Consider the following 115,343-nt stretch of genomic DNA (forward strand, 5'->3'; position numbering starts at 1 on the left):
CCAGCGAAGAGAAATCGAAGTACCAACCTCACGCGATCTACTCTGATGAAGGTGTTATTCATACAATGCCATATTTTACTTCTGATAAAACTCAAGTAGTTGAAGGAATGGGCTGGGAATACATTGAATGTATTTACACACATTACGAGAGTGAAGGGCTAACAAGAGATGATAGTATATGCCCTACAGCCATAATTAAAGACTTAATGCAGCGCGGCATAGTCACTGTTCAAAGCAGCAGTTTAAATAGACTAAATGAGAGAGTTAAACGCGCTCAAGCAATTAATGCTATTAAAGCCAGAGGGGGAGACATAGAAAGCTATTTGTTGCTTAATTCTTCGGATACCCCAATTAAACATGAAATAGAGGAATCATTTCAGGTTGAACTTTTCTAGTTTAAATACTCAATAATGGATATGTCCGTCTTCTTTAAGGTGGGCTAGCCTAGTCTTACAATAACGATTAAAAACTGTGCTAAAAAGGCCGTTAGTCACGGCCTTTTTGGATACCAAAAAACTCTCCCAATGTTTTCTCTTGCAGCTCTGGTAAGCGTTCCACTAACCAGCCTATATAATCTAGCCCTGGGTTCGCTCGATTAGCATTAAGTCTATTAATGAAGGCCTGAACTTCACTATCAGTGCCATCCATACCATACACCTTACGATAAAGCTCCTTCGCTTTGCCTATCTCTTTGATTTGTTGGCAAGCACGCTCAATAAAGTGCTTACCAAAATCCTCTTTTTTTCTCGGCATAGTTCTTTTATTCACTTTTCTAATCCACGCACTATAGGTGTTTTTACAAAATATATCAAAATTGATATTGCCATATATCAACTTTGATATATTATAGGTATATCAAAGTTGATATGTAAACAAGGTTGTAAAAATGCTTTCATCAAACATTGCTGAAATAGACAAACACGATGATCAGATTACTATTCCAACGTTGCGTCAAGGTCTACTGGCTACATCTGATAAAATCATTGCACTGGAGCCAGCTATGCCAGGTGTTTACTTCAATGCTCCAGATATCGAGTTGAATTATGATGTAGCTGTTGTGTGCATGTCGGGTGGTAAAGATAGTTTCGCGGCACTTAAGCGCCTTCTCGATATTGGATTCCCGAAATCGAAGATTGAAATGTGGCACCATCTTGTTGATGGTAATGAAGGTTCAACTCTAATGGATTGGGCCTTTATAGATGATTATTGCGTCAAATTTTCAGAAGCTGTTGGCATCCCTCTTTACTTTTCTTGGCTAAAGCATGGGTTTGAAGGAGAGATGCTTAAAAATGATAGTAAAAGTCACTCTCATATTATTCAAACGCCTGAAGGTCTTATTGAACTTACACGAAACAACGCAAAAACAGACACACGCCTAAAATTCCCTCAGCAAGCGGCATCACTTCAAACAAGGTGGTGTAGCTCGGCACTAAAAATAGATGTTGGCCGTAGGGGGATAACAAGCCAAGATCGTTTCATTGGTAAACGTGTGCTATTTGTCACTGGTGAGCGCCGAGAAGAATCAGGTAATAGAGCTAGATACAATCAACTTGAACCTCATGCTGGTGACACTTTAAGAAAATCAAAATCACCACGCAAACCTCGTCATATAGATGCATGGCGGCCCGTCCTGCACTATAGCGAAGAACAAGTGTGGCAATCACTTGCTGATTGGCGCTTAGTAGCTCCAGTGCCTTACCGATTGGGTTGGAGCAGAAGCTCCTGCCAAACTTGTATTTTTAATGGTGATCGTATCTGGGCAACCATTGGCCAATACTTCCCTGAGAAGCTTAAAGCTATTGCTGACTATGAACGTCAATTTGCTACAGCTATCAGTCGCAAAGGGCTCACCGTATCCGAGAGAGCGGCTATTGCTAACCCCCTGATAATTGATGATCAGGTTGCTTTAATGCAGGCTTCCCATAGAGAGTACACATTACCTATTTTTCTTCGTGAAGGAGAGGCTTGGAAATTGCCTGCTGGTGCATTTGGTATAGAAAGTTCAGGTGCCAGCTAATATCGCGTACCTGCATAGAAAATTCTGTTTTGATTCAAATTAATTATAACACCAAAGCCATCATTCTCCGTGTTATAGTCTTTTGAATATATAGAGGGCTTTCCTCGGGTACCAGTTAATTGAGAGTTACCCATCATAGAACTTATTGGAGATTTGAATGGACGTTCTAGTTATTATCTTAATTAATCTCATTGGGGCTGGATTAGTTACCAGAATAGAAAAAACTCGCGGTAAAGTTGATGAAGACAAGAAAAGTTTATTCATGGGGCAATGGCCCTATAACCTTATTTTGCTCTTCGGCACATTAGGGGTATTAACTACAAGTGCAGTGAGTATTTTTGTGTGCGTGGTAAGTGCGACTGTAATCTTTTATTTTTTAGCGATAGTAAAAGCATACAGAGTGACAAAGTAGGCCAACCAATACAATTATTGGCTGGTGGATATTTGAGAGGTGACGCTTATGAAAAACCCTTTGAAACTGCGGTTTAACGTGGAAGAAAATACTATACTCCGTTTTTGTACCGCTATTATATTTATTTTGCTACTTCTAGGTGTGTGGCAATTTAATCATCACTGGAATAAAAAGCACACCCTTAAGATAATTGATGTAGGTGCAGCTATCGACGCCGACTATACCATCAGTCGATTTGATGGTGATACAACCAAGGTTTCAGCAACTGGCGGGACATTTCTTGTTGCTGGAGTATTTCAAGTTATCAAGGGAAACAAACTTATTCTTGAACTAAGTAGTAGCGGTCGTCAAAAGCTATGCGATACCGTTCAAAACATTTGTTTTAATGGGTATCCGGAATTTCTGGTTGATAAAATGCCAAAGATGTAAAGAAGAAAATCTTTCTCAGCGGATTATCTGATTGATCCTCTTCAGCCTACTCTACTGCCAATTTTCTGTTTCCACCTTCGCCTGAGTCTTCATAGCGATGCTGACTAGGGAGGACAGCGAGAGCTGGGCAAGCGTCAAAGCGGTTCTGGTTCATGCGCAATCCGGACACCTGCACAACATTCCTCTTGTAAGAAACCGATCAAATTCTCTAGGTGCCCATACTCGGATATACAGACAATCGTGCGGCTATGTTTCTCCTGCCGGATCAGCCCTACCTTGGCCATGCGCGCAAGGTGATGTGATAGCGTCGAAGCAGGAATACCCAGCCCCTTCTGGATATCTCCGACCGAAGCCCCATCATGGCCAGCTTTGACCAGAAAGCGGAACACGGACAGTCGGTGACTATTCCCTAGCTCAGCTAAGCTGGCTGCAACCTTTTCGTGATCCATAGCACGCCCCAATAATTCGATGTTTCTAGAATTATAGTTGACAGGTCGGATAAACGCAAGTAGGCTGCGTACATCATTTCGACAATACTAGAAATATAGGAGTAATATTGAATGTCATCTCAACTCCAAGACGCTCTAGGCATGTTCGCCTTTCTCGCTATCGAGCTATCGGTTTTATTCATTGGCATTAGCTTGCTGGTCGGAGTTCTTCAACGTCACATCCCACCATCCAAGGTGGAAGCGTTACTGACTTCCAGTGGGAAGCGAGGCTATTTTCTTGCTGCTGGTTTAGGAGCTATAACGCCCTTCTGTAGTTGCTCGACTATCCCCATGTTGAAAGGGTTGATTCGGGCACGGGCCGGTTTTGGGCCGATGATGGTGTTTCTTTTCTCATCTCCGTTGCTGAATCCTATCGTCGTCGGCCTGCTGGTTGCCACGTTTGGATGGACACTTACTGCTATCTATGTGCTCGCCGCTTTGGTGGTCGCGGTAGGTGCCGGATGGCTGCTTCACACGCTTGGCTTCGAGCGTTATGTGCGCCGGACGGCGACACAAGAGAGCAGTGGATGTAGTTCATCAGCAAGCCCGTGCAGTGCTACATCGACCGCATCGAGTTGCGGCACCAACAGCTGCGACACCACTCCGAAGACGGCTTCTTGCGGGGCTGATAGGAAGACAACAGTCTCTACGTCTAGCGAATGCTGTGACAGTCAACCCACTGTCACGGTTAAGAAAGAAGGGAAGTACAGTGGTGTGTGGCGGGAAGCTTGGTCGGACTTTATCGATGTGTTGCCTTACCTGCTCATCGGTATTGCGATTGGCAGCGTGATCTATGGTTTCATGCCCACTGACTTATTGGAGCAGTATGCAGGCCCAGATAATCCCTTTGCCATTCCAGTTGCCGCTGTCATCGGCGTGCCGTTGTATATTCGCGCTGAAGCCGTCATACCTCTGGCAGCGGCTCTGATGGCCAAAGGCGTGGGTGCCGGGACGGTGCTAGCGTTGATCATCGGCAGTGCCGGAGCCAGCCTGACTGAGCTCATTCTGTTGCGCTCTTTGTTCACGCTGAAGCTTTTAGCGGCGTTTTTAGCAGTCATTTTTGCTATGGCGATGATTGCCGGTTACGCCACCTACCTGTTTTTCTGATCAAGGCGGGAGATGATTAATTCGTTAAGCCTTCCTGGGTACCAGTTGGTGGATTCTGATGAGCAGAATGAAGACATACATTTTCGGCTTGAAGCACCTACACCAGTAGCCTGCGAGGGGTGCGGCGTGCAGGGTGAGTTCGTGCGGTTCGGCAAGCGTGACGTTCCCTATCGTGATCTGCCCATCCACGGCAAGCGGGTCACTCTCTGGGTGGTCCGCCGCCGATACACCTGCCGGGCCTGCAAGACAACATTCAGGCCCCAGCTACCGGAGATGGTGGACGGATTCCGTATGACACTGCGGCTGCATGAGTACGTGGAGAAGGAATCCTTCAACCACCCCTACACCTTTGTGGCGGCACAGACCGGCCTGGACGAGAAGACGGTGCGCGACATCTTCAACGCCCGCGCCGAGTTCCTGGGGCGCTGGCACCGCTTCGAGACGCCCCGCATCCTGGGCATTGACGAGCTATACCTGAACAAGCGCTACCGCTGCATTCTGACCAACATTGAGGAGCGAACCCTGCTCGACCTGCTGGCCACCCGCCGCCAGGACGTGGTGACCAACTACCTGATGAAGCTGAAAGACCGGCAGAAGGTCGAGATCGTCAGCATGGACATGTGGAACCCCTACCGGGCAGCGGTCAAGGCTGTGCTGCCCCAGGCCCGTATCGTGGTCGATAAGTTCCATGTGGTGCGCATGGCCAACGATGCCCTAGAGAGAGTGCGCAAGGGCCTCAGAAAGGAGCTGAAACCGTCCCAGAGCCGGACTCTCAAGGGAGACCGGAAAATCCTGCTGAAACGCGCTCACGAAGTCTCAGACCGGGAGCGCCTCATCATGGAGACCTGGACAGGCGCGTTCCCGCAACTGCTGGCCGCCTACGAGCACAAGGAGCGCTTCTACGGCATCTGGGACGCCACCACACGGCTCCAGGCAGAAGCCGCCCTGGACGAGTGGATAGCCACCATCCCGAAGGGCCAAAAGGAAGTCTGGAGCGATCTGGTCAGGGCAGTGGGAAACTGGCGCGAAGAGACCATGACCTACTTCGAGACGGACATGCCCGTCACCAACGCTTACACGGAGTCCATCAACCGACTGGCCAAGGACAAGAACCGTGAAGGGCGCGGTTACTCCTTCGAGGTGATGCGGGCACGAATGCTCTACACCACGAAGCACAAGAAGAAGGCACCGACTGCGAAGGTCTCTCCTTTCTACAAGAAAACCATCGGTTACGGACTGCCGGACTTCGCAGAGGAACTCAACTACGGAGTCGATCTATCAACCATCTGATAATGGTATCAGGTTGGTGGGGTAAAGGTGCCCCATCAACCATTAAATCCGTATACCCCTTTGTTAAAGGTCCAAACAATCTCGCCTGTTTTGCCTGGGTCCACATGGGTCATGTAAGGTTCGTCGTGCTCCATACCGGGAAATTTCAGCATCAACTCCGCATGCTTTGCATTCTCAGCTTGTGTACCAATTACAAACTCATGCAACAACTTGCCGGTGTTCTTGACCCGGAAGCGAATGGTCTCGCCCTGCTTGACTTCCAGCTTGCCAGGCTGGAATCGCATGTCGTCACCCATGCTGACGTCGACAGTTCGGATCACATTCGCAGCATCACCCGCAACGCCCCAATCAGTTTGTTCTTTCACCACTGGTGCGTTACTGCCTTTCTTGTCGCCATGGGCAAGAGCAATATTATTCACTCCCCCTATTAACGCAGCACAGGCCAATACAAGTCCTGAAAATTTAAACATTTACATTCCTTTACTTAACAGCCAATCAATGACCTGAATGACCCGTGGGTTTGCGCACCTGCAATTCAATGTGAGGCTGGTTTTTCTGCGCCAACTTCATGCTCGGCTGCCCTGCGTTGCCGCTGCGTTTGGGTTTGGCCAGTTCACCGGTGAACTCATATGCAACCGTACCTTCAGGGTGCTTGTACCAACCCGGGTCTGAATAATCGCCCGGCTTTTGGTCCTTGCGTACTTTCAGCATGCTGAACATGCCACCCATTTCCACAGATCCAAAAGGCCCCTCACCGGTCATCATCGGAATGGTGTTGTCGGGCAGCGGCATTTGCATTTCCGCCATGTCGGCCATGCCACGTTCACCCATCGCCATGTAATCCGGAATCAGGTTGGTGATTTTTTTGGTCATGCCGCGGTGGTCCACGCCGATCATGGTGGGCACATCGTGGCCCATGGCATTCATGGTGTGATGGCTTTTGTGGCAATGAAATGCCCAATCGCCTTCTTCATTGGCAATGAACTCCATTTGCCGCATCTGTCCCACGGCAATGTCCACAGTCACTTCAGGCCAGCGTGAGTTCTTCGGTGTTGGGCCGCCGTCGGTGCCTGTTACCTCAAATTCATGGCCGTGAATGTGAATGGGGTGATTGGTCATGGTCAGGTTACCCACACGAATTCGCACCCGGTCATTTTTGCGGGCCACCAAAGGCGAAATACCCGGGAACAGGCGACTGTTCCACGTCCACAAATTGAAATCCAGCATGGTCATGATTTTCGGTGTGTAAGCACCAGGATCAATGTCATAAGCATTCAGCAGGAAGCAGTAATCGCGGTCCACTTCGCTGATTAGCGGGTTCTTGTTTTTGGGGTGTGTAACCCAAAAGCCCATCATGCCCATGGCCATCTGCACCATTTCATCCGCATGGGGGTGGTACATGAAGGTGCCGGGCCTTCGGGCCTCAAATTCATACACAAAGGTTTTGCCAGCAGGAATACCGGGCTGGTTCAAACCGGTTACGCCATCCATGCCGTTGGGCAAGCGCTGGCCGTGCCAGTGAATACTGGTGTGCTCAGGCAATTTGTTGGTCACAAAAATCCGCACCCGGTCGCCTTCTACCACTTCAATGGTGGGGCCAGGGCTTTGCCCGTTGTAGCCCCACAAATGCGCTGTCATGCCCGGTGCCATTTCCCGCAACACAGGTTCGGCCACCAGGTGAAATTCCTTCACGCCATTGTTCATGCGCCAGGGCAATGTCCAGCCGTTCAAGGTCACCACCGGGTTGTAGGGTCGCCCGGTGTTGGGCACCAGGGGGGGCATTGTGTCGGGCGATGTTTGCAATACAGGTTCGGGCAAGGCGCTCATGGCGACTTTGCTGACGCTGGCCGCTGCCACTGCGCCACCGGTCAAGGCGGCTGCTTTAAAAAACTCTCGTCTGGAAGTCATGTTGAAGATCCTTTCATTTAGTGGCCACCGCCAGCGTCGCCGCCAGCACTGGCTGCTGCGCCACTGACCGACACCATCATGGGCTTGCCCACCACAGTGGCCTGCAAAGCGGCGTCAGCCCGCCAGAAATCGGCTTGGGCGTTGATGGCTTGAACCACCACATTCACTTGGTCGCGGCTGTCGGCCAACAGTTCGAAAACCCCGATGAACATGCCGTTGTAACGCAGCAAATTTTCATCGGCGATGGTTTGCCGCAGCGGAATGATTTCATCGCGATAATGGCGCGCAATGTCATAGGTGGTGCGGTAGGCGGAATAACTTTCCCGCAGGGTGGATTGTGCGCTACGCAACGTTGCTTCAAGCCGGTTGGCAGCAGCCAGTGTGTTGGCATTGAATGTGTCGCGCTTCATGCCACCCCAATCAAAAATCGGCAAGGCCAATTCAAGCTCATACCCTTTTTTGTTGTTGCGCTCGCCAGTGTCGTTCTCAAAAATTGTGTCGTAACGAATGCCCGCTTCAATGTCCAGAAAACTGGCCACATTGCCCAAGCCTTGTGCCTTTGCACTGCTGTCAAAGCCCTGCTTGGCCATTCGGACATCCAATCGATCTTCAGCGCGCTTGGCCACTTCTGAAGGTGCTTTGGGCGCTTCAGGCAAATCGGGCAGGCGCTCAGGCAGCTTCAGTTGTGCAGCTTGCTCGGTGTTCAAGCCCAACATGCGCACCAGTGCTTCGCGGGTGGCCGTGGCCTTGTGCCTTGTGGCAGCTAAATTAAGCGCTGCATCGGCATAAAAGCTTTGCTGGCGTGCACGCTGCAGGCGTGTGAAGTTGCCCACTTCCTGCATGCGGCGGGCCAGTTCAGCACTGGTTTGCGCGCTTTCAAACACTTGCTGGGCATAGGTGTGCGCCTGCTGGGCTGCCACTGCCTCCACCCAGGCTTGGCGTACCTGCGTCACTTGATCAACCACACTACTGGTTAATTGCAACTGCGCGCGGTCAATCTGTGTGCGGGCAATGCCTTGTCGCGCAGGCAGGCTGAGCAAATCGAGTAAACCGAAACTCAGCAAACGCCCCAGCTCCAGTTCATCCTTGATGCGCACGCGTTCAAATGTAAACACCGGGTTGTGAATGCGACCACTTTGTGCGGCTTGCGCAGCTTGAGCCCAGTTCTCGGCCAACACGGCTTGAAACTGTGGGCTGTGGGTCAGCATCAGCTCTACAGCGGCGGGTTGGCTTAGCGGCTCTTTCAGTATTTCGCCGGCCTTGGAGGCCATGGCCTGCCTTTGTTCATCAGTTTGAACAAGACTCAGCTTGCCGTTGGTGAAACCAGTCAATTCCTGATTGGTTTGGTTCACTGATTCATTGATGTTCACCGATGCACAACCCGCGAGCACCAGCACTGCCAGCGCAACGACGGTTTTTTTCAGCAAATGGGGGGTGTTCATTGCTCACCCCCATGATTGTGCGTCCTGGGTTTGACAGTCTCCTTGGCGCTTGTCGGTTGCTCCTTGGCTTTGTTTTCATAGGGCTCTCGCGCATACACGCGCCAGCCGCCAATTTCTTCAACCAGTTCATTGGCTTTGGGCCAGTTTTGTATCTCAGAATCGGAATACGCTTGGTAGCCTTCGAATGCCGACTGATATTCAAGAACTTGCACAGCTGGTTCAGCATGCGCTGGCAAAGCCAACGCCGACAACAGCAGTACGAATGGGTAATGGGAAGTCATACATCCTCGCAATTGTTCAATACACAGGGCATGCACGGGCTTTACCCACGCAGTGCCCACGAATCAAATTGCGAGTGTTTTCGGTGGCCGATCTATTCGACGCGTGTCGGCAGAATGGGGAATCTGGGGGGCAGACAGCGGGTGCAATGTGTCGTGCTGGATCGCGCCGAAACTGGCTTGTGCCACGGGCAGCAGCACTACCGCACAGGTGGGTGCGCAGTTGCAGCAACCGTGCAACGATTTCATCAATTTTTTGGAGTCATCAGAATTTGCATGATCATGCGAGTCCATCTCATGCATGCTGTGATCCATGCTGCGATGATCCATGTTGCTATGGTCCATGATCTGGACTGAACCAGGTCCATCACCATTCAAGTGGCATGCAAACATGCTCGCCTGCGCCATGCCTTGGACAGGCAACGCAAGCAACATTATCCACATGAGAAAGGTTCGTACCACTTTTGTCATAGACCGCAACATAGCATTAGTCCTCAGACTCGGCAAGTTGGGGAAAGTTGCAATGCCTGTCCATGATAATCACACCAACGCACCCTGCAGCCCGAGCTGTTCCACCAACAATGCACGCACTACCTTGGCTTGTAGATCAGCAGGTTCGTTCAGCCCCATCCTGTCCAAAAAGGGTTGGGCCGATGCAGGTGGCTTTGCGGCGAACATTGCTTTCAACAACAGCTTCCATTTGGGTGTTTTGTTGGCTATGGCCTTGACGGCTTTCAAGGCTTTGGCCAATTCCCATTCCACATCCGTGAAATCGCAACCCAGCGGGAAAGCTGGCAATACACCCTCTCTGGTCAAGGAATCGAGTCGCTTGGCGAGATTTTTCGGGGTGTTGTGCATGAAACTCTCTGGTATCTCGTAAGTCTCCTCGATTTTTCCCGCCAGCTTGGCTTGCTTCAACAGGTCCGCCTGAAACCGGGAGTCGGCGATATTGATCAATTCCCTGGCCACGTCAGCATCTGACTTGCCTCTCAGGTCGGCGACTCCATATTCAGTCACAACAATGTCCCGCAGGTGGCGCGGAATCGTGCAGTGCCCATAGCTGAACACAATGTTGCTGGTGGCTTTACCGCCCTGTTCATTTTCCCGGACTGCGCGAATCATCAAAATACTTCGCCCCGTGGGCAGCTTGTGTGCCATCGACACAAAGTTGTATTGACCGCCAACGCCTGAGATGACGCGGCCATCGTCCAGTCCATCAGACACCACCGCGCCACTCAGTGTGGCCATGATGCCGGTGTTCACAAATCTCGCATGCGCTCGCTGTGCGCTGTACAGGGCATGGTTCAGATCCAGTTGATTCACATGCTCCACACCCAGCATGTGAATTGAATTACGCTGCAGTTCAGGCATGTTCTTCAGCGCCTCATACATGGCATTGGGCCCGAGGAAAAACCCGGCATGAAGCACGGTGCCGTTGACCAAGACCTTGCCCAGGCCACTGGCCACCAATGCTACACGGGTGGCCTTGTCCGCAAGATTGGCCAATACGCGCTGCCCGTTTGGCAATACCAGGTGTACACCCTGCAGCAACACACCTTCCTTGAACAGGCCGTGTCGCTTGAACACATCAAAATCGTGCGGTGTAATTTCACGCACACCCAACTCAGCCAGATCATCCAGTACAGATTCATGCACTTGTTCCGGTCTGCATTTGCCTTGGTTAATCAGGCGCTGCAAGGCCCAATGGTCATACACTTGCCGGTTCAACACACCGGCACGCATCAAATGCAGAAAGCCATCCACAAACATTTCAGTGGCACCATATAAACCCGCCTCAAACGGCTGGTCGCCACCAATTTTGGTCATCAGGTTTACAGTAGACTCAGGACGGTGCAGGGCCTGCAGTACCTTGGTGTAGTTTGTATTGTCGGTCTGGCGAAGTATCAATGCATGCACCACAGCATCACCCAAAGCGCCAATTCCCACTTGCAAAGTACCGCCGTCTTTCACCAAGGCGCTTGCATAAAAACCCAAGGCATAGTCCGCAACATCAACCGGTAATTTTGGCGTAGAGAATAGGGTTGTGAAGTACGCAGGATTGTCGACTACAAAATCAAATTCCTCGCGGGCCACTTGGGCGCTGTGCCCCATGAAAGGCAGCCGCTGATTCACCACGCCAACCACCAGATGCGGTCGATCGCTTTCACGCAGCATGCGAACCAGCTCGATTGAGGTGTCAGGATTACAGCTCAGTGAATAGTGGGTGGCCGTGCCCTCATCTGGCCTGCACACGGCTTGCATCGCCAGGTTGCAGCCCATGTCAAAGATATCGCGTGCAGCCGTGGTGTAGTTGGTGCTGACATAGTTCTGCTGCGCAGCCAAGTTACCCATGCGGCTTCCCGGTTTGAAAAAAAACTCTTGCACCTTCACATTCGGAGGCAGTTTGCCTTGTGTGGCGTCAACGGCGTATCGCAGGTCAGGGCAGTCGCCCCATACCCGTTCAACAAAAGGCTTCAGAAACGCAGCTTCCAGCGCAGAACCTGCAACAGGTTTCTCCAGAGACAGCGCAGTCAGTATCGTCAACTGAATTGAAGGGTCTTCCTGCGCGCGCACATACAGGGCATTGATCAGTTCTGGCGGTTTGCCCAACCCCAAGGGCAAACCCACCCTGATCTGATTACCCAGACGCTGAAGAATAAGCTCCACACACTGTTCAACAGTGTTCAGGATTTCAGGTGCGGTCCTTGATTTTGATTGCATCAGAAAGGCGAGCCAGATGGTTGAACTAATGCATTCAGCTTACCACTTAACTCATGGAGGAATTTCGATACACCAGGAGACAATATGTGCACCACCACAGCCACCACAGCCGCACACGGGGACCATTCAAGCCAGCATTCGCCATCGTCCACGGGTGCGTCCATGACACAACCGCCAATCAATGCCAGTCAAGCCGAGTGGCTGGCTTACGCCGCTTCAGTTGGAGAACAATACGGCATTCCGGGCGAGGTCATTACCTCACTGATCAAAAGCAAAGGTACTCCGAATTTTGGCGGGAGTATTTCCAGCAGCGATGGATCGGGTGAGCAGTTGTATGGCCCCATGCTGGTTCACGGCGGACTGCTTGAGGGCGGGGTGTTTGCAGGCCCTGGTGGACATGGCCTTTACAACGACGATGGGCGCCCCTTGAGCGCGGTTGATTTGAAAAACAATCCGGCTGCAGGCATACGCGCTGGAGTTCAACACCTGAAACAACTTGTAGACATGTACGACGGTGATCTACAAATGGCCATCAATCACTATGAAACCGGCAACCCTGACAACAGTGATCACCTACACGGCGAATTGGCTGAACAATGCACTGATGACTCACACAGCCATGGTCATGGTACGACATCATCGCCTCAACCTTCGCCTGCACCTGTCACTGCACCTGCCACCTCAGCACGCCGCACTAGCACGCCAGCCAGCGAAGAAGGCCATGCCAGTCACAGCGCAGGCTCCCCGCTTCCCTACACTGGCAGTTCAACAGGCCCACTGACTGGCGACATCGACCCGGGGGAAGGCAGCAGCCACCCCAACGATCATGTCGGCGACGCGAGTCATGGCCATGGTTTTCTATTGAATGCCGACGCGCACAATGCAGCCATGGCAACCATGTTCGGGCGACCGGCTGGGGAAACGATTGATTACCTTGTCAAAACACTCGATTCAATTGGCGGCTACAACAAAGGCCAGAATGAAGAGCAAAAACTGAAAGGAGCCTACCTGATTGCGAATTTGGTGATGAAACACAATATGGCACCGCCAAGGCTGTTTGCCAACGAGACCGAGGCGGGCGTTTTTTACGGCCAGGCCAAATTAATGGCCATGGACAATGACGCAGACGGCCTACGTGATTTGATCGAATCCAGAGGGGGCAGTACGTTTGGGCTCGGTGATGCAGAACTGATCAATGTCTGGGGCACCAATGAGCACAACAATCTTCACGCCATCATGTTCGGCAACCGGGAACTGGCAAACGCCGTGCACATGACCTCACTGAACGACAATGATGGCCATGAGAAAGACGGAATGAATCCCGGCCTTTCCGGTGGCTACAACAACAAGGGCGAATACCCGCAGTGGGGTTGGTTCGAAGGATTACAACAAATATCGACCTGGTTCCCGCAGCTCAAGCCCGCCCAACAAGCGCAAGCTGCCTGAAATCAGGCAGCCACTTTCATGTTGGCAGCAATCGCCCCTGCGGCCATGGCTGCGGGTGATTGATCGAGATAAGCCTGTGCCAGTTCAGTAGAACCCTCCTTGGCCGGGTCGTACCACGGGCTAAAGTAGGGCAACTGTTGCAAGACCAGCCACAACGGATTGGGCAGCAGTTCCTTGCGCGAAGCCTTGAACCATTCAACCCACATCCAGGGCTTGTACACCGCAGGTTTTTTCTTGGCGAAGCGAGGGTCCTGTCCGGCAATATTGGCGGCACCGTCCACCCACAAACCGATGATCATTGGCACCACAATCGCAGCCAGGTAATAGCGCGACAAATAATCGCCACCCAGGTGCTTGTACAAGTCAAAGGCAACACTGCGGTGCTCTACTTCCTCAGCGCCATGCCAGCGGATCAGATCCAGCATCACCTGGTCTGCGTTGATCTCATCCCACTTTTTATTTTCAAGCGCATACATGCCCAGCACACAGGTCATGTGCTCAATGGTTGCTACCAGTCCAAGGCGTGCCAGTAACCAGCGACGTTCAAGAAGCGCAGGCACTTTCTTGCCAAACGGTTTGTCGTCGAGCACCACATCAAACAGCCATTTCATCAGTTTCTGGTTGCGCTCGGTTTTAATGCCACGCGCTGCCAAATACTCTTCAGTGGCTGAACTGTGACCACGTGCATGCATGGCCTCCTGTTTGATAAAACCCCGCACGTCTTCTTTCAGTTTCTCATCAGTCACGAACGGCAAGGCTTTGTTGTACAAGCGACAGAACCAGAACTCACCCGCTGGCAATATCAGGTTGATTTCGTTGATAAAGTAACTGGAGAAGGGCTCATTGGGCAGCCAGTCAATCGGCGTTTCCGACCAATCAAATTTCACGTTTCGCTGCTTCAGCACAGTGTCGGTGCTGGATGCAGGGCGGGCAGGCTTTTTGCGGGCAGTGGTGGTCGCGGTCATGATCGGTCTCCGGCATTTTGTCGAGAATGACATTCTTCGATGTCATGGTTTGATCATAACCGGGAAGTTGCAGCGCCGATAGTGGAATTGCTCTACCGCAGTGCGGCAAATCATGCGGTTAAATTTCCGCATGATTTGCAGAAAGTAAATGCCAATCAGCCGGTCGAATCCTTGATGGTGGTTGATTTGCCATTGGTTTTTACCGAATCAATGCCGTTGTCGCATGCAGCCTCGCTGGCGTACATCTGACTGGAACCGATCACCTGATGATTGGCGGCTTTCAAGTTGAAGTGGTGCTTGCCATTGGCGGCCACTTTTTTCTCGTAGCGTGCTGCCTCTCCACAATTCTTTTGAACCGATTCAATGCCGTTTTCAGCGGCTGCCTTGGTTTTGTAAAGCTCACTGGTCAAAATGGTTTCGTGATTTCCCGCCTTCAGTACAAACCGAAACTGCCCATCGCTGCTTTTGCTCAATTCGAAATAACCTGCCATCTCCAACTCCTTTGCATGAATTATTGGTGAATGCTGTGGGATAACCCGTTTTGGTTATATCACAGGTCGACTAAAGTTCAATGCATGAAGCAAAAGCGGCAACCAGTTACCCGGTTGCCTCTGCTCAGAAAGTTCAAAGGCAAGAAATTACTCTTTAAATGCCACTTGATCCGCGTTAAAACCACCGCCCAACGCGCGAATCATGGCAAGGCTGGCGCCTTGCTGGCTCTGCCATGCTGCAGCCCAGCTAAGTTGGGCATTCAACAAGTTGCGCTGTGCATCCAGCAGCTCAAGTTGATTGGCCACGCCATTGTCCACCCGCAATTGCGCCAGGCGAACCACCTGGGTCAAGGTCTGAACTTGCTCTTGACGGGCCTGTAAACGCTCACGCGCCTCACGCTGCGCTACGATGGCATCGTAAATTTCCTGGAAGGCCGTACGAATACTGGCTTCGTATTGCAACACGGCCTGATTGCGGCGTGCCACAGCGGCGTCTCGTTCATCAAACAAACGACCTGCCTGAAAAATTGGCTGTGTAATTTGGGTCTGAAAACTCCAGATTCGGGCTGGGCCACTGAACAGGTCGCTTAAATCGGCGCTCTCTCGTCCACCAAAAGCACTCAAACCAATGGTCGGAAAAAACGCCTTGCGTGCGGCTTCCAGATTGGCCTCGCCAGCAAGTAACTGTTGTTCAGCTGCGGCCAGATCCGGGCGGCGCAGTAACAGTTCGGAAGGTGTGTCTTCCGGCAGGATGAACAACTTGGTCAACTGCAGGTTGTCAACTTCAAGAGGTGGTAGTTGCGGTGAATTACCCCCCACAATTACCGCCAGTGCATTCTGCGCACGGGACAGTTGTTCGCGCGTGTCAGGCAACTGTGCACGCACTGCCAACAATTCCGCTTCGGTTTGGCGCAACTGGAGTTCGTTGCTCAAGCCAACATCGGCGCGCTGCTTGGCCAGCTTGTAAGCTGCGTCACGACTTTCCAGGGTTTGTTCCAGCACTTTCACCTGCAAGCCCAACACGCGAACCTGGGTGTACAACGAAGCCGCCGTGGCCGCTACGCTCAGGCGCACTCCACGCACGTTATAGCCCTGCTGCATGAAGCCGGCGCGGGCAGCATCTTCCAGTGCACCAATTCGACCCCACAAGTCAAGCTCCCAAGTCGCGCCAATGCCCAGCTGCTGGTTTTCATACACATTTTGCCCACCAAACACCGGCACGTTGCCAGCCTGTGACGGGCGATTGCGACCGGTGGTGAACTGACCAAAGATTGAAGGCCACTGCTGCGACTTGGCAATGCCAAGCACCGCACCTGCTTCATTCAATCGCTCATTGGCCAAACGAACATCGGTGTTGTTCTGCAACGCCTGCTCAACCACCTGGTTCAGCGCCGGATCGCCGAGCAACAGCCACCACGCCTCATTTTGAACCTGCTTCATGCCCACGCCTTTTGCGTTTTCAGGCACTTCAACTTGCATGGCTTGCTCTGGCTTGCCATTGAACCTGTCCAGCAAAGGGATGCTGGATGCGCAACCGGTCAGGGCCAGAGTCAAACCCAAGGCGATTGCGGTTTTCGGCAGGGCTTTAAACATGCTCGCCCCCTTTGTTTGTTGATTGTTGATTGGATGAATCATTTGCTTCCTCTTCATCACCATGGTGTCGTCCACCTTTTTCACTGCGATCGATCAAGCGGTAAAACAGGGGCACAAAGAAAATGGCCAGCAATGTGGCGGCGGTCATGCCACCCATTACACCGGTACCTACAGCGGCGCGTGCACCTGCACCAGCACCACTGGAGAACGCCAACGGAACAACGCCCAGAATAAACGCAAACGAGGTCATCAAAATGGGACGGAACCGCAAACGGGCCGCTTCCAGAGAAGCGTCAAGGGCGCTCATACCTTCTTCACGCTTCAGCACCGCGAATTCCACGATCAAAATCGCATTCTTCGCAGCCAGACCTAGTAACGTCACCAGACCAATCTGGAAATACACGTCATTGGTCATGTCGCGCATCCACACCGCAAGCAGCGCGCCGAACAAGCCAAACGGCATGGCCAGCAGCACCGAAAACGGAAGGGTCCACTTTTCATACTGGGCAGCCAGAATCAGGAACACCATCAGCGCACCCAAGACCAGCGCAAAGCTGGAAGAACCTTCAGAACGCTTTTCCTGAAACGAGGCACCAGAAAAGTCGTAGCTGAAATCATCCGGCAACACCTCGGCTGCAATGTCCTCAATGGCCTGAATGGCTTCGCCTGAACTGATGCCTGGTGCACCACTGCCCAACAGCTTTACAGCAGGTAGATTGTTAAAACGCTCCAAAGTTTCCGGCCCTTGTGAAAACTCCACTTTGGCAAAGGCCGAAATCGGGATCATTTCGCCAGTGTTCGAGCGCACATACATGTTGCCAATGTCAGTCGGGCTTTTGCGATATTGCGCATCCGCCGACATCAACACCTGCCAGGTACGACCGAATTTGTTGAAGTCGTTCACATAGTAGGTACCCATGCTGGCCGCAAGGGTGTCGAACACTTCATTCACGTTCACGCCCATTGCGCGGGCACGTTCGCGGTCCACATCCACATATAGCTGAGGCGTGCCGGGGCGCCACAATGTTTGTACTCCAGCCAGGCGCGGGTCTGCATTGGCTTTGGCCATGAAGGCGTTCATCACCTTGGCCAGCTCGGCTGGGCCGCCTTCGCCACGGTTTTGAATATAGAACTCAAAGCCACCGGCATTGCCCAAACCGAAGATGGGTGGTGGTGCAAAAGCCAGCACCAACCCTTCCTGAATGCCCGCAGTCCGGCCAAACAACTCGCCCACCAAATCAGTGGTCACAGCCTCGCGGTCGTCCCAATGGCGCTGGGTTACGAACATGGTGGCCGCGTTGTTTTTGAAACTGCCGCCCAGGACGTCAAAGCCTGTAAACGCCAAGGAATACTCGTTGGCGGGGTTGGCGGCCACTGCATCCACCACCTCGGCAACCACTTTGTCGGTGCGCTGAAGTGTTGCGCCATCGGGCAAAAATACGGCCGCAATAAAATAGCCCTGGTCTTCATCAGGAACCAATGAACCCGGTGTGGCCTTGAACAAACCAGCAGTGACCACCAGCATCACCAGAAACAAACCAATACCAATGGCTGGACGCATGCTGATGAATTTCACGCCACCCACGTACTTGGTCGTTACCCGCGCAAACCAGTTATTGAATGCGGTGAAAAACTTGCCTGGTTTTTTGTGCTCGTGCTTGAGCAGCAGCACACAAAGGGCCGGGGTCAATGTCAACGCGACAATGCCGGATACGATCACAGCAATGGCGATGGTGATGGCGAACTGACGATACAGTTCACCGGTCAAGCCGCCCAGGAAACCGATTGGAATGAACACCGCTGAAAGTACCAGCACGATTGCAATCACCGGGCCGGTTACTTCCTGCATGGCTTTGATCGCCGCCTTGCGCGCGCCCAAGCCCTCTTCATGCATGATCCGTTCTACGTTTTCCAACACCACAATGGCGTCGTCCACCACAATACCGATGGCCAGCACCATGCCGAACAATGTCAACGTGTTGATGGAATAACCCAGCAAATAAAGCCCTGCAAATGCGCCCAGCAATGAAACAGGCACGGCCACAATCGGAATCAAGGTGGCGCGCCAGTTCTGCAAGAATACATACACCACGATGAACACAAGTATCATCGCCTCGACCAGCGTTTTCACCACTTCACGAATGGACACCTCCGCGAATCGCGTGGTGTCATAAGGCACTGCGTAATCAAGACCTTCCGGAAAGTCCGCAGCAATTTCATCCACCGTGTTTTTTACATTCTGAGCCACGTCGAGCGCGTTGGCACCCGGCTGCAGGAATACTTCTACCAGCGTGGCTGGCTTGCCATTGATACGACCTGTGAAGTCGTAGTCCTTCGAGCCCAACTCGACACGGGCCACGTCTTTCAGTCGAAGTGAGGAGCCGTCCGGATTCACGCGAATCAGGATATTCTCAAACTCCTCAGGTTCACTCAGACGACCTTGGGCAGTCACGGTGTAAACCAGTTCCTGGCCATTGTTGTTGGGTGCTTGCCCCACCTTGCCCGCCGCGAACTGTGCGTTTTGCTCATTCAACGCGGCAGCAATGTCACCCGCAGTCAGTTTTAACTGGGCCATGCGATCGGGCTTGATCCAGATGCGCATGGCATAATCTTTCGCACCGACAATATGCACGTTGGTGGTGCCGGGAATCCGCTTGATGCGGTCGAGCACGTTCAAGGTCACATAATTCGAGGTGTAGAAGTCGTCAAACCGACCGTCTTCAGAATAGAACGCCAACACCTGAAGGAACGACGAAGAACCCTTGTTCACAGTCACACCCTGCCTGCGTACTTCCTGCGGCAAAATGTTTTCAACCTGTTTCACACGGTTATTCACGTTCAGCGCGGCCTGGTCCGGGTCAGTGCCAATTTCGAACGTCACCATGATTTCAACCACGCCACTGCTGGCCGAAGTTGAACTCATGTACATCATGTCTTCCACCCCGTTGATCGCATTCTCAATGGGTGCAGCCACAGTGCTGGCAATCACCTCAGCGGAAGCACCGGGGTATACGGCACGAACCTGAACCACCGGCGGCGCAATTTCAGGGTACTGCGCAATCGGCAAACCACGCATGGCGGCCAAGCCGGCCAGCATGATGAAAATCGACAACACGGCCGCAAACACAGGCCTGTCGATAAAAAATTTCGAAAACATGTTTTACCCCTTATTGCTTCTGCTCAGTGGCTGGCGCGGCTTTAGCCGGCGCTGCTGCTTCAGGCTGGTTGTTGGCACCAGCGATCACGGGTTGTACTGGGGTTCCCGGGGGCGCTTTCATGAATCCGTCGGTGATCACTTTGTCGCCTGCCACCAAACCGTCAGTCACCACCCATTGGTCGTCTTTCCACTGCGCAACCTGAACAGGTCGGGGTGCCACCGTGTTTTCGGGGCTGACAGTCATCACGACCTTGCCACCTTCCGGATTTTCAAGAACAGCGCGCTGTGGCAACAACACGGCATCCTTTTGTACCGCACCGCTAACGCGGACCCGCACAAACTGCCCAGGGCTAAGCACTTCTTTGTCATTGACCAGCACGGCTCGGGCATCCACTGTTCCCGTGGCCGGGTTCACGCGCACATCCTGAAAGCCCAGCTTGGCTTTAAAACCCATGGGCTTGCCGTCGGCACCCAGTACTTCGACCACCAAATCGCCCCCGGGCATTGAGACGGCACCGCTGGCCACGCCTTTGCGCAACTGCTCATGGTCTTTTTCCGGAATACCGAAGTTCACATACACCTGATCAATCTGGGTGACAGTGGTCAACAACTCGGAAGGGCCAGATACAAAACTGCCCTCTGAATACAGGGAGCGGCTTGCAAATCCGTTCACCGGCGATTCAACTTTGGCGTAATCAAGGTTCAGGCGTGCAGTGCGAACAGCCGCACTAGCCACTTGCAAATCTGCTTTGGCGACTTCAAACGCGGATTGGGCACCATCCAGCTCTGACTGCGAAACCGCCTTGCTCTCAGCAAGTGGCATCACGCGCTTGTAATCACGCTCAGCCTGCGCAGCACGAACCTTGGCGGCATTTTCATCAGCCAAAGCGCGGGCCAACGCGGTTTGGTACGGTGCGTTGTCCAGGCTGTACAAAGATTGGCCTTTCTTCACACGACCGCCTTCTTCGAACAGTCGGCGTTCGATAATACCGGCCACACGGGCGCGAATTTCAACCTCGCGCAGTCCCGCAATTTGGGCTGGGTATTCGTAGGTTAATTCCAGTTGTTCTGTTTTCACTTCAACCACCGGAACTGGTGCGGCTTGACCGGCACCGGGACCTCCGGGGGCTTGGGCGTCTGCGCCCTGACCACAACCCAGCAACAAAACGCTGGACAAAACGGTCACCAGCAGCGAAGGCAGAAGGGTGGCTCCTGCAAATGCGCGACTGTAAGGGGAAGCTTGAGTTTGCTTTGAATTCAATGAGTTGCTGTGCATGATATGTGCCCTGTTATATCCTTGTGGGAATTTTTCGGGTTGATTTACTGACCGAGAAGTCAGATAATACATACATACACGAGTGTATGTAAATATTTTTTTCAAATTTTGGTGACAACAATTGTGGTAAGAAAAACGAAGGAAGAAGCGCAGGAAACACGCAATCTGATTCTGGACACGGCAGAGACCGTTTTCTCAGAAAAAGGAGTGTCACGAACCACGCTGAACGATATAGCCAAGGCAGCCGATCTGACACGGGGCGCCATCTATTGGCATTTCAAGAACAAGGCCGACCTGTTTGACGCCATATTACAGCGCGTCATATTACCAATGGATGAATTCATCGCCACACCCGACCTGCACCCCGAGCAGCAACCCCTGGCCTACCTCAGAATTCGATCCATGCATGTGGTTCGCACCTTGGCGGAAAACCCACAGATTCAACGGGTTTTCGACATCGTGATGCACAAAACAGAGATGGTTGATGACATGTTGCCCATCCGCGACATGCACCTCGAAACGATTCAAGGTTGCCTGCAGACCATTGAAACTGATTTCCAGGCGGCCATTGACAAGGGTGAATTACCCGCCAGCACCAATGCCCGACGGGCGGCGATTGGTCTTCATTCACTGATTGACGGCCTGTTCGCGAACTACGTGCTGAGCCCGGAATTGTTCGACCTGATGGAACAGGCCGAATTCACGATCGACAACTACCTGCACGGACTGGTCAACCGCAAATAGTTCAGACCCTGCCCGTGACCGGAATGCCCGCACCATTGATGTCGCGGGCGGCATCTGACAACAAAAATGCAATGACGCCCGCCAATGATTCAGGGGTGACCCAATCTGCGGGGTCCGACTCAGGCATGGCAGCCCGATTGGCTGGTGTGTCCAGAATACTGGGCAACACTGCGTTGGCGCGAATTCCCAAATGTTTGTTTTCCGCCGCCAATGCCTCGGTCAAACGCAACACACCCGACTTGGCAGCCGCATAAGCACCCATGCCCTCGACCGCTTTGCCGGCCGCAGCCGCGCCAATGTTCACAATCACGCCACCTTGCTGGTCCTGGAACTGGGGCAATATGGCCTGGCACATGTTCACTGTGGTTTGCACATTCATGGCGTACTGGGCGTTCCAGGTGTCCAGGCTGCTCTCTGCCTGCCGTTCCCATGCAAAACCACCGGCGATATTGACCACTGCGTCAATCTGGCCGAAATATTCCCAGGCCTGATTCACCACTTCCTGAGCATGCTCGGGCAGGGTCAGGTCTACATTGCCAATCGACACCGCATCCGTTTCGCCGTCCCAATCTGGTTGATTCAGATCGATCAACAACAGGCGATATCCCAAACCACCCAAATGCACGGCCACCGCCTGCCCCAGATTGCCCGCTGCACCGGTGATGATCGCCACTGGACTGCTGTTCATAAGAAATATCTCCTGCCATGAAGTTGAATTTTTGACTATTCTGACATGAGCCCACCTGTTTCATGCCCCCGCCCGCTTTGAATACCCCCTTTAAGGGCAACGCATTGGTGCAATGTTGAACAGGTACCAAGCTGCCGTTCACAAGACATACCCGCAAATTGTTGGAGCATGTCATGTGGAACGGTCTGTTTTTTGGTTTGGTCAGTCTCTTCACCCCCCAGGCCAGTCTGCCCGACACGGCGGCCATGGAGGCCGAAATCCACCAGTTCGCCCAAGTGTATTCCATCGACACCGGCCGGATCCATGTACGCAAAAGCACCATGAACAATCCGTCACCGTTTCTGACGAACAGCGGAGTCAAAGCCTGTGTGTTGCATGTGAACCAGCATGCCGATGCAAAGCGCGTGTGGTCGCATTTTCTCGACACTGGCCACGAGGGTTCAGAATCCGCATTCCTTGCATTCACTTCTGCCCACGAACTGACCCACTGCCTGATGTCGGAAAAGGGAAAACGCGTTGCCGCCAGGCAGGCGCTGCAGCAGCATTTGGGTGTTCAATTCAAGAACAATATGCATTTCGAAGAGACACTGGCCGATTTGGTCGGCTTGGCCTATGTTCAAAAAGTGGCCCCTGAGTATTACGACGTGGTCTTCAAACGCGTGAAATCCATTCGAACCGACTTCTCCAACCGTGACCCTGAACACGACAGCTCTCAGGCACTACAGGCCCACACCATTGCTTTTGCCGCCCAGCTGTTTGCAAAACCACAGAATGTTCGACTTGCCGACGCCAGCGTGCGCTAAAAATCTCCTGTGAATTGTGTTTTGCAAGGGCACGACCCAAAAAAGCGTGCTTAAATTCAAACGACCGTTTGAATAAACTTTGCACGCACAATTTACAGGTGAATCTCTTGAACAGCTTTCAGTCCGTTTTCCGCCCAAATCTATTTGCAGGCCAAACCGTGCTGGTCACTGGCGGCGGCTCGGGCATTGGTCGCTGCACCGCACATGAACTGGCCAGCCTGGGTGCCGACCTTGCACTGGTCGGTCGCAAAATGGAAAAACTCGAAACCGTCAAAGCGGAGATCGAGCAAACCTGTTCCGTCAAAATTTCACTGCACAGCTGCGACATTCGCGAAGAAGACCGAGTCAGGGAAACCGTGGCCGATGTGCTGGCCGCACACGGCAAAATCAACCACCTCATTAACAATGCGGGTGGCCAGTTTCCTTCCCCTTTGAACATGATCAGCGGCAAAGGCTTCGAGACCGTGGTGCGCAACAACCTCACCGGCGGCTTTCTGATGGCCCGTGAAGTATTCAACCAATACATGATGTTGCATTTGGGCGAGGCAGACATGTCCATTACCAACATCATCGCCGACATGTGGAATGGCATGCCGGGCATGGGCCACTCCGGCGCCGCACGCGCGGGCATGCTGAACTTTTCGGAAACGGCATCCAATGAATGGGCACCCGTGCGAGTGAACGCGGTAGCTCCCGGCTTCATCGCATCAAGCGGCATGGACACTTACCCCGAACCCATGAAGCAAACCATCATGCAACTGGACAAAACCATACCCCTGCAACGACTGGGTTTGGAAGCAGAGGTGTCTGGTGCTCTGGTATTCCTGTGCAGCCCTGCTGCCTCATTCATTTCAGGATCCTGTATTCGAATCGACGGTGCAGCGCCCAATGCGCGCCGCATCTGGCAAGTCGGCACAGGCAAAGCCAATCCGGCGTTTAACAGCTTTCATCTGGGCGGCGTACCGGAAGTCATTCAACGCCGCGATGCTGCACGTGCGGCTGCAAAAAGTAAATAAGAACTCAAGCAGGCACGCGGCTTGACTTGATCAAGCCTCGCGTTCAAAATCAAACAAACGTTTGATTTTTTAACCGACATTTAAAGCCCACACAATGCCTATTCTAGAAAGCGCTGTAGCCGCCACTTCCAGTGAATTTGAACTGAACAAAGCCAATATGGAAGCGGCCCTGAATGAGCTAAGGGCACTGGAAAAGCGCACACGCGACGCATCGGCCAAAGCAGCACCTTCATTTGCCAAGCGCGGCCAACTTTTGCCCCGCGACCGTGTAGCCCTGCTCCTCGATGCAGGCTCCCCCTTCCTTGAACTCAGCACGCTGGCTGGTTACATGCAAGACGGGCAGAAGGCTGACAAAAGCATTCCGGGCGGCGGCATTATTGCCGGTTTGGGTTATGTATCAAACACCTTGTGCATGGTGGTGGCCAGCGACTCCGGCATTGAAGCCGGAGCACTCCAAGCCATGGGCATCGAGAAAATGCAACGCGCGCAAGACATCGCGCTTGAAAACAAACTGCCCTTCATCAATCTGGGCGAATCAGCGGGCGCAAACCTTCTGAAGTACAAAGTCGAACACTTCATACTGGGCGGTGGCAACTTCTACCGCCTTGCCAAGCTTAGCGCTGCTGGTTTGCCCGTGGTCAATGTGCTCCACGGCTCATCCACCGCAGGCGGGGCTTATATTCCAGGTTTGAGCGACGTGGTGATCATGGTTCGCGAACGGGCCCGCGCGTTTCTCGCCGGTCCACCCTTGTTGAAAGCCGCCACGGGTGAAATTGCAACCGATGAAGAACTGGGTGGTGCCGACATGCACTGCTCAATTTCCGGGCTGGGCGATTACATCGCCGATGATGACCGGCATGCCATTGCACTGGCCCGTGAAGTGATGGCTAAAATCGACTGGAACAACAGCAACCGCAGTGTGTTGCCTGCGATGAACGAAAACGCGCCTGCACCTCGCTACCCCTCGGAAGAATTGCTGGGGGTGATGCCTGCCGACATCAAAACCCCGGTGAACATGCGCGAGGTAATCGCCCGCATCGTCGATGACTCGGATTTCCTTGAATTCAAGGCGGGTTACGGCTCAGCCACACTGTGTGGCTATGCAAAACTGATGGGTGTCAGCATTGGCATTATCAGCAATCTGGGGCCGATCGACACAGCGGGTGCAACCAAGGCCACCCACTTCATACAAAGCTGCTGCCAGACCAAAACACCGATCATCTATCTGCAAAACACGACCGGCTACATGGTCGGCAAAGAGGCCGAGCAGGGCGGCATCATCAAGCACGGCTCAAAAATGATACAGGCCGTCAGCAACGCCACCGTCCCGCAAATCACAGTGTTGTGCGGTGCCAGCTTTGGCGCTGGCAACTATGGCATGTGTGGTCGCGCATTTGGCCCCCGCTTTGTATTCGCCTGGCCCAACAGCAAAACTGCGGTGATGGGTGCCGAACAAGCTGCCGGCACTATGGCCACCGTGATGCAGGCCAGCGCAGCCCGCAAAGGCATGGAAGTGCCCGAGTTCATGCTGGAAAACATGAAGAAACAAATTGTTGACACATTCGAGTCGCAAACCAGCGCGTTCTACACCAGCGGCTTGTTGCTGGACGACGGTGTAATCGACCCGCGCGACACCCGGCAGGTTTTGGCGCTTGCGCTAACTGCCTGCCTTCAACAAGAACGTAGCGTGCAAACCATGCAGTTTGGGGTGGCGCGGCCATAACGGCTTAATTTGTCACGTTTTGCAAGTGAGGCGGTAACTTCAATGGCAGAGCTGCCCCACTGTCCATTTTGGTCCGCAGCTCCGCCTTTTCAAATTTCTCAGTCAGCTTTTGAACCGCATTTTCAGCATTAAAACTAAAGCGTTTCAATACCGCAGTATCCCCATTAAGGTTATGCAGGAGATTCTCCTTCATATAACCCAGCGTCAGTTTTGCAACCTTTTCTGTTTTTATCAAATCAATCTGGTTGTACATTTTTTGATCGTTCAGCAAATAACGAATCGATGCTTTCAGATTCGAGTAACCGCAATTGCCGTCTTTCTGGGACCGCTGGTAAATCGGCTGATGGTCAGTAGGGCCCGGCCTACAACCAACACGTTGTCCAAACTCGTGATAAAACTGCTCGATGTTCGCTCGCATCTGTCGATTTGGATCAACACGAGTTGTTGCGACTGCGCATCCATTGTGCGTTGTGGCTGCGTCGAGTGTGTACATCAACGTTTTGCACAAAAAATTATGACTAAATCCTTTTTTCTGCCCTATAGGCAAATTCCATTTGGATACTGCTGATTCAATTTTTGGTCGCTGGCCCGGCTTCAAACGCTGGCCAAACTGTTGCGGGTGCGACCCGCTTCCCGCACCCCGGTTTACCATGTGCAAATTCACGGTGTCGTCCCAGTTCTTCTCAACCACCATGTAGGTGGCATGGCCCGCACTTTTTGATACGCCACTACCGAGAGAATAAAAAGTCAGTGGTATTAGGATTTTGCCGCTAGGCGGCAGTTGCTCAACAGCTGCAAGACATTCTTTCGCGGCATTCGACACTGCCCTGGGCGTACCTGCCTGATTCACCAGCAGTTCATGTCTGCTGATCTTCGACATCAAATTCGCGCTATTCTTCAGAATGTCAGAGACGGTTCTCATCGCCGCGCGAGTGCGATCACTTGCACTTTTGCCACATCACTTCGCTCGCAATCGCTGACAATGCTGTCAAGCAACTCAATTTCATTGGCCAGAATATCGACGGAAAAGTCTTTGAAAGGCGCCAAAAACTCGGTTTTTCCTTCTGAAGGCGAGGGACGAAAATTTGGACTCGCTTTGGCTGCATCGTTACGCAGTCCGCAAAAATGCTCAATGAAACTCAGGTTCACCTTGCCACTTTCAGAGCAAATTGATCGACTCACAACGGATTTCAAGCGCTCGACCGACTCCATGCTCCTCAAGGCTTCCAATTGCTTCGTAACAGCATTCGGCGCAGTGGAATCCAGTTTTTTCAACACCATGGTTTGATCGACCGGACTGGGCTTCAGATTTTTCAATATGCCTGGAATGGCATTTTGTCTAGTCTGCACAGTTGAAGGCGCTTGCCCGAAACATGCAACCACTTTGGAAAAGTTACCGGACACCGTCGACTTCAACTGACTCGCCAGGTTCTTCACGGTCACTGCGCACTTACTCAAACCCGCTTTGGCTACAGACGCAATTTTATGCAGCCTGCCTGGGTCAACATGGCTGGCTTCAGGCTGTGCTGAACGAATCTGGTCTGGCATGGGGGTCACACTCCAAAATCAAATTGACTGTCAAGTTGAGTTAATTCATTGCATTTAAAAGTTCCGATTTTCAAAAGCTGATGCTATTATTTCGAACAAACGTTTGATTTGTTTTCAGGAGAGTTGAGTGAGACTGACCCAAGAGCACAAAGAACTGCAACGCACAATCGAGCGTTTTGTAGAAAATGAAATCAACCCACATGTGGCCACCTGGGAAAAGGAGCAAATGTTCCCTGCCCACGCGCTATTCAAGAAGATGGGTGACTTGGGTCTATTGGGCCTGACCAAACCGGAAGAGTTTGGCGGCATGGGTTTGGACTACAGCTATTCCGTCGTTGCGGCGCAGGCTTTGGGAAAAATCCATTGTGGGGGCGTACCCATGGCAATCGGCGTTCAGACCGATATGGCTACACCCGCTTTGGCGCGGTTCGGCAGCGACGAACTGCGCCGTGAATTTCTGGCACCTGCGGTAGCAGGCGACATGGTGGCCTGTATCGGCGTGTCTGAACCTGGTGCTGGGTCAGATGTTGCAGGTGTCAAAACCACCGCCAGAAAAGACGGAAGCGACTATGTCATCAACGGCAGCAAAATGTGGATTACCAACAGTCTGCAAGCCGACTGGATCTGCCTGCTGGCCAACACCAGCGAAGGCAAACCCCACCAGAACAAATCGCTGATCATCGTGCCGATGAAAACCCCTGGCATCACGATCGAAAAGAAGATTCACAAAATCGGCATGTGGGCTTCCGACACCGGCCTGATCCACTTTGACAATGTGCGCGTGCCTCAGCGCAATTTGATTGGCATGGAAGGCGCAGGCTTCATGTACCAGATGATCCAGTTTCAAGAGGAACGCCTGTGGGGCGCGGCCAACAGCATCGAAGGCATGATGCATGTGCTGAACGAAACCATCAATTACACACGCCAGCGCAACCTGTTTGGCAGCACGGTGCTGGATCAACAGGTGGTGCATTTCACCCTGGCTGAATTGAAAACAGAAATTGAAGCGCTGCGTGCTTTGGTGTGGCAAGCCACTGAAGAATACGTGGCTGGCGGCGAGGTCACGGAACTGGCCAGCATGTGCAAATTGAGGGTATCCGGAATTTCTGGTTGATAAAATGCCAAAGATGTAAAGAAGAAAATCTTTCTCAGCGGATTATCTGATTGATCCTCTTCAGCCTACTCTACTGCCAATTTTCTGTTTCCACCTTCGCCTGAGTCTTCATAGCGATGCTGACTAGGGAGGACAGCGAGAGCTGGGCAAGCGTCAAAGCGGTTCTGGTTCATGCGCAATCCGGACACCTGCACAACATTCCTCTTGTAAGAAACCGATCAAATTCTCTAGGTGCCCATACTCGGATATACAGACAATCGTGCGGCTATGTTTCTCCTGCCGGATCAGCCCTACCTTGGCCATGCGCGCAAGGTGATGTGATAGCGTCGAAGCAGGAATACCCAGCCCCTTCTGGATATCTCCGACCGAAGCCCCATCATGGCCAGCTTTGACCAGAAAGCGGAACACGGACAGTCGGTGACTATTCCCTAGCTCAGCTAAGCTGGCTGCAACCTTTTCGTGATCCATAGCACGCCCCAATAATTCGATGTTTCTAGAATTATAGTTGACAGGTCGGATAAACGCAAGTAGGCTGCGTACATCATTTCGACAATACTAGAAATATAGGAGTAATATTGAATGTCATCTCAACTCCAAGACGCTCTAGGCATGTTCGCCTTTCTCGCTATCGAGCTATCGGTTTTATTCATTGGCATTAGCTTGCTGGTCGGAGTTCTTCAACGTCACATCCCACCATCCAAGGTGGAAGCGTTACTGACTTCCAGTGGGAAGCGAGGCTATTTTCTTGCTGCTGGTTTAGGAGCTATAACGCCCTTCTGTAGTTGCTCGACTATCCCCATGTTGAAAGGGTTGATTCGGGCACGGGCCGGTTTTGGGCCGATGATGGTGTTTCTTTTCTCATCTCCGTTGCTGAATCCTATCGTCGTCGGCCTGCTGGTTGCCACGTTTGGATGGACACTTACTGCTATCTATGTGCTCGCCGCTTTGGTGGTCGCGGTAGGTGCCGGATGGCTGCTTCACACGCTTGGCTTCGAGCGTTATGTGCGCCGGACGGCGACACAAGAGAGCAGTGGATGTAGTTCATCAGCAAGCCCGTGCAGTGCTACATCGACCGCATCGAGTTGCGGCACCAACAGCTGCGACACCACTCCGAAGACGGCTTCTTGCGGGGCTGATAGGAAGACAACAGTCTCTACGTCTAGCGAATGCTGTGACAGTCAACCCACTGTCACGGTTAAGAAAGAAGGGAAGTACAGTGGTGTGTGGCGGGAAGCTTGGTCGGACTTTATCGATGTGTTGCCTTACCTGCTCATCGGTATTGCGATTGGCAGCGTGATCTATGGTTTCATGCCCACTGACTTATTGGAGCAGTATGCAGGCCCAGATAATCCCTTTGCCATTCCAGTTGCCGCTGTCATCGGCGTGCCGTTGTATATTCGCGCTGAAGCCGTCATACCTCTGGCAGCGGCTCTGATGGCCAAAGGCGTGGGTGCCGGGACGGTGCTAGCGTTGATCATCGGCAGTGCCGGAGCCAGCCTGACTGAGCTCATTCTGTTGCGCTCTTTGTTCACGCTGAAGCTTTTAGCGGCGTTTTTAGCAGTCATTTTTGCTATGGCGATGATTGCCGGTTACGCCACCTACCTGTTTTTCTGATCAAGGCGGGAGATGATTAATTCGTTAAGCCTTCCTGGGTACCAGTTGGTGGATTCTGATGAGCAGAATGAAGACATACATTTTCGGCTTGAAGCACCTACACCAGTAGCCTGCGAGGGGTGCGGCGTGCAGGGTGAGTTCGTGCGGTTCGGCAAGCGTGACGTTCCCTATCGTGATCTGCCCATCCACGGCAAGCGGGTCACTCTCTGGGTGGTCCGCCGCCGATACACCTGCCGGGCCTGCAAGACAACATTCAGGCCCCAGCTACCGGAGATGGTGGACGGATTCCGTATGACACTGCGGCTGCATGAGTACGTGGAGAAGGAATCCTTCAACCACCCCTACACCTTTGTGGCGGCACAGACCGGCCTGGACGAGAAGACGGTGCGCGACATCTTCAACGCCCGCGCCGAGTTCCTGGGGCGCTGGCACCGCTTCGAGACGCCCCGCATCCTGGGCATTGACGAGCTATACCTGAACAAGCGCTACCGCTGCATTCTGACCAACATTGAGGAGCGAACCCTGCTCGACCTGCTGGCCACCCGCCGCCAGGACGTGGTGACCAACTACCTGATGAAGCTGAAAGACCGGCAGAAGGTCGAGATCGTCAGCATGGACATGTGGAACCCCTACCGGGCAGCGGTCAAGGCTGTGCTGCCCCAGGCCCGTATCGTGGTCGATAAGTTCCATGTGGTGCGCATGGCCAACGATGCCCTAGAGAGAGTGCGCAAGGGCCTCAGAAAGGAGCTGAAACCGTCCCAGAGCCGGACTCTCAAGGGAGACCGGAAAATCCTGCTGAAACGCGCTCACGAAGTCTCAGACCGGGAGCGCCTCATCATGGAGACCTGGACAGGCGCGTTCCCGCAACTGCTGGCCGCCTACGAGCACAAGGAGCGCTTCTACGGCATCTGGGACGCCACCACACGGCTCCAGGCAGAAGCCGCCCTGGACGAGTGGATAGCCACCATCCCGAAGGGCCAAAAGGAAGTCTGGAGCGATCTGGTCAGGGCAGTGGGAAACTGGCGCGAAGAGACCATGACCTACTTCGAGACGGACATGCCCGTCACCAACGCTTACACGGAGTCCATCAACCGACTGGCCAAGGACAAGAACCGTGAAGGGCGCGGTTACTCCTTCGAGGTGATGCGGGCACGAATGCTCTACACCACGAAGCACAAGAAGAAGGCACCGACTGCGAAGGTCTCTCCTTTCTACAAGAAAACCATCGGTTACGGACTGCCGGACTTCGCAGAGGAACTCAACTACGGAGTCGATCTATCAACCATCTGATAATGGTATCAGGTTGGTGGGGTAAAGGTGCCCCATCAACCATTAAATCCGTATACCCGTTTTAATTTAATTTGAAGCTTATATAAAGGCATTAGGTAAACTGGGAGTATTGCATGGCAATTTGGCAAGAAAATACTGGCGTAAAGCCTAATTTAGACTTTGTAGATGTTCGGTTTGATAATTGCATTAGTGATGATGCAGCATTATCAGAGAAACAAATATATGGCATTCATGTAGATGAGCTTGAATGGCACTTAAACCAAGGTGGGGCTGAACCAACTCACTTCAAACCATTAAACAGACAATAGTGGAATTCAGAGTTTGAAGGTTATTCAGAATTTAGAAGAAGCAAAAGTTTACAAACGGGGGTGGACTTATGTGCTTTTATCTAAAAACAAAAGAATAATGAAGATAGGCAAGGTAACTACAAACCTTAAAAAACGTGTATATCAGCATCTACATTGTAAATCATACAAACCATACGAGTTTCAATTTTTGCTTGCTTTAGATAGTGCTCAGTATGAATTATTGCTTCATCGTTATTTTGATGAATATCGCTGCCAATATAAGTGGCTTCATGGGGAAATGAAGGGGCAACACTTCACTAAGAAAGAGGCTAGCATTATGGCTTTAAAACTTTTTAAAAGTGATAGCACTAGCTATAGCTCTACTTTCGAGGCTTTTTGGGAAAACACTCTAGTTACAAGGAATGAAATTTTTTCCATTCCACCGCGCAAGGTAGGCTTAAAATTAGAAGATTTAATAAAGCAAATCGTGGTAAATCCAGTTTAGATAAAAACTATATAGGAAAGTAATGACTAAAGAAAAAAACAATGAACATTATGCTCAGATAAAAGATAAAGTTTTCTCAGATGAGTATGATTTGGATAAATCCTCACGGCTTAGTGTATATTTTTCTCGGGTATACTTAACTCTTCACTTTGTCATAGGTTTTTTTGTTTTATCGAGTGCTTATTCTACCCTTGTTAATATTGAAGGATATAATGAAATTTATAGTCTAAAGGCTTCCGTTGAAACAGGTTACCTTTTAGCGGGTGTCATTTGGGGAAATGTAGGGTGGGATGGGTTCAATCGGATTAAGAGTGGTGCAAAATTCTCTGAAATAGCTAAGATGACTTATGGTTTTACAATACCAGTCATATTTATTGTAATAACTACACTTCGACTATTTTACCTATATTCTAGTTATAAAGATGCAGAACTTTGTTGTCCATTTTCTTCGGATAAAGCAACAGATATCTATTTAGACTTAGTTATATTTTTGGTCTCTTATGGTCTTTTATTTGGCTTCTCACATTACAGAAAGAAACGTGCAAAGAAGGAACTTCGTAACCCCCAAGAACAGTCTGACCAAGCAGAATGAAATATAGCCAATTGTTCATTAAGACCACTATCCAACAATAATCTAATAAGGATTTAACCCTTTTTAATAACACACTCTATTAAGTAACTTATAGAGTGTGTTATGTGCAATTACATGATTCCGGTTTAGTTTACTTAATTTATTGAATAGTCAACACCGAGCGCCAGTACATCGCCAGTAGAAGTGAGCTTAAAGTTAGCATCAAAGCTCATTTCTGCAATCTCAATATCAACGCCCATTTCTTCAGCCGCTTCTTTTGGTGACTTCACCCAGCCTTTTAATTTACCAAATTGAACATTCATCTTAGCCAAAAATGCTTGGTTGAGCTTTAAATGCAAGTTGCCATTGTAATAAGCGCGACATTCAAAAAGAGTCACGTACTTTTCTGCTGAATGATCATAATAAGTGAAAACCTTTTTAGCAGAGTCATTCCAATCAAAATCACGCGCTCGTTCGCACCCTGTTGAGTCAAAACCTAAATTACCAGCAATGGTGCATAAATCATTTAAAAAGACCTCTGCGCGTCGAGAGAGCCCATTTGTTGACCCGTAATCATCAGTGCGGCCCCCTTCTCTTGTTACAACTATGCGATAATCCAGAGCAAACCTATCAAGACCCTCTGGCGAGCGATACACATAACGCCACTGCTCTTTACCAAACGTTTTTTCATTTGATTTATAAAGAACGATACTCGATTGACTCACCATTTTTTCTACCGTTTCAACAAGCTGATCATCAAAGTACAAGTTTGCGTTCTTGCACATCCACTGCACTAACGCATACGCATTCGATTTATTAAAATCAACGTGAGTATGTTCAAACAGAACCTTCAACAGTTTTTCGCGAGAACTAGCTGTAAGCCTATCTGTAATTTTATCAAAATTAGAAAATAGCTCTCGCCAATATTTATCTTTTAAACTTCCTATTTTTAATTTCAGCGCTTCTTTCACACCATCAAAACTAACATCGAGCTCCTTTAAAACAACCGTGTCTATTTCTTCTAGTTTTTTATACGTTTGCACCAATGAGCTTAAATCAGTGTCATACATCGATTGTAATGCAGCGACCAAATCAACACCTGGCACCATGGCATTTTGTAAACGACTATCAAAACCACCAGCGTTTTTGTTGTGCCTATTTTTTAATGTATCCGTATGAGATGAATTTTCACTCTCTTCAAAGATGGCAAAATTCTTTTTGAACCAGAGGCTAAAAGGGTCAATTTTTTGTGCGTCACTTCCGTAGCGAGAGTATCTTTTATCAATCAGGCTAATACGTATAACATTCACAACTGCACGTGCTTTACGATCAGCATTTAGATAGTCATATTCGCCTAGCACTTCGCATTCAGCATCACGCATTTTAATGCACTGCTGTATTGCAACATCATTTACCCACCGAGAAGGGAGAATGAGATAAATATACTTAGCGTTTGCTTCTTCAATAATGCGCTGGGCAAAGTATGAGAACTCTGAATACGGAGGGTTACAAAATACAATATCAGTACGCTTGTCTATTAATGTTTGCTCTTTAAAATCAGTACCCACTACAAAGATATCTTTATCAAGCGAACTCAATAGCGGAACAGATTTTTCAATCGCATAACGTTTTCCTTCCGTTAAAAACTTTAACGCCTTGCCGTTTCCTGCACCTACATCTAATAAACTCGGACGCTCACCTATTCCCTTTATTGCTTTAAAGTCCGACTTAATCAAATCCAGCTGCTCATCTGTGGTTGGGTACCACTCAAAATCTTGGTTGAATTGCTTGATAGTTTGAATTAACTGCCCAGTATGATGACCCATTCTTAAAACCTCTTTATTAATTGAATTGCTAAACAGATTAATAGGGAAATAAAAACGTGCTTGAATCAAAAACTTAACAACCTTGACTGCTTAATGTAATGCTTACACAATGAATTTAAATAATGTTGCAGGTGAACTAAGGACGGCCTTAAATGAAGTCAGATGCCTTTAAAAATGATGGACTACACCAACCAATAACAGAAAAATCATCTTCGAAGCTTAAATTTACTCTTAGCCGGGAGAAGAGTGTAGAGCTCTGGTTAAAAGGTAAGGATGAGTGGAACTTATGGATGAAGAACCACCCGGATACTTACGTTGACTTCAATCATGTAAATTTCACCCCAGACTCACTGGCAAGTGTTGCACCAGATGAAGATCTCGCTATTTACGGTAAACATCATCGATATTTAAAAACTATATCTTTTGAAGGCTATATTTTTAATGGCGGTGCAGATTTCACAGGAGCAAACTTCCCCTCACCGACCCACTTTGATGACGCAAGATTCGAAGGTGAAGCCAAATTTACTGGGGCTAAATTTGGTGGTGAAGCAAGTTTTACCAATACCATTTTTAACTCATATGCCAATTTCTCAAATGCTATATTTAGCCGCACTGTTGCTTTTGCTGCTACACACTTCGCTTCAAACACTCATTTTAACTCAGCCACATTTGAATGCATGGCTTATTTCACTGAGGCAGCATTCAATATAACAACAAACTTTTCTCATGCTGAATTTAAAGGCGGCACACACTTTTTGGCGGCAACATTTGACTGTATTTTTGTTGATTTTAAGGAAATTAAGTCAACATCTACATTTAGTTTCGAAGGTGCAATAACAGACCAAATACAAAAGCTTTCATTCAAAGGAAGTACGTTCGACAAAGACTTTATCATTGATGGTAACTTTAACTGTATACCTGATTTAAGAGGCACAAAACTAAACCACCACACTGAACTGAGTGATCTAAAGTGCAATCTAATAAGAGAAAAGGCAATTCCATTCACCCCTATTCTTAAAGTTGTTGATAAACTTGACGCTGAAAAGCTCTGCAGGCTTAAAGAGCTCGCTGAGCAAAACAAGAACCACGATAAAGCTTTAATGTTCCACGCTGATGAAATGAGAGCGAAAAGATGGACAAAGCTAAATACAGCGCAATCAATATTGGATTTACTCTACTCAGCAACAAGTAATTATGGCCAAAGCATTATGCGACCTTTGCTGTGGTTGTTCTTATCATTCATGCTGTTTAGTTCATACCTAGCTGGTAAATCTGAACTAGAGATGAGAGAAGCACTTTCACCCGCGGCTACGACTTCAATAGCCACAATGACACCTTTTATTTCCGTTTCCAAAGATGCTAGACAATTTGGGATGGGACAGTTATTTAAAACTGATATACCTAGGAATTATTACCTCTGGAGCTATGCTCATGCCAGCGCTTCATTTGTTTTTATATTCTTAATTGGGCTTGGCTTAAGAAATCGCTTCAGAATTTAAGTTGGTTAAAGTGTTAGATGATTAATTGGCGAAGGAATTCTAGCACTTCTATCCAAAAGGAAAGGTATCCAATACAAATATCAAAGCTAACGACTAATATAGCCCCTAGCACTTCAGGTAAGGTAGCTAGATGCGGATGCAAGTAAGGTGTTATTAAGGGCCAAAATATAGCCACGAATAAATTGATCCAGAATTGAGATGTTTTATTTTTTAACATTATTGTTTTCCTCTTTGTTATTTTTTGCACACACAAAAACCCACCGAGGCCAGTTGACCTAGTAAGGATGAGTGCGAGCAGGTTTATTATTGACGCCCCTGAAATGTTAAAAAGTAAAGTATTTAGAAGTAAACTTTGACGCTTTCTAATGTGGGCAGTTGAGAACGAACTAGATTGAACTGTAGCTCAGCAGTTACTTTGTATATCCTCCATATTTTATTCACTATATTGTTACATTATAACATATATTATTCAGAAGTAAAACATACCCGCTTTACGCGAGATTAAGCACTCTCTATCTTTTAGATAAAAGGGGGGCTTGACCGCACCTGCGAAGGCAAAATTTAGCGGTCAAGCGATAAACAGTTATGAATATTTATGGTTGAGAACTCAGCTCGATTGGAGAGAAAAGATCAGAAATAGGAGGTTTAGCTGTTTTATTAGGCCAAAGTATATTCTCTACTTGTTTGCTCTGCTCCCAATGAACAAAGTCAGGAGCTTTGTCTATTTTCGCCTTTTTAATATTGGCACCAGAAGCGCTACTCAAATTATCAGCAACACTTTCAACAAAAGATAACACGTTTGGCTCATCAGTTGCTGCATTATAGTATGCAATCAAAACCCCATTGAAGAAAACGGCTTTATCACCGTCTTCCGAAGAAATTGAACATAAATCCATAGTTACTCCAGCTCATATATTTTTGCCAAAGCTATCATATGCGTTAAATCGCGCCCGATTCTGGGAAAAAGATTTAAATTTAACTAATAATTGATGAAATCACATAGACCGCGAGCCGAAAAGAAACTTCTTGGTTGTAATGTGGAATATTCACATCTAAAATTACTGTTTATTTATACAGTAATTTGTAATTATGCTTAGCAAACTTACCCCTTCAAGCACAGAACTACCTATTGCAGACTTTTCAGTTGCTGCAGGTTTCCCCAATCCATGCGAAGATCACCTATCCGACTCAATCAGTTTAGATGAGCTCCTAATTAAGCGCCCTAGTAGTACATTCCTATTCAGGGTGTCAGGCAACAGCATGTCCCCTGACATTACTGACGGCTCGATAATAGTTGTAGATAGGTCAGTAACAATTAAAACTGGACGAATCGTATTAGCTACATTAGACAACGAATTTGTTGTGAAAGAACTACAATTAAAAAACAACAAAGCCGTTTTTATTAGTAAAAACCCCGACTTCGAGCCAATTGAAATTGATATCGATGAAAACAATGACTGGGATACTCATGTAGTCTGGGGCGTTGTCACTGGTTTAATCAAGATATTCTAATTATGTGGGTTCTTTGCGACATCAATGCTGCTTACGTTTCGTTTTGCCAACTCTTTAACCCCCAATACGACTTTGATAAAACCCCTCTTGGCGTTCTTAGTTCTAACCAGGGCAATGTTGTAGCTCGAAATCAAGCTATCAAAGATTTAGGTATCAAAATGGGAGAGCCAGCATTTAAAGTTAAACAACTGGTGGCTGCGCATGGTGGTCACTTGTGGGGGAGTAATTTCACGCTGTTTGGTGATTTGAGTAACCGTTTTCATACCGAGTTAGAGTACTTCCTATTCGATACAATACGATACTCTGTTGATGAATGCTTTGGGCGCATCGATATAAACTTTACAAAAGATATAAAAGACTACGCACACACCATACAGAGGACACTTAAGAGGAACTTAGGTATTAGTTGTGGCTTGGGTATATCTCAGACAATGACACTAGCGAAACTTGGAAGTCACTGCGCCAAAAAGAAAGAGTGGAAAGAACACACCAATGGTGTGGTTGTATTAGATTCACAATACAAAATTGATTGGGCTCTCAAACATACTCCTGTAGAGGATATTTGGGGGGTTGGAAGTAGAACTACTAAAAAGCTAAATAAATTTGGAATCTATACGGGGTATGACCTTAAAAATGCCGACATTAGTTGGATCAAAAAGACGTTCACAGTTGTTCTTGCCCGTACTGTGGAAGAGTTACGAGGAAAATCTGCGGTTGAATTGAAAGATGTAAACGACTCTCGCGATAGAATTTGCGTATCTCAGAGTATGGGAAAACCGGTGATAGAGCTTACGGAGCTTTCTGAAGCTGTTACAGCACATGCAACAAAGGCTGCGTTTAAACTTCGTCGATTTAAATCTTACACATCGGCAATAACAATATTCATCCACACAGATTCATTTAGACAGGCAGAGCCGCAGTATCATAAGTCACAATCAATTAAACTACCCTACCCCACCGCGGATACATCAACACTGGTGTCTTATGCAAGCTTTGCATTAAAAGCTATTTATAAGAAGGGGTTTAAATACAAAAAAGCTGGCGTTATTTTTGAAGAACTTTCATTACACGATGATATGCAACAACTTGAACTGTTATCTGAGACTTTACCACTGAATATTAGCTCAAAAACGTTGGTCATTGATGAGATAAATAGAAAATTTGGACGTAGTGCAATAAAGCTCGCAAGTGAAGGGTTCTCTCAGTCTTGGCGGCCTAAAGATGATTTAGCACCTTTGAGTTATACAACAAAACTTTCAGATTTACCTATTGCGAAAGCATAAAGATTATTTAGAAGAACCCTACCAAGGTATAAACCCCAGAGTAAATAAAATAACCCAACCCAATTGAAAGAATGGTAATGTTAAAAGCCAACATGAATAGCTTAAAATTATGCGATAAATCGGGCATTTCCATGATGCACCTACAGTGTTTTTTAATGTTATTAAATCATGTATAGCAGACTATCTTAAATAATTCCTTAAATTAAGGTACAAATATGCACGAAATACCGGTCCCATTTGGTATCAATAACTCAGGCCATTTAATTGCAGCTCAATCGATTCAAGTGGGCGGAACCTATACTTGTCCATATTGTGGTGAAGAGCTTATGTGTGATTTGTCTTCTATGCAAAATAAGATGCTCATCCACCCAAAAACTAACAACTGCATCAGCCTAAGTGATAGTTATAATAAAGCCAAAAAACTAATTAAAGATGTCATCTTAGAAAACAAAAAGGCTGAGACAACAATACAGATCCATCAAAATTGCTATCAATGCCTCAAAGAAATACAAAGAGATATAAAATATTGTTCATTTGAAGGGGTTCAAACTGATTATTACTACCATGACTCAGTATGTGATGTGATTGGGCAATTTAGCCATAAAGGACAGTCAATCTATTTGGGCATCGAAATTGTATCTGAACAAGAGCAAGACTGGAGACCATATAGCATTTCAAATGGTTCGGCATTAAGAAGCTGGATCAAACTAAAAGCCTCTGACGTTCTTAAAGATCCATACAATTGGCGACCTCTAAACTCAAAGTTATCACCAAGGCTTTGCCAATCATGCAGCAATACCAGCAAGAAAGGCTCTAAAATAGTTGCTGTTGCAGATAAGTACTCAATTCCTAGAGAGCTGTACACAACTGCTCGCAAATCCCCAGATAAGCCGTTCATAGCCGACATTGAAACTTGCTATAGATGTTCAGAAGTAATCCCCGTATTTTGGTGGTTAGGGACGCCATTTTGCGAAGATGAACCACCATTTCCGCGCCCTTATACAATTGAGCTAAGATTTTCCAAGCAATACGGCGGTAAATACTGGGCAAACACTTGCCCTAACTGTAAATCAATACAAGGTGATAACCATCTCCATGTATTTGAAACAGCGCAATTCAAAGATTTACTATCACCTAAAGTTAAAAGCAGGGAGTCTAATGCTATTAGCATGCTCATGGAGCGTACCAAGCTATTCTATTAGTGCGCTAGCTATGGGCGCAGCACTTCACTAATGAAAGGCATTAGTAGGAAGCGTATAGCCGCGTATTCACACACTAAATAAAGCAGCCCTAAAGCCAGGCTAAAGTTAAAGCATAAAATTATGAATATAATCGCGGTGAGTAAGAGGAAAGCTAATAAAATCATAGCTAAGATGTTAGGGTTTTGAATTAGCCAGTATATAAACACTTTCATGGTGTTAACTGCCCAATGCTTCAAAGTCTATCAATTCTCCTGTATATGTATCCTTTACAACCCCATTTTCAACGGTAACGAAGATAACATTATTCAACCCACTCTTCTTAGTAATACGGATAGAAGCATATGACGAAACTAGTTTTCTAACTGTATCTTCAAGCGTCTTAACATCACTTAATTTAACGTCATCATGCCCAATTCGTTTTAAAGTAAACATTCGATTACAACTCCTTTGATTGTGATGTGAGTGCCAAGCAGACATGCAAACGATGGCTCTCCCTATCATTGCTATACCAGCCACAAAGCCTATGAACGTCACAAATAGCAATATGAAATCAGTTTTACCTGTCATACAAAACAGATAAGCATAGAAAGCTCCTGCACTAAAAAACATCAAACCCAAACACAGCTCAAATAAATTAAGCCATCGCTCGGCCATTGAGTATTGCTGACTATCCATAGAAAACACCAGATAATTAATAACTGACGACCATCCTATGCTATCCAGTAAATCGCGCTTAACAGCGTGAAAAAATCAAAATTTATAAGAAAAACAGGCTTTTTTAAGAAGAATTTGAGATAATATTTTTTGAGCATTAAAAATTAGCTCATGCATTAATTTTCGCTTTACCATCTAAAAATTAAAGCATACACTATAAAAAAACACATTCAGTAAGGTTCACAATGACTATCTCTAAAGTAGAAGCTACCGATATCTCGTTTGACGAGCTAAAAGAAGGTTCAGAACTGTACATTCAACGCCGTAATAGACGCCTTCTAAATAACCACCGCAAAGAGCTTAGAGTGTTTACTAAAGCTGAAGCAGTGGCGTACTTAGATATTGATGCAAGAACGTTAGATAAGTACTGCAAAGCTCTAAAAATTAACCCAAGAAGACATGAAGAGAGTCAGTGGTTATTGGATATCGAAGAGGTCTACAAAGTACGAGATTCACTTCCTGATGAACTAAAAAAACAATTACCATTTGTTCGCAGTGAAAGCCAAGACCTACAAGTTATAGTTGTTCAAAACCAAAAAGGTGGTGTTGGTAAGACTGTTACTGCAGCTACAGCTGCATCTGGTTTGGCAACTGAGTTTCATCAAAACTATCGTGTAGGCTTAATTGATATGGATGGCCAAGGCACTTTATCAATGTATTATGCCCCTGAATCAGCACAAGAAGGCTGCTTATCTGTTGGTGACTTAATCATGGGGAACTATGAGCTTGATGAAAACGAAACGCTAAAAGAAGCTATCAGTGAAGCGTTCTTGCCGACCACTATTCCTAACTTGCGTATTTTACCAGCTTCACAATCAGATCGAGCAATTGAGGGCTGGTTTCATGAAGCAGTATTCAACCAGCAACTAAGCTCTCCTTACTCGATACTGCACGACATCATTGAACAAGTTAAAGATGAATTCGATATCATTATCATAGATACGCCTCCATCATTAGGCTACGCGACATACAACGCTTACTACGCTGGTACGAGTGTTATTTTCCCATTATCTGTTACTGAAAATGATATTGATGCTACGTGCTCATATTTTAGTTATATCCCGCAAGTATGGACGCTACTAAAAAATGCGAAACACCCGGGTTATGACTTTATGAAAATACTGCTTACAAATCACAAAGAGAGTTCAACCACTACTGATTTACAGAACAACCTTTATGATAGTTTTTCAACTTACCTTTACTCAACAGAGTTCAACAATAGTGAAGCTGTGAGACAAGCTTCATCATTACTATCAACCGTATTTGATATGTCTAAAAGTGAATACCCTAAAACCAAGATGACTTTCCAGAATGCACAACAAAATGGATATGAAGTTACCAGCCAACTACACCGTGATATTCAAAAAGTGTGGCGCGAACAAGAGAAGGAGCAATAAAAATGGCTAAAAAAAGAGGTACGGTCTCTCCACTCGGCAACACTGCAGGCTCAGAAGAAGCTATTGCAGATAGCAATAAGAACCAACTTGAGAGTTTGGCCAAGCGCTTGAGAATTGAAGCTGAAAAGAGTGAAACACCACTTGATGAAGTGCTCTCTAAGCATCTGGGAGTAGTCAGCGTAGGTCAAAGTAAAGTCTGGACATTAAAGTCAGGCCAAGAAGCCACATTCACACCGGTTACGTTGTCATATGAGCAGCTTAAATCAAATACAGTCGTTACTTTTGAAATCAACGGGCGCGAGCAATCACTATTAACAGAAGAGTCGCTTCAAGACTTATCAACATTAGATAATCAACAGTTCTACCCAGCAATTGGTCGACGTCTACCGGATAACAAGATTGACGTTCTTGATGGTTCACGCCGTCGCGCCTATGTACTTGAGAAAAGCGGTGCTATAGAAACTTTCTCAATGCTAGTTACTGATGACGAAATCAGTCTAAGCGATGCAAAGGCTCTCGCTACATCACTACAGTCAGTTAAAGAGCACAGCTTACGTGAAATTGGATTACGCCTAGAGCGAGACAAAGAGGCGTACTTAGCTGAACATGGCAAAAAGTTGAACCAGGCTGAGTTAGCGGAACGTCATGGCTTAAGTCAATCAAAGGTAAGTAAAGCACTACAGGCCGCAACAATCGATAGTGATTTAATTTCTGTTTTTCCAGATATTTCATTGCTCAACCACAGTGACTATAAAGCGCTATTGGCAACACAGGCTTTATTAGGTGATCAACTAAGTGATTTCACTGAAGAGCTAAAAAGTAAAGTTAATGAGCTAAAAGTTAGCGGTGGCTTTATCAAAGAAGACCTTAAAGACAAGCTCAGCAAACTAATAGCTGATGAGTCTAAGTCCTTCAAGCCAGCTACAGATAGACCAGTTGTGACGACATTATTCAAGTTTGAAAATAAAGATCAGTTTGCTCGCAAAAAAGTGAAAGGAAGAAACTTTTCTTATGAATTCGGTCGAGTTTCGAAAGAGATACAATCAAAAATTGATATCGCTATCAAAGAAATATTGAAAGATCTAGTATAAGTATTCAATTCAATCCAAATTTGGAAGGTGGCATGAATATCCCACCTTTCATTTAGAACAGTGCAGATTAGAGTATCTATTCCAATTCTATTTTCGTTATCTGACTTAGATCTAACTTTCTAAAACCTAAATATTACTGTAATTCTCAGACGCCAGCTCAAATACCTTCACTAACATCTTTTTTAATACCAACTTGTTTCGCTTTGGAAGGTTTTATTAATTTAACATTATCTCTCGGTAGCATTTTGAAGTTAACTGCTTTTTTTGTCTTTAGAATCTCGGGTGTTATTTCCCCAAGCAACGAAGCACTTAATATTGCACTACCCTTCCAGATATACCTCCACTTAAGCATCTGGCTAAAACTCTCGATAACATAGACTTTACTACCGAATTCAGCTCTAATTACATCTAAAAAAAGCTTAGAGTTAATTGGCCTAGGGCTTCGAAGTTCATATCCAACCTCATCCCAGCTTTCCCATTGAGAAAAATATAAAACGACTTCTTCATTAATGTGAAAGAAATAGTACGTATTTTCGAATGTGTCTGCCAGGCTCAGTTCAACTTCTTCCTGCTCTAAAGACTTTGTTATCGATACTATGTGAATGCTTTAATTGATGGGCTTTAGCTCTTATGGGCCCTTTAAGGTCCCATGCTTCTCACATTTTAGATACCGCGATATTTGAAGCTATTTTGAAAGCTGCAATTCTCATATATTTTCCCTCAAAGGCTACTTTTACAGCACCCACTACTGCAACAAAGGTAATTATGAAAAAAGCTATAAATCTGAAGTATTGGTAAATTTTATTGTGGGTCGCAAGGGATCACCGAACCTATGAATGTTATTTATACAGACTATAGAAACACAATCAAGTAAAAATCCCGATTTTTGATAACTTAGTTCACCAATATTATTTAAATGGTTTAAGAATTAGTGCGTTTATCAACACAACTAAATGGGATCAATAAACGATCGCCACTATTATGCTCCATCAGCAAACAATTGCCTGCTAGACAGTGGTATCAAAACACACAAGGGGGCTGTACCCTCAATCAGCCCAACATCTTTTTTATCTCAATCGTCTGTATTCAATTTTTTTATGTGACGATATTCACATTTGTAGGGATACTCTATGTGCCCAAGTGTTGGTAATAAAGCAACTTTAGAAAAATATCGTTCATTAATTAAAATATAGACCTTGAAATAGTAACACTTAACCCAAAGTATAAATTTTGTGCAATATCGCACTCTATATAATAAAGGAAAATGCCAATGAACGATTGGGATTATGTGAACTTTAGTCAAGATCATGAAATGAACTACCACTTAGAGCTAGTGAATAAGTCACAATCTAACGATAACCGAGCTTACTTAAGAAATAATACTCAAGTAACTGCTAAAAAAGCATTAAACAAAACAATTATTACTCATGGGGAATTTAAACCTTTTGTTCAAGCTGACAAGGCTCACCTTGATGACCCAAAATAAATAGGCTCAGGTTCTTACTAAAGTAATTAAAAAATAAGCTGACTTTCAATTTGTTGGCTTTTTTCTATAAGTGATCCGTAACTTTATTATTACCTTAATTCACTAAATATCAGCAACGCTTTCAGAACAAGTGATTTAAGCGTTATTTTTTGATTCTATAATATGTACATCATACTGAGGGAACGGGATAGTAATTCCTTTACTTTCCACTTTATCTATAGCATTACGCTGTGTTTGCCAATATACATCCAGTAATGAGCTGTAGCAACCCAAGCTCGAAGCAGCAAGTTCACAGAGCTATCTGCTAATATGTGGACTAAATGCTGAGGGGTTGATTCAATCAAAATTCGAGATTCTTCACAGACTAGTTCCCTCAATGCCGCAAGCCCAAACCATGCTATTTGGAGTTGATACAAAACTCCATCGGCGGTTTCAAGAACTGTGGTAAATAATCCTAAATCTTTTACATTTCCAGTATAGCTTGATACTTCAACAAACTCTGCCTTTTTAGTAGCTTTAAGAAAAATAGCATGACCCCCGCAGCCATATTACGGAGCGTGTCATTTAACGCTAGACCAATTGCTAAACCAGCGGTACCGTCGAGCGCAACAGTCTAGCCGCATAATCTAAAATAATCACAATAACAATTAAATAAACAACATAGTCTGAGAGTGTGGTAAGCAACTTTGTAATGATTTCATCGTGTTTGCTCCATCAATAAATGCCTTTATGGACAGAACGTTTTAGTAGTTTCTGAAAAAATACTTTTCCGTGTAAAATGAGAATAGTAAGTAATGTACTCTTGGCTATAATAACTTATAACTTAGGAATATCATCCTTATCTAATTTTAGGTGTTCTATTTCTAATTTTTGTTTGGAATTCAACATTTGGAGCTTTTTAATTTCTAACGATTGACTTTCAATTGTTTTTTCTAGTCTAGATATGTCACTCATACTAGGAATAGATTTAAGACTCTTTGATAGTGTTTGAATAGAATTAGATAGTTTTTCGGATTTACCATCATTTATATTTAAATAAATTGAATAAGAGGAAATAAGCAACCCAACAATAGTCAATATCACAACAACTATTGAAAAATAAATATTAACTTTTGCGTGTTTACTAGTTTTAAAACCAGACTCTTTAAGTTCATTTGCCACTTGAGTCTGAGATCTATTCATTTTAACTGCAAACTTTATTGATTCAGAGGATAACCCAACTAAGGTATCAAGTTTTTCTCCTAACTCTTTAAATGGACGCTCTTTATTTTCTACCGTGATTTTATGTATATTTTTTAATTTTTCATCCTGCTCAAATTCTTTTGCTTCTTGAATTTTACCTAAAATATTATCTACAGGCGCGGTGATTTTACTCATCCGTTCAATCGTATCATATAGTGGGTTTTCAAGTATTTGAGGACTCACTTGACGTGTTAACTTTGCCAGCGACTCTCCATATGACAGAGTCGATTGAATACTTTTTCCCAAACCATCTGAAAAGTATGAACGCCCAATTACAGACTCGGTTAGTTTATCTAAACGTTCCTTTGATTTTTCTTGCTCCTTGACTATAAGCCTATAAAGATATGATTTGAGGGATTCATTTTCATGTTTTGGTAACTCTATGTCTCCATATGAATATGAAATGCAAATGTCACCATCTTCATTTTTATCTTCTTTTCTTATTTCTTCCTTATTTAGTTCTGGGTTGTTATTTATATATAGTTCTATAATGCTGTCTATTTCCACTGGTGCTAACTGAGATATTTGTGAATCACTTAACACAGGTTCTTTTGGTTTGTTCCCAGCACCTTGGAGAGAGTCTTCAGGGAATGTTGTGCATTTTAAAAACTCTCGGAAGAATTCTTCTTCATCTGACTCGCTAATTGTGCAGCCTAAGTGTTTTTCAATTTCAACATAATCATTAGTAGATAGATAAAACACATAAAGATCACCAATAGATGACATGACAGAGCCATAACTTGTATTCTTGAAAAGTGAGCTAAGCAATTTTCCCATAACTAAATTAATGATCCTGAGGTTTATTCTTTAATTAAATAATAACAAATTTAGATGAAACTTTACTATTAAGATTGTTTCTTCATATTTCCCTTTGAAACGCAAAACATATAAAGATAAAAATTATCCACGATAAAACCTTACACCGAGTAATGATACCGTTGTTATGATGTTAGTATCAAAACGCATTCTCCTACAGCTATAAAATTAATAGAGTTTGATTTGGACACCACGCTGTAAGTTATCATTTAATCTGAACCACTTTCACTTAACTTGATACTTTACACTTTTACTGAAATCAATCTCAGCTTTAACAAATCAAAATTGATGGTCTTTTGAACAACAATGCATTATTCTGAAGTTGAGACATGCAAATTGTACGGGAGCCAATACCAAGCAACTTAACCGACTCCCCCCAATTTGCTGTACGATACTTAACATCACTCTTGATAACCCCCAACCAACTTGAAGCTCTACGGGTACTTACATCAAAGTGCTTAGCAAGTTTTTTGGCTGTGAAGTACCCACCATTTTCGAGCATAAATTCAGCTGCGTCATTTACTGATAACATAAGGTCCTCCAAATAGTTCATTTATTTGCAAGCATAGGTGGTCTAGCAAACAGCAAAGCCTGGTTTTGCAAGCTTCTCATACTGGATTTTCGACCATAGATAGATACAACCTTTACGGTACGATTAGGGACACCGGTATCAACCGTCTTATATTTATTGGTTGTACGGATGTTATATAGGAGTGCGCTCGCTTTATTTGCTGAAATAGAAAGTGCTTTTCCGAGGGATTGGGCCGTATAAAACTCCCCTGTCTCTAACATTAATTCAGCTGCTTTTTCTGTCGATGCCATTTTCAAACCTTTTATAATTGGAGATTTTTCGACAATATCAACAAATGAATTTTGCGCTCATTTTGAAAAATTAACTTAACAATGCCAGCCTTTGGGCAAAAGTCATTTTTGCTACCACCTTATGTGCACCGGTATCACTGAGTTTGTTGATGGTTGTAACTACATCATCAAACAAAGCAGCTGTACTATTAATATTCTTTTGAGCTGATTGAAACGCGCTTAGGAGCGTATCAAGTCGCGGGTTCCATTCATTTAACACCCATTTATCTACATTAGAACCAATAGCGCCATGAACTAAACGAGAGAACTCGGACTTAGCAGACCCTTTGTCTCTAAAGGTCATGTTATTGAATTCTGCTAAAGCTACTAAAGCAGGCTGCCAAACTTGTTGAGCCTCCAAAATTCTTTTATTGATTTTCTTTAATCGTTTGATGGCTTTTGTGGTTAATTGAACTTTTAATTTAGGATTGTTATTGACTAAACTAACGTCCTTGCTGGTCATAATTCTGCTAAACAAGTCTTCTATTTTACTTACTCCATCAAAATGCATCATAAGCCAAAGCTTTGCAGCATTACTTCTATCACTTATTGATACTGCGTGTGTATTAAACTCAGCTTTAAGAAGATGTAGGTTTTGCTTATGAATTGATTCGTTGATTACGATGTTTACACTTTCATCTAGAGCGTTAAGAGTTTCGTCAATGTTAACGTCAAAACTTAGGAGATTTGATCTAACATTTCCCCTTTGCTGGTTTCTGTACTTACGGATAACGTCAAGAACCTCAGCTTTATCTCTCCTATGCTGGCTCATAGCTATAGCGCCTTCAGAGGCTTTGACTACGTCAATTGGCATTGATTGGTACTTAAAGATAGAAAGTGAATCCATTACTTGAGTACGCTTTAGCAAAAATTGAAATTGAGATAGATACTTTCGCTCAATAGTAACACCACCCTCTGTAATCAAAAGCTCAGCAGCTTGCGTGCCTGGGTACTTTCTAACGTCATATTTATTAGACTTTCGAATATGGCGGTACTTAATTAATCTATGCATATAGTCGTTATGCAGCTCAAGCGCCCTATCAAGTCCACCAGCTTCTTTCCAGCAAGCTACGGTTTCTTGTGAGATGAAGATATTTTCTCGCGCTTCATCACTGTTCAGGAAGTCTTTATCATGCATGGATATCAGCTTTTGCGTATGAGCATCAAAGCAAAGCTTGAACATCTCTTTTTCCTGCTTATGTGCTTGATGATACCGGCTATCTACACTTAATGGATAAAACACCATTCTTGTATTGCCACGTGATATTTTTTTCTGTTAACCTTAGATACTCGTTGAGTAAAATTGATTTTTGCAGGTACTTTTCTAACGCTTTCACTGTATCCGGTAATTAAATTGGTTTTCTCAAAGTACTTTAAGCTACGAGTCAACTTTCTCTCACCAACAAGGTTGTTAAACATTTCAAAATTAAGCTCAAAGTCTGGTACCGACACCAAGAGACTTTCGAACTTTTGAATACAGTAACTATCAACTTCATTCTCTAATCCTGTATTCAATATCAGCTCTAAAAGCTTCCCAGAGACACCTTTCCTTCAAATAGAACCTTTTTGATTGTTGTTGTGTAAAGAAACTACACCATCAACTGTCATCGCTGTCGATAAAGCGACATCTAATTTACCCGCTGATATATTGAGGTCATAAATAGCCGTGACATTAGCGGAATTGTCTGAGCCTCTTTTGATACTACAATTCATATCTTCATCAAAAATATCACTTGCATCTAAAGGGCGGGTCCAAAGGTCTATTAATGATACGTGATCAAATACATGCTTATGGGCGTCTTCATCTCTTAACACTGGCATCATCACAGCTTCAGATAAAGCCTCATAACCTTGAATTTTACCGATATCAGCGTCACTCATCTCACTATTCAATTTTGGGTATGGTATCCACTCACTAAAGTAGTAATTAAGGTTCTGAGGGTTTAGTAAGGCTTCTGTATACATTTCTAAAAAAGCTTTCTTTATTTTAGGGGGTAGAGTTACATCGTTTTGAATACACTGAACACCTTCATGCTCAGCTTCTCTCCCCTGCTCTACTAAAGATTTGAAACGCTCTGAATGAGCAATGCTCTCTTGTGTTAGCTGGCAGGCGTACCTTACAATTTTATCTAAATGCTTGGGTTTTAAAGTATTCGGTTGCAAAGCAACACGATTATACCCTACAGGATCAAACGCCCGAGCGTGGAGAGCTCGCTCACTCATGTTAGAGCTAATTCTAAATAGCCGTTCTCTTAGCCTTAATGTATTTTCTACACCAAGCACTTCCCAACGTTTCAACTTTGCAAGGTTAGTAGCTGTTTTATCTTGCTTTGAAACGATAGTACAAATAGAACACCCGTAGCGTGCTTTGCCATTGCAACCTGCCCCACCACTTTGACCTGTAGCAATTTCGCAAGTCTCACTTGTACCATTACCGTATATCTCGATTAAAAGACCAAAGTTTGATAAAAAACCTGGTATGTCATAGCAAGATCTTTGTAGTGGTTTTGAACCAGCCAAGCTGAGCAAAAGAAATACATCATCAATCTCCCAGTCACGAATTGGAGCATAATTGTAGACTTTTGAGTTTCCAATAGACTGTGATGTCATTGAGTTCATTAAATCTTCTGCAGACTTACCTTTTAGATTGTGGCGCACCATATTCTTTGACCTACGCGAAGACCTTTTTTCCCTAGAACCTAAGCAAGAAATAATTGGTGAACTGGCATAATTGCCATATTTCTTTGAGTGCCTAATAGACTCTACAAGAGAGTTAACAAAGTGTTCGTTTGGGTTAACCTTAAAATTACTGAACAATCACCAGAGCGAGTTGGTGTTGCTGGAATTTTCTGGCCACCAACGTACCTAATGAAGAATTCATTGTTCAATGAAGGTTGGACTAATTTAAACTGAATATTGATACCTACAGACTTAGCATATTCAAGCATTCTCTTACTGGCATAGTTAACAAACATTTGCATAGGTATCGCTTCTGCTTTTGTATTAACTGTCGATACGATCAATGGGCGTTCTGGTTCAATGGTTTTTGCTGCAATAGCTTGGCGATAAGCCTCCATCACAATTAGCAATGTAACTGTCGAGTCTTTCCCAAAAGAACATAAAGAAGTAATTATTGCTCGCTCATTTTCAATTAGAGCTCTTATATCAGCTACAGATGAAGAAAAGGCTTGAGCAACTAATTTCTCTCTACTTACTTGGTTAACTGTTCCAACAACAACGCTATCAATGATGTCTATTGGATTAACTTTGAAAACACTCACTTCACACTCCAACTTAAATTTTGTAACTATGGTCACATAGGATATAGAACGCGCTTTGATTGAAATGATAACTAAATATTCTCCACGATTATTTTTTAAAAAAAGTCATACAGAACAATAACTAAAATATATTTACACTTAATTATTCAGGGTGAATTCGCCAAAATATTAACTCGAAAAAATATAAAGCTAACCTTAATCAACAATAGAAAACCTAAAAATATTCGCCAGCCTAAAAAAATACAAAAAACCATTCTTAATTAGACAGTTACATGAAGTTGATTCAAATTATTCAGGGTGAATTCGCCACTTATTCGAGATTAATTATTTCAAAAGTGCGCGTTATGGAATCGGACTTACTATGGTCTTAATCGAAACATAAAGAGAACCGAAATGAATAATCAAAACGAGACTATTACTTCACCCTGTAACAAGCCTCTTCTTGTAGTGCTTTTTAAAAGTAAAGAAGGTATTGAGCAACGAGGCGTTCAATGTTACGAAGGTGTCATGACTTTTAAAGAGCTGGTGGATCACTTTAAAGCAGAGAAAGGCTCTGAGGAAATTGGGGAAGTAGATAAGAAGCAACGTGACGTAGATACAAAGCGAGTAAATGGATTAAAGCAGTTCTGGACTACATCCCAAGGGACTGTATTCCCAAATATAACGCTTTTTGCTAACTCCCTCTCATTAAAAAACTCAGTAACTGTTGGTAATAAGCTGATAATTGAAGCGACCTTGGAAAAGAATGCAGATAGATTTATAGCAGACGGACAAGGCCGACAAGCATTCATTGATTGGTTATTATCTGATGAAAGCAATGCAGAATTTGAAGATCATACTATTAGTTTTAAATTAATAGTAACGCAAACAGAAAGTCTATCTACCCCAAAAGCCGTACAAATTATTCGACAACTTTTTGCCGATTATCATGTGAAGTTAACCAAGCCGAACTCTTCTATCAGTAAGCATTTTGACAATAGCACTGTGTTAAGTCGTTTAATGAATGACTATTTAGCACTACAAGTAGATTCCTATTAGCTAAAAAGCAAAATTGCTCTCCATGGAAAAATAAAAGCAGGTCATATTTGGACATTCCAACAATTCACTACAATGATGCAAAAGTTCTTAAACTTAACAAATAGCACTGCATCAAAACAAATAACAGATGAAGCTCAATACGAAGATGCCCTTAACTTATGCCGAAGCTATTTAACCTGCATTTTCAGATTATTACCAATTGAGAACATTACGAGCACTCAAGACCATGAGAAGGCAATGTTTACACGAGCAATTTTTGCAAATGCACTGGGCTATGTAGGTCGTTCATTAATGGATGAAATGTTATTAGATAATTCGATAACGTGGGAACGAATCAATCTAAACGGCATACCTATAGAAGATAAAAGTGATTCTTTTTGCCTTGAGGCTAACGTGACTATGAAAGATAAAGGCACAGTGAACTACCCAGCGACATCGGTTCACTTTGATCACAGGGCTTCTACAGTCTAGCTTAACAGCTAGGCTGCTTCTTTTTTCTCAGATCCAAAATCCAACTTCGATAATTCGAAGACTTTCGTTTTAACAGATTGTTTCTGCTGAGATGCGGGTGTTACCCTTGCGACGATTCCAGCCGCAATTATATCTAATTCACCTGTACTAGCTATGCTTTTAGCAGCAGCTAGATCGCGGCTTTGATACGCTCCGCAAGCCGTACAAGTAAAACGCCTATCATTCAATGTTAAAACATGGCGTTGCCCGCACTTCGAACAAATTCCAGTGGATTTTTCAAAACGACCTATTTCATGATAGAGCTTGCCTTCTATCTCAGCTTTGTACTTTGAAAGCTGAGTGATCAAACCCATCACGTTATCTGCAACCATACTACCATTGAACTTTTGCATCGCTTTTACGTTTAAATCTTCGAACACTAAAATATCATTTTCATTGGTTATCTGTCGTGAAGTTTTGTGCGCAAAGTCCAGCCTTTGCCTTGAGATTTTTCCGTGTAATTTATTGATGCGTTGTTTTGTTTTTTGCCAGCGATTTGAACCTTTGGTTCGACGTGCAAGCTGGCGTTGCAATTGATTTAACTTCTCTATTGCTTGCTTTAAAAACTTCGGATTGTCGGCCACGAAACCGTTCGAACCAACCACCGTTTGCTTTGAGTTGATGTCAAAGCCAGTGATCGTTTCCAAAACTTGTTTAGCCGTTTTGCATTCCACTTCCTGAGTGATACTGCATTCCCATTTTCCGTGACGATATTGAACAGTGACGGTCTTAATTTTGCTCACTAGCTCACGATGCAGAACGATTGGCACTTTGCCGACCTTCGGAATACTGATAGCGCCATTTTCGATTCGAATGCAATTGGAATTATTGACGGCTCGAAACGAGTCGTTGTGAAGTTTTTTCTTTTTGTATGAGACTTTATGCTTTGGAAAGCGCTGCAAACGAACCTTTGAAAAAGCATTTTTAACAGCAGTTTCTAAATCGCGAGCAACCTGCTGAGCCGCTGCTGAATCAAAAGATTTAATCCACGCAAACTCTTCGAAAGGCTTTAATTCCTTAAGAAGCGAGGCCATTTCTTTGTAAAACAAGAACGTCTTATCGTACTCATATCGACGCATATTTTCAGACAACAACGATTCCAAATGCCACGCGCTGTCGCACCAAACTCAATAAGCTTAGCTTCTTGCTCTGGCGTAGGATTTAGCCTGTAGTTGTATCTGAGCGTCTTTTTCATACACTGTATAGACTACTGTATAAGGTCAAGTTGTCAAGTTGGAATATGAAACTAAATCTCACTGCAAATATTTAATTGCACTTCATTTAATTCTGGTAGTTAAGTACAGAAAACCTTTACTAAACGGAAATCTGGAATAGTGAAAATGAAAAGCTCACTATCATTACCATCGATCTATCAATTGAACGCTGTATAAAGCAACGAATAGCCCATAGAAGCTTACCATTAGTTTTGGAAAGTGGTTTTTTACAAGAGCCTATTACAAGTGAGCACATAAATTCATGGTGTGATGCATTCGATGAGGAAGATTACGAAGATGTTTCATTTCGACAACACCATGTCATTGTGAAGTCTTGATATGTGACAAACTTTATTCGTTAAGGTTCGTATATATCAACCTTAACCTTAGATCAGTATTTTACCAACCTAAGGCTTTATCATGCCTAAAACTAAGTATTTAGAGCTTTGAGTATCCTAAATTCACCTTAATTTGTTGATTAAACAAGCATATCAACCATCGAGTTAGTAAAACTCTGTTTTGTCCAAATCCATGAAAAAAAGCAAAAATCAGTAATTAATCTCCCCTTTTCACTCTATAGCCAAGATTACAATGACATGTATGTCAATTTAAAGAGTAAGTCACAATGTCACTAAAGAAAAAAATTACGGCTATTGGCCTATTAGCAACTGTAAGTCTTTTAAGCGTATCTTCAATGGCGAAATCAATTAATCCGAAAGAATTAAAACAAACTCTTTCTCAAAAAGGTGATATCGAAGGTATTCAAGAACTCCCTGTTGAAAACTTAATGCTAGTTAAGACTAAATCAGGACTAACATATTTTGTATCTAAGAATGGCCGCTTTGTCTTTCAAGGGCTGTTAATTGATACATGGTTTAGACGAACTATTGATGAGTTGAGCGAAGCAAGAAATGCTCACCGTGTCCCTCTTGAAAAAATGGGCGTAAAACTAGATGAGCTTGCAACACTATCATTTGGTAACCAAGACATACCTAAGCAAGCAACAATATTCGTTGACCCTAATTGCGGATACTGCCACGCCCTGTTCAATAAAATTCAGCAATCTCCAGAAAAGTACAATGTCGACTTTGTACTAACAGCGATGCTGGGCAGCCAATCTTTACTTGAGTCTAAACGCCTAAATTGCGCTGTTGATAAATCTAAAGCTGTCATCGACCTTATGAACAAGACAAAACTAGCAACAGAAATGAGAGAAGACTGCGATGCCAAGGCAGTTCAAAAAGCACCTATCGTTATGGGATTGCTTGAGGCTAGAGGGACCCCATTCCTAGTTCGTGAAGATGGTTTAACCTTTAATGGACTACCAAGCGATTTTGATGCGTGGCTTGAGATGGAGTAACTAGCAATGAAAGAAATCTTTAAAATCAGCTCAATTCTAGCCATAGCCTCATTATTTTCTGGGTGTTCAGCATTTACGATTGGTGAAGAGGAATTTTCATGTGCAGGTAAACCGGAACTTGGTCTCTGTAAAGGGCCGATGGAGGTTTATGAGTTAACCAACAATCAAGACCACCTTGAGCACATGATGACTGCAGAATATGCAAAAAACGAAGGTGAAAAAAAGTCAAATTCAGAAGGAAACCAAAAAGTCATTTACGTTAATAGTGAAGGGGAAGACATCACATACGTATATGAACCAAGAAGTTTGCGAAGACAAAACGCACAGGATTATGACAAAGCCAACATTGTTGGTATCGCTAGCAATGACACAATGTCATATTCGAAACAATCACACGATGAGTTAGATGACTTAAGAACTTTCAATTACGTTCCAAATGATATCGCGCCAGAGCCTCTCGCGGTTCTAGAAGAAGCTAAAGCAATGCGTATTTATGTTGCTGCTTGGGAAGACAAGTCTGGAGATTTGAATATTCCAGGCTTCGTTTATGTTGAATTACAACCAAGACGCTGGGTAACAGGCCATCAAGCTCAAATGCGCCCAAGTCGAGTATTACCATTTCAAACAATAAAGAAAAGCAAAGTAACAAGCCAAAGAAAAGAAACTATGGCCAAAGGTATCGATCCGTTGAGCATTTCTAGACCTCAGTCTGAGGCTAATAAGTAAAATAGGTGTATAGCATGCTGAATAAAATCCAAGAAGCTATCGAAAAGATATTGAATCCAGATATCGAAGAAACCCAGCAGAATTTTGCTGGCCCCCTTTGGCGAAGCATCATTGAAGATCAACAAAAGCTTCTCGGAGGTAATAAAGCCGCAGAATTAAACTGTGTAATGGAATATATTAAAGAATATCAAATGTTCTTAATGGAAGGCGGTTACATTGGATTTGTTATCGCCTGCCAACCAACTAACGGGGTAAACAACGAAATAAGAACAGCCTACGAAGGCTTTCTATCTGATGAGTTTCCTCACAACACATTAATTCAACTAAGCCTAGCTGCTTTACCACGAATAGATGGCTTTCTAAATGGTTACAGGCAACTACGAGGGAAGCGGATTGGTGGTGAAGACGGTGAGCTTGCTGATGCAATGAGCGAATCAGTAATTAATTATTACTCTAAAGCAAGAAAAGAGTCTCTTGATAAAAAATCAGGTATCCGGCCAAGAGATTTTGAACATTGGATCACAGTAAAAATCCCAGTTAAAAACTTTATCCCTTCCGATAAAGAGCTCAAAGAGTTCCTAGAGATAAAAGATAGAACATATTCAATATTCGAAGGGTTAGGCTTAGCCCCATTGATTTTAAATGATGAAGAATGGCTTTCAAGAATGCAGACTTTCTTCAATCACTCACCTAATGCGCTTTGGCGAGATAAAGTAAAAATCAACAAGCTTGTCCCACTTGGTGCGCAAATATTAGAGCAGGGCGGAATAATTAACCGTGATGAATATGGTCTAGAATTTTCATCTTTAGATGAGAAATCAAATGGATTTGCTTCAGTCATGACCCTCAAGCAAACACCCGATTACTTAAACTACGGTGATATTATAAACCTGCTAGGTGATTGGCGTTTTGGCAAGCGAACGGTTGCTTGGAACCCATATTTAATGACGCTTAACGTACAGTTACCAAGTATTCATTCTGCAAATGAAGAATTTGATCGCCGTAACAAATGGCTAAAAAAACAAGCAAAAGGAAAAATGCTGGAGTGGGTTTCAACCTTAAAAGACCAAGCACAAGACTACTTTGCAATTGAAGATGAACTTAAAAACTCCAGATTATGTAAAATTAGCCTTAATTTAATAATCCTTGGTGGAAGTAAGAAAGAAACATTCACGGCGACTAGGAAATTGCAGGCATTCTTCAAGCGTAAAGAGTATAAATTCAACATAGAAACAATTTTGGCACCTAGCACCTTCTTAAACGCTTTACCTCTTGGCCTTGATGATGAATATATAAAATTATCAGACCGGTTTGATGAATGGACGGCAAAAGGGGCTGTATTTTTATTACCACATAGCGCGAGTTGGAAAGGAAACACTTCACGGCCAATTCTAGAGTTTGTCACGCGCTTTGGGCAAATATTCGGTTTAGACATATTTGAAACAGATGGTTCCTTTAATGCACTTATTTGCGCTCGCTCTGGAGCTGGTAAGTCATTTTTCAATAATAAGCTAATCACTTCATATCTAGGCTCTGGTGTTAAAAGCCGGCTTGATGTGGGCAGCGATACTGACGGCGCTCAAGTGTTTGTTATTGACAAAGGTCGCTCATATGAAAACTTAGCAAGCCAGTATAAGAATGCTCAATTCATTGACTTCAATGAGAACATGAAGTTTTCACTTGATCCATTTGCAAATATTGATGACTTTTATGGCAAAGAAGGTCAAGCAGCCATGGTTCATTCCTTGCTGAAAGCAATGGCGTCAGAATCAGGTGATTTAAGTGACTACCAATCTACAGAAATGCTTACAGTACTCACTGAGCTTTGGAACCTTAAAGGGAAAGATTCATCAATAACAGACTTTTCTGAGCTGTGTGAAAAGCACCAAGATGTTGAAATAAAGAGGATAGGGCGCCAACTAAAACCATGGTGTGAAGGCGGTATTTTTGGAGACTTTTTTGGTAAGAAATACCCACCAATAAACTTCAAATCACGATTAATCGTTTGTGAGATGGATGAACTATCCTCGCAACCTCACTTATCACAATGTGTTCTGATGAGCCTTATCAACGCAGCTCAACATGCAATGTTTTTATCAGGTAACAAACAAAGAAAACTTTTCATTCTCGATGAAGCTTGGGAATACCTTAAAGACAAGCCGGGTAAAGTCAATTATCTAGCCGAGTTCCTTGAAACTGGTTGGCGTCGATTCAGGAAAACACGTGCAGCTGGCATTTGTATCACACAGAGCTTACTTGATGCTTACCAAAGCCAAGCAGGGATGGCCATTGTTAATAATAGTCCATGGAAGTTTATGTTGGCCCAGGAACCGGAAGCCGTTGATAAACTCAAAGAGTTAAAAGCGTATGATGGTACAGATCAAGACTATGATTTAATGAAAAGCGTTCATACTGATAAGGGCCATTACTCAGAAATCTTAGTGAGATACGGGCAATCGAGGGAAATAGTTAAGCTATTTGTAGATAAAGAAACCCAACTAGTTTACTCAACAGATCCAGATGACAGGGAGTTAGTAGACAAGTTTAAGTCTCAAGGTTATTCAATTAAAAAAGCTCTAGAGCTTGCAAATAAAGAGAAGGGTAGGGGGTAGTTACCTTTGTACACACACGTATATTGAAATAGTCTTAGCTTGCTCTTTCTGGTTGGACTAATAGAACTTAATTAAATCTGACAGTCAATTGTGTACTAATTGCTGACCGTGGGACTAACAAGTTTCTGTCCTGAGGCGGGTTATGTAATTAACTCACCTTTGCCCCTTTATGAGTTTACGTAACAGAAAGGTGTTTTTGCTTAATAGAAAATTCCCCAATATTTCTTAATGACTGGTCATGCAAAATCGATGTATGGTTTATCCAAAAAGCGTTTACTTTTAACATTTCTAGTTTAGTCACACATTTGCATACCTATTCCTGAGCAGTTGAGATAAAATCCGGTTGATTTTATCAAGTTGTGGTAATTCATAAGGTCACTAGCATATTACTAGTTGTTCAGAAGTAACGGAGTATAGTTTGACGCACGCTTGGCAAGTAGCAGCAATTATTGCGACTAAAAACAGGTCTGACTTGTTGAAAAATAGAGCATTACATTCAATCTTGAACCAATCTAGATTGCCGGATTACCTTATTGTAGTAGATGACTCACCAGAAAATGTTCAACAACAGAATCGATACATTGTCGAATCTCTAGCATTAAGTAACTGCCACAAACAATATCTGATAAATCAGCGAACTCAAGGTGCTAGCGGGGCGTGGAATACAGCTGTAGACTACCTGTGTGCACAGCAAGGTAAATATTTTGACTCGTTGTTTCTGGCATTTCTTGACGACGATGATGAGTGGCATTCTGATTATTTGGAACGCTGTTTAGCGACAGCTAGTATGAAAAACTGCAATATGGTCGCCGCTGGATTTTATCGTTACGAAAGCAATGACCAACCGCCTATTGAGAGTTTACCCCCTACGTTTTTAGATGAAGACCTATTCCTGAGAGGAAACCCAGGTATTCAGGGTTCTAACTTGTTCCTGTCTCTTGATATTATGCTGATGGCCGGTTGCTTTGATGAGCATTTAGTCAGCAGTACAGACCGCGATTTGTGTATACGCCTTTGTGAGATAGGGTCTCTTCAATATCACAGTATAGATGAAGTGTTGCTAAATCATTATGCAGATAGCTGCCGCCAACGTTTAAGTACACCAAATTCACCATCTAAGCAAAACGGTTTGTCTGCATTTTGGCAGAAGTACAATGGGCGGATGAATAACACACAGCATGACGCATTTCTTAAGCGTGCCCAGAACCTGTTTAATTGGCAGCCCAAATCACCCTTACTACCACAAGCAACATCAACGTCCGCAGTTCAATTTGGACTAACACTTGGAGTTGATTTAGGAAATATCTCCTTTGGTCAACTAAAGAATCTCATCATTAAAATTCACCAAGTAGATCAGCAGAACTTAGTAGGTTTTAACCTGATCTTGACCGCAGTAACTGAAGTATTGAATCTGAATGATTTGAATACATTTCTTGAATTTTTGGGAAGTCAGGGTATCACGTATTACAACTTATGCGATCAGCAAACATGTGTTGAAACGGCTACTGCAATTGTTGCCCAAGAGAACGTCGGTCATAGCGCATGGGTCTTAAAAAATAGGTGGCATCAAGAACAACTAATGGATAAAGGTGATAACGATACTTTAACACTGTTAAGCCGGCTAGGCGCTTATCAGTTGAACTGCGTTACCTTTGATGATCAATTTAAAAAACAACAAAAAGAACTCGTTCAAAGGATAAAACAGTGCCGTGTTGAGGTTGCGCAATCTCGAATCTCAAAGCTATTTTGTATCGATGATCTGAAATTGCTTGGCACCGGTTCGGAAGCCATTGTAATGACCGATGGTAAACGAGTTTTTAAGTGCATCGATTACTGGAAAACTCGTATACCTACTAAGCAAATTAAGTTCCTACAACAGAGCTGCTCAAAATGGCATGACCTGCCCGGTTTATATGCTCTGAACGAAGTTTTTATCAATGGAACAAGCTTAGTCCTTACTTATCCTTACGAGGAAAGTATCCCATATCAAGGTGGTGACAGTGAACACGTTATTAACCTGCTTCACAGTTGCAGCAAAGCGGGTATTGTTTGTAATAATATCCATCCTAAAAACTTGATTAAAACCAAGTACGAGGTGAAGTTGATAGATTATGGCTCAGATATTCGACCATGGAATGAACTCGGTTTTGAACATATGGCACGGCGAGCATATCTAGCTATACATCATGCAGATAATCCTCGCCTTAAATCCTTAATGCGGCAGTCATTGCAAACTATAAACATGCCAGAAATGCAGGGTTATCAAGTTTTTCGCCAACGATTAGCTGGTATTGACTGCAATTTAGAGCAAGCAAATCGAGCGAGGCTCTCTCTGGCTCCGTCAGGGCCAGTAACTCCTTTTGTGCTGACCATTGGTGTCATTACCGGAGATGCCTATAAATTGTTACCCTTGCTTAACAGCATTGCTGAACTAGAACAATGTAGTTACTTGTCCGAGGTAAACACTATCGTACTTTGTAACGGTTGCTCAACCAGAATCGTTGAAGATGTTCTTATGCATAGCAAGCGTCCATTGAGCACCATAAGAATAATCAGCGAAACACAACAAATAGAAGATACGGAAAATGGCTTATTCGGTCGATGTTTCACTAGTCGTCAGGCTGGGCAGGTAGGTATTGCACATGCTCGCAGTATGCTACAAAAGTATGTTGGTTTAGAGTGTGAAACGAAGCCAGGTAGCGTTGCTTGGATCCTTGATGATGACATGCGTTTAGATGCACGTGCGAAACAATACCTCCCTTGGTTACCAAGATTTAGGCAAAATGGTATTGATGTTGTTATTGGGCAATATGAAGGTTCCTCACCTAATCCGCCATTAAATGGGTTACGTGGTCAGTTGTTGGATCTGCTACATAACTTACGTTGGTTAGAGACTTTATCGAACGATATTGAACTTCCAGATCGAAGCAGTGAGAATACTATTCTTCGCACCAAATACCCTGATTATTACTATGATCTATCACGCAAACACTCAGGTCATGTTGAAGCCCCATTTTGGATTGAACCTGCTTATGTTGGTGAAACTGTAGCGGAAGCACGTGCTCGTTTATTTGCTTTTGCACCAATGTTAGTCACCGGGTTCCCGCTTACTCGCGGTATCATCCCGTCATGCACTGAAAATCCATTAATGGCCGCGAAAGACACCGTTAATCGCGGGGGAAATACCTTTGTTTTAAACCCTAAAGCGTTAACACAAGTACCCAACTTGATACCAATAATAAATGATCGTGAGGCCCGCCGTTCAGATATGCTTTGGGCAATAGCCAACAAGCATCATAATCGGCTGAACATTAAAAGCGCACCATTCCCTGTACAACACACTGGCCGTGTGCAAAATGAGAAAATATTAGATTTGGAGAAAGTACAGGATGAAATTATGGGTTCAGCGTTGTATGCAGGTTTACAAGAATTCTTGTCAGCAAAAGAACAACATAACCTGGTTTTTAATCCTGATGAGATCTCTGACGTCTGGCAAGCAACCAGAAATGCACGCAATACCCGTCTTGCACGCTTAACACTCAGTTATTACAGGATTAATGGATTGGCACAGGCGTTGTCCAAGTATCCAGAGCTTACTGAACTGAGTGAATATCTTGCACGCTCTTTTAATTTCAGTGCAATTGAGAAACTAAAAAATCAGGTTGAGCAAATGAATGAGCATCATATTTGCGATTTTTTAAACCAAATAGTGCCGCAAAGTGCCCGCTTTGCGAATGCGCATAAGAACACTTTTGAGATAGTTGAATAAAAAATGCCTTATAAAATTTACTGTGAGCTCCCTACACTACACGGTACATTTCGAATGTATGACACTGGCAATGAGTTGTTAAGAGTGGTTACCTTTGGCGATATCAACAACCTAGGTAGCAAGCCTATGGTAAGAATACACTCTTCATGCCTTGCCTCAGAAGTATTTGAAGCTCGAGATTGCGACTGTGCAGACCAATTACGCGAAGCTATGAAAGCCATGGCTCATGATGGAAGTGGAATTATTTTTCATTTACATCAAGAAGGAAGGGGGCAAGGTCTATCTAAGAAAATTCAGGCAGTGTACAAAATGCAGGCGGAAGCCCTGGATACAGCTGAATCATTTCAAGCTATGGGCTTAGACCAAGATATTCGAGATTACGGGCCAGCGATTAGTGTACTAAAAAAAATGGCCATCGAAGAAGTGCGCCTAGTCTCAAATAATCCGCGAAAACGAAGTGCTTTAGAACAAGCTGGTATTGCGGTAGAAGTTGTAAATACACATCCGCAAGTACGCCCTGAAAACGCAGGCTATTTGCAGAGTAAGAATGATAAATTGGGGCACTACCTGCCGTTAAGTGTTGAGAATGATAATTCCAGTCCAATTCATTTTTATCATTCAGACCAAACATGGGGAGAGTTTTCCAACTTTTCACAACATGCCGTATATATACAAGGCAAAATTTGGCGAACAACCGAGCACTTTTATCAAGCACAAAAATTTACTGATCCAGTACTACAGGAACGTATCCGCACAGCTGCGAGCCCAATGTTAGCCAAAGAAATAGCCAGTCAGTTAGAAGTAAAACACCTGCAAGAAGACTGGTGTAACAAAAAAGAGAAGGCGATGTGGCAGGCAATAACAGCGAAGTTTACTCAACACCCTGAACTCAAAGAATTATTGTTATCGACAGAGCAACGTAACATAGCAGAACATACGAATAATGATAGTTATTGGGGGGATGCAGAAGATGGCTCTGGATTAAACCGGTTAGGTGAGTTATTGATGCAATTACGTAGTCAGTTACTGGATAGCCAAGAACAGAAATTATGTGCGGAATAGCGCTGCTCTATGGCGATACTGCAAAGGATAAGGTATCTGCCACATTAACCAAACTTTCTCATCGAGGGCCGGATGATCGGCACTGTTGGATAAATGGACAACTAGCTATAGGGTTTGTCCGTTTGGCTATAAACGATGAAAGCACGTCTGGGCGACAACCATACAACGCTGGTGAAATGATTGGCGCAATTAATGGTGAAATATACAATGCTGATGCTCTTGCTAAACAATATCACCTCACGTTAAAAAGTGAGTGTGATACACATGTCGTCGTTCCTCTATTTTCTGAAATAGGTAATCAGGTCCTGGCCGAGTTAGATGGATTTTATTCAGGTGTAATCTACCAATCTGATACGCAGACTCTTTATCTATTGCGGGATCATATAGGGAAAAAGCCCCTATTTTATGGACGAGCAGATAATAACTTATTTGTTGTAAGCGAGCTCAAAGCACTGCAAGACATTGAATGGTTTGAGCAAGTCCCATTGGGAATTAGCCAGTTAGAGTTAACTTCTGGAAAGTTAACTCTAATAGCAGAGCACCCAGAATTAGTCACTACAAAGCTTAATCTTGCTATGGCAATGGAAAAAGCGGTGATTAAGCGTTTACCAAAGCAACCTGTCGGTATTTTTCTTAGTGGTGGTTTGGATAGTTCAATTATTGCAGCTTTAGCACATCAATATCATAAAAATATTACTTATTTTGTACTGGGAAATCCTGATAGCCCGGATGTAGTAATGGTTAAAAAGCTTGTTAATCACTTGGGAATAAAGCGGGTTAACTATATTCCACTGCCAACGGAACAAGAGTTACCTACTTTGATTGCCAAGATAGTACGCGCAACTGAAAGCTACAACCCATCGTTCATTAGCAATGGTTTAGCAACCTACTTATTAGCAGATTCAGCACATAAAGAAGGATTAAAAGTTGTCCTAACCGGAGAAGGTGCGGATGAGCTTTTTGCTGGGTATCACGAAATGCTATCAGAAGATGAATGGCAATCAATTCGTTCAAATCTGATAAATGATATGCGCTTTACTGAGCTACGTAGATTAGATAAATGCAGTATGGCGAATAGTATTGAAGCTCGTTGTCCATTTTTGGATCGGACGGTGAAGAGTATCGCTGATACCTTAGAGCACAAAAATTTTTATTCGTATGGCCAAAATAAGGTGGCACTTAGGGATACCTTTGGGCATTTATTACCAGTTGAAATTGCTGATCGCAAGAAAACTTCATTTGATGTTGGTAGTGGCATCCGCAAATTAGTCGTGGAGTACTTAACTCGTAACACTAATACAGAAATCGTCGAGCTAAAGAAAATTTGGAGTCAAACATTTACAAACAACGCTGACAATTCTTACTTTTTTAGTTACCCAACATTCGATAACGTTATTGCAAAACGTGGGGGGTTCCACAGATGACAGTACGGTTAGCCCAACAAATATTGCTCGAAAAGTTTCAACGAGAGCCGTTTCACAACTTCTATTTAATCAATGATATTCAGCCTACTACCGGGGTATACGGGGGGACCTGTTCAGATAAGACTCTGAGTTACTTAGAAGCAGTAAAAACTGCGGGGCTAGATGCGCATTTGCATTCTGCACGGATTGGAGGGAAAGAAATCCATCGACTGGTGAGACTTGAAATAGATAATCAGCGCTATTTTGCTGATATTGGAAATGGCTGGCCATCTATTCATCTCTTCCCTGTGGATACACCAATTGAGTATGAGTGTTACGGCATGACTTATAGAACAAAAATAAAAGATGGTGTTATCACTGTGTACCACAGAAAAAACGGCGTCGAAAAGCAACAGATGGATATAGATATTGCAGAAAAATCGGATGCGGAAATCCGTCAAAGAATAGCTAATCGTTTTTCAGCCAATATAAATTATCCATTTAGCAATCAGCTGAGATTTTCAATGATTGTTGGTCAACGTTTTGTGTTTATTCGTGACACTCAGCTAGAAATATACAGTAGTGATGGTTACGAGGAAGTAACCAATATCACTAAAAGTGACATAAAAACAGTGATAATGAAATATTTTAACTACGATATCTCACCACTTGAATCATTCATTTTTAATAAAAAAGTTAACATATAAACAACGAGTAGCCCTCTATTATGATTAGTAAAGTGAGACGGAGATAATGAATGTATCATCGATAAAGTTGCATAACTTTATAGTGTTAAGTAGGCTGTTTTATCTTCTGCTTTGCCATTTTCTTGAATCTCATGCTATGCGACAAGCGGTGCCTTATTGCATTATGGGATACCAAAAGTTATCGATAGACTGGAAATTGGCACGTTGTTGTAACTCGGAATTGTCCAACTTCAAGTTCATCGGATCTTGGTCGGCACATTTATGCCCGTTTCTTGATAGAGTCGTTACTCTGTTCAGATTATTGTACTGAGTATTAAAAAACATTGTTTGTTATTAGTTTCAAGCTGGTGTTTAATACATCCTCTTAGTGCATTCCGCAGCCTGATTCTTGCATAAAAGTTTGCTTAGCCAAGCGCCTACTCTAAAAAGTGGTTCAGACAAATCCTTTTATCGATTTATTTCCTCTACTTTTCAGCCTCTATCTAAATTTGCTTGGTGCTTTAAATGTTGAATAAACATCGAGATCTTTTTTGCCAATTGTTTTCTGGAAGCGTAAAAGATATACAAAACCAAATCTTCAGGCTCATATTCCATTTTTACTATTTCCAGAGAACCAGCATCTATTTCATTACGACAGAATTCGGTGGGCAGTATAGCAAACCCCAGAGCAGCTAATGTGCCAGATTTAGCGAGATGCCCGCTATTGACCTTAAATGAAGACTGTACTTTTTGAGTAATAAGCTCACCTTTAGTATTTTTGAAAACCCAAGGTGCTCCATGTAACGCAGTAAAAGTATTGATACATGGGACGTGTTTCAAGTCGGTAACCTGAAAAGGTCTGGGAGAGGTCTTTAAGAGTTTTGGGGATGTCACAACAGAGCTTGACCAACGCTTTATCTCCTTAGCTACCCAATTATTATCTTCGAGCTTTCCTCTGTGAAAACTTAAAATCACGTCAAACCCATCAAGTAAATCCTCTTTCGGGCTGATACTTGTATCGCAACATAGTGAAATTGAGGGATGCTTGGTACAAAAAGACACGACTGCTTGAGCTAAAGCAGGCGAGTCTGGCATTAAAACTCTAAGCTGCCCAACGACCTCATGAGAGTGCTGTGTCACTTCCTCAAGAGCATCATTAAGTTTGTCAAACAATGGCTGTGTGCGTAAGTAGAGATGTTCTCCTGCATCTGTTGGAGCGATTCGGCGTGTGGTTCTGTTAAATAGTCGTATATCCAGTCGCTCTTCGAGCAAAGCAACATGACGACTGATATTTGATGTAGGCAAACTTAAAAATTCCGCAGCACGTTTGAAGCTGTTGTTCTCATAGACACAGTGAAAACTTTTTAGCCACTGCTGGTCAATTTTATCAAGCATCTTATTTAATCCCATAATATTGGATTATCAAACCAATAAAGCACACTTTATTACCAAAAATAGGCCTATACAATACTTATCACTAAAGTTATATGAAAAGGTTTCCGATGAGTTGGTTAGAAAAACTGTTAGATAAGAAGAATATAATCAGTACACGTAAAGCTTCTATCCCAGAGGGAATATGGACTAAATGTCCATCCTGTGATCAGATATTATATCGCATTGCCCTCGAAGAAAATTTAGAGGTGTGCCCAAAATGCGATCATCATATGAGGATGTCAGCATGCCGCCGCTTAGACAGCTTTTTAGATAAAGGAGAGCGAATTGAGATCGCGAGTGAACTTGAACCGAAAGACTTTCTACATTTTAAGGATCTGAAACGCTACAAGGAACGCCTTGCTCTAGCCCAGAAAAGTACTGGGGAAAGGGATGCCTTAGTTGCGATGAAAGGAAAACTTATGGGCTTACCTGTTGTTGCCTGTGCATTCGAGTTTTCTTTTATGGCAGGGTCGATGGGCTCAGTTGTAGGTGCACGTTTTGTTCAGGCAGTTGAAGCTGCTGTAGATGCAAATTGTGGATTAGTTTGCTTTTCTGCCAGTGGTGGCGCTCGTATGCAAGAATCTCTGATATCGTTAATGCAAATGTCAAAAACTAGTGCTGCGTTAAATCGGTTATCCAGTAAAGGCTTACCATATTTTTCTGTATTAACAGACCAAACATTGGGTGGCGTTTCAGCGAGTCTAGCCATGCTAGGAGATATTAACATTGGCGAGCCGAAGGCAATTATCGGCTTTGCTGGACGTCGCGTGATAGAACAAACTGTTCGGGAGAAATTACCTGTGGGCTTTCAGCGGAGTGAGTTCCTCTTAGAGCATGGCTCTATAGACATTATTATTGATAGGCGTGAAATGCGCAAACGAATTGGTGGATTGTTGGCTAAAATGACAAATACAACTATTCCTTTAAATCCATAGCTTATAGGTACTGTGGCGAAGCAGAACTAGCCAACAAGATAAAGCTCATTCAAATGGGTTTAAAACATTTAAAGGTATTCAAAGTTATAAAGCCATTTATGCCCAAAACTTTCTTTCCATCGCGACCACCGCCAATAAAGGTGGTTTTCGACGTTTTGGATACGAAAATTACCTGAAAGCAGGATTCGACTATGTGCTGCCAGTCAGATGAGGCTAAAGCCTATGCGTCTAAGCTGTAATGTAAGCTCAAATAGGCTACCACACGAACAAAAATGTGTATTCACAGCTATATTCCATATAAGAAAAGTTAAAACTTGCCCAATTCAACTAAGCACTGCTTTCGAAGACCGCAAATTTCATTGAACAATGATTTATTAAACCTCACTCGAACAGCAAAACCATTACCATATGCAACAATACCTTGCGGTGCAGGTAGATACCATTTGTTCAGCATTCCCATATACAATGTAATTTGAGCTCTTTCATATAAATTTACTCCAGTATAGTTTCGAGACTTAAACTCACATACAACAAACCTAAGCTTTAATAGATTGAATAATAGGGCGTCTGGCATACCGACTAGATTCTTATTTTCTACCTTTATTGGTTTTCGTCCCCCAACATCACCACCAAGAAATAGATAATAAAGAGGCACTTGGAGCTTTCTCTTGACGCTATACCCTTTTGCAATAAGTACGGTCACTACGATAGAGAAAACTAGGAAAATTTGAATAATAAGTAACATATGAAACCTATAATAGTTAAAAACACAGCGCGTATTAGATTTGAACTTTTACCTGCCCGGTCGTGCTCTCGCGTACCTCTTTTAGCCTGTTTTTTATCGAATGCACCACCTTTAGCTTTCCTAAATAATTCTCTATCTGAGTAATAAAGGGCTAATTGGGAGACTGATATTGATTTTTTTTGGTTCATTTACACCTCCTTATGCCACTCATTATTTCACGCAAAAAAATTGAGGCAGAGATTAAAATCGAGAAAATTGAGTTTTTTTTGAATTCCAGCGCAATTGTTTAACCAGGGTTTAATGGAAGACATACAAACACTAAAACAAGGCAAAGCTGTGATTTATTTAAACCAAGTCGATCTAAAAAAACTGGTCCAAGAGCAACTATCTAAGTCTGGAATAGTTGATGCTTCTACGTATAGCTATGTAAATGAACTAAGCAAGTTGCTCTCTGATCACCGGCATGAAGCTCTATCTCTGGCACTTATAGGGGAGCTGAAGCATAAAGCTAATTACTTAACTGACTTAGCTGAAAAATCGATGCGAATGTATTTCATCCACTTTCTGGAAGATATTGTGATGGGAAGAAACTCAAGAGCTGCAGTGGACATCAAAGTTCGATGTGAATACTGTTCTGGGTTAGCATCACTTTCAGAATCAAAGCACATATTCAAAGGTAAAGATCACGGTTTAATTTATCTTTGTGAAAACTACAAATCAGGATGTGATTCATACGTTGCAGTGCACAAAGGAGATAACTTACCTCAAGGAACCCTGGCTAATGCCGGCACTAGAAGCGCAAGACAAAAGGCACACAAAATATTAGATGTACTTTGGAAAGAGTATGGTTTTGCAAGAGTTGATGTGTACAGACAGTTGGCTAACTACCTAGAAGTTAAACCTAATGATTGTCATATTGGTAAATTCACCGAACAACAGTGTGAATCAGCGATAAACTTTACGAAACTTATAATTTAATTATTCCACAATACCCGTTAATACTTTTGGCATTCCCAACCCATAGCCTTGGCCAAAACAAAAGCCAAGGCCTCTTGCTAATTCTACGTGTTCTTCAGTCTCCAAGCCCTCAGCACAGACTTTACATCCGAAAGACTCGTTGAAAGTCGATACGAATTTAAAAACCTTCTGGCAGTTAATATCATGCAGAGACTTAATACCAAAGTTTCCATCAAGCTTTATCATGTACACATCAAGCTCGCATAGCATTTCAAAATTAGAGACACCGGTACCAAAATCATCAATCGCAAATAGATACCCATTTGCTGTCATTGAATTGGTGTTCACCAAAACATCATTGAACATCTTGTGCGAACAGGGGCGCTCAGTAATTTCAAATATCACTCTTGTCATATCAATTTTGAATTTTCGAAAGTAATAATTAACCAATCGCTTAAAGCCCTCAGAAGCAACTTGGGCAGGTTCTAAGTTCACTGTAAACTTTACGTCATTAAACTTTGGATCACTTACATATGGCCTTATAGCTTCAAGGGTTAGCAAGGTTAGCTGATCTGATTTACCTGAAGAGATTACATCTATAACAAGTTCTTCAATTGAAATACTAGCAAACTGTCGCGACCTTAACAGAGCTTCATACATAACGACCTTATTAGTTTTAAGGCAGAAAATTGGCTGAAAATGAAATGTGAAACTTTTAAAATCAAATTCCGCCTGACGTATCGCACTCACATCTGATTCAATAATAATTTCTCGATTGTCAGCTAGCATAGTAACCCCTCGCATTAATACACTAACTCTATATCAACAAACCCAACCTAATACTTAAAAAAAAGATAAATTCAGGTAATAAATTACTAAACAAAGGTTAAACAATGAAAAATTGTTTAATTTTGCAGTTTTTTCGACATGCCCAACTATAAGTAGGTGCTAATTTGATGGGGATATTAACTAAGGAGCATATTGTATGAGTTCTACATTGAGCAAAATGATCGTGAAAATTAGCAGCGGTAATTCAAAACGAACTGTTGATGAACAGGTGAACGTGGGATACCAATTTATCTTGTTCGTGCTATTCATTTGTTTTGGTGCAAGCCTATATTTAATAGCTAATGCAGCAACATTAATTATTTTATTTAGACTTGTCGTTCCAGCTTTAATCTGCGGATACATTACAAAGTGCATTATTGATGTATTGAGAGGTGGGAAAGCCGCCAAACTTGAAGCGTCAAAGGAATTAGCGGCAATGCGAACTGGTGAAAATAGCTAACCTTAAGAGTTGTAACCTAGCACTTGCCAGCAAACAGGGTCTATTTTTAAAGGTTTTACTGTCGCACTCTCTAAATCGACATAAGAACCATGATGCGAAATAGATCCCTTTCTTAATAACTCCCACAAAAGCCTTGTTGCTTCCAGTACAACCTTTTTGTTAATTCCATACTCTTGTTTACGTAGAGCTTCTATGTGGCTACAAGAGTCCTCGTCAATATCAACAATAATCTCTAATTGGGGGTATAAATCAAACACATTGGGTAGCTTATTAATTTGCTCGTAAGCGTGACCTAAAATAATCTGACCTGATGCGCGTCCGTTACCCAAATCTAACCACATAAGTGATTTATTATAACGAGAACCACGATTATCATTAGCAAAAAAACGCCCCAAATCAGCACGAACCTTTGCTTTATCTACACAAGTAACCACCAAGTCATAGTTTCTATAATCAAATACCTCTGGCAGTAAACGCTCATTTTTATATTTCCAACTCAAATTGCCATATAAATTAAATCTTGAAACAAGTGTTTCAGCTTTATACATACCAACATCAACAGGATAAAATCCTTGCCTACCGACATTTGATTCACTCACTTTATCATCGTCATACACACTGATGTTTAAGTGAACTTGATGATTAGTGACCTTTCGCAATAAATAATCAAGTTGAAAACATTCTGATAAAAACGCAGATCCTGTACCACCCGCACCAATAACTAATACATTTAATGGTTTAGAAATCCACTCTGATGGAATTGAAAACGTGTTCATTTTTTAACCCTTTTAATGTGACCGGACATACAATGTGAAATATTCACAAGGCCGAGCTTAAAAACTCTCCCAAACGCATAAATCGATTTAACTCTCGCATTCTTACTTTTGCATTGCTTAGGCTCTTTGTGTTGGCTTTAGCGCTCCAAAATGCGAGCAAATTTTGCGTTGTTACAACTCCCTTTGCTTTAAGGGTCTTTTCGTGGTTTACGTGTGTGAAGTTTGAGGCCAGTACAGTTTTCTCAACATCATTCATGCATTCAGCAATTGATATGATCTTTTTGGGTAAAGTTGCATTTCCTTGGCAAACAACTCCATTCGAATAAATATTCATCAGTGGCGCATGATACAAATGCGTATTTTCATTGGGTCGTTGATTACTTGGCAAAGCAAACACAATTAATCCATTAGGTTCTCCTTGTTTACCTTTTTCCAAACAAAAAAGAAGGGCAGGGTAGATAATTGAAAATTCAGTCTTGGCGTTATGACTTCTATACCAAAAAATTCCTTTATGAGAAGGTTTGTGCCATACCAGCGCTTTACTGTTATTTAAGATCACATTGCTTGGCAGCAGTTCTAAATCATCGGTCTTAGTTTCAATTTTTTTAGGTGAGAATTGTGAGCGCATTATTTCAATACATTCTGGTACATCAATGTATTCACCTAACTTCATGCCATCACTATCAATCATGTGCTTTGTTGCACAAAAGATATTGTTTGCAGATTGCCCATGAAATACAAGAGCAACCTGTGGTGTATGATTATTCATTTTTATCTCCGAATTTAGAAGGTAAAAACAGAATACCCAACGATGATAAACGCGCTTAACTTGAAACTAAAACCCCTATTAACACATCAGCCATACGCATTTGCTTTAATGCATCCAGACAACGGACATCTGTTAGGTCAATTTTTAATTCGCCGTTTTCACAAGTGTCATTGAAGTATTGATTTAAGTTATTTAAAGCCGCTGTATCATTAGCTAAATCAAAACTAATAACACGTAAATCCGAAACAATTACATCAGAACAAGTTTCAAAATAATTAACCAAATCATATTGCCAATGAGAAAGTAATAGCTCACTAAGGACTTTCAATTTATAAGCGAGTGGATGAGATACAAGGGGGTTTTGTGTATCAGACCAATTCTGTAACACAGCTAAAATATTGTTGAGACTAGTTTTCAAATCATCATAGAAAAACAGATCATTAAATAAACCGTCATTATGAAGGTCAAAGTTAAACTCTATACAGTCTTTTAAACTAAATATCAGGCTATCAATATCACCATACATATCAATAAATTCTTCTGCCACTCCTGAGTGATGTTCATTAAGAAACAAAGCCAATTCTTCATCTTCAAGCTCAAATACAGACTCTTTCAATGCATTACGACTTTCAGAACTTAGATCTCGTACATATTCCATCAATTCCTGATCAACACTGTGCGAGTACATCAAATCGAGCGATGTATTATAAGTACCAATACAGGCTAAAACATTGATTAAATTCACTGTCAGATCTCTTAATGGCTTTGGCTTATCTTTTAAATCAATATCAAGCACAGCCAGACCTTGACCATACGTAAACTTCAAGTAGGCATCTGGAGATGAATAATAGGTATATTTAGAAGCCTCAAAGAACACAGATTCAATGTCTAGCTCTACAGTCCTAGTCATAAAATCAGCAATTTGTTCATTAGTTGATAACCCAAACTCTTTGAGCTTACTTAACCAAAACTCTTTGTAATCACTGAGTTGAGATTCAATTGCGTTAATAGTTAAGTCATGTAGGTCTTTAAGTGCCAAAGCCTGCTTGACTGTATTCACTTCACTCGTTAGAACACTTTCAAGCAACTCATCGGCTAATGAATGCTTTTGAACCCCTTGTAAAAAAGGTTTCCAAGAACTCCAGTCATCTGCCAAGGTTGTCAAATGGCCTGCCGCTAAAAGGGTTTGCTCATCTATTTTTTCTTTTGCTTGAGGCGTTATCATTGGGACAACACCGTACAGCTGTTGATGTGGAAGAGCTACATGAGCGGGGGTAACCACTTCCCTTTGTAAGGGCATGGCTGCTTGGGTAAGCGACCAAGCTCCAATTTCCTCTGTACGTGAGATGAACATTCTTCTGAGACCCCTTTTTTTGTTGAGTTTATCTTTTCTATTTGAGCATCAAGCGCCAAAAGGCGCTTATCGAAATTGCTTACCATAAATCATCCATTTGTTTTTACAGGCGGAACTTGGATTGTGTATTCCATATACCGACCACAACTAGACAATATACCGTCACTTTCATAAATACTTGTAAAGCGTACCATCGGGTACTGCGTAGAAAGTAATTCAACAACTTCATCAAGTGAACCACTAGGAATCGGATCTGCTAACTCAATTGAACCTAAAATAAATTTACGCTCTAAATTCTCTAAACTTCCAAATTGCATTGTCACACCCCTTATAGCGAATCAGCTTGCTCATCATCAAAATCTGAAAAACCTTCATCAACTGTGATGCTTGGCTCTGCATTAACAGTTGGTTCATTTTTTTTCGTTACAGAGCCCTCAGAAGCCCCGACAGAGGACGTTGCAGCATCTAATGATGATTTGACATCAACAAGTGAGTTATAGCTTGCAGCAGCGCTTACAAACGAATCTGTGTACTGAATAATGTAGTCAGCGAAGTTAACATCTAGCTCGCCAATATCACCTTTGGCAATAAGTGGCTTAGAAAGCGCTGTTCGTAACCTAAGTTGCGCCGACTTATCACGCTCATTTAATTTTTCAATCGCACCTTCAAGCTCAGGAGAGTTAGATGGGTATAACTGAGTGTTCAATACCACTTGAGCGCCGTTATCTGTTAATTTAATTGAAAGCTGTACTTGTTTTGCACCTGCTTGCTTCATTAGGTTTGCAATAGACTGAATCATATTTATATCTCGTTTTTAAAAGTAAATTAATTAGAACATGGGAAAAAAAAGGGGCAACTTCATCCTAAGAAACCCCAAAGGGAGAGAAATTATTTTAAGTGCTTGAAAATTGTGTCAGGCGCAAAAGAAGACCAATCAAAATTAAAAGCGAGAATAGCTTTAATAAAGTCACCTTTTGATTTAGCAGCAATTTTAGAAAATGAATGCTTGGCTGATTTGTTAGCTTCACAATCATTAAATGCCTTATCAAAACCAGCACTAACACACAGACCTTTAATACCCGCACCTGTATAGTTTTTTAATACTTCCTCAGAGGGATTCCACGCTGCGGTTATAATGTCTTTTGCGTTATCAAGTGTTGCCATAGCGCTAATCATTAAGGCTTGTTGTTGAAACACAAATCGACTATCTACAGTTTTTGCGCTACTTGATACACTCGCTGTTACGGCTTGATTTATGGCTTCTTGAATTTGCTCATTTGAAATTGGTTTACATGCCAAAACGTTTTCATTAAAACTATCTGATTTTTTGAAAAATGCTGGCTTATAACCTGTCGTAATAGCCATTGAGGCAAGCACAACACCATTTACGTACCAAGCTTCATTCGCAAATATTTTTTCAGCTTCTTGATGAATTAACTTCTTTTCAAGCTCAAGAACAGCACTAGGTGTTTTTTGTGCCACTGGTTGAGGTTTTTTGGTTGATATACTCGCACTTTTTGAAGTCGAGGGTTCTATGGAGTTAGCTTTGGTTTCAGCTTCAATTTCTTGAGTATTATCTGGTTCATTAAATGCTTTCACACATTTTGCAAAGCAAACCTTATCAATACATTGCGACTCTAATGTTTGCCCTTCACGACCAGAACGATCATCCATAATTACTACATTCGATTCACAAGATGCACAACCTTCGTTGTATTGTGATTCACCAACACTGGCACTAGAAACTGTATTCCTGTCAGCGCTTGAACATTCAACTAATAATATTACTGTGCCGTATTTTTCTTCTGCTAACTTCTTTTGCTCTTTCAGCCATTCATCGGTTTTAACATTCCAGCATGATAGCTTTGCACACGCCGCTTTATCACTAACATTAAAGTCAAACATACCAATCTGGTGTGAAGTGTTATGAGGACAAGCTGTACAGTCTTTGGTGTCAAATTTAGCTGTATGTAAATACTTCTTAGCCTTTCCAGCACGTTGCTTTAGATACTCAACGCTCCAATTTTCATTAATGATGTTACCTAATGTGCCGATTTGTAACTTCTCTGAAAAGCTCGATAAAATGGTTGCGTGACCAATCTTAATTTTATTTTCGTTTAATGCGTTTAATACATCATCACAACAACGTAATAACTGAACACGGTCATTTAATTTTTTTTGAGTCCAACCTAATCGCTCGGCTGCGGCTGAATAATCACCTTGATACATCGTAATAAATTTTTGCGCTGCCTTTGATTCATCAACAATGGTTAAATCATCTCGCACTAGGTTTTCAATTAACTGAGCTTCATACGCTTCATTGTCAGTCATTGGCTTTATAAGCGCTGGTATATCGTCGAAACCAAGCTCAATACACGACTCCCAGCGACCAAAACCTGCTACCACTTCAAACTTAGACTCGTTTGCTGTTGGACGAACAAGAATTGGCTGTAATACCCCTCCAGCTTCCTTGATAGATTCGGTTAAATTTTTACGCGCCTCACGATTATTTTTTTCACGTGAGTTTCCTAATGCAAATGGTACTAACTGAACTGTTTTTAACACTTGTACTTCTACATTGTTTTGATTATTCATAACTGATTTCCTAATTTGTTTCTCTTGACTGGAAATAAGGTATCAAGGTGTTCAAAACGCGCATTTTTTACGATAAAAATAGCGCTAGATAAACTAGCGCATAGACATGATCACACTGTGGATATTGGCGTTATCAGGGTCAGTGATTTTGAGGAGAGCTTTTGAAGTGAAAGATATACAAACAGAGTTTGATTTTATGCTTTTAACAGCATCGAACAGGTAATTTGGGTTTAAGGTAAATTCAGGTTCATAACCATCGGATACATTTGCTTGTAATAATTCAGTATTTACTACATCGTCAATTTCATTTCCTTTATCCGCATTTGCATTTAGTAATAATTCCTGCCCTTTTAATGAGATTGTTAACTTTGCTATTTTTGCACTTTGAACAAAGCCCTTAATTCGTTTTACAGAGTCAAGCAACTCACTTTTAGCAATTTTAATGGATTGAAATAACTCAGTATTTAAAATCTCACTTACGTCTGTAAACTCAGTGGCAACGAACTTTGAGCCATATACTGTTCCTCCAGTTGAGCAATAGAAGTGGCTATCATCGAAGAAAAAGCCCAAAGTACCATCAGTCTGTGCTTGGAGAAGCATTTCAGCAAGCTTAAATGGCAAGATACCTTTCAAATCATCTACAGAATTTTCTAACTGAACAATATCCGTAGCCAATCTATGACCATCACTAGTGTATAGCTTCATCTGATGAAAATTTATAGAAAAGTTAATATGATTTAGGAACGGCCTTACATCGTTATTCGCCTTGGCATAAAAAATACCAGAAATAGCAGACTTAAATGATTCTGCATCACAAGAAAATTGAAAGCCATTAGGAATTACAATTTTGGGGATAGGGTAGCTATCGCATGGCATTGTAGCTATTGAAGCTCTAGAACGACCATGTTTAACAATTACTTTATCTTCATCGAATTGAAATTTTAGTGACTTACTTTCATCGGTAAAGCTACTTATAACAGTATTAAGTTTTTTAGCTTCGATACAAATCTCATAATCTTCAAACGCATCAATTGGTGAAGATTGCCTAACAATCGATTGAGTGTCAGTTCCTAGAACTTCTGCTATGCCACCAAGTAATGAGAAGTGAATATAATCCAGCGCAGATATATTGCACTTTGAGCCATTTGCTACACCACAAGCATCCACAAACAGATGTTTTGCGGTAGAGAGTGAGATTGAAAAATTCATGAATATGCCTTCTATTGTTTATTTAACAACAGAATGACAGCTAAATTACATCGTGCATTTTGCAAAGAACTTATTGGCTAAAGGTATTGAGCTTAGCTCTTTTTAAATACCAAATATCATTTTAAATTTGATTTGTTGAGAGCTAAGAATAAATATTAAGGATAATGATGGTTAAATATATAGGTTAGATCTTTAGGTTAGCGCTGTGGATTGTGTTGTTAACTTATTGATTTTTCTAGCTAATAAAAAATAAATGAGATCGCAATTACACGTTATTTAGATCGCAATTACACCTTACTTAGATCGCAGCTACACCTTATTGGTACTCATATTGATATTATTATCAACAGGTTATAAAGGGTTGCCTGTAAAATATCCACAACGACATTGCTCAAGATCGCATTTACACTTTATTTTATTCACAACCACAGTTTGATTTTTATTCGAAATGATTGAAAATAGGCCAAATTACTGTACCAGATCGCAATTGCATGCTTCTCAGATCGCAATTACACCTTTTTTTAGGGGGTTATTCACAGCCCTGCTGAATCCATACTACAGAAGTTTAGTGAATTTTCATTTGAAAAAAGTTTTTTTTCGCCCGTTACCTTTGTTTGCGTGTGGTACAATTCTGTAAACCATTGAAATGTATGTGTTTTATTTTTCAGATCGGTTTTACACTTTATTTTGTAATTTCTCTGTCCTTTTTAGAGCAAATTCTTCCGATTTATTTTTGACCAATAGTTTTAAGTTCACATCGGGTACACAGAAGTAAGTTGATGAAATAATATACTGAAAATAAATCTCAGACCCTAATTACACGTTATTCAGTAGTTATGTAGCTTCTCAGATCGCATTTACACTTTATTTTATGAGCTAAATTTTTGTGTCAGATCGCATTTACACGTTATTTTATGACTTCAAATTTCATCCCAGATCGCATTTACACGTTATTCTATGGCCTCAAATTTCATCCCAGATCGCATTTACACGTTATTTTTCGGCCTCAATTTTCATCCCAGATCGTATTTACACGTTATTTTTGAACTAAATCTTCACCTCAGATCGCATTTACACGTTAATCAAATAGATAGGTTTTGAACTCAGATCGCAGTTACACGTTATTCATACTGTTACTCAAACGACCAGATCGCAATTACACGTTATTTTTAATAGGTTAATTAGGTAGTCAGATCACAGTTACACTCTATTATCGTAATGATTATAAAGAGTTTTTTAATAATGGTGCATTTTGCTGTGTTATTTATATAGCGATTTGATATATTTGAAATTCAAGTATGCGGGAATTTCGGTATGAGCAAAAACAAACTTACAATAAATAATTTGCCAGAGACTATCAGCACCAAAGGGCTAGTAGTTCAGGAAGCCGCTGAGGTTGAGCAGCTTAAACTCTTTACTGATGTGCATTTTGAAGGTTTGAAATCTAATTCATTATCAAATACCTTTCCTTTATACGATTTATGGTCTCGTTTTGTAAGAGTTAAAACTACCATATACCCAATTAGACAAGCACCAGAAAGGCTCGTTAATTCTCGCTCTATTTCTGATAAGTTGGATGGTGTTGAATACACCGGTGAATTGCAAATCTCACCAGCTGTAATCAAAGGTAAAGAAACAGACTATGTTGCTTGGCCATCTGATCGCGAAGAAAAGGTAGAAAGGGCGCTTATTTCACTTGCAACAAAAGGCAATATTTCTAAGATTAATAACGCAAGCGGCACTCGTTACGCAATTCATTTTAAAATGAATGAACTAAATGCAGAGCTTAAGTCAGTTAATCAATCATTATCTTATCCAGATTTAAAGGAAGCGCTACTAATCCTGTCTGGGAGTCAACTGTCTTTTAACTACAGCACCAATTCAAATGGTGAAGTAGAAACAAATGAAGCAAAAATGCCTTATCTGGGGTCAATTCATTTTTCTGGTAAAAAAGGGCCAAGCACTCAGAGATGCATTGTATTTCTTAATGAGTACATGGCTCAGCAAATTGAAACTGTATCTTATAAAGGATATTACTTTAACCAGGCGCAACAATTTAAGAGAACCTTATCTAGTTGGCTTACAACAAGACTTTATACATTGTTTAGATACGCCAGCCCCGAAAAGACGTATCACTTCATGCTTGTAAGAATAATGATTAAGTTTGGCTCTATTGAGTCAGAAGACATTACTGAAAATCGCTTAATTGCTATTCGCAGAAATATGACTTCAACTATGAAAGATCTTATTAATGCTGGCATTTTAGAGAAGTATGATATCGCTGCTGTAAAGGACGATGAAGATAAAGTTATAGACTACAAGTATACTCTATACCCAACAGAAGGGTTCTGTGATGAAATCGTGTCACTTAATAAACACGCTAAAAAAATAAAAATTAAAAGCAATACGACAGAAGAAGTTGTTGAAACTCTTTTAATCGAGCAGTAAGGGGCAGTACTATATTGGTTATGGGGACTGCACTGTTAAAGTTGAACAGTGCAGTGGATTAAAGCCAATTTTACATATCAAGTATTTCAGATTCTTTAATCAAAGCCTTTGAATAACCATACTTTTTAAGTAATTGTTTTACCTCATCTATGTAACCTTGCGAAGCAAATGGCGAAATGTACACTTCTTGAATAAGCTCATTAACATCAATCTTCACGCTCTTACCTTGAATGAAATTAACAGTTTGATCCAAGCTCTTCTCAGGAGGTGAATCATTCAATATGAAAAGCCTTAGCTCTTTTTCAAAATCATAAAATGGTTTTTTCGTTGTTATTAGTGATAGCCTTGATAGGCTATCATCGCAAAGGTGTTTTTTATATTTAACTTTACCCATATAAAATGGCTCTGGGTTATTGTCTTGCCCGTTAATCACAGAGCGTTTAAGTTTGCTCACCGACGTTTTAACGGCAACCCCATTCGCCTCACCTGAAAGATAAATCTTCCATAAAGCGTATGACTCATGTGGAGTTAATGACCAGCAGTTGATAAAGACACAATTTTTCTTAGGATTGGTGTTCCCAAAAAAAGCTTCCAATTCACCTTTAAGATTGTTCCCAGTAATACCATCATTAATTAGATCATCTCTTTTTTTGTTTTTAACACTTTCAGGTATAGATACTTCATATTGATCTGAGAGTGCATTAGCGTTTGGAAAAAACAAAGTGGAATTTATGAGTAACTGTTCAAATTTCCAAGTACTCATATACCGCCAAACAGATGAATTACCATGAGGTATTTCTAGAGCATCGTCATTTTGTAAAAACATCTTCAACCTCCATTTTCAAGCGCTCAAAGACCCAAACTAGCTGCTCGATTAAAATTCTGCACAGCAAATTCAGCACTGATGTTGTCGAAGTTTTTCAAATAAGAGTCCAGTGCAAATTGACCTATACGAACTGCTTCATTGATAGGAATAGGTACTCCACAAAGCTTTTTACCTTTTTGTGATACTTGCACAAACAACTTCCCTTCTTGGTATTGAACCTTTAATGATTTGTCATTCTTTGCTCCGTAATGCTTTAACTCAATACTTTCCTTAATGAATAAAAATGCGCATAGAAATTCAATCAAACCTAGCTGAGTAAGCTGAATGGAAATTTTGTTTTTCCAGTCATAACTTTTATTTGCTCCAGAAGCGGCCTCAATTCGAATAGTAATAACCCCTTTCCTTGTTATATCTGCTTTGAATTCGACAGCAGCCTTGCTTGCATGAACTTTAATTGAGTAATACCTACCACCGGGAGCATAATCAGGGTTGAAATCACTGCTTTGTGTTTGACCCTCTTGACTCTGTTTCACTGGAGACTGTGCATTATTGTTATGCATATGACTAGGAATATAGTTTTCATTCACGTATTGGTTTTGACATTCAGCACCTGTGTTATGCATCTGACTAGAATCAAAATACTCATTCGCACTTTTTTGAGGCTGATATTGTGGTTGATATTGAGGATGATTATTCATAAACAAATCCAGTAATTAATTTACTTCATTATTTCAAAACATAGATATCGCGCATTTTTAGAGTTAAAAACCTCCAAGTTGCACATTTTTCAATATGAGGGAATATAAAGGAACGATTCAACGACGGGGAAAATGATGGAGCTGAAATCATTAGAGTGCTTTGGTATTAAACATGCTTGGCAGGTGCCATTAATTTGCCCAGTAGAAATTGAAGATTACACAAACATTGTCACTGAATTTTCTAAGGTATATCAATTAAGCGGCCATAAAGTAGTAATAGCTGGAAAATTAGTATCAGCACCATCTTTCAATTGGGTTAGAGGGAAAGGGGTTTTAACAATTGAGCTGTTTGACGATTTAGGTTACTTACTTTCAATAAAGCTTTTCGGTGATACAAAGCTTATTGAAGAAAGTCTGGCTGAAGTTGGTTCAACCTATTACTTCAAAGGAGTTTCATTTGCTAATGGGGCTTACCTAAACTTACGCGCAGCAAAATTAATATCCAGTGCTGACATTGGGAAATTCGTACCAATTTACAAATCTAAGCGCGGTTACCTGTCTAAAGAGCAGGTAAGAGAGGTTATTAGAAAACAGTTACCCAACACACTTAATCAAGCAGAAAAACATCTAAGGGAAGTTATAAAATGGGTACCAAACATTAGACAAGTTTTAAAGACTAAGAAAATGACTTTAAAAGATGTTCTAACCGAATTGCACAATCCTAGTTCGGTAGAGTCATGGGAAGAAGCTAGGGGTGTCATAAAAAGAATTGCCGCCTTATATTGTATCCGTGAAATGAATGCCTTAAATCCAAGAGAGCCAAATAAACTTGTAAACTCTTTACACGGTCTACCTATCAACGTGCTAAAGGAAAAAATTCCTTTTGAATTAACTACAGAACAAACACAAATTGTTGAATCAATAACCAATAAATTTAAGGAAGGTACCAAAGTCGATGGGGCTCTAATTGGTGATGTAGGAACTGGAAAAACAGTTGTCTACGGAATTTGCGCAGCTTCAGTGGTCTCCGCTGGTGGGCGAGCAGCGATTATGTTACCTAGCCAAACCCTTGCAGAGCAAATTCATGAAGAGCTAAATTCATATTTTGGTTCGTTAAAGCCAGTCTTAGTTACATTAGAAACAGAACAAACAAACTTAGAGGAAATGAATTTTTTAATCGGTACAAGCGCTCTGTTACATCGAAGGGTTGGTGTACTGGATTTAGTTGTGGTTGATGAACAGCATCGGTTTGGACTTGAGCAAAGAGAATTACTACTTTCTGAAAATACACACTTTTTGGAAGCAACAGCTACTCCAATACCTAGAACCCAGGCTTTGATTTCGTATGGTAATTCAAAGCACATATTCAGACTTACCAAATGTCATGCTAAGAAAGAGATAACCACTAAGTTAAGACTTAAAAGTGAAAGCCATGCACTAATGAAAGAGTGCCTTAATCAAGTTGAGCTTGGTAACAAAGTACTCGTTGTATGTCCAACAAAGGATAATTCTGAGAATTTCGCATCTGTAGAAGAGGTATTCACGAAGTGGAACAAGTTTGCCCGAAATAAAGTTAGGTATATTCATTCGGGTTGCAGTCCAGACCACAACAGAAAATCAATTGCAGATATTAAGTCGGGCAAGGCTAGCATACTAATCTCTACAACAATGGTTGAAATTGGCTTGACTATCCCTCGGTTAACAAAAACGATCATCTATCATGCTGAAAGGTTCGGAACAATAACGTGCCATCAAATACGGGGACGTTTAGTGCGTCATGGTGGAAAAGGACAGCTAGATTTATATTGCCCAACTGAGATTGGTGAAAAATCATTACAACGCTTACTTCTCTTAACTAAGTTCGACGATGGTTATGAATTGGCCGAACAAGATATGATCTTAAGAGGATTTGGCGATATTGTTAAAGCAAGCGACTTATCTCAAAGCGGGTCTACTAAATCCATATTAATTGGGGAAAAAGTTGAAGTTTCTGATGTGGAAGAAATTCTATCGACACTAGAAACTACAAATTAACTCTTAACATTCAATTTCATTGTTTTGCTCTCTTTGTGAAGCATAAATATCTCACGGAATCGCAAAAAAAAACTAAAAATAGTAAATAAAACTCGCGGAGCACGATAAATACATACTGATATATTACTAGCAAATCTAGATCTTATCTTTAAACGGTTAGCAGAAGGCAAATTTACTTTGCTGGTATTCATAGGTTGGATACAGAAATAACTGTAGAAGCTAATTAAGTTGTCTAAAAATTTCAAACCCGGAGTTTGTTGTGGAATTAAATTCAGAACGTAAGCTGATCACATTACTCACTTTACTATTAGTTACGCTTTTAGTTGCGGGTATTTTAGCGTGGGTGTCTAACTACCGAGGCTCTATACCGGATATTGAAATGAGCTTAACCCCGGTTGAGAAAGAGAAACTTAGTGAAATTGGTTCAGTGAAATTAAAAAGGGCTGGTTTTTTTGATCTTGATTGTAAAAGCTATACTGCTCATGAGTTTAGTTATTCTATTACATCAAGCAATAGCAGCAGATCAGATGACTATGCGAAGTGGTCATGCGGCCCAAGCCTGAGATATGTTGATTGCCCTGAAATAAAAGTAAGCATCCAAGGTGAGCAAGCTCTAATTGAATCGGGATTAACACAAAAAAGCGAATATGGTTTAGAGCAAGTGAAAATGTGTGCATCGCTTGCTATTAAAAATGCGCCAACAAAATTACGAGCCACGAATTCAAAGGTAACAAAATCTAATAGTGAAGCAGAAAACCTGCGTTCTTATCAATTAGATTGAGGTTAAGTCGGTTTTATCAAGACAATATAAAATCAGTAAGGTGATTGTATGAGTAATGTGAAATCAGAAGAATTAAAGCGATGTAAATATATAACGACCAGTCTTGTTACAGCAGCAGTCTTGACAGCGTTCTTAGTTTTCATTTTGTACGTTCATTCGCTCATTGTTGAGAACTTAGGCAGCATCGATGCTTTTTTCACACTCGACATCGAATTCCTAAATATATTTTTAGTGATTGTGTATTCAAACATCTTCGTGTTAACAAGCTCGTCAATAATATTAATAAGCGCTAGAAGCGAGCTCAATACTATAACCTGGTACATCGTACTCGCTATCAGCATCCTAACGTACATTATTTTAATGGCCATATATTGCAATAGCTATTGGAGTGTAAAAAACATTACAACCTTCCAAAGCAATCTAGCCACCTTTATTTGGTTACCTGTTTGGTGTTTTGTGATTTTAGTTTTTGCCATTTTGAGTGAAATTCATCGCGAATCTAAAAAATAGATCGTTAACAAAAAAGAATAAAATTAAGCTTGTACTGGCTTTGTGTAACGAGCGATTTCAATCGTTTAACAAAGAGATTTCATTACTAGCGCCGTCTAGTGCTTTATAAGTAATTTGGTTTTTTAAATATTGAGGTAGGTATGATTGCAGAAAAAATTAAGCAATATTGTGATGAAAGCCCATTTAGTAAATTTTCACTTAAGCTTATTGCTTTGCTAGAGGGTTCAAAGCCTAATTTAACAATCGACAATGTGATTTCGATACTAGATAACCGCCAAGAGTTTGAAAGCTTTGTTATCGGTTTAGAGCCATCTAAAAACAAAGCCGAGTTGGAGAAAGTGTTAGAGTATAGCGAAGATTTTTTATCCCAATTAGTTTCACAAGTTTTGACTTTGTTGATTAAGGCAAAAAATTAATATTGTCATAGAGTAGGCCATTTCCTTTTCGTAACCATCTGATATATAAGTTATAAAGTATTTATTAAGATGAGCTTTATTTATTCAAACTAAAAATACATATGCTATAAAAGTACAGTACCTAATTCATCAACTACACTTACCCTTTATAAACTAGTCAGAAAGGCGTATGAATGGTTAATCAATTAGCTTACGTGATAAGCGCACCTGTTTTGCTAGCCTTTAGTGTTCAGTTTTATAAATCAATCATATTCAATAAAAACCTTTCGGCTATTTGCTTCTTTTTTGCCATAGCTATTTCATGCGTGACTAAGGTAGGGTTATTCTTTTTATACAATAGTGGAGATGTATGGAACACACTTTTGTACTTCACATCTCTTAACTTTCTAGAAAAGTTTTTTATGCTGTTCGGCCTTTTCTACTTACTTAAATTGAAAGTTAGTTTCAAAATAACTTTTTGTGTTTTTTCTATAATTTACTCTTGGTTGTTAATTGGCTGGTGGCTCGGGATTTCCACTTGGAACTTCAGAGGGCTACTGGCAATGTTTAATGCTTCATTTTACATTTTCTTGGTAATCTTCTTAGTTAAGTTTAAACATCTTCTTCCACAGAAGATCATTAAACCAGCTATGTTTACTTTATCAATTTACACTGTGTTTTGGTTAAGCTTGTATCCAGTCATGGCAAAATTTCCCATATGGAAGACTGTTGCAATCTATTCAGAAACAACTTTATGCATATCGATGTATGCTATTTTCTTTGTTGCTTTTAATGACAAAGTTAAATGTGATAGTGCAGTTTGACTAGGGTTGGTTGGAAATTTCTTTAATCATTCCCTTCCAAAATTAATAAAACGAATTTTTCTTCTATTTCAATTTTTTTTCAGGCTTTATTGATTGGCTAAGTTGGTAAGTTAACTCTGAGTAATTCCAACAAGGTCTAATAATGAGTTATTTAAAGGCAGCGGCTTTAACTACTTTGATGTTTTCATTTAGCGCTATTGCTATCACAACTATCAAAGGAACGATGAATGTCTACAAACCAGAATTTGTCATCGAGAACAAATCAGGCACACTTATTTCAAACGTAAGAAACTTCAAGCTTGAGGCTCGCCAAACTGTTATAGACGATTACTGTACTGTCACTACAGATAATAATTTAGCATTACAAGGGGGAACCTTAAGCGCTGGATATTGTTTATTTGAATGGAATAACACAGCCGGTTATTCAATTGATGGATTTAAAGTTGAAGGCGTTGCCTCCAATTCAGGTCCGAATAGTATTGGCTACTCAATTTATTATTATTCAGGGTCAGCAAAAGCTAAAAAGTTAGTTGATACAAAAAACTTTATTTTCAATTTTGCAGCTCCAGTTAAGCCCACTGTCCAAAGATACTCAGTTAAGCTTGGAAACTCATGGAAAAGCGTAGGTAGCCATACCAATTACAACCCCGCAAACAAGTTTTCTGCAGTTAGAGTTAATGTTGAAGCAAGGGATTACAGTCAGAAGGTATCTATACCATCGCTTGGTAGCTGTACAGTAGTAAGTGGCGCTACTTCATGCGATATTTCATTTTCAGAAATAAAGCTTGGTGATGCTATTTCAAATAAAGTGGGCTCTTTAAGCTATCAAGTGTCAGTTGATTCGAGTAATAGTTATTGGGGAGTTAGTAACACCAAACACGCTTTAACTGTTCCTTGGAATTACCAACCAACAAAAATTGACCTTTTTGAGGTTAATTCAATGCCTGCTAGTTATGCGACTACAAAGACAATAAACGTTAATAGCAAATCAATTCAAGTTTCGAATAACACAGCTAAACTCGTTTTAAATAAGCCTTCAAGCGAGATTGTTGGCGATTGGTGGGCCCCATCTGAGTTAAATGTAAAATTCAGCCGAAATAGTCAGCCAACCATTTCAAGTGGCATCACCTATAGCGGGAATGTTCTATATACAAAAGATGGCTCACTAGTTACAGCAAATGAGACTATTACGAGCACTAAGAGAGAAAGTGTAAATGGTGCATATGTTTACACGTTTGATATGACGCAAATTGAAGATGGTTATTATGGTGCTTCTGTGGCTTTCACAAATTCAAGTGGCATCCCTTCTAACCAAAATTTTAATGGGTTAAGAATTAACAAAGCTGCCCCAAAAATTGATATTTTCAAATCAGGTGTTAAGCAAAATAACAGCAGTAACTTTGCATACAATCAAGAGCTGGTAATTTCAACTTTCAATTCATTTACAGATGACGTTGACCTGATATCTATTCAAATTAATTCTTCTAACGTTGCTTTTAACAAGCCTAAAATTGGTGTGGCCACAATACCTGACACTGTTATTTTCAAAAATGGCTTAAATACAATAAAAGTTACGGTCAAGGATACTCTGGGACATTTATATTCCAGAACAATCACACTAAATAAAGTTCAAGATGAAATCGAGTTTAAGATTAACAATTTAGGTGGTCGATTAGTATCTCACGTAAAAGAGTCTAGTTTTGAAGCAGTCCAAACTAAGTTTTCAGGTTTCTGTGACATTGTGACTAATGAAGCGGTTGCAATTGGTACCAACAATAATGTATCTGGAAAGTGTTATTTTGAATGGGTTGGTATGGATGAGCTTGATAGAGATAACTTTTCTCTGAAAGGTCGATTGAGAATGAGCGGAGTTGTGCCTGTTGGGTATAAAGTGTATGCCTATTTTGGCGCGGAGAAAGAGAAAACACTAATCAAGTCTGGAACTACATCTTTTAACGTCGAGGCCCCAATTGCGCCTGAACTAACAAAATATTCTATTTATGTAGGGAATAAATGGATCGACAATAATAGCGATGTCAATCACGATCCAAACTCTCAGGTTAAAGCCATTTCAATCACTACTAAGCCAGTTAATTATTCACAACAGGTGATTGTCGATAATTTGGGGAGTTGTTTAATAAATGCTGGAAGTACATCCTGCACAATAAATATCACTCCTTATTTCCTTGGAAATAAAAATTACATTGGCTATGAGGATGGCATTGTTTCTCACCAGTTTAAGGTAAATTCAATTAATAAGTACTTTACTGATAAAGAAATAAACTCACAGGCCACTGTAAGTTGGGAATATGCATACTCTCGGGTAGAGCAAGTAAAAGTTAATGCAAGGGCTAGTGGTTTGCCATTGAGCTTTGGCTTGTTAGGCGCTTCTATAGATGTTGAGAACGAAACAGCGAGAGTTGTATTTGATAAACCGTCTCCAGCTATATCAGGTACATGGTGGCTTCCTAAATCGATTGAACTTGAGTTTAAAGTTAGTGGTTCGCACGAAGTCCTTAAGGAACTTGAATTTGACGGTACTACTCTTTTTAAAAACGATAATATTACTGAAGGTGAAACTGTAATAGTAAAAAATCTAACCGGGCCTGAAGTTATTAATAACAAGTTTATTTATACAGCTGATGTGCAGAGTGTACCAGATGGACACTACGATATTACGGTTACTTCAAAGTACTTATATTCAAAATCAGATAAAAAAGAATTTAAAAACGCTGCATTCTTATCTCGTAAGCAGCCATCAATTTCTATTTTCAGAAACAGCCAAAGTATGGAGGAAGATGATGAGTTCTACTTTGATAGTGAACTGTTAGTAGCAGGGTTTAATGGCTACGTAAATGGTGTCACTATTGAGAGTGTACAATCAAACGGCGTGCCATTAAGTTTAAATTCTGTTGGTGACGGTATTGTCACTATTAATGGCTTAGCTCAGCAGTTATCACCAAAAGATAATGCAGAAATTAGTGTTGTAGTTAAAAACTCTTCAGGTGATAAATTTAATTATGATCTAAATGTTGTCTTTGCTCCTATGTCGTTTGATATAAAGCATCGTGAAAACGACTATCTACCGTTCAGACTAATTGAATTGGTTTATTTAGATTCTGAACAAGTGAGCGGCGAAGAGTGCCGGTTCTATAGTGAAAGAGACCTCGCGGTTAAATATGCGCGCAAAGGTGTTAAAAGTTGCATATTCAATTGGGTTAATTTACCAGAAGGCTTTGAAATATCATTGCGAGGTAGAACACCATCGGCTGTTGGTTATTTAGACAAAGCGCTTGTAGAAATTGAAAGCGATATCGAAATAATTAATGAGTTTGGTGAAACGCTGATCATACCTAATGAAAAGACACTGATTTCTTCTCAGGAACCAACAGGGATTTCAGTTGAAGCTAGCTCAAGGCGAGAACTTATAAACGGTTTTTATCCAGTTGAATACTCGGGTGGTGAAATTGTCAGAATGGGTACTGTATCGAGCCCTGGTTCATTAGATATGACATTCGACACCAAAGGGGTTAGCCAAACATTTCCGAAAAACCCTTCTACAAGAACAGGTGAAATATTTAGAACATCTGGTAGGTTCGATATGCCTTTTGAAGTTGAACGCAATCTATGGGAAGTATTCCCTATCGATTACAACGTTAAGTACCATAGAATGCCAGAAATAAATGCATCCCAAAGCATTAAAGCTTTAGTCGTTCCTGATAGCACACTTGGCGTTAATCTAGATTTTCAAGATGATCAGATCCTATCTACCGATGAAGTAACGGCTAAAATCAACCTTGGGAATTACAATCGAATCGATGGATGGGTTTATGACAAAAGCTCAATGGGTGAATGGGAAGTTTACATAGGTAAGTATGACAGAAGAAATATACCTGAACCATTAACAGAAACTGTCACAATAGATGCGAAAGGAGAAGCCTTCATAAAAATGCCAATGGAAGTTATTGGCGAAGAAAGTGGAATTTATGTTGCAGTAGCAAAAGCAAAAACACCTATACCTGATTATGAGTACTATATTCAGTCTGCTCGTGCATACTTTATTGTGTACAAAGGCACTAAAATTGAAGGGGAGCTAAAGGATGGCTTAATTAAGGGCCGGATACCATTGAGAGCTTCAGCAATTTACTCACCTGAAGACCGAGCAGATGTTGGATCACTTGGCCGAGTTGTGTGGGAAGTTTCAAGTAACGGTTCAGATTGGAGGGAGTCTACAGAACATAAAGATACTTTACGTTGGCGTAAGCGATATGAAAACGAAGAAATTGAATACTTGAGAGTTAAAGTTGAAAATAAGTTTACAGGCGAATGGTCAACTAGCGGTACTCTAAAAGTTGTTGCTTATGAAAAACCTGAACTATTAATTCAACAAACTAATGAAGTTCTATTTAATGAAGCTGCAAAGTTCGTTTTGTATGACGGAGATAACCTCGTTCAAAATGGGGATGGTGTTATCGAGTGGTCAACTGATAATCGTAAGTCTTGGTTCTCAGGTCCAGCAGAAATCTCATTCTATAAAGATGACTTTACAGGAAGAGATATCAATGCCCGAATGAAATATAACGGGATAGCAAGTGACAGTAGTTTGGGTGATGAAGCTTTTGTCGAAGCTAGGGCGCGATACTACTTCTTAAGAGCGCCACGATTCTATTTTGATTTAGATGTCCCTGATCTAGTCGAAGTCGGCTCTACACACCATATTAAAGGAAGCTCTTTCACAAGAACTGAGTCTATTAATGGTAGGACTCAAAACCAATGGGTGTTACCGGATGGGAAAGTAATAAATGATAGTGAATTTGACCTGACATTTAGTGAAAATCTTCTTGAAGGAAGAAACTTTATTCTGACCTACCAAGCTTGGGTAGAGGGGTCAAAGCAAGAGACAATCAACGAGACTAGAGTTCGTGTGAAAAGCTGGACATACGAGTTTCCTGAAATTGAACTAAACATGCCAGCTACAGTAAATTACATGCCTTCTAAACACATTGCATGGGTAGGTTTAGAGCGTCATTTTGCTCCTGGCGTCGAGTATACATATGAGCTACTAAAAACACCCGGAGTTAAAGTGTTAAATCAAGATGACGGCAAGTTTACTCTGCAGTTTTCCCAAGAAGGAATGAAAAACCTCACATTTAGGGTTACTAACAGCAGGGGACAAAGCAAAGAAGTAAGTCAAATTGTAGAAGTTTTACCTCCAACCCCATTAGAAATTGAGATCGTGCGTACATTCAGTAATGAATACCTGAGATATCCATTAGATGTATCACTTAGATCTCGTGTATGGCTTTCACATCCAGATGATAGAGTTTCAGTGTATAAATGGTACTTGGATGGCGAGCTTGTCATGGAAAGCAAGCGCTATAGAGAAAGTATTGGAGATTTATCAGTTGGTGATCATACTATCCGCGTTGATGTTGAAACTGAGTTTGGTCAGACAGGTTCGCAGTCATTTGAAGTGAGTGTGATACCAAATCAGAAACCAACCGGTAGTATTAATATGCATGAAATAGATCAAGTGTTTGAATTACATCTCAACTGTAATGACTCGGATGGTCGAATTGCTGCGACTACATGGCAGTTAAATGGTGAGTTACTAACGCATTCTCATAATATTATCCAATTCAGCAAGGATAAGCTAAAAGGTACAAATTATGTTGTAGGTAGATGTTATGACGATAGTTTCGAATACATAGCTATCACTCAGACAATTCATTAATGATATGTGAATATGGCAGCTATTTTGACTGCCATATTCATAAAAAATGAATAACTTTTGATTGGGCTCAAATGTTGCTGAAAGGTTGAAGATTATTGAAGAATACCTATTCCAATATCTCGAACAAACACAACACCTGTGGTTTTTGGTGTTTATTTATTATTCCATGTTGGAATTGGGTGTTGTTTGGATGTTATATGCCATTTGAGAAAGGTCATAAACCTGTTCGTAGACGGCCTGTTTCTGACGCGGTAAAGCGGCTTGAAGCAAGCAGAAAAGGCGCAGGGAAAATAGAAAGTAAAGCGCAGCTAAAGCACATACTTGCTAATGCTAATCGTGGTGAAACTGCTGAGAGAAATGTGGCATTAATTTGGTTTTTGTTCGGTTCACTAACGCGCATTGGTGAAACATGCCAGTTGCTAGTTAAAGACGTTTTTACCAAGTCGGGTGAACTCAAATCTATTTTTAGAATGAGAGCTGATTACACAAAAACAAATCAAAGTCGTGATTGTGCGTTGGTATTAAAACAGCAAAGGCAAGCAGTTTTACGATGGCGTGATAAGCGCATAGCAGATAAAGCCATGCTATCGGTAGACGGTAGTTACGGTGGTCTGAATGGAGATAGTCCATTGTTTTTAGCTAGAAGCGGTAAGCGCTGGGTTACGTTATCGTTTAACGTCAAAAAATATCAGACTCAAGATGGGCAAAAAGAAACGTTAGTTTGCAGCAGCATGGAGAACTACGTTAGAAACTTATTTAAGAGCTGCGGCTTTAAACAAGGCTCAAGCCACTCAGGGCGTAAAAGTACCGCCAGTCTACTATCTGATGCTGGTGTCGATTATGACGTTATACAAATGGCTATAGGCCATGTTAGTGATGATATGACTGACACATACATCATCCCTGATCCACAGCGATTAACTGATGCACTGAATAACCTGTATAAGTCAGTGCCGCCACTAGGAATAAAAGAATAAATAATCTTGGAAGGACATTAGCCAGTTGAAAAAATTTAAGTTTATAAACAATCAATCAAAAAAAGAGTTTCTAGCGTTACCCGACAAAATTCAAAAGCGCTTTGCAAATGATTTAAACGCTATTTGTCAAAACAAAGAGCCATTTAGCAAGTTTAAGCACTTAAAGGAAAGTGTAGGGATTGGTGCTGTTGAGTTAATAGAGAACGGCAGGCCAGCATATCGAACGATTTACGTTGCTAAGTTTGCAGATACAGTGTTCATCTTGCATTCGTTTACCAAGACGACTAACGGAGTCGATAAACAGGCTATGGACACTGCAAAGAAGCGGTACAAGCTAATGCAAAAAGAAATTAAACAATAATATATCAACACTTGTATATATATCACTATTGATATATAGTGCTTATAAGTTAATCAATAAGGTTTTTAAGATGACTCTTGAATACTCAAATATCTTTGATGCAATCACCGAAGATAAAGCAGAAGCCTCTGAATTACAGACGCGCTCAGATTTGATGATTGTCATTCGTGACATTATCAATGCCAAAAATTGGTCACAGGCCGACGCTGCTGCTCAATTAGGGCTAACGCAACCTCGCGTGAGCGATTTAGTTAATGGGCGAATTGAAAAGTTCAGCATTGATAAGCTAATGACTTGCTTGTATCGCATAGGTTTCCGTTTTAAGCCTGCGTTTGCTGATAATCAATTAACAATGGCTGTAGAAGCAGTTACAACTAACTAATGATTGGAATACGCATAAAGTAAGGTGCTAAAGCAAAGGCTGAACTTCAAGGTAATGCGGTGAGAGATACCGCTGGTTACCTCAAAAACTACTCTGCGGGTATAGAGTAACTAGCGAAAGAGATTTGACTTGACTATATAGATCTTTCGACTTTTGGGACACCGAAATTTAGAATTAGTTTCCACGACCTAGGAACCCTATACTTGATGGTATTGTTCAATTCTCTGAAATTGATGAGATATTAAAAACTTTAATTAAATAAGCACATTTAAGACAGAAAATGTATAAGTTAAAAAAAAGGTAGCCTCAACCAAAGGCTACCTTTTTTTATACTAGAGTTCTTTGGAGGAGACTTTAGTATGTCGTTAATGTACCACAAATATTCTCTTAACCCCCAAAAAAAAGTTCAATACGAAAGAAAATCACAGAATTACTCAAAAATCCCACTGTAGAATTTATTTACGTTCTCACAAAAACAGTTAGCTATGAATAGCATAAAGTTAAAAAGCACAATCATAGTCTGCCTTACACTACTAGGCTTATATGGGTTAGCGGAATTATTTTTTGCTCGCTTCACATTTTCTTTTCCTATATTTCAAGACCAATGTTTGTATGCTCACATGTTCATAGTCGACAAGCGTGATAAGGATATTAAAAGGGGAGATTTAGTTGCATTCAAATTTAACAAGGAAGATAAAAATTTTGATAAAGGGTTGAACTTCATAAAAATTGCAGCTGGTGTTCCTGGCGATGAAATCAAGTTCTCGCCAAATGAAATGTTTGTAAATCGAGTTGAATCCAAAATTGCTGGAATGACGCATGCCATTAATTTCTTACAGTTAAACCCAAAAGAGTATGAGCGACAAATTACCTTGAATGAAAATGAATTCTTTATGGTTGGTGAGACTATTTATAGCTATGACAGCAGGTTTTGGGGGCCAATAAATGAAGAGGACATTTTGGGGAAAGCATATGCAATTTTTTAAGTCGATAGTTTTGCTTTGTGCGTTCTCAGTTTCGGTAAGTGCCAATCAAAAAAACGAATATGATGTTTCTAGTTTTCAAGACGCTGCGAATAAGGCTGTCGAGAAAGCCAAAGAAAATGGGTGGTTAAAAGATATAGATAAGCCAACAATTCAAGAAAAAGATATAGCTTTAGCCAAGTCAATTGCAGATCAGGCTGTTGTTATTTCCAGTGAAATAATCAAGAGAGCGCTTCCACAACAAGAAAATAAAATTGATTTATTAGAAGGTACAGATGGCGCTATTTTCATAAGTTTCTCAATGCCCAGAAGAGCACTTATTGATGCCTTCAAAGTGGCCAAAGAGCATAACTTAACAATTTTATTTAGAGGGCTAGAAAAAGGGGCTACACACATATCATCGACGATGAAGCTTATTCAGAAATTAAGTGCCATATCAAACGTAGAACCAAATGTAGGAATAAACCCACTAAGATTTAAAGAGTTTAATGTAACCGGTGTACCAACTATCGTCATAAGAAATAGTAATAAGCACCTTATTGCTCCGGGTACATTGAATGCGCAATATGCAAAAGAGCAATTTGACCAAAAACAAGGCGATTTCAAGTTAGAGCCATTAGGCCAATTATTCAATATTGACGAACCTGACATCATAGAGCAAATGAAAGCTGCAGCAGGCAAGATTGATTGGGCTGAGAAGCAACGTTTAGCAAAAGAAAGGTTCTGGAAGAAATATAAAACTTACCCTCTACCAACGTCAGAAGAATCTAAGCAATGGCTAATAGATACGACTGTTCGCGTAACTCAAGATATCAAAAATGGCCGTGGAGAAATATTGGCCCGAGCTGGCGACATAACCAACCCTTTAAAACAATACCCTATGCATCTAACCATTTTTGTAATTGATCCCTATGTGAAGTCACAGGTTGATTGGGTTAAGGAAGAATTAAAATCGATATCAGGACAGTTTCAGATTCATCTAACCCATATGGATAAAGGCAAAGGGTGGGATGACCTTAGTAAGTTTCGAAATGAGTTTGGGGCACCAGTTTTCATTTTGCCTATACAAGTTATTGAGAAATTCAAAGTGGAAGCTACACCAAGCAAAATCGAAACACAAAGCAATGGCTATTTATTGGTACGTCAATTCGATTGGAGTGAAAAATGAAATTAATTTTAGTTGGGTTAGGCGTTTTAGGTGGGATCTATTTAAGTTACGAGTACCCCACTGTAGCAAAGCAAGTCTGGGATACCGCTTGGCATTACTTTCTAATCGCATTTAATTGGTTAGAGTCAAAAGTGGTTCAATTGTAATGCGCTTTACATTGATTTTCCTTATTTTCTTAGCAGCTTTATTTTCAACGCAAACAAAAGCCGAAGGTAACGCATGCAATAACGCGAATGTATTTAGCAATATAATAAATGAAGTTTGTTGGTCGTGCTTCTTACCAGTGCGATTGATGGGAGTTGGTCCAAAACCAAACGGGGCTGCACCTGACCAATCGATTTGTGCTTGTAATGATGCTCTTGGAATCCCGGAGTTTGGCTATCAACTGGGGTTTTGGCAGCCGTCTAGATTAGTCGAACATGTGAGAGTTCCATGGTGTGCACCCGCATTAGGGGGAGTTAGGCTTCAGGATGATCTATTTTCATTGTCGACTGGAGTGGATGTTAAAAGTTCCGGTGGTGCAGACTTGGCAACGTACCAATACCATTACTATTCATACCCATTATTTGCGATGTTGGAAATTTTGTATTTGCCTAAATGTGGTGGTGAATATACAGATTTTGATTTGATGTACCTTAGCGAGATTGATCCAACTTGGAACAATGATTTGCTCTCAATTTTACTATCCCCAGAAGCATTTATATTTGCAAATCCAATTGCAAAAGCGTGGTGTACTGCGGGTTGTGCCGCAATTACAGCAGGAGATGTTCAAGAATCTACATATGGTTGTGCTGGCTGCGACGGAAGTCTCTATCCATTTACTGGAAATGTTTATCATGGTGAGTCTGGGCCGCGTGTAACTTCTCTTTTGACACAACGTGTACTTGCGAGTTTGCACCGAAAGGGGTTGGCTAGAAAAACAATCGGAGAGGATGCAATGTGTAAACCCGAGTTTTGGCCAATGATCCCCAAATCCCAGTATAAGCTTTCGATGCTTCATCCCGTAGCAGAAGCTGATAGAAACTCCCCAAATGGTAAGTGCTGTCACCCATTGGGAGAGTCTGAACATAAATGGTCTACAGCGGCAGGTGGTAGAACCATCCCAGGTCTTGAAGACTACTTATATTTACTGTGGCGTTTTAATGACTGTTGCGTAATTAGCTCTGGTATCAATGCGCCTTCAGAATAGTGAGGAATTTAATGAAAAGCGAAGATTTTAGAAGTTTTTTGAATAAATATAGGCTAAGTAAACAGCAAGCAATGCACATATTTGGATTTAAGAAAACAACATACCACAAGTACACGAGCCCAAAATACGAAGAAGAGATGAGTAACAGTGTTTCAATTATTTGCGAGTGCCTTGATCACATGGGTAAAGGAAAAGCAAAGAGATACTTAGAACTAAAACTCTCAACACACCGAGATAAGTCAGTTAGAAAACTATTAACCTGACGTATAGTCTTGTTTACTCTTAGGGGGTGAACTATGTTTATAGTAGCTCATATTGCGTTCGTTACCTTTGCATATTTAGGGATTCATTTGGGAAAATTTGTTTTTAGCAAAAAATTACTAGGTAATTGAGCGATACCCCCTAGATTTATCTAATTTTAATATTAAATTAAGCTTCTATTTGTTTCGGTTTTTTTACTCCACCTATAAAAAGTTAATATTAAAAACATGGAGTTATTGAAACAACAGTGTGAAGTGAATCACTTATGGGCGCCACCTTAATGTCGAATAAGGGGGGCTCATAAAGTTTCGAAAAATTTTTAAGTATGGAAGTTTGACAATAATAAGCACAGCCTCTATCTTTAAAGTGTATTTCATAAATTATTAAGCCAGCAAATTCCTAATTGTTTATCAATACCCAAGCATACAAACTCACCTTCATCCCTAAGTTTGTATGCTTTTTTCTTTTGTATCCTAGTTTAGCCAGAATGACGCTGGATTTCCTTTTTGTGCTTCTATACTTTGCTGGTTTGGTATTCTATAACAGAGGTTTAGCTATTAGGTGACATTATGTTCTTGTCGAGCATTTTCTATTGCTAAAGACTCCCTATATTCAGCAGTTTCTGCTGTCAGTTTCCAATGAACATCAAGTAAATCCTGTTGCTCAACTACTTGTCTAACCTCTGCTATAGAGGTTTTGAAAAACTCTTTTCTGGGATTTACTTTGTTTACTTGCTCTCTCAAATCTTCTGTGAAGTTCTTTTTCTAGTGTAGGGGCATCCACACTATAGATCATGATATGCATATCAAATGATAATGGAGCAAAGGCACCTCTGAGCCCTTTTACTCTATCAGGTGGCTTTAATTGAGCAAATTTTAATTAAAAATCTAATGAAAATTAGGATTTAGATGGAAATATAGATTTTAAAATATCTTCAAATCAATAGTCACGGCTCTATGTTTAATGAAGTGTTTTAAGAAAAAATTAACCGGATATACAATCATTGCAAGCATGGTTGGTCAAACCATTGCTGTATCAGTAATTGGGGTATGGGCTGGGTTACTATCGATTGCCACTCCATTTGAAACAGCTATTGCTGCACAGGAACGGTTTGACCAAGTTCAGCAAAAATACAAAACTGATGATCCAACAAATAACCGCTCCGATGATCAACGTTTAAATCAAACGTTATTAAAATACCCACATCAAACAGTCATAAATCCAAATCGAGAAAATGAGATAATTCAAAAATACTACCTAACCCCACAGACATCTAGAACAGTTGATTTGTCTGCTTATGGTAATTATGGAGACAATGCGCAGCAGCAGATTGAAGATAGCGTAAATGTTGCGAGAGACATGTCAAAGTCAGCTGTTGTTCCATCGACTAATGCTAGTGGAGGTTTAATTACAAATTATAGTAATGGAGGAGTTTCGCTTACAAAAGATGATAGTGGTAATTATGTTGGGACTATTGATGAATCAAAAGTTACTGAGCATGTTTCTAATCAAAACGAGTACACTAGCTCAGAGCTAAATCACTCTCAAACAACATTTGAGGCAGACAGTCACTATGGTAATGAGACAGAGTTTTATGCTTCAGGAACCACTAAAATAAACAGTTTGAAAACTGACACTGCTAGTGATGCAACTGTATACCAAACAATTCAATCAATTCAGAATGACAATAAACCCCCAGAAATAAACCCCAGAAGCAGTATTTTCAATTACGGATTTAATGAAGTGAATGATGCCCTTGACGGTACCGGATCATGGTTATCGTCATGTACAGACGAGTCAGTTGACATAACACGTGAATTTATATCAACACAATCAACAAATCATTTATGTATGCAACCACTTGCAAGCAATAGCTTATATTGCGAAGTTGAAAGAGCTACACCAGTTGCATATGACGTAATTGTGCAAATGGCGGGTAAGGGCAAGCAATTTTTAACAGTAGAATTTGATCTAAAGCAGCAAACGGCTAAGACAATAGCCCCAACTGATTCAATTGCAACAGAGCTGAAATTTGAAGGTCCAAGTTTTGAAGGCTTCTGCACAGTTAATAATACTAATATTAATAGGGTAAGCCTTGGTGTTTGGTCGGACACCACTATAGATGGAAGCATTGATGAAAGTACTTGGATTCGAGAGTTGCAAGCGCCAACATGTGCAAATGGTTTAAAAGGTATTGTCCAAGTTGAAGATAAAACTGATGATGGTGGTGACACAAAATGGATTTTGAACGCTCAAGTAAGATACAGGTTTACTGGTGAAGTAGGGGAAAACAAGCAATATCCAGCCGGTTGCTATGATGCGATTGAAAGTGAGCTAAAGGAAAGCAATGGCTTAGCAGGGTTTAGTGACACCACCAGTGGTGATACTGAGAGCCGGTTCGAAGGTTTTTGTAAATTTGATAGCTATACAAATATCGAAGTTGGTAGCGTTGGATTACCCCCAGAAATATTAGAAACAGTCCCTCCTTTTTATAATGGTGATACAGGAAATAAAACTTGGAGAGTTAACCTTGATGGATACAACTGTGATCCTACTAAAGGTGAAGATTACTGTATTGTAACTCGGAGAGCCACTGAGGAAGAAAAAGCTGCAGGAATAGAGGATGAATTCCAATGTTATTCTTGGGATGAGATAGAATCTCAACCAAACCACTGCGCTACCTACCAAACTGATACGCAATGCCAAGAAATTGAAAGAACATGTGCAGAAGGATGGCTTTGGGAGCGAGATGACGCCGATGATATTTGCTTCGCTTACACTATTGAGTATCAATGTGATGAAGAAATTGTTTCGACTGTAACAAGCTCCGTAACACAGAATACCTGTGCGGCTACATTGCCTTGTGTTGGAGGGAATTGTGAAACATCAAATAGTGAAGTTAATGATCAATTCGCAGATGTTCTTGCTATGGCAACAGTAATACAGCATATGGAAGATGGGATGAACTGTGAAGATCCTACAGACCCATCAACGTGCACTATTTTTGAAGGTGAAGGAAAGTTTTGCTCTTGGGAACCAAGTGGTTTAGGTAATGACTGTTGTGAGGCTCCTGATGGTGTTGATATTTATGAATATGCACAAGCTGCTTATGGCATGCTACAAGCAGATGCATTTGTAGCTGGACTAGATGGAACCAGCAATGCTGTAGTCGGCGGCTATCAGAGTCTGAGAGAACCTATTGCTAATGCAGCTACAACTGCTGGTGAAGCTGTTTCAAGCGCTTGGTCTTCAGTGTCTACAGTATTTACTGATGCGGCAAGTACTGCGGCAGGTAATGCAGCAGGGGAGGTGGTTGATGCATCTGGGGCCGCAATGGATATTTTATCGGATCAAGCTATTGAAGAACTACAGCAGATGGTTATGAACTACATTTATGATTCGATTCCAGAGGAGTTAGCACAGGCATTAATGAAAAAAACCGTTGAGGATGGAGTATCTACAGTGGCGCTATCAGAAGGAGCAAGTCAAGCTGTAGCGGTAATTGGCTATGTATATGCTGCATACATGGTGTATCAATATATTAAACTAGCCTTAAATTTGCTCACTGCTTGCCACGAGTATGAAATGGATATGGGAGTTAGGCTGGCTACGAAACAATGCATTCCCGTGGGTAAGAAATACTGTGCTGAAGATGCTTTAGGTGTCTGTTATCTACGTCGTCAAGATTATTGTTGTTATGACTCTATCCTATCTCGAATAATAATGGAACAAGCATCCCCAATGCTTGGCCATGACTTAGAAGAATATACAACTGAAAAAGTTGATGGTTCAAAATTAAGGAATTGTCCTGGGTTAACCCCTGAACAACTGTCTAACCTGGACTGGAATAAAATTGATTTAAGCGAATGGATTAACATAATGATCGAGTCTGGTATTGCTGATTTTGATCAAGACCTTGATAAGCTGACTGGTTCTGGTCGAATGCTTAATAATGAAGGTCGAGAAAACGCTGTTGATAGAACAACACAAAGAGCTGTTGACGCTGAACTGGCTGAGAGGGCTATCGAAACAAGAAGTATTATAAATGCAGATGATATTGATTGTTCATATGTGCCGAGACCATTGGCATGCTACTTCCGTAATGATTAGTGATTATAAAGTTGCGCAATATAAATAATAAAGTACGATAGAGCTATTTTCGGGACAAAAGAGAAAATCTATGAAAAATATAACTAAAATAGCTTTAGCTTCAGTCATGGCATTAACTTTATCAGCTTGTTCATCAACAAAAGAGCCAATCGTGTTTAATAACTTTCAAGCAAATGAGAATGACTCATTTGCAAAAACAACAATGCGCTTAGCTGGCAGCAATAAGTTTATGGATAGTGCTGACGGAAAGTCAGGGACTCGCAAAGTACCTGGTTCGAGTGTAATGGCTTTTGGTCAGTTGTTAATGTTAGATTTTACTGGAGCAGCCAGTACAGCTATTAATGATAGTATCATTGAAAACGAGCCTTTAGCTAAGAGCGCCCAATTTATTGTTAAAGTTGAAAATGTAGACCAATCAGTACTTGCAAACCCTGAAGGTATTATTGCTAGAGCTTCGAAAAAGCTTGATGATATTGCTGCCAAGAAAGGGCTTGAAATAGAGTCAGAAAGGACTACAAATACTCAGCGAATCATCAACTATAAAAACAAAAATCAATGTGAAAATTTGCTTCTTGTTCTGAGTACCTGCGGACAATACCTTGGGCTTGGAAGAGTTTCTTCATATGATCAAGAAAGTAAGTCTGCATATGTAACTTTTGAGGCAAGTGGAAAGTTTGTTTCGTTGCATTTAATGAGCGGTTACATGGGGGATGATGTTTACTTGTATCACCCAAGAAAATTAAGTTCAGGTAATTGGGATTATAGTAGGAGTGTGTACGCAGGTTCTCATATAATTATTCATAAAGGTAAAGTGCATAAATTTATTACTGGCCAAACTTTTGATGATGGTGTGGATATTAGCAAATTGCGATACGTATTTTATGAAAATTGGAAAAAAGATGACAAGAGCGAATACAACGAAAAGTATTACAAAAACCCTAAAGACAAAGGTAAATACTTATACGATTACCATTTAAAAGACATGAGCTTCACTGAATTACCGCTTGATATTAAGTTATAAATTTACTTGCATTTGAGCATAGTAGGCTTACTATTACATCACTGTCCCATGCTCCACGTTTGGCATTACGACCACTGGACTTGGGCGAAATTGCCGGCCTTTTCAGGCCGGTTTTTTCAATTATGGACAATAGAAAAGTACAAAGTGAAGACTCGCGTATACATAGACGGATATAACTTTTACTACGGCTGTTTAAAATGTACAAATTTTAAATGGCTATAGGCCATGTTAGTGATGATATGACCGATACGTACATTACACCTGAATGATTTGTATAAGACAGTGCCAGCACTCGGTTTAAAGAATAGGTGATAGGTAAAGAATTTGAAAGGGTAATTGCTACAACCAAGCTAGCCCATATAGGTTTTTTAAGATACAAAAAAACCCGCATAAAGCAGGTTTTTTTGTTTTCTTCGTATGTCTACAGGGGGAGGCATAAAGCCAGCATATCCCGTAGCTAGTAAGTGAATTGTAAAAGGAGTTGACGATGCCGTCAAGTAATATCAAAAGATCATTATCTGACTCAAGGTTGAGTACATATGAACAAATTGTTTTTAATGGTACAGCGTTGAGTACAGAGCAAGCATTAAAGCTCTATGAATGGAATGCACAAGTGTCTGCGGCTTTTTTTGCGCCACTTCACCTTTGTGAGGTGGTTTTTAGAAACGCTGTATCTGAAGCCTTGGAGAGAAAATATGGGTTAAATTGGCCTTGGAATACTACATTTGAGCGTAGTTTACCAAACCCTGATAGAGGCTATAGCCCAAGACGCGATCTAATAAATGCCAGAAATGGACAGAACACAACAGGAAAAGTTATACCCGAATTAAAGTTTGTATTTTGGGAGAAACTGCTAACGAGAAGGTTTGATGATCGTTTATGGACTCCATTCTTGCATACAGTATTTCCTAATCATGAAGTAACTTTATCAGTGCCGGAAATGCGAAATAAATTGAGGGTTCTTCTAGAGAATGTCAGGGGATTAAGAAATAGAATTGCACATCACGAGCCTATAATTGCGCGAGATCTAGAATTAGATTTCAAGAATATTGATTTACTAATTAACTATCGCTGCTCAGATACTGCACATTGGACATACAAAAACCAGCTAGTGACTCCTTTGATGGAATTAAAACCTTTCTAATATTGGTCATAAATAATGCATAGCAAAACTAAAACAAGCTAATATAGTGTCCTCTGATAAAGATGTTAAGGCACAAAGGAGATTGCGTGCATGGGGTTTCGAAAGAGTATAAAAGTTGGAAAAGGTGTACGGGTTAATATAGGTAAAAAAGGGATTAGTAGTCTTTCCTTGGGAGGTAAAGGTTTAACTCTGAATGCGAGTGAGAAAGGTATTCGTGCTACAGGAAGTATACCCGGTAGTGGAATCTCTCACGCCAAGGTGGTTTATAAACCCGATGGGACTTCTAAGCACGTAAACCTTAAGAGTAGCTTACCACCACAAATTGACACTGATGTACGAAAAGTTAGCTTTTTGCTTGGTATGGGAATTTTTTTCCTGCCGTACATCTTTGCTTGGTATACTCTTCGCAAAGGACACTCCACGATTTCAAGAGTCACAAGTTTCGCTTGGTTGTTTTGGCTTATATATTCAGTTATCCAACAGCCCTAACAAAGCAACGTATGGCGATCTACATTCGTTTCTATTAAAGACTGCTACAAATCAATCAACTACAAGGCTGTCGTGTAGCGATGTTACGACCGTACGTTTAAGACAAATCTCTCCTTAGGCCGTAACTTATTATATGCCCTTCTCCGTGTTTCGGTTTATTGATAAGACACTCCACTAAACCCTCATTCACCATGCATTTTCTAATTATGTGTGCAATTCATTAGGGCATGCTTACTTTAAGAATCTAGCTTTCGCACTATCCGAGGCAATTCCGCTAGCGACTAATATAACAAGTTATGTACAATGCCGCCTATAATATGTATTGTGGTTACAATAAATTAAGTAGTAGAGATCATGGCAACGCAAGCATTAATTAATCCCCAAATTGTAACTTGGGCACGGCAACGAGCCGGCTTAAGCAAGGAGGACTTTGCTCAAAAATTAGGGATTAAAAAGGTTGAATGCGTAGTTGAATGGGAGGCTGGAACATCTAAGCCTACATTTGTTCAAGCCCAGAAAATTGCAAATGCCACTAATATTCCTTTTGGTTATCTATTTTTAGTTAACCCTCCTAAAGAAGAGCTACCTATACCTGATCTCAGAACTATAGGTAACAAGCATCGTAATGAAGTATCAGTTGAAATGAGAGACATCATTAAGCAGGTAATGTATAAACAACAGTGGTACAAAGAGTATTTGCGACAAATTGGCGAAGAGGAATTGCCGTTTGTCGGTCGCTTTACTACAAAAAATACTGTTTATGATGTTGCACAAAACATAAGAGGTGAATTAGGAGTTCCACTGCCTCAAAAAGGCTCTTGGGAAGACTATCAACGTCAACTAATCAACGCTGCTGAAAACTCTCGCATTCTTGTTATGAGAAGTGGCATTGTAGGTAATAACACCAGAAGAAAGCTCGAAGTTAGTGAGTTTCGAGGCTTTGCCATCTCCGACAAATTAGCGCCTGTAATTTTCATCAATAGCTCTGACGCGCCAGCCGCAAGACTTTTTACGCTTATTCATGAGTTAGCTCATCTTTGGATAGGCAGTAGCGGGGTTTCTGATCTTGGCAACGAACATGCTGAAGAAGAAAAGTTCTGCAATGCTGTAGCTGGCGAATTTTTAGTCCCTGAGAAAGAATTCCATGAAATGTGGAATCCTCTAGTTAGCCTACTAAATAATGTTGTAGCAATTAGTTCTAGATTTCACGTTAGTAAACTCGTTGTGGCTAAACGGGCTTTCGACTGTAACGCTATAGACTCCGATACTTATAGGGAATTTTACCAACGTGAAATGAAAGCGTTCAGACGCAAAAAAAGCAGCGGAGGAGACTTTAACATTACTGCGGGTGCCCGTAACAGTGCTTTATTTTCTAGTGCAGTTGTTGCAGAAGCAATGAGTGGGCGGATTCTACTTCGGGATGCAGGGAGCTTATTGGGAATTCAACCTAATAAAATTAAAACGTACGCGAGCAAACTTGCCTTATGAATTACCTGCTAGATGCAAATACATTTATTGAAGCGAAAAATCGGTACTATTCGATGACAATTTGTCCGGGCTATTGGCAGTGGTTATTGCAATCAAACAAGCATTGCGGCGTTTCAAGTATCGAATTCATAAAGAAAGAGCTGATTAACGGTAATGATGAACTCGCGATATGGGCTAAAGAACATCCAGGTTTGTTTGAATCTAATGATGATGAAGCAACCCAACTTGCCTTCGCAAATGTGGTGAATTATGTAATGTCTCTAACCGAGATGAAAGACGGAACACATGAAGAGTTTCTGAGAGGGGCTGACCCTTGGTTAATTGCTAAAGCTATAACAACTGGATCAGTGATAGTTACCCACGAAAAGCTCGACAAAAAAATCAAGAGAAAAATCTTAATCCCAAACATTTGTGAGCACTTCAAAGTATCTTATATCAACACTTTTGAGCTATTAAACAATTTAGAAGCTCAATTTGTTATGCATACATCAACCCCTTAGGCTTTAGAGCCTTATTTACTTTCAAAATGTGTAGCTCGCTAATCATACTTGAAGCGCCTCCACTAACTAATCCAAACCTCATAAGTAATTCATTAGCAATAACGCTAACCTTGTTTCAATAACGTTTAAAACCGGTAATTTCCGGCTTTAAATTTTCCTATCCGTGACATCAGTATTTGGCTTACATTCAAGCGAGTTCTGCACTACTGAATTTGGAGTTTTTAGCCAATATTTTTAGTTTGAGTCGTATAGGTAAAGTGGTGGCGTTGCTATAGCATCTTAATGCGGCGTTAGTCCCTAAAAATTTATGCCGAATTCACTTAACACAGATGACAACCTAAAACGTTTTTCCAATACTGAGGAAACCCAACACATTGGACTAACACTCATAGTAAAATCACTTGTGAAAAGAACGGGTGTAAGAACTGATAACTTTCATCCTTGGGGTGATTTATAATTCATGCACTTTAGCTTCATTTGTATAATGACTTTAATGAGCTATTTTTGTTATCCCAGTAATATAGAAGAAATGGAATTGCACCTCCTTTAATCTCTTCTGCTGAATAGAACTTCTCTGTATTGAAAGCTTTAAAATAAATTCCTTGAGAATAAGCTTTAACTGTTGAGGAAAGAATGAACGCCAAATAGATTAAAACAAGAATTGAGGTAAATATTGTTAATGATGTTGAAATTTGCATCAATGCAAAGGTAATAAGCAATAAAACCATTAGATGGGATAAACTTCTAATTTTATTAATTTTAATTTTGGTCATACATAAAAATCCTTTTTAAGTTCCTTCCTAAATTGTACCTATTAATATTCTATTCCTTGTGAGTCTATCTAGTCAATTTGTAGTATCTATATGAATTGCATTTTTCACATTATATTGTGAATTTTTGGTTCTTTGACTGCGGTTCTAGATTTTTTCACAAAATATTGTGAATTTATTGCCCTATTGATTATATTTCTCTATTATTCACAATTATCTGTGAATTTTGGAGCTAAAAATGGAAATATCTGTTAGTTCAGCTAAGCAATTAGGTAAATTAATATCTGCTGTTAGAAAAAGCCAAGGGTTAGACCAAAAAACAATTGGAGAATTTTCGGGCAATAGTATCAATACGGTAGGTGACTTTGAAAAGGGGAGTGGTTCATTGTCCGTAAATAGGTTATTTGATTTGATGGAGTCACTTGGTATTGAAATGAAAATAGACTTCGCGCTGCCTCCATCTGATACTTCAGCGCAAAAGAAACTAATCAAATGCATTAATGAGATAGTTGATCATGAATAGATCGCTCACAGTATTTGTAAGTACAAAAAAAATGGGTGAGTTAAAAGATGTGAATGGCTTTTGGGCTTTTGAATATGCACAAGAGTGGGTTAACTCAGATAAAAACTTCTCCTTGTCACCGGATATACCAATTCAAAATGAAATGACATTAGATACAGGTACTAAACGTCCTGTTCAGAGCTTTTTTGATAATCTTTTACCCGAAGAAAACGCGCGCAAATTATTAGCAAAAGATGCGCAAGTTGACCACTCCGATTCATTTGCATTACTAGAAGTGTCAGGTATTGAGTCCGCTGGAGCCTTAATAATGTTGCCTGAGGGTAGTGTCATGCCTGAACCAAGTGCTGAGCCTTTAGAATTATCTGCTCTTTCAGAGAGGATAAAAGCCCTCCCTAAAGCACCATTGAATAAGAGACAAGGTAGTAGGATGTCACTCGCTGGAGCACAGCGTGAACTACCCAGCGACATCGATTCACTCTGATCACTGGGCTTCTACAGTCTAGCTTAACAACTAGGCTGCTTCTTTTTTCTCAGATCCAAAATCCAACTTCGATAATTCGAAGACTTTCGTTTTAACAGATTGTTTCTGCTGAGATGCGGGTGTTACCCTTGCGACGATTCCAGCCGCAATTATATCTAATTCACCTGTACTAGCTATGCTTTTAGCAGCAGCTAGATCGCGGCTTTGATACGCTCCGCAAGCCGTACAAGTAAAACGCCTATCATTCAATGTTAAAACATGGCGTTGCCCGCACTCCGAACAAATTCCAGTGGATTTTTCAAAACGACCTATTTCATGATAGAGCTTGCCTTCTAGCTCAGCTTTGTACTTTGAAAGCTGAGTGATCAAACCCATCACGTTATCTGCAACCATACTACCATTGAACTTTTGCATCGCTTTTACGTTTAAATCTTCGAACACTAAAATATCATTTTCATTGGTTATCTGTCGTGAAGTTTTGTGCGCAAAGTCCAGCCTTTGCCTTGAGATTTTTCCGTGTAATTTATTGATGCGTTGTTTTGTTTTTAGCCAGCGATTTGAACCTTTGGTTCGACGTGCAAGCTGGCGTTGCAATTGATTTAACTTCTCTATTGCTTGCTTTAAAAACTTCGGGTTGTCGGCCACGAAACCGTTCGAACCAACCACCGTTTGCTTTGAGTTGATGTCAAAGCCAGTGATCGTTTCCAAAACTTGTTTAGCCGTTTTGCATTCCACTTCCTGAGTGATACTGCATTCCCATTTTCCGTGACGATATTGAACAGTGACGGTCTTAATTTTGCTCACTAGCTCACGATGCAGAACGATTGGCACTTTGCCGACCTTCGGAATACTGATAGCGCCATTTTCGATTCGAATGCAATTGGAATTATTGACGGCTCGAAACGAGTCGTTGTGAAGTTTTTTCTTTTTGTATGAGACTTTATGCTTTGGAAAGCGCTGCAAACGAACCTTTGAAAAAGCATTCTTAACAGCAGTTTCTAAATCGCGAGCAACCTGCTGAGCCGCTGCTGAATCAAAAGATTTAATCCACGCAAACTCTTCGAAAGGCTTTAATTCCTTAAGAAGCGAGGCCATTTCTTTGTAAAACAAGAACGTCTTATCGTACTCATATCGACGCATATTTTCAGACAACAACAGATTCCAAATGCCACGCGCTGTCGCACCAAACTCAATAAGCTTAGCTTCTTGCTCTGGGGTAGGATTTAGCCTGTAGTTGTATCTGAGCGTCTTTTCCATATACTGTATAGACTACTGTATAAGGTCGAGTTGTCAAGTTGGAATATGAAACTAAATCTCACTGCAAATATTTAATTGCACTTCATTTAATTCTGGTAGTTAAGTACAGAAAACCTTTACTAAACGGAAATCTGGGTGAGTTTGTTAAGAAAACGGTTTTCGATGTTTCTCTATCTTCTGACTTCAGGATCGAAGAGATTGAAATAGATAAAGATCACATTCATATGCTGATTACAATCGGCACTCGATATTCTGTAGGCCAGTACGCAAGGAGGATTAAACAAGCGACAACTACTAAAATCTGGAAATCATTTCCTTACCTCAAAAACCAATTTTGGAAAGAGAAAACATTTTGGTCTGATGGATACTTTGTGTGATCTGTAAGAAATGCTAGTGCAGAGATGATACGAAAATATATTCAAGAGCAGGGGTGACACAGATTCATCCCCGCGACATCACTTCGCTCTGATCACGGGGTTTTCTCGATAAATCTATCGAGCAATTAAAGACTAAAGTTCCGTGTTTGCCATTTAGCAATTTTAAGCCTCCTTTGTATAAGTGTGACTTTGACGTACCTTTTGCAGAACAGCTTAGCAAAATAAATGACCCTGTTGTTATTCCTGTACAGCAAGGTAAGCGGGCTTATATAAAACTTGGCCCAGAATCGATTAATTCAATACAAGCTGTAGATATTAAAGGTAATGCTTTCACATTAGACAAAAACATTCAGGAAATGCTTGCCTCTAAAGTTGCAATTGGAAGCTTTGAAAGTGGCGTTTTAGAAACGTATATCCTCGATGATGGCTCAGTCTGCTTATACGATGTGATCATGCTAAATGGTACTGAGATTAACTCTAGCTATAAAGATAGACAGAAGTCATTAAAAGGAATGTTTGGCCATAAAAGTGGATTTACTTACCCGGATACGCTTGAGGCAAATTCAGACCTTAAATCTCACCCTGGTAGACATTTTATTGTTAAAGACAATAGTGTGTCATGCTTGGATAGCAGAACCTTTGTAATACCAAATTTTTACAGTGTCAAAGTATTAATTGAGGAAAAGTATAGCTATAGACCAGGTTATTATAAGGTAATGTTTACAACACCTGAAGGATACGAGACTATCGGTGATTTATATCATCCTCATGAAGAGTTGTATGCTAATACACAAATTCAAATAGCTTTTAAGAAAGTGGAAAACGGTAAACCGGTTAACTTTTGGTTTAGTCCCATTCAACATAAAAACAAGCCAAATTATGATGAAGCTGGCACCGAAATTAGTCAGATAAGTCAGCTTTCATACTTTTGGTATGGGCCTGAACAGGCAGCTCCTATTTTGGGCTAAAAATAGTATAGATAATTTCAACTTATCTGACATTTGCAAAATAAGGCATGACAATTTTAATTATCCTGTGCTTAAAGCGCCTTAAATTTTTCTATCATATCATTATCAATCTCTTTGATTAGATTAGATGACAAACCCAAATGCTTGGCCTCATGCCTAAACGAGCGCGTTGCTTCAAATATTTCTTCAGCCATAGTCATAATCACTTTTTTTGAAGACAACCCCGACTGAGCAGCTAGCTGATTTAGTACATTCTTTGGTGTTTGGCCATTGCCACCAAAAGCCGTCATATGCTCTTTGTAAGGATTAGGGCTGTAAACAATGTCGTAGAAAGGTGATAGCGTCCAAACATCGGAGTCACTGGCAAGAAAACTGAAGTTCTTACTATGATCATCTTGGTTAACAGTTAAATAGTTAAACATGCAACGCTTAATGAGCTTCTGAGACTCTGTAACACTGCACATGATGCGCGTAGCTTTTACTAAATCCACATAGTCCAAAGAAGGTTCTCGAAAAGGGGCATCTAATAACCCACAAGCAGAAACCATATGAATTCGACCACCTTGCTCTGTGCAATCAAATCGCTCCTGCTCTAGCCAATATCTTCCATTACCCGCATCAATTAAATCAAACTCAGGAACCTCGATGCCAACATTACGAGCAATTTGCATGTAGCAATATTCAACTATTGATTCAGAGTGCTTCAAGTCAAACTTTTCTGATGTAAGCTTTACTATAAGCTTTGTGCCTTGTACGTCGTCTAATGTTGAATATTGACCATTCGATAAACGCGTAACGTTCATTTTTGGCCTAGCACCACCCGAACCACCCGTTTTCATCAAGTGCTCAAGCAAAGCAGACTCAGTGCCTTCAAATTCTTCAATCGCAGCTCGACCGAGGGTAATAATATCAATTGAATCCTCGGACTCATCAAGTAAATCTAACTCTGGCTCATAGCTCAACGCCCCCATACATCTCTCACCTAGGTAGGCCAAACGCTCTAAAGCGGTAACTGTTTTTGGGTTCTGATTGTTCTGCCTAAATACACGATCCATGAGATAAAGACCCCAACCATCAGGGAGGCTGTCTGCAAAAACTCCATGGATGCCATAATGCGGTTTTCTAGGCGCAACTTGAAGGCTTGTGTCTGCTTTTAAATTGAACGGGGCCAAAGAAGTAGAGTGAGCGTTTAAATACGTCTCGTCAAATTGAAAGAAGCTTTGTTGACTATTTTCAACAAGCTTGCCGACAAGCACCTTTTCACCGGTGCTAAGCTTACGCCTTACGGTTAGGGCAGAGTTAAGCATGTCGTAGCACATCCTCTATTGATTTGAATTCAGGCTCACATGACTTTGTTAGCTCTTTCACTTTTTTCAAGTCTCCGACGGTCTCATAAAGCATTAGAAACTGGCGTAATGAGATGTTACCAGATGATTCAAACTTTCGGATCGTCGCATAAGGCACGCCAGACAGATCGGCTAACTTCTGAACACTGAGTTTGTCTTTTTTTCGAGCTGACTTGATAAACTCTTTGAGATCCATCTGCAAATCATAAGCAGTATAAAGGGATAACATAAACACCTCCAAATATGTCACTATAGTATCAATTATAGCATATAAAATGACATTATTTGTTACTATTGCGACATATATAAAGAAATATTGAACATTGCTTCATCAAGATACAATATAAAAGCCATCACCGATGATGAATGAAACCGCCATTATAGTAACAAAAAATAAGATTATCAGTTAAATTTGTTATTATAGTATCAAAAAGTATCAAGATTAGAATTCAGCCTTATAAATTAATCTGCGTATTCACTGTTTTAATAATTAAACCTACACCTCCCATTATTTCTGGCGATGACTTTGGCATTAGGTATTGATTCTAATGGTATTGCAAAAAGTTCTACTGAAACTCTTCTAGTTAAATCTGTATCAGAGTTGAACGGGTGAATTTAATAAAGGTTCAAAATAATTGCTACTACCAAGTCTCAATCGAGCTACAACTGAGTATTTGAGTATTAAAAATCACACTAGGGAGCTTGAGCAGTGACAATCTTGACTATAAGAAAAACTCATCTTTGGACAAAAACACGTTAGAGTATTTATTCGGTAGCGCCGCGTTAAGTGGTGAGCAACGCCAACCACTTAACCTCAACTATTGCACCTCAAACACTAAAACTGATTTGAACTCAAGTCTCCAAGCGTTGGGAATCCATCTTAAACGCCTTATTAGGCTTTGGTTGCTTTCAAGTCTTTTGCTTTAAACCCAATAACACCTGCCTTATAGCTACGAGTCCCTTTCACAAAAACATTTCTTACTACAAAACCTGACATAAAGTCTTGTTCAGTAACTTTCAGAGTTTGTAAAACTTCTATAACTGTTGACTCAGAGCGATTAATAATTTCAAACACATACATTCCCGATTGAACGCCACCAAATCTCACCCCCCAACGAGGGTCGTCTGTAACACGGGTGCTTTTTTCTCTTAAAGAAAAAAATTTACCCTGTGCATTTAACTTCCAACGACGCCCTTCTTTTGCACCACTAAGTTGAACCAGTGGTTCCAAAGTGGAAACAATATACTGTTCATCCAAAATAACACCGATTTGACTCCGGTGGTATGCGGGGGTCGTATATACGAGTAAATCACCAGATACACCGTCATTGTATTCGTGAGTTGCTATCCATTCTTGCTTCTGAGGAAAACGAACACTAGTTGGGCTAGAAAACGGAATGATTTCATAGAACTCAATAGTCTCGTAATAGCGAGTTACATTAAATAACTCATCACCAATTGATGCCGTTTTTTCTACATTATCAATCGACATTTCAGAATAGAACTTAGTAACTTTCTGCTCTTTAAAAACTTGCCTCTTAATTGGTGTATCGAGTTTTGAAGTATGGACTGAGTAAACACATCCTGATAACAGGAAACTCGCTAGAACTGACGTTAGAAGTTTATTACACATAGTTTTTATCCAAATTTACAACATCCTATAGAATATTGCACTCTAGGCAAGGAATTGCACAATTGCGAAGCCTAACATTTTATTATTTATGCGACACGCAGATTGTGTTGCATAATCGCTTGTTGGACTGAGCCGCTACCTGCTCGGTGGGTCAGAGTTGGTGTTGTTTATTCTATGGGAACTTGCTTTTTATGACCTAAACTATAGTAAGCCAATTTCATTGGTGCATCTGGCCTTATTTAAGCTTTCCCTGCACTGCTCAGTGTCAAACATTCTTCCATTACACCTAAGTTTAGCTAGATAAGCAACTATATTGTTGCACGTACAAAGCAGTCATTAAAGCATTTACCCTAACTTCTTTTGGGGCAGATATGAGTTACGCTTGAAGGCCTGCTATTGGACAAAAACGACCATTAGTACCTAATCACAAGTATTCAAAAGATTTCCTATAAATTACATTCATGAATTAATAACTGACTTATAGAGTCAGACTCTTTTGATAGGTTTAGGAGCTCATTATCCCTCGAAGAGGCTGTTGAATCGTTAAGTTCTGAGCTAGAGAGAATGCTCTCGATTTCTAAAGAGTTTGATGAGAATTTTTGGCAAAATTCAATTATCTTATCGTTTTCCAATTCTCCGATATCTTTCTTGCTCTTCAGGTATAATTTATAGTTATCCATTACAACCTCTAAAGCTGCATGTTCATAGCGTATGGTCGCTATTACTTCACTATCTTCGATTTTATAGTCAACAATACTTACCGATATCGGACGTAAAATGCGGGCCTTCTCGCTATAGCTTGATACACCTGCTTGTGAATTGCTAATAATGAAATAAGCGCCGAGCTTTTCAGCTGCTTCTTTATGTATCAAATCTACAATGTTGTATTCATTTACTGTGAGGCCGATAGTTTTAAACTTGATAACTCTCACAGTATCAGCTGCATGAGCAGTATGGCTCAATACTAAAATGACTAGTAAAAACACAAATTTCATAAATCCCCCTCCAAAGTGAAAAGTATAATTTATTAAATACAGGTTTGTGAAAATATAAGAAACACAATGACATTTTTTTATAACTCATTGTAAATAGGTGATATTTGGTTTGGTTTTTAACCGCTGCACGAAATGAAATTTATGAAATGATTAATACAGTTTTGTCCTTGGAGGTCGTTTTAATGAATTTATTGAAAGCGCTAGCAAATGGGGTTTTTGTGCTGACTGCATTCCATGCGTTCGGGAGTGCTTATGGTGCAGAAAAAGTTAGTGTCAATTTAACGCTCAGTAACACCACTGATTACAATGCACAAGTAATCGAGCATCTACTTCAAAAAAAAGCTGTGGAGCAACTAAAAGTAAACCTTAACACGAATGTTATAAGTGGCAATAAATTATTACCAAATGTTAGGCTAAAACTTAAAGAGCTAAACTTAAAGCAAGAGCAAAGCACCCTTAATGCAACGGCTACTTTTGAGTTAACTGAAGGTCAAGAGTTAATTGCTAACGAGAATACTATTAGGATTTATGACGAAGTATTTCTGTTTAATGGCATAGAAACAAAACAATCATCATTGAAAAAAAGACTTAATGAAAAGGTGTTTGAATATAAATTCTTTGCTGATATCCAAAGCAAATTATCTAACCTAGTGACAATATCAGACTATAAAATCAAAGAACCTCAAATTAGTGAAGGCCAAATGATTTATGGTGGCCTTAAGCTCTCAGAAGTAATGAACATCCGCGCTTTAATTGCAGCCCGAAGTTACTCTCGCAAAGGTATCTCAAATGGAGTAAATATTCGAAATGAAGAGTGTGCACAGCTTGATTCAAATCTGTTAGATGTAAACCCTAAATTTCCATCGATTGGAAAAACTGCACACTGGCCAGAATTTAAAGTAGGTGTATCGATGCTAACACTCCAGCTATTGACTGGGTTATCTCCAAAAGTTTTAGAAATTGATTTTACTAAAAACTTACTACTATCCGAATTGCAAAAGTCTAGGGCGAGAGTAAAAGACTATAATAGTGACTTATTGCCTTATTCAAATATGTGGGATGCGTACAGAGAAAGCATAGAGAACTTCAAAAATG

At 41.7% G+C, this 115,343-nt stretch carries 105 protein-coding genes and 2 pseudogenes (2 of these 107 cut by a window edge); 61 read left to right on the forward strand and 46 right to left on the reverse strand.

Annotated elements, in window-relative coordinates; all coding sequences use genetic code 11:
* Positions 1 to 395, forward strand: partial view of a phosphoadenosine phosphosulfate reductase domain-containing protein gene (locus D0907_RS20090; RefSeq protein WP_118845387.1) — the final stretch only. 1,297 nt of this gene lie to the left of the window's left edge; only the last 395 of its 1,692 coding nucleotides appear in the window; its start codon lies beyond the left edge, outside the window; it ends in the stop codon at positions 393 to 395.
* Between the two features lie 91 nt (positions 396 to 486).
* Here D0907_RS20090 and D0907_RS20095 read toward each other — a convergent pair whose 3' ends face one another.
* Positions 487 to 753, reverse strand: coding sequence for a hypothetical protein (locus D0907_RS20095; protein ID WP_118845390.1), 267 nt, complete (start codon positions 751 to 753; stop codon positions 487 to 489).
* A gap of 133 nt (positions 754 to 886) precedes the next feature.
* On the opposite strand from D0907_RS20095, the gene D0907_RS20100 reads away from it, so the two are divergent.
* From D0907_RS20100 to D0907_RS20110, 3 genes are all read left to right on the forward strand, one after another.
* The gene (locus D0907_RS20100; protein WP_118845392.1) at positions 887 to 2,017 is read left to right on the forward strand and encodes an adenine nucleotide alpha hydrolase family protein; all 1,131 of its coding nucleotides are present in this window, start codon (positions 887 to 889) and stop codon (positions 2,015 to 2,017) included.
* Positions 2,018 to 2,174: 157 nt separating this feature from the next.
* Positions 2,175 to 2,429, forward strand: a complete 255-nt coding sequence (locus tag D0907_RS20105) for a hypothetical protein (protein ID WP_118845395.1) — start codon at positions 2,175 to 2,177, stop codon at positions 2,427 to 2,429.
* A 48-nt stretch (positions 2,430 to 2,477) separates the two neighbouring features.
* Positions 2,478 to 2,858, forward strand: a complete 381-nt coding sequence (locus D0907_RS20110; RefSeq protein ID WP_118845397.1) for a hypothetical protein — start codon at positions 2,478 to 2,480, stop codon at positions 2,856 to 2,858.
* Between the two features lie 134 nt (positions 2,859 to 2,992).
* On the opposite strand, the gene D0907_RS20115 is transcribed toward D0907_RS20110, so the two are convergent.
* Positions 2,993 to 3,307 carry an ArsR/SmtB family transcription factor gene (locus D0907_RS20115; protein WP_008294929.1) on the reverse strand — a complete coding sequence of 105 codons (315 nt, stop codon included), beginning with the start codon at positions 3,305 to 3,307 and terminating at the stop codon, positions 2,993 to 2,995.
* Between the two features lie 111 nt (positions 3,308 to 3,418).
* On the opposite strand from D0907_RS20115, the gene D0907_RS20120 reads away from it, so the two are divergent.
* Positions 3,419 to 4,453, forward strand: a complete 1,035-nt coding sequence (locus D0907_RS20120; protein WP_000098298.1) for a permease — start codon at positions 3,419 to 3,421, stop codon at positions 4,451 to 4,453.
* A gap of 12 nt (positions 4,454 to 4,465) precedes the next feature.
* Positions 4,466 to 5,743, forward strand: coding sequence for an ISL3 family transposase (locus D0907_RS20125; protein WP_000610830.1), 1,278 nt, complete (start codon positions 4,466 to 4,468; stop codon positions 5,741 to 5,743).
* Positions 5,744 to 5,778: 35 nt separating this feature from the next.
* On the opposite strand, the gene D0907_RS20135 is transcribed toward D0907_RS20125, so the two are convergent.
* The 3 genes from D0907_RS20135 to D0907_RS20145 are packed head-to-tail and all read right to left on the reverse strand — an operon-like array spanning position 5,779 to position 9,093.
* Positions 5,779 to 6,213, reverse strand: coding sequence for a cupredoxin domain-containing protein (locus tag D0907_RS20135; protein WP_203985616.1), 435 nt, complete (start codon positions 6,211 to 6,213; stop codon positions 5,779 to 5,781).
* Between the two features lie 25 nt (positions 6,214 to 6,238).
* Positions 6,239 to 7,651 carry a multicopper oxidase family protein gene (locus D0907_RS20140; protein WP_118845399.1) on the reverse strand — a complete coding sequence of 471 codons (1,413 nt, stop codon included), beginning with the start codon at positions 7,649 to 7,651 and terminating at the stop codon, positions 6,239 to 6,241.
* Positions 7,652 to 7,668: 17 nt separating this feature from the next.
* On the reverse strand, positions 7,669 to 9,093 hold the full coding sequence (locus D0907_RS20145; RefSeq protein WP_118845402.1) for a TolC family protein: 1,425 nt from the start codon (positions 9,091 to 9,093) through the stop codon (positions 7,669 to 7,671).
* Between the two features lie 184 nt (positions 9,094 to 9,277).
* Between D0907_RS20145 and D0907_RS21090 the strand changes: the two genes are divergently transcribed.
* Positions 9,278 to 9,718: a hypothetical protein gene (locus D0907_RS21090; protein WP_162898080.1), complete on the forward strand. Its 441-nt coding sequence runs from the start codon at positions 9,278 to 9,280 to the stop codon at positions 9,716 to 9,718.
* Between the two features lie 193 nt (positions 9,719 to 9,911).
* Here D0907_RS21090 and D0907_RS20160 read toward each other — a convergent pair whose 3' ends face one another.
* A complete protein-coding gene (locus D0907_RS20160; RefSeq protein ID WP_118845408.1) occupies positions 9,912 to 12,092 on the reverse strand; it encodes an acetyl-CoA hydrolase/transferase C-terminal domain-containing protein in 2,181 nt (726 codons plus the stop codon).
* Positions 12,092 to 12,256 (reverse strand): hypothetical protein, encoded by a 165-nt coding sequence (locus D0907_RS21095; protein WP_162898081.1) that lies wholly within the window; start codon positions 12,254 to 12,256, stop codon positions 12,092 to 12,094. Before D0907_RS21095 ends, D0907_RS20160 begins: the two co-directional genes overlap by 1 nt.
* Here D0907_RS21095 and D0907_RS20165 point away from each other — a divergent pair.
* A complete protein-coding gene (locus D0907_RS20165; protein ID WP_118845410.1) occupies positions 12,255 to 13,538 on the forward strand; it encodes a hypothetical protein in 1,284 nt (427 codons plus the stop codon). The genes D0907_RS21095 and D0907_RS20165 overlap by 2 nt on opposite strands.
* Positions 13,539 to 13,540: 2 nt before the next feature.
* On the opposite strand, the gene D0907_RS20170 is transcribed toward D0907_RS20165, so the two are convergent.
* The 5 genes from D0907_RS20170 to D0907_RS20190 form a co-directional block, all read right to left on the reverse strand.
* Positions 13,541 to 14,503 carry a metal-dependent hydrolase gene (locus D0907_RS20170; protein WP_226432466.1) on the reverse strand — a complete coding sequence of 321 codons (963 nt, stop codon included), beginning with the start codon at positions 14,501 to 14,503 and terminating at the stop codon, positions 13,541 to 13,543.
* Positions 14,504 to 14,658: 155 nt separating this feature from the next.
* On the reverse strand, positions 14,659 to 14,994 hold the full coding sequence (locus D0907_RS20175) for a YegP family protein (protein ID WP_118845412.1): 336 nt from the start codon (positions 14,992 to 14,994) through the stop codon (positions 14,659 to 14,661).
* Between the two features lie 147 nt (positions 14,995 to 15,141).
* The gene (locus tag D0907_RS20180; protein WP_162898082.1) at positions 15,142 to 16,629 is read right to left on the reverse strand and encodes an efflux transporter outer membrane subunit; all 1,488 of its coding nucleotides are present in this window, start codon (positions 16,627 to 16,629) and stop codon (positions 15,142 to 15,144) included.
* A complete protein-coding gene (locus tag D0907_RS20185) occupies positions 16,580 to 19,744 on the reverse strand; it encodes an efflux RND transporter permease subunit (RefSeq protein WP_118845416.1) in 3,165 nt (1,054 codons plus the stop codon). The genes D0907_RS20180 and D0907_RS20185 overlap by 50 nt, the downstream gene beginning before the upstream one ends.
* Positions 19,745 to 19,754: 10 nt before the next feature.
* Positions 19,755 to 21,020 (reverse strand): efflux RND transporter periplasmic adaptor subunit, encoded by a 1,266-nt coding sequence (locus D0907_RS20190; RefSeq protein WP_162898083.1) that lies wholly within the window; start codon positions 21,018 to 21,020, stop codon positions 19,755 to 19,757.
* Positions 21,021 to 21,143: 123 nt separating this feature from the next.
* Here D0907_RS20190 and D0907_RS20195 point away from each other — a divergent pair, with 123 nt between their 5' ends.
* On the forward strand, positions 21,144 to 21,764 hold the full coding sequence (locus tag D0907_RS20195; protein WP_162898084.1) for a TetR family transcriptional regulator: 621 nt from the start codon (positions 21,144 to 21,146) through the stop codon (positions 21,762 to 21,764).
* Between the two features lies 1 nt (position 21,765).
* On the opposite strand, the gene D0907_RS20200 is transcribed toward D0907_RS20195, so the two are convergent.
* Positions 21,766 to 22,452, reverse strand: a complete 687-nt coding sequence (locus D0907_RS20200) for an SDR family NAD(P)-dependent oxidoreductase (protein WP_118845422.1) — start codon at positions 22,450 to 22,452, stop codon at positions 21,766 to 21,768.
* 173 nt (positions 22,453 to 22,625) lie between these two features.
* On the opposite strand from D0907_RS20200, the gene D0907_RS20205 reads away from it, so the two are divergent.
* The 3 genes from D0907_RS20205 to D0907_RS20215 all read left to right on the forward strand — a co-directional run bounded on the left by D0907_RS20205 (position 22,626) and on the right by D0907_RS20215 (position 25,994).
* A complete protein-coding gene (locus D0907_RS20205) occupies positions 22,626 to 23,255 on the forward strand; it encodes a hypothetical protein (RefSeq protein ID WP_118845425.1) in 630 nt (209 codons plus the stop codon).
* A gap of 107 nt (positions 23,256 to 23,362) precedes the next feature.
* The gene (locus D0907_RS20210; protein ID WP_226432463.1) at positions 23,363 to 24,271 is read left to right on the forward strand and encodes an SDR family oxidoreductase; all 909 of its coding nucleotides are present in this window, start codon (positions 23,363 to 23,365) and stop codon (positions 24,269 to 24,271) included.
* Positions 24,272 to 24,365: 94 nt separating this feature from the next.
* A complete protein-coding gene (locus D0907_RS20215) occupies positions 24,366 to 25,994 on the forward strand; it encodes an acyl-CoA carboxylase subunit beta (protein WP_118845430.1) in 1,629 nt (542 codons plus the stop codon).
* Between the two features lie 4 nt (positions 25,995 to 25,998).
* Here the strand turns inward: D0907_RS20215 and D0907_RS20220 are convergent, their stop codons facing one another.
* Positions 25,999 to 26,874 carry a hypothetical protein gene (locus tag D0907_RS20220; protein WP_162898085.1) on the reverse strand — a complete coding sequence of 292 codons (876 nt, stop codon included), beginning with the start codon at positions 26,872 to 26,874 and terminating at the stop codon, positions 25,999 to 26,001.
* Between the two features lie 38 nt (positions 26,875 to 26,912).
* Positions 26,913 to 27,542: a hypothetical protein gene (locus D0907_RS20225; RefSeq protein WP_118845435.1), complete on the reverse strand. Its 630-nt coding sequence runs from the start codon at positions 27,540 to 27,542 to the stop codon at positions 26,913 to 26,915.
* A gap of 127 nt (positions 27,543 to 27,669) precedes the next feature.
* Between D0907_RS20225 and D0907_RS20230 the strand changes: the two are divergent.
* Positions 27,670 to 28,635: pseudogene (locus tag D0907_RS20230) on the forward strand (acyl-CoA dehydrogenase family protein); the annotation flags it as partial.
* Positions 28,636 to 28,809: 174 nt separating this feature from the next.
* Here D0907_RS20230 and D0907_RS20235 read toward each other — a convergent pair.
* Positions 28,810 to 29,124, reverse strand: a complete 315-nt coding sequence (locus tag D0907_RS20235; RefSeq protein ID WP_008294929.1) for an ArsR/SmtB family transcription factor — start codon at positions 29,122 to 29,124, stop codon at positions 28,810 to 28,812.
* Positions 29,125 to 29,235: 111 nt separating this feature from the next.
* On the opposite strand from D0907_RS20235, the gene D0907_RS20240 reads away from it, so the two are divergent.
* The 5 genes from D0907_RS20240 (at position 29,236) to D0907_RS20265 (ending at position 32,944) form a co-directional block, all read left to right on the forward strand.
* Positions 29,236 to 30,270 (forward strand): permease, encoded by a 1,035-nt coding sequence (locus tag D0907_RS20240; protein ID WP_000098298.1) that lies wholly within the window; start codon positions 29,236 to 29,238, stop codon positions 30,268 to 30,270.
* A 12-nt stretch (positions 30,271 to 30,282) separates the two neighbouring features.
* Positions 30,283 to 31,560, forward strand: coding sequence for an ISL3 family transposase (locus tag D0907_RS20245; RefSeq protein WP_000610830.1), 1,278 nt, complete (start codon positions 30,283 to 30,285; stop codon positions 31,558 to 31,560).
* 113 nt (positions 31,561 to 31,673) lie between these two features.
* A complete protein-coding gene (locus D0907_RS20255) occupies positions 31,674 to 31,868 on the forward strand; it encodes a hypothetical protein (RefSeq protein WP_118845438.1) in 195 nt (64 codons plus the stop codon).
* A gap of 13 nt (positions 31,869 to 31,881) precedes the next feature.
* Positions 31,882 to 32,352: a GIY-YIG nuclease family protein gene (locus tag D0907_RS20260; RefSeq protein ID WP_118845441.1), complete on the forward strand. Its 471-nt coding sequence runs from the start codon at positions 31,882 to 31,884 to the stop codon at positions 32,350 to 32,352.
* A gap of 22 nt (positions 32,353 to 32,374) precedes the next feature.
* Positions 32,375 to 32,944 (forward strand): hypothetical protein, encoded by a 570-nt coding sequence (locus D0907_RS20265; protein ID WP_118845443.1) that lies wholly within the window; start codon positions 32,375 to 32,377, stop codon positions 32,942 to 32,944.
* A gap of 134 nt (positions 32,945 to 33,078) precedes the next feature.
* Here the strand turns inward: D0907_RS20265 and D0907_RS20270 are convergent, their stop codons facing one another.
* Positions 33,079 to 34,749, reverse strand: a complete 1,671-nt coding sequence (locus tag D0907_RS20270; protein WP_118845446.1) for a class I SAM-dependent methyltransferase — start codon at positions 34,747 to 34,749, stop codon at positions 33,079 to 33,081.
* Positions 34,750 to 34,901: 152 nt separating this feature from the next.
* Here D0907_RS20270 and D0907_RS20275 point away from each other — a divergent pair, with 152 nt between their 5' ends.
* The gene (locus D0907_RS20275; protein WP_118845449.1) at positions 34,902 to 36,248 is read left to right on the forward strand and encodes a pentapeptide repeat-containing protein; all 1,347 of its coding nucleotides are present in this window, start codon (positions 34,902 to 34,904) and stop codon (positions 36,246 to 36,248) included.
* 593 nt (positions 36,249 to 36,841) lie between these two features.
* Here the strand turns inward: D0907_RS20275 and D0907_RS20280 are convergent.
* Positions 36,842 to 37,144, reverse strand: coding sequence for a hypothetical protein (locus tag D0907_RS20280; RefSeq protein ID WP_118845451.1), 303 nt, complete (start codon positions 37,142 to 37,144; stop codon positions 36,842 to 36,844).
* Between the two features lie 193 nt (positions 37,145 to 37,337).
* Here D0907_RS20280 and D0907_RS20285 point away from each other — a divergent pair, with 193 nt between their 5' ends.
* The 3 genes from D0907_RS20285 to D0907_RS20295 all read left to right on the forward strand — a co-directional run bounded on the left by D0907_RS20285 (position 37,338) and on the right by D0907_RS20295 (position 40,245).
* Positions 37,338 to 37,760, forward strand: a complete 423-nt coding sequence (locus D0907_RS20285; RefSeq protein WP_118845453.1) for a LexA family protein — start codon at positions 37,338 to 37,340, stop codon at positions 37,758 to 37,760.
* Positions 37,761 to 37,762: 2 nt separating this feature from the next.
* Entirely contained in the window at positions 37,763 to 39,043 is a 1,281-nt protein-coding gene (locus D0907_RS20290) for a Y-family DNA polymerase (protein ID WP_118845455.1), read from the forward strand.
* A gap of 215 nt (positions 39,044 to 39,258) precedes the next feature.
* On the forward strand, positions 39,259 to 40,245 hold the full coding sequence (locus tag D0907_RS20295) for a hypothetical protein (RefSeq protein WP_118845457.1): 987 nt from the start codon (positions 39,259 to 39,261) through the stop codon (positions 40,243 to 40,245).
* Between the two features lie 216 nt (positions 40,246 to 40,461).
* Here D0907_RS20295 and D0907_RS20305 read toward each other — a convergent pair whose 3' ends face one another.
* Complete coding sequence (locus D0907_RS20305) at positions 40,462 to 40,920, reverse strand: hypothetical protein (RefSeq protein WP_118845460.1); 459 nt, start codon at positions 40,918 to 40,920, stop codon at positions 40,462 to 40,464.
* A gap of 224 nt (positions 40,921 to 41,144) precedes the next feature.
* On the opposite strand from D0907_RS20305, the gene D0907_RS20310 reads away from it, so the two are divergent.
* From D0907_RS20310 to D0907_RS20325, 3 genes are all read left to right on the forward strand, one after another.
* Entirely contained in the window at positions 41,145 to 42,356 is a 1,212-nt protein-coding gene (locus tag D0907_RS20310) for a ParA family protein (protein WP_036973958.1), read from the forward strand.
* Between the two features lie 2 nt (positions 42,357 to 42,358).
* Positions 42,359 to 43,447: a ParB family protein gene (locus D0907_RS20315; RefSeq protein ID WP_118845463.1), complete on the forward strand. Its 1,089-nt coding sequence runs from the start codon at positions 42,359 to 42,361 to the stop codon at positions 43,445 to 43,447.
* 1,270 nt (positions 43,448 to 44,717) lie between these two features.
* A complete protein-coding gene (locus D0907_RS20325; protein WP_118845467.1) occupies positions 44,718 to 44,933 on the forward strand; it encodes a hypothetical protein in 216 nt (71 codons plus the stop codon).
* A gap of 816 nt (positions 44,934 to 45,749) precedes the next feature.
* Here D0907_RS20325 and D0907_RS20335 read toward each other — a convergent pair.
* From D0907_RS20335 to D0907_RS20365, 6 genes are all read right to left on the reverse strand, one after another.
* Entirely contained in the window at positions 45,750 to 46,901 is a 1,152-nt protein-coding gene (locus D0907_RS20335; RefSeq protein WP_118845469.1) for a hypothetical protein, read from the reverse strand.
* 361 nt (positions 46,902 to 47,262) lie between these two features.
* The gene (locus D0907_RS20340) at positions 47,263 to 47,523 is read right to left on the reverse strand and encodes a hypothetical protein (protein ID WP_118845471.1); all 261 of its coding nucleotides are present in this window, start codon (positions 47,521 to 47,523) and stop codon (positions 47,263 to 47,265) included.
* A gap of 17 nt (positions 47,524 to 47,540) precedes the next feature.
* Positions 47,541 to 47,813 carry a hypothetical protein gene (locus tag D0907_RS20345; RefSeq protein ID WP_118845473.1) on the reverse strand — a complete coding sequence of 91 codons (273 nt, stop codon included), beginning with the start codon at positions 47,811 to 47,813 and terminating at the stop codon, positions 47,541 to 47,543.
* 70 nt (positions 47,814 to 47,883) lie between these two features.
* On the reverse strand, positions 47,884 to 49,098 hold the full coding sequence (locus D0907_RS20350; protein ID WP_118845475.1) for a hypothetical protein: 1,215 nt from the start codon (positions 49,096 to 49,098) through the stop codon (positions 47,884 to 47,886).
* Between the two features lie 305 nt (positions 49,099 to 49,403).
* Positions 49,404 to 50,513, reverse strand: a complete 1,110-nt coding sequence (locus D0907_RS20360; protein ID WP_118845479.1) for a hypothetical protein — start codon at positions 50,511 to 50,513, stop codon at positions 49,404 to 49,406.
* A gap of 101 nt (positions 50,514 to 50,614) precedes the next feature.
* Complete coding sequence (locus D0907_RS20365) at positions 50,615 to 51,133, reverse strand: hypothetical protein (RefSeq protein ID WP_118845482.1); 519 nt, start codon at positions 51,131 to 51,133, stop codon at positions 50,615 to 50,617.
* A 393-nt stretch (positions 51,134 to 51,526) separates the two neighbouring features.
* On the opposite strand from D0907_RS20365, the gene D0907_RS20370 reads away from it, so the two are divergent.
* Together D0907_RS20370 and D0907_RS20375 are read left to right on the forward strand one after the other, a co-directional pair.
* A complete protein-coding gene (locus D0907_RS20370) occupies positions 51,527 to 52,171 on the forward strand; it encodes a DGQHR domain-containing protein (RefSeq protein ID WP_118845484.1) in 645 nt (214 codons plus the stop codon).
* A 72-nt stretch (positions 52,172 to 52,243) separates the two neighbouring features.
* Positions 52,244 to 52,642, forward strand: coding sequence for a hypothetical protein (locus D0907_RS20375; protein ID WP_118845486.1), 399 nt, complete (start codon positions 52,244 to 52,246; stop codon positions 52,640 to 52,642).
* A gap of 8 nt (positions 52,643 to 52,650) precedes the next feature.
* Here the strand turns inward: D0907_RS20375 and D0907_RS20380 are convergent, their stop codons facing one another.
* Both D0907_RS20380 and D0907_RS21185 read right to left on the reverse strand, forming a co-directional pair.
* On the reverse strand, positions 52,651 to 53,772 hold the full coding sequence (locus D0907_RS20380; RefSeq protein ID WP_244223182.1) for an RNA-guided endonuclease InsQ/TnpB family protein: 1,122 nt from the start codon (positions 53,770 to 53,772) through the stop codon (positions 52,651 to 52,653).
* Positions 53,691 to 53,876, reverse strand: a complete 186-nt coding sequence (locus tag D0907_RS21185) for a helix-turn-helix domain-containing protein (RefSeq protein ID WP_244223183.1) — start codon at positions 53,874 to 53,876, stop codon at positions 53,691 to 53,693. The genes D0907_RS20380 and D0907_RS21185 overlap by 82 nt, the downstream gene beginning before the upstream one ends.
* Positions 53,877 to 53,914: 38 nt before the next feature.
* On the opposite strand from D0907_RS21185, the pseudogene D0907_RS21280 reads away from it, so the two are divergent.
* From D0907_RS21280 to D0907_RS20420, 8 genes and pseudogenes are all read left to right on the forward strand, one after another.
* A pseudogene (locus D0907_RS21280) lies at positions 53,915 to 54,010 on the forward strand (IS200/IS605 family transposase); the annotation flags it as partial.
* A gap of 510 nt (positions 54,011 to 54,520) precedes the next feature.
* Positions 54,521 to 55,255, forward strand: coding sequence for a disulfide isomerase DsbC N-terminal domain-containing protein (locus tag D0907_RS20390; RefSeq protein ID WP_118845488.1), 735 nt, complete (start codon positions 54,521 to 54,523; stop codon positions 55,253 to 55,255).
* Positions 55,256 to 55,261: 6 nt separating this feature from the next.
* The gene (locus D0907_RS20395) at positions 55,262 to 55,981 is read left to right on the forward strand and encodes a TraV family lipoprotein (RefSeq protein WP_118845490.1); all 720 of its coding nucleotides are present in this window, start codon (positions 55,262 to 55,264) and stop codon (positions 55,979 to 55,981) included.
* A gap of 14 nt (positions 55,982 to 55,995) precedes the next feature.
* Positions 55,996 to 58,593: a TraC family protein gene (locus D0907_RS20400; RefSeq protein WP_118845492.1), complete on the forward strand. Its 2,598-nt coding sequence runs from the start codon at positions 55,996 to 55,998 to the stop codon at positions 58,591 to 58,593.
* Positions 58,594 to 59,011: 418 nt separating this feature from the next.
* Positions 59,012 to 62,362: a glycosyltransferase family 2 protein gene (locus tag D0907_RS20405; RefSeq protein ID WP_162898086.1), complete on the forward strand. Its 3,351-nt coding sequence runs from the start codon at positions 59,012 to 59,014 to the stop codon at positions 62,360 to 62,362.
* A 54-nt stretch (positions 62,363 to 62,416) separates the two neighbouring features.
* Positions 62,417 to 63,424: a GTP cyclohydrolase II RibA gene (gene ribA / locus D0907_RS20410; RefSeq protein WP_162898087.1), complete on the forward strand. Its 1,008-nt coding sequence runs from the start codon at positions 62,417 to 62,419 to the stop codon at positions 63,422 to 63,424.
* Positions 63,412 to 64,848 (forward strand): asparagine synthetase B family protein, encoded by a 1,437-nt coding sequence (locus D0907_RS20415; protein ID WP_118845498.1) that lies wholly within the window; start codon positions 63,412 to 63,414, stop codon positions 64,846 to 64,848. Before ribA ends, D0907_RS20415 begins: the two co-directional genes overlap by 13 nt.
* Positions 64,845 to 65,534: an arylamine N-acetyltransferase family protein gene (locus D0907_RS20420; RefSeq protein WP_118845500.1), complete on the forward strand. Its 690-nt coding sequence runs from the start codon at positions 64,845 to 64,847 to the stop codon at positions 65,532 to 65,534. Before D0907_RS20415 ends, D0907_RS20420 begins: the two co-directional genes overlap by 4 nt.
* Positions 65,535 to 66,005: 471 nt before the next feature.
* Here D0907_RS20420 and D0907_RS20425 read toward each other — a convergent pair whose 3' ends face one another.
* Positions 66,006 to 66,908, reverse strand: a complete 903-nt coding sequence (locus tag D0907_RS20425; RefSeq protein WP_208706595.1) for a LysR family transcriptional regulator — start codon at positions 66,906 to 66,908, stop codon at positions 66,006 to 66,008.
* 107 nt (positions 66,909 to 67,015) lie between these two features.
* On the opposite strand from D0907_RS20425, the gene accD reads away from it, so the two are divergent.
* A complete protein-coding gene (gene accD / locus D0907_RS20430) occupies positions 67,016 to 67,882 on the forward strand; it encodes an acetyl-CoA carboxylase, carboxyltransferase subunit beta (RefSeq protein WP_055022421.1) in 867 nt (288 codons plus the stop codon).
* 307 nt (positions 67,883 to 68,189) lie between these two features.
* Here the strand turns inward: accD and D0907_RS20435 are convergent, their stop codons facing one another.
* Positions 68,190 to 68,627, reverse strand: coding sequence for a hypothetical protein (locus tag D0907_RS20435; protein ID WP_118845504.1), 438 nt, complete (start codon positions 68,625 to 68,627; stop codon positions 68,190 to 68,192).
* A 300-nt stretch (positions 68,628 to 68,927) separates the two neighbouring features.
* Here D0907_RS20435 and D0907_RS20445 point away from each other — a divergent pair, with 300 nt between their 5' ends.
* The gene (locus D0907_RS20445; protein WP_118845508.1) at positions 68,928 to 69,605 is read left to right on the forward strand and encodes a zinc-finger-containing protein; all 678 of its coding nucleotides are present in this window, start codon (positions 68,928 to 68,930) and stop codon (positions 69,603 to 69,605) included.
* Here D0907_RS20445 and D0907_RS20450 read toward each other — a convergent pair whose 3' ends face one another.
* On the reverse strand, positions 69,606 to 70,373 hold the full coding sequence (locus tag D0907_RS20450) for an EAL domain-containing protein (RefSeq protein WP_162898088.1): 768 nt from the start codon (positions 70,371 to 70,373) through the stop codon (positions 69,606 to 69,608). It abuts the gene before it with no gap.
* 196 nt (positions 70,374 to 70,569) lie between these two features.
* Between D0907_RS20450 and D0907_RS20455 the strand changes: the two genes are divergently transcribed.
* A complete protein-coding gene (locus D0907_RS20455; RefSeq protein WP_118845513.1) occupies positions 70,570 to 70,872 on the forward strand; it encodes a hypothetical protein in 303 nt (100 codons plus the stop codon).
* Between the two features lie 2 nt (positions 70,873 to 70,874).
* On the opposite strand, the gene D0907_RS20460 is transcribed toward D0907_RS20455, so the two are convergent.
* From D0907_RS20460 to D0907_RS20490, 7 genes are all read right to left on the reverse strand, one after another.
* Entirely contained in the window at positions 70,875 to 71,648 is a 774-nt protein-coding gene (locus D0907_RS20460) for a PRTRC system ThiF family protein (protein ID WP_118845515.1), read from the reverse strand.
* Between the two features lie 43 nt (positions 71,649 to 71,691).
* Positions 71,692 to 72,417, reverse strand: coding sequence for a hypothetical protein (locus tag D0907_RS20465; RefSeq protein WP_118845518.1), 726 nt, complete (start codon positions 72,415 to 72,417; stop codon positions 71,692 to 71,694).
* A gap of 55 nt (positions 72,418 to 72,472) precedes the next feature.
* Positions 72,473 to 73,771, reverse strand: coding sequence for a hypothetical protein (locus D0907_RS20470; protein ID WP_118845520.1), 1,299 nt, complete (start codon positions 73,769 to 73,771; stop codon positions 72,473 to 72,475).
* An 89-nt stretch (positions 73,772 to 73,860) separates the two neighbouring features.
* Positions 73,861 to 74,088 carry a PRTRC system protein C gene (locus D0907_RS20475; RefSeq protein ID WP_118845521.1) on the reverse strand — a complete coding sequence of 76 codons (228 nt, stop codon included), beginning with the start codon at positions 74,086 to 74,088 and terminating at the stop codon, positions 73,861 to 73,863.
* Between the two features lie 11 nt (positions 74,089 to 74,099).
* Positions 74,100 to 74,570: a hypothetical protein gene (locus tag D0907_RS20480; RefSeq protein ID WP_118845523.1), complete on the reverse strand. Its 471-nt coding sequence runs from the start codon at positions 74,568 to 74,570 to the stop codon at positions 74,100 to 74,102.
* An 89-nt stretch (positions 74,571 to 74,659) separates the two neighbouring features.
* Positions 74,660 to 76,366 carry a PRTRC system ParB family protein gene (locus D0907_RS20485; protein WP_118845525.1) on the reverse strand — a complete coding sequence of 569 codons (1,707 nt, stop codon included), beginning with the start codon at positions 76,364 to 76,366 and terminating at the stop codon, positions 74,660 to 74,662.
* Positions 76,367 to 76,459: 93 nt separating this feature from the next.
* Positions 76,460 to 77,575 carry a DNA polymerase III subunit beta family protein gene (locus D0907_RS20490; RefSeq protein ID WP_118845527.1) on the reverse strand — a complete coding sequence of 372 codons (1,116 nt, stop codon included), beginning with the start codon at positions 77,573 to 77,575 and terminating at the stop codon, positions 76,460 to 76,462.
* Between the two features lie 1,314 nt (positions 77,576 to 78,889).
* Between D0907_RS20490 and D0907_RS20495 the strand changes: the two genes are divergently transcribed.
* Entirely contained in the window at positions 78,890 to 80,023 is a 1,134-nt protein-coding gene (locus tag D0907_RS20495) for a replication protein A (protein ID WP_118845530.1), read from the forward strand.
* Between the two features lie 70 nt (positions 80,024 to 80,093).
* On the opposite strand, the gene D0907_RS20500 is transcribed toward D0907_RS20495, so the two are convergent.
* Together D0907_RS20500 and D0907_RS20505 are read right to left on the reverse strand one after the other, a co-directional pair.
* Positions 80,094 to 80,849, reverse strand: coding sequence for a hypothetical protein (locus tag D0907_RS20500; protein ID WP_118845532.1), 756 nt, complete (start codon positions 80,847 to 80,849; stop codon positions 80,094 to 80,096).
* Between the two features lie 23 nt (positions 80,850 to 80,872).
* Positions 80,873 to 81,547, reverse strand: a complete 675-nt coding sequence (locus D0907_RS20505) for a hypothetical protein (RefSeq protein WP_118845534.1) — start codon at positions 81,545 to 81,547, stop codon at positions 80,873 to 80,875.
* 132 nt (positions 81,548 to 81,679) lie between these two features.
* Here D0907_RS20505 and D0907_RS20510 point away from each other — a divergent pair, with 132 nt between their 5' ends.
* The 11 genes from D0907_RS20510 to D0907_RS20565 all read left to right on the forward strand — a co-directional run bounded on the left by D0907_RS20510 (position 81,680) and on the right by D0907_RS20565 (position 96,885).
* Complete coding sequence (locus D0907_RS20510) at positions 81,680 to 83,581, forward strand: DEAD/DEAH box helicase (RefSeq protein ID WP_118845537.1); 1,902 nt, start codon at positions 81,680 to 81,682, stop codon at positions 83,579 to 83,581.
* A gap of 259 nt (positions 83,582 to 83,840) precedes the next feature.
* Positions 83,841 to 84,362: a hypothetical protein gene (locus tag D0907_RS20515; protein WP_118845539.1), complete on the forward strand. Its 522-nt coding sequence runs from the start codon at positions 83,841 to 83,843 to the stop codon at positions 84,360 to 84,362.
* A 650-nt stretch (positions 84,363 to 85,012) separates the two neighbouring features.
* A complete protein-coding gene (locus tag D0907_RS20525) occupies positions 85,013 to 85,288 on the forward strand; it encodes a hypothetical protein (RefSeq protein ID WP_118845543.1) in 276 nt (91 codons plus the stop codon).
* Between the two features lie 945 nt (positions 85,289 to 86,233).
* On the forward strand, positions 86,234 to 91,825 hold the full coding sequence (locus tag D0907_RS20535) for a hypothetical protein (protein WP_118845547.1): 5,592 nt from the start codon (positions 86,234 to 86,236) through the stop codon (positions 91,823 to 91,825).
* Between the two features lie 197 nt (positions 91,826 to 92,022).
* On the forward strand, positions 92,023 to 92,802 hold the full coding sequence (locus D0907_RS20540; RefSeq protein ID WP_118845549.1) for a tyrosine-type recombinase/integrase: 780 nt from the start codon (positions 92,023 to 92,025) through the stop codon (positions 92,800 to 92,802).
* Between the two features lie 25 nt (positions 92,803 to 92,827).
* Positions 92,828 to 93,163 carry a type II toxin-antitoxin system RelE/ParE family toxin gene (locus D0907_RS20545; RefSeq protein WP_118845552.1) on the forward strand — a complete coding sequence of 112 codons (336 nt, stop codon included), beginning with the start codon at positions 92,828 to 92,830 and terminating at the stop codon, positions 93,161 to 93,163.
* A 70-nt stretch (positions 93,164 to 93,233) separates the two neighbouring features.
* Positions 93,234 to 93,545, forward strand: coding sequence for a helix-turn-helix domain-containing protein (locus D0907_RS20550; RefSeq protein ID WP_063528106.1), 312 nt, complete (start codon positions 93,234 to 93,236; stop codon positions 93,543 to 93,545).
* 485 nt (positions 93,546 to 94,030) lie between these two features.
* Positions 94,031 to 94,531: a signal peptidase I gene (gene lepB, locus D0907_RS20555; protein ID WP_118845554.1), complete on the forward strand. Its 501-nt coding sequence runs from the start codon at positions 94,031 to 94,033 to the stop codon at positions 94,529 to 94,531.
* Entirely contained in the window at positions 94,518 to 95,696 is a 1,179-nt protein-coding gene (locus D0907_RS20560) for a TrbC family F-type conjugative pilus assembly protein (RefSeq protein WP_162898089.1), read from the forward strand. The genes lepB and D0907_RS20560 overlap by 14 nt, the downstream gene beginning before the upstream one ends.
* Positions 95,693 to 95,842, forward strand: a complete 150-nt coding sequence (locus D0907_RS21100) for a hypothetical protein (RefSeq protein WP_162898090.1) — start codon at positions 95,693 to 95,695, stop codon at positions 95,840 to 95,842. Before D0907_RS20560 ends, D0907_RS21100 begins: the two co-directional genes overlap by 4 nt.
* Positions 95,842 to 96,885, forward strand: a complete 1,044-nt coding sequence (locus tag D0907_RS20565; protein ID WP_118845559.1) for a TraU family protein — start codon at positions 95,842 to 95,844, stop codon at positions 96,883 to 96,885. Before D0907_RS21100 ends, D0907_RS20565 begins: the two co-directional genes overlap by 1 nt.
* 818 nt (positions 96,886 to 97,703) lie before the next feature.
* Here the strand turns inward: D0907_RS20565 and D0907_RS21250 are convergent.
* Positions 97,704 to 97,889, reverse strand: coding sequence for a hypothetical protein (locus D0907_RS21250; protein WP_063530423.1), 186 nt, complete (start codon positions 97,887 to 97,889; stop codon positions 97,704 to 97,706).
* A 220-nt stretch (positions 97,890 to 98,109) separates the two neighbouring features.
* Between D0907_RS21250 and traN the strand changes: the two genes are divergently transcribed.
* The 6 genes from traN (at position 98,110) to D0907_RS20605 (ending at position 105,898) form a co-directional block, all read left to right on the forward strand.
* Entirely contained in the window at positions 98,110 to 101,256 is a 3,147-nt protein-coding gene (gene traN / locus D0907_RS20580; protein WP_118845564.1) for a conjugal transfer protein TraN, read from the forward strand.
* A gap of 70 nt (positions 101,257 to 101,326) precedes the next feature.
* On the forward strand, positions 101,327 to 102,277 hold the full coding sequence (locus D0907_RS20585; RefSeq protein WP_118845567.1) for a hypothetical protein: 951 nt from the start codon (positions 101,327 to 101,329) through the stop codon (positions 102,275 to 102,277).
* A 487-nt stretch (positions 102,278 to 102,764) separates the two neighbouring features.
* The gene (locus tag D0907_RS20590) at positions 102,765 to 103,421 is read left to right on the forward strand and encodes a hypothetical protein (RefSeq protein WP_244223178.1); all 657 of its coding nucleotides are present in this window, start codon (positions 102,765 to 102,767) and stop codon (positions 103,419 to 103,421) included.
* Positions 103,422 to 103,511: 90 nt separating this feature from the next.
* Positions 103,512 to 103,910, forward strand: a complete 399-nt coding sequence (locus tag D0907_RS20595) for a DUF4236 domain-containing protein (RefSeq protein WP_063528117.1) — start codon at positions 103,512 to 103,514, stop codon at positions 103,908 to 103,910.
* A gap of 354 nt (positions 103,911 to 104,264) precedes the next feature.
* Complete coding sequence (locus tag D0907_RS20600; protein WP_118845570.1) at positions 104,265 to 105,398, forward strand: ImmA/IrrE family metallo-endopeptidase; 1,134 nt, start codon at positions 104,265 to 104,267, stop codon at positions 105,396 to 105,398.
* Complete coding sequence (locus D0907_RS20605) at positions 105,395 to 105,898, forward strand: DUF4411 family protein (RefSeq protein WP_118845572.1); 504 nt, start codon at positions 105,395 to 105,397, stop codon at positions 105,896 to 105,898. Before D0907_RS20600 ends, D0907_RS20605 begins: the two co-directional genes overlap by 4 nt.
* A 473-nt stretch (positions 105,899 to 106,371) precedes the next feature.
* Here the strand turns inward: D0907_RS20605 and D0907_RS20610 are convergent, their stop codons facing one another.
* Positions 106,372 to 106,671 (reverse strand): hypothetical protein, encoded by a 300-nt coding sequence (locus tag D0907_RS20610; protein WP_118845574.1) that lies wholly within the window; start codon positions 106,669 to 106,671, stop codon positions 106,372 to 106,374.
* A 235-nt stretch (positions 106,672 to 106,906) separates the two neighbouring features.
* Here D0907_RS20610 and D0907_RS20615 point away from each other — a divergent pair, with 235 nt between their 5' ends.
* Together D0907_RS20615 and D0907_RS20620 are read left to right on the forward strand one after the other, a co-directional pair.
* Entirely contained in the window at positions 106,907 to 107,191 is a 285-nt protein-coding gene (locus D0907_RS20615) for a helix-turn-helix domain-containing protein (protein ID WP_118845576.1), read from the forward strand.
* A complete protein-coding gene (locus D0907_RS20620) occupies positions 107,184 to 107,672 on the forward strand; it encodes a HipA N-terminal domain-containing protein (protein ID WP_244223179.1) in 489 nt (162 codons plus the stop codon). The genes D0907_RS20615 and D0907_RS20620 overlap by 8 nt, the downstream gene beginning before the upstream one ends.
* A 30-nt stretch (positions 107,673 to 107,702) precedes the next feature.
* Here the strand turns inward: D0907_RS20620 and D0907_RS20625 are convergent, their stop codons facing one another.
* Positions 107,703 to 108,929 (reverse strand): RNA-guided endonuclease InsQ/TnpB family protein, encoded by a 1,227-nt coding sequence (locus D0907_RS20625; RefSeq protein WP_118845578.1) that lies wholly within the window; start codon positions 108,927 to 108,929, stop codon positions 107,703 to 107,705.
* Positions 108,930 to 108,967: 38 nt separating this feature from the next.
* Between D0907_RS20625 and tnpA the strand changes: the two genes are divergently transcribed.
* Positions 108,968 to 109,306, forward strand: coding sequence for an IS200/IS605 family transposase (gene tnpA / locus D0907_RS20630; protein WP_118845581.1), 339 nt, complete (start codon positions 108,968 to 108,970; stop codon positions 109,304 to 109,306).
* A gap of 146 nt (positions 109,307 to 109,452) precedes the next feature.
* Complete coding sequence (locus tag D0907_RS20635) at positions 109,453 to 110,274, forward strand: hypothetical protein (protein WP_118845584.1); 822 nt, start codon at positions 109,453 to 109,455, stop codon at positions 110,272 to 110,274.
* Between the two features lie 71 nt (positions 110,275 to 110,345).
* On the opposite strand, the gene D0907_RS20640 is transcribed toward D0907_RS20635, so the two are convergent.
* The 4 genes from D0907_RS20640 to D0907_RS20660 all read right to left on the reverse strand — a co-directional run bounded on the left by D0907_RS20640 (position 110,346) and on the right by D0907_RS20660 (position 114,248).
* Complete coding sequence (locus D0907_RS20640; RefSeq protein WP_118845586.1) at positions 110,346 to 111,581, reverse strand: type II toxin-antitoxin system HipA family toxin; 1,236 nt, start codon at positions 111,579 to 111,581, stop codon at positions 110,346 to 110,348.
* A complete protein-coding gene (locus D0907_RS20645) occupies positions 111,574 to 111,849 on the reverse strand; it encodes a helix-turn-helix domain-containing protein (protein WP_036973834.1) in 276 nt (91 codons plus the stop codon). The genes D0907_RS20640 and D0907_RS20645 overlap by 8 nt, the downstream gene beginning before the upstream one ends.
* A 663-nt stretch (positions 111,850 to 112,512) precedes the next feature.
* Entirely contained in the window at positions 112,513 to 113,253 is a 741-nt protein-coding gene (locus D0907_RS20655) for a hypothetical protein (protein ID WP_162898091.1), read from the reverse strand.
* Positions 113,254 to 113,699: 446 nt separating this feature from the next.
* Positions 113,700 to 114,248, reverse strand: a complete 549-nt coding sequence (locus D0907_RS20660) for a hypothetical protein (RefSeq protein WP_118845594.1) — start codon at positions 114,246 to 114,248, stop codon at positions 113,700 to 113,702.
* Positions 114,249 to 114,352: 104 nt separating this feature from the next.
* On the opposite strand from D0907_RS20660, the gene D0907_RS20665 reads away from it, so the two are divergent.
* Positions 114,353 to 115,343, forward strand: the 5' portion of a protein-coding gene (locus tag D0907_RS20665; protein WP_118845596.1) for a hypothetical protein. 785 nt of this gene lie beyond the right edge of the window; only the first 991 of its 1,776 coding nucleotides appear in the window; it begins with the start codon at positions 114,353 to 114,355; the stop codon falls past the right edge of the window.

Origin of the sequence: Pseudoalteromonas lipolytica, from assembly GCF_003515105.1 — a bacterium.
In the GTDB taxonomy this organism is placed as follows: Bacteria; Pseudomonadota; Gammaproteobacteria; order Enterobacterales; family Alteromonadaceae; genus Pseudoalteromonas; species Pseudoalteromonas lipolytica.

What these genes read in the sequence shown, in the direction of transcription:
- D0907_RS20270 (WP_118845446.1), bottom strand. Translation starts at nt 34,749, where the DNA reads ATGGGTCATCATACTGGGCAGTTAATTCAAACTATCAAGCAATTCAAC.
- D0907_RS20275 (WP_118845449.1), top strand. Translation starts at nt 34,902, where the DNA reads ATGAAGTCAGATGCCTTTAAAAATGATGGACTACACCAACCAATAACA.
- accD (WP_055022421.1), top strand. Translation starts at nt 67,016, where the DNA reads ATGAGTTGGTTAGAAAAACTGTTAGATAAGAAGAATATAATCAGTACA.
- D0907_RS20605 (WP_118845572.1), top strand. Translation starts at nt 105,395, where the DNA reads ATGAATTACCTGCTAGATGCAAATACATTTATTGAAGCGAAAAATCGG.
- D0907_RS20495 (WP_118845530.1), top strand. Translation starts at nt 78,890, where the DNA reads ATGAGCAAAAACAAACTTACAATAAATAATTTGCCAGAGACTATCAGC.
- D0907_RS20615 (WP_118845576.1), top strand. Translation starts at nt 106,907, where the DNA reads ATGGAAATATCTGTTAGTTCAGCTAAGCAATTAGGTAAATTAATATCT.
- D0907_RS20425 (WP_208706595.1), bottom strand. Translation starts at nt 66,908, where the DNA reads ATGCTTGATAAAATTGACCAGCAGTGGCTAAAAAGTTTTCACTGTGTC.
- D0907_RS20535 (WP_118845547.1), top strand. Translation starts at nt 86,234, where the DNA reads ATGAGTTATTTAAAGGCAGCGGCTTTAACTACTTTGATGTTTTCATTT.
- D0907_RS20345 (WP_118845473.1), bottom strand. Translation starts at nt 47,813, where the DNA reads ATGGCATCGACAGAAAAAGCAGCTGAATTAATGTTAGAGACAGGGGAG.
- D0907_RS20145 (WP_118845402.1), bottom strand. Translation starts at nt 9,093, where the DNA reads ATGAACACCCCCCATTTGCTGAAAAAAACCGTCGTTGCGCTGGCAGTG.
- D0907_RS20490 (WP_118845527.1), bottom strand. Translation starts at nt 77,575, where the DNA reads ATGAATTTTTCAATCTCACTCTCTACCGCAAAACATCTGTTTGTGGAT.
- D0907_RS20290 (WP_118845455.1), top strand. Translation starts at nt 37,763, where the DNA reads ATGTGGGTTCTTTGCGACATCAATGCTGCTTACGTTTCGTTTTGCCAA.
- D0907_RS20540 (WP_118845549.1), top strand. Translation starts at nt 92,023, where the DNA reads ATGCCATTTGAGAAAGGTCATAAACCTGTTCGTAGACGGCCTGTTTCT.
- D0907_RS20295 (WP_118845457.1), top strand. Translation starts at nt 39,259, where the DNA reads ATGCACGAAATACCGGTCCCATTTGGTATCAATAACTCAGGCCATTTA.
- D0907_RS20370 (WP_118845484.1), top strand. Translation starts at nt 51,527, where the DNA reads ATGAATAATCAAAACGAGACTATTACTTCACCCTGTAACAAGCCTCTT.
- D0907_RS20095 (WP_118845390.1), bottom strand. Translation starts at nt 753, where the DNA reads ATGCCGAGAAAAAAAGAGGATTTTGGTAAGCACTTTATTGAGCGTGCT.
- D0907_RS20255 (WP_118845438.1), top strand. Translation starts at nt 31,674, where the DNA reads ATGGCAATTTGGCAAGAAAATACTGGCGTAAAGCCTAATTTAGACTTT.
- D0907_RS20135 (WP_203985616.1), bottom strand. Translation starts at nt 6,213, where the DNA reads ATGTTTAAATTTTCAGGACTTGTATTGGCCTGTGCTGCGTTAATAGGG.
- D0907_RS20640 (WP_118845586.1), bottom strand. Translation starts at nt 111,581, where the DNA reads ATGCTTAACTCTGCCCTAACCGTAAGGCGTAAGCTTAGCACCGGTGAA.
- D0907_RS20110 (WP_118845397.1), top strand. Translation starts at nt 2,478, where the DNA reads ATGAAAAACCCTTTGAAACTGCGGTTTAACGTGGAAGAAAATACTATA.
- D0907_RS20600 (WP_118845570.1), top strand. Translation starts at nt 104,265, where the DNA reads ATGGCAACGCAAGCATTAATTAATCCCCAAATTGTAACTTGGGCACGG.
- D0907_RS20585 (WP_118845567.1), top strand. Translation starts at nt 101,327, where the DNA reads ATGAAAAATATAACTAAAATAGCTTTAGCTTCAGTCATGGCATTAACT.
- D0907_RS20125 (WP_000610830.1), top strand. Translation starts at nt 4,466, where the DNA reads ATGATTAATTCGTTAAGCCTTCCTGGGTACCAGTTGGTGGATTCTGAT.
- D0907_RS21100 (WP_162898090.1), top strand. Translation starts at nt 95,693, where the DNA reads ATGAAATTAATTTTAGTTGGGTTAGGCGTTTTAGGTGGGATCTATTTA.
- D0907_RS20500 (WP_118845532.1), bottom strand. Translation starts at nt 80,849, where the DNA reads ATGTTTTTACAAAATGACGATGCTCTAGAAATACCTCATGGTAATTCA.
- D0907_RS20185 (WP_118845416.1), bottom strand. Translation starts at nt 19,744, where the DNA reads ATGTTTTCGAAATTTTTTATCGACAGGCCTGTGTTTGCGGCCGTGTTG.
- D0907_RS20395 (WP_118845490.1), top strand. Translation starts at nt 55,262, where the DNA reads ATGAAAGAAATCTTTAAAATCAGCTCAATTCTAGCCATAGCCTCATTA.
- D0907_RS20435 (WP_118845504.1), bottom strand. Translation starts at nt 68,627, where the DNA reads ATGTTACTTATTATTCAAATTTTCCTAGTTTTCTCTATCGTAGTGACC.
- D0907_RS20225 (WP_118845435.1), bottom strand. Translation starts at nt 27,542, where the DNA reads ATGCCAGACCAGATTCGTTCAGCACAGCCTGAAGCCAGCCATGTTGAC.
- D0907_RS20375 (WP_118845486.1), top strand. Translation starts at nt 52,244, where the DNA reads ATGATGCAAAAGTTCTTAAACTTAACAAATAGCACTGCATCAAAACAA.
- D0907_RS20100 (WP_118845392.1), top strand. Translation starts at nt 887, where the DNA reads ATGCTTTCATCAAACATTGCTGAAATAGACAAACACGATGATCAGATT.
- D0907_RS20620 (WP_244223179.1), top strand. Translation starts at nt 107,184, where the DNA reads ATGAATAGATCGCTCACAGTATTTGTAAGTACAAAAAAAATGGGTGAG.
- D0907_RS20205 (WP_118845425.1), top strand. Translation starts at nt 22,626, where the DNA reads ATGTGGAACGGTCTGTTTTTTGGTTTGGTCAGTCTCTTCACCCCCCAG.
- D0907_RS20360 (WP_118845479.1), bottom strand. Translation starts at nt 50,513, where the DNA reads ATGGTGCGCCACAATCTAAAAGGTAAGTCTGCAGAAGATTTAATGAAC.
- D0907_RS20335 (WP_118845469.1), bottom strand. Translation starts at nt 46,901, where the DNA reads ATGTCATCTATTGGTGATCTTTATGTGTTTTATCTATCTACTAATGAT.
- D0907_RS20565 (WP_118845559.1), top strand. Translation starts at nt 95,842, where the DNA reads ATGCGCTTTACATTGATTTTCCTTATTTTCTTAGCAGCTTTATTTTCA.
- D0907_RS20325 (WP_118845467.1), top strand. Translation starts at nt 44,718, where the DNA reads ATGAACGATTGGGATTATGTGAACTTTAGTCAAGATCATGAAATGAAC.
- D0907_RS20550 (WP_063528106.1), top strand. Translation starts at nt 93,234, where the DNA reads ATGACTCTTGAATACTCAAATATCTTTGATGCAATCACCGAAGATAAA.
- D0907_RS20215 (WP_118845430.1), top strand. Translation starts at nt 24,366, where the DNA reads ATGCCTATTCTAGAAAGCGCTGTAGCCGCCACTTCCAGTGAATTTGAA.
- D0907_RS20445 (WP_118845508.1), top strand. Translation starts at nt 68,928, where the DNA reads ATGGAAGACATACAAACACTAAAACAAGGCAAAGCTGTGATTTATTTA.
- D0907_RS20105 (WP_118845395.1), top strand. Translation starts at nt 2,175, where the DNA reads ATGGACGTTCTAGTTATTATCTTAATTAATCTCATTGGGGCTGGATTA.
- D0907_RS20280 (WP_118845451.1), bottom strand. Translation starts at nt 37,144, where the DNA reads ATGGATTTATGTTCAATTTCTTCGGAAGACGGTGATAAAGCCGTTTTC.
- D0907_RS20480 (WP_118845523.1), bottom strand. Translation starts at nt 74,570, where the DNA reads ATGATTCAGTCTATTGCAAACCTAATGAAGCAAGCAGGTGCAAAACAA.
- D0907_RS20315 (WP_118845463.1), top strand. Translation starts at nt 42,359, where the DNA reads ATGGCTAAAAAAAGAGGTACGGTCTCTCCACTCGGCAACACTGCAGGC.
- D0907_RS20310 (WP_036973958.1), top strand. Translation starts at nt 41,145, where the DNA reads ATGACTATCTCTAAAGTAGAAGCTACCGATATCTCGTTTGACGAGCTA.
- D0907_RS20340 (WP_118845471.1), bottom strand. Translation starts at nt 47,523, where the DNA reads ATGTTATCAGTAAATGACGCAGCTGAATTTATGCTCGAAAATGGTGGG.
- D0907_RS20645 (WP_036973834.1), bottom strand. Translation starts at nt 111,849, where the DNA reads ATGTTATCCCTTTATACTGCTTATGATTTGCAGATGGATCTCAAAGAG.
- D0907_RS20120 (WP_000098298.1), top strand. Translation starts at nt 3,419, where the DNA reads ATGTCATCTCAACTCCAAGACGCTCTAGGCATGTTCGCCTTTCTCGCT.
- D0907_RS20265 (WP_118845443.1), top strand. Translation starts at nt 32,375, where the DNA reads ATGACTAAAGAAAAAAACAATGAACATTATGCTCAGATAAAAGATAAA.
- D0907_RS20595 (WP_063528117.1), top strand. Translation starts at nt 103,512, where the DNA reads ATGGGGTTTCGAAAGAGTATAAAAGTTGGAAAAGGTGTACGGGTTAAT.
- D0907_RS20560 (WP_162898089.1), top strand. Translation starts at nt 94,518, where the DNA reads ATGCAATTTTTTAAGTCGATAGTTTTGCTTTGTGCGTTCTCAGTTTCG.
- traN (WP_118845564.1), top strand. Translation starts at nt 98,110, where the DNA reads ATGAAGTGTTTTAAGAAAAAATTAACCGGATATACAATCATTGCAAGC.
- D0907_RS20180 (WP_162898082.1), bottom strand. Translation starts at nt 16,629, where the DNA reads ATGATTCATCCAATCAACAATCAACAAACAAAGGGGGCGAGCATGTTT.
- D0907_RS20625 (WP_118845578.1), bottom strand. Translation starts at nt 108,929, where the DNA reads ATGGAAAAGACGCTCAGATACAACTACAGGCTAAATCCTACCCCAGAG.
- D0907_RS20415 (WP_118845498.1), top strand. Translation starts at nt 63,412, where the DNA reads ATGTGCGGAATAGCGCTGCTCTATGGCGATACTGCAAAGGATAAGGTA.
- lepB (WP_118845554.1), top strand. Translation starts at nt 94,031, where the DNA reads ATGAATAGCATAAAGTTAAAAAGCACAATCATAGTCTGCCTTACACTA.
- D0907_RS20470 (WP_118845520.1), bottom strand. Translation starts at nt 73,771, where the DNA reads ATGTTCATCTCACGTACAGAGGAAATTGGAGCTTGGTCGCTTACCCAA.
- D0907_RS20505 (WP_118845534.1), bottom strand. Translation starts at nt 81,547, where the DNA reads ATGAATAATCATCCTCAATATCAACCACAATATCAGCCTCAAAAAAGT.
- D0907_RS20220 (WP_162898085.1), bottom strand. Translation starts at nt 26,874, where the DNA reads ATGTCGAAGATCAGCAGACATGAACTGCTGGTGAATCAGGCAGGTACG.
- D0907_RS20460 (WP_118845515.1), bottom strand. Translation starts at nt 71,648, where the DNA reads ATGAACACGTTTTCAATTCCATCAGAGTGGATTTCTAAACCATTAAAT.
- D0907_RS20165 (WP_118845410.1), top strand. Translation starts at nt 12,255, where the DNA reads ATGACACAACCGCCAATCAATGCCAGTCAAGCCGAGTGGCTGGCTTAC.
- D0907_RS20170 (WP_226432466.1), bottom strand. Translation starts at nt 14,503, where the DNA reads ATGACCGCGACCACCACTGCCCGCAAAAAGCCTGCCCGCCCTGCATCC.
- D0907_RS20190 (WP_162898083.1), bottom strand. Translation starts at nt 21,020, where the DNA reads ATGCACAGCAACTCATTGAATTCAAAGCAAACTCAAGCTTCCCCTTAC.
- D0907_RS20610 (WP_118845574.1), bottom strand. Translation starts at nt 106,671, where the DNA reads ATGACCAAAATTAAAATTAATAAAATTAGAAGTTTATCCCATCTAATG.
- D0907_RS20455 (WP_118845513.1), top strand. Translation starts at nt 70,570, where the DNA reads ATGAGTTCTACATTGAGCAAAATGATCGTGAAAATTAGCAGCGGTAAT.
- D0907_RS20655 (WP_162898091.1), bottom strand. Translation starts at nt 113,253, where the DNA reads ATGTGTAATAAACTTCTAACGTCAGTTCTAGCGAGTTTCCTGTTATCA.
- D0907_RS20660 (WP_118845594.1), bottom strand. Translation starts at nt 114,248, where the DNA reads ATGAAATTTGTGTTTTTACTAGTCATTTTAGTATTGAGCCATACTGCT.
- D0907_RS20240 (WP_000098298.1), top strand. Translation starts at nt 29,236, where the DNA reads ATGTCATCTCAACTCCAAGACGCTCTAGGCATGTTCGCCTTTCTCGCT.
- D0907_RS20450 (WP_162898088.1), bottom strand. Translation starts at nt 70,373, where the DNA reads ATGCTAGCTGACAATCGAGAAATTATTATTGAATCAGATGTGAGTGCG.
- D0907_RS20390 (WP_118845488.1), top strand. Translation starts at nt 54,521, where the DNA reads ATGTCACTAAAGAAAAAAATTACGGCTATTGGCCTATTAGCAACTGTA.
- D0907_RS20200 (WP_118845422.1), bottom strand. Translation starts at nt 22,452, where the DNA reads ATGAACAGCAGTCCAGTGGCGATCATCACCGGTGCAGCGGGCAATCTG.
- D0907_RS20115 (WP_008294929.1), bottom strand. Translation starts at nt 3,307, where the DNA reads ATGGATCACGAAAAGGTTGCAGCCAGCTTAGCTGAGCTAGGGAATAGT.
- D0907_RS20140 (WP_118845399.1), bottom strand. Translation starts at nt 7,651, where the DNA reads ATGACTTCCAGACGAGAGTTTTTTAAAGCAGCCGCCTTGACCGGTGGC.
- D0907_RS20160 (WP_118845408.1), bottom strand. Translation starts at nt 12,092, where the DNA reads ATGCAATCAAAATCAAGGACCGCACCTGAAATCCTGAACACTGTTGAA.
- D0907_RS20245 (WP_000610830.1), top strand. Translation starts at nt 30,283, where the DNA reads ATGATTAATTCGTTAAGCCTTCCTGGGTACCAGTTGGTGGATTCTGAT.
- D0907_RS21185 (WP_244223183.1), bottom strand. Translation starts at nt 53,876, where the DNA reads ATGAAAAAGACGCTCAGATACAACTACAGGCTAAATCCTACGCCAGAG.
- D0907_RS20590 (WP_244223178.1), top strand. Translation starts at nt 102,765, where the DNA reads ATGCCGTCAAGTAATATCAAAAGATCATTATCTGACTCAAGGTTGAGT.
- D0907_RS20510 (WP_118845537.1), top strand. Translation starts at nt 81,680, where the DNA reads ATGATGGAGCTGAAATCATTAGAGTGCTTTGGTATTAAACATGCTTGG.
- D0907_RS20465 (WP_118845518.1), bottom strand. Translation starts at nt 72,417, where the DNA reads ATGAATAATCATACACCACAGGTTGCTCTTGTATTTCATGGGCAATCT.
- D0907_RS20235 (WP_008294929.1), bottom strand. Translation starts at nt 29,124, where the DNA reads ATGGATCACGAAAAGGTTGCAGCCAGCTTAGCTGAGCTAGGGAATAGT.
- D0907_RS20420 (WP_118845500.1), top strand. Translation starts at nt 64,845, where the DNA reads ATGACAGTACGGTTAGCCCAACAAATATTGCTCGAAAAGTTTCAACGA.
- D0907_RS20400 (WP_118845492.1), top strand. Translation starts at nt 55,996, where the DNA reads ATGCTGAATAAAATCCAAGAAGCTATCGAAAAGATATTGAATCCAGAT.
- ribA (WP_162898087.1), top strand. Translation starts at nt 62,417, where the DNA reads ATGTATGACACTGGCAATGAGTTGTTAAGAGTGGTTACCTTTGGCGAT.
- D0907_RS21090 (WP_162898080.1), top strand. Translation starts at nt 9,278, where the DNA reads ATGCCGACTGATATTCAAGAACTTGCACAGCTGGTTCAGCATGCGCTG.
- D0907_RS20285 (WP_118845453.1), top strand. Translation starts at nt 37,338, where the DNA reads ATGCTTAGCAAACTTACCCCTTCAAGCACAGAACTACCTATTGCAGAC.
- D0907_RS20305 (WP_118845460.1), bottom strand. Translation starts at nt 40,920, where the DNA reads ATGGATAGTCAGCAATACTCAATGGCCGAGCGATGGCTTAATTTATTT.
- D0907_RS20525 (WP_118845543.1), top strand. Translation starts at nt 85,013, where the DNA reads ATGATTGCAGAAAAAATTAAGCAATATTGTGATGAAAGCCCATTTAGT.
- D0907_RS21095 (WP_162898081.1), bottom strand. Translation starts at nt 12,256, where the DNA reads ATGGACGCACCCGTGGACGATGGCGAATGCTGGCTTGAATGGTCCCCG.
- D0907_RS20475 (WP_118845521.1), bottom strand. Translation starts at nt 74,088, where the DNA reads ATGCAATTTGGAAGTTTAGAGAATTTAGAGCGTAAATTTATTTTAGGT.
- D0907_RS20175 (WP_118845412.1), bottom strand. Translation starts at nt 14,994, where the DNA reads ATGGCAGGTTATTTCGAATTGAGCAAAAGCAGCGATGGGCAGTTTCGG.
- D0907_RS20350 (WP_118845475.1), bottom strand. Translation starts at nt 49,098, where the DNA reads ATGGTGTTTTATCCATTAAGTGTAGATAGCCGGTATCATCAAGCACAT.
- D0907_RS20485 (WP_118845525.1), bottom strand. Translation starts at nt 76,366, where the DNA reads ATGAATAATCAAAACAATGTAGAAGTACAAGTGTTAAAAACAGTTCAG.